The organism is Cellulomonas timonensis (genome assembly GCF_900046455.1).
GTDB lineage: Bacteria > Actinomycetota > Actinomycetes > Actinomycetales > Cellulomonadaceae > Cellulomonas_A > Cellulomonas_A timonensis.
In genome coordinates this window covers 115,344-229,775 of sequence record NZ_FCOT01000012.1, presented here as the reverse complement: position 1 = coordinate 229,775, position 114,432 = coordinate 115,344, and the positions used below count along the sequence as shown (strand labels likewise).

At 73.0% G+C, this 114,432-nt stretch carries 100 protein-coding genes, 1 tRNA gene and 1 pseudogene (2 of these 102 running past the window's edge); 63 read left to right on the top strand and 39 right to left on the bottom strand.

Annotation, left to right across the window (positions count from 1 at the left end; translation table 11 throughout):
• The 8 genes in view from BN3788_RS09475 to BN3788_RS09440 are tightly spaced (at most 50 nt apart) and all read left to right on the top strand, a layout consistent with a single transcriptional unit that may run on beyond the window.
• Positions 1-48 carry the 3' portion of a Gfo/Idh/MocA family protein gene (locus BN3788_RS09475; protein WP_066584992.1) on the top strand. The gene continues 1,032 nt to the left of window position 1, outside the view, so only the last 48 of its 1,080 coding nucleotides appear in the window; the start codon falls outside the window, past its left edge; it ends in the stop codon at positions 46-48.
• Positions 45-1,043 carry an NAD-dependent epimerase/dehydratase family protein gene (locus tag BN3788_RS09470; RefSeq protein WP_066584988.1) on the top strand — a complete coding sequence of 333 codons (999 nt, stop codon included), beginning with the start codon at positions 45-47 and terminating at the stop codon, positions 1,041-1,043. Before BN3788_RS09475 ends, BN3788_RS09470 begins: the two co-directional genes overlap by 4 nt.
• A gap of 50 nt (positions 1,044-1,093) precedes the next feature.
• A complete protein-coding gene (locus BN3788_RS09465; RefSeq protein ID WP_082812893.1) occupies positions 1,094-2,311 on the top strand; it encodes a DegT/DnrJ/EryC1/StrS family aminotransferase in 1,218 nt (405 codons plus the stop codon).
• Positions 2,295-3,338 (top strand): NeuD/PglB/VioB family sugar acetyltransferase, encoded by a 1,044-nt coding sequence (locus BN3788_RS20080; protein WP_187138374.1) that lies wholly within the window; start codon positions 2,295-2,297, stop codon positions 3,336-3,338. Before BN3788_RS09465 ends, BN3788_RS20080 begins: the two co-directional genes overlap by 17 nt.
• Complete coding sequence (locus BN3788_RS09455; RefSeq protein WP_159066880.1) at positions 3,335-4,360, top strand: glycosyltransferase family 2 protein; 1,026 nt, start codon at positions 3,335-3,337, stop codon at positions 4,358-4,360. Before BN3788_RS20080 ends, BN3788_RS09455 begins: the two co-directional genes overlap by 4 nt.
• Positions 4,357-5,931, top strand: coding sequence for an oligosaccharide flippase family protein (locus BN3788_RS09450; RefSeq protein WP_066584982.1), 1,575 nt, complete (start codon positions 4,357-4,359; stop codon positions 5,929-5,931). The genes BN3788_RS09455 and BN3788_RS09450 overlap by 4 nt, the downstream gene beginning before the upstream one ends.
• A complete protein-coding gene (locus tag BN3788_RS09445) occupies positions 5,928-7,037 on the top strand; it encodes a DegT/DnrJ/EryC1/StrS family aminotransferase (protein WP_066584979.1) in 1,110 nt (369 codons plus the stop codon). Before BN3788_RS09450 ends, BN3788_RS09445 begins: the two co-directional genes overlap by 4 nt.
• 43 nt (positions 7,038-7,080) lie before the next feature.
• On the top strand, positions 7,081-8,445 hold the full coding sequence (locus BN3788_RS09440; RefSeq protein WP_066584976.1) for a rhamnosyltransferase WsaF family glycosyltransferase: 1,365 nt from the start codon (positions 7,081-7,083) through the stop codon (positions 8,443-8,445).
• On the opposite strand, the gene BN3788_RS09435 is transcribed toward BN3788_RS09440, so the two are convergent.
• Together BN3788_RS09435 and BN3788_RS09430 are read right to left on the bottom strand one after the other, a co-directional pair.
• On the bottom strand, positions 8,387-9,301 hold the full coding sequence (locus BN3788_RS09435; RefSeq protein WP_066584973.1) for a glycosyltransferase: 915 nt from the start codon (positions 9,299-9,301) through the stop codon (positions 8,387-8,389). The two genes, BN3788_RS09440 and BN3788_RS09435, sit on opposite strands and share 59 nt — an antisense overlap.
• Positions 9,298-10,560, bottom strand: coding sequence for a glycosyltransferase family 4 protein (locus tag BN3788_RS09430; RefSeq protein ID WP_082812763.1), 1,263 nt, complete (start codon positions 10,558-10,560; stop codon positions 9,298-9,300). The genes BN3788_RS09435 and BN3788_RS09430 overlap by 4 nt, the downstream gene beginning before the upstream one ends.
• A gap of 70 nt (positions 10,561-10,630) precedes the next feature.
• Between BN3788_RS09430 and BN3788_RS09425 the strand changes: the two genes are divergently transcribed.
• A complete protein-coding gene (locus BN3788_RS09425) occupies positions 10,631-11,536 on the top strand; it encodes a glycosyltransferase (RefSeq protein WP_159066879.1) in 906 nt (301 codons plus the stop codon).
• 6 nt (positions 11,537-11,542) lie between these two features.
• Here BN3788_RS09425 and BN3788_RS09420 read toward each other — a convergent pair whose 3' ends face one another.
• From BN3788_RS09420 to BN3788_RS09410, 3 genes are all read right to left on the bottom strand, one after another.
• A complete protein-coding gene (locus tag BN3788_RS09420) occupies positions 11,543-12,829 on the bottom strand; it encodes a right-handed parallel beta-helix repeat-containing protein (protein WP_066584969.1) in 1,287 nt (428 codons plus the stop codon).
• Positions 12,830-12,905: 76 nt separating this feature from the next.
• On the bottom strand, positions 12,906-14,252 hold the full coding sequence (locus BN3788_RS09415) for an O-antigen ligase family protein (protein ID WP_066584967.1): 1,347 nt from the start codon (positions 14,250-14,252) through the stop codon (positions 12,906-12,908).
• Positions 14,253-14,351: 99 nt separating this feature from the next.
• Positions 14,352-15,170, bottom strand: coding sequence for a hypothetical protein (locus BN3788_RS09410; RefSeq protein WP_066584965.1), 819 nt, complete (start codon positions 15,168-15,170; stop codon positions 14,352-14,354).
• Between the two features lie 173 nt (positions 15,171-15,343).
• On the opposite strand from BN3788_RS09410, the gene BN3788_RS09405 reads away from it, so the two are divergent.
• Together BN3788_RS09405 and wecB are read left to right on the top strand one after the other, a co-directional pair.
• Complete coding sequence (locus BN3788_RS09405) at positions 15,344-16,003, top strand: hypothetical protein (protein WP_066584963.1); 660 nt, start codon at positions 15,344-15,346, stop codon at positions 16,001-16,003.
• Positions 16,003-17,175, top strand: a complete 1,173-nt coding sequence (gene wecB / locus BN3788_RS09400) for a non-hydrolyzing UDP-N-acetylglucosamine 2-epimerase (RefSeq protein ID WP_066584955.1) — start codon at positions 16,003-16,005, stop codon at positions 17,173-17,175. Before BN3788_RS09405 ends, wecB begins: the two co-directional genes overlap by 1 nt.
• 44 nt (positions 17,176-17,219) lie before the next feature.
• On the opposite strand, the gene wecC is transcribed toward wecB, so the two are convergent.
• From wecC to BN3788_RS09375, 5 genes are read right to left on the bottom strand one after another with little or no spacing between them, the layout of a single operon-like run.
• Complete coding sequence (gene wecC, locus BN3788_RS09395; RefSeq protein WP_066584953.1) at positions 17,220-18,482, bottom strand: UDP-N-acetyl-D-mannosamine dehydrogenase; 1,263 nt, start codon at positions 18,480-18,482, stop codon at positions 17,220-17,222.
• Positions 18,469-19,347: a WecB/TagA/CpsF family glycosyltransferase gene (locus tag BN3788_RS09390; RefSeq protein ID WP_082812761.1), complete on the bottom strand. Its 879-nt coding sequence runs from the start codon at positions 19,345-19,347 to the stop codon at positions 18,469-18,471. The genes wecC and BN3788_RS09390 overlap by 14 nt, the downstream gene beginning before the upstream one ends.
• A complete protein-coding gene (locus BN3788_RS09385; RefSeq protein WP_199824761.1) occupies positions 19,344-20,651 on the bottom strand; it encodes a hypothetical protein in 1,308 nt (435 codons plus the stop codon). The genes BN3788_RS09390 and BN3788_RS09385 overlap by 4 nt, the downstream gene beginning before the upstream one ends.
• Positions 20,652-20,701: 50 nt before the next feature.
• A complete protein-coding gene (locus tag BN3788_RS09380) occupies positions 20,702-21,727 on the bottom strand; it encodes a TolB-like translocation protein (protein ID WP_066586954.1) in 1,026 nt (341 codons plus the stop codon).
• Positions 21,724-23,031 carry an MFS transporter gene (locus BN3788_RS09375; protein ID WP_234346582.1) on the bottom strand — a complete coding sequence of 436 codons (1,308 nt, stop codon included), beginning with the start codon at positions 23,029-23,031 and terminating at the stop codon, positions 21,724-21,726. Before BN3788_RS09375 ends, BN3788_RS09380 begins: the two co-directional genes overlap by 4 nt.
• Positions 23,032-23,512: 481 nt before the next feature.
• On the opposite strand from BN3788_RS09375, the gene mfd reads away from it, so the two are divergent.
• The 13 genes from mfd to BN3788_RS09310 all read left to right on the top strand — a co-directional run bounded on the left by mfd (position 23,513) and on the right by BN3788_RS09310 (position 38,964).
• Entirely contained in the window at positions 23,513-27,160 is a 3,648-nt protein-coding gene (gene mfd, locus BN3788_RS09370; protein WP_066584952.1) for a transcription-repair coupling factor, read from the top strand.
• 73 nt (positions 27,161-27,233) lie between these two features.
• On the top strand, positions 27,234-27,788 hold the full coding sequence (locus BN3788_RS19495) for a hypothetical protein (protein ID WP_066584951.1): 555 nt from the start codon (positions 27,234-27,236) through the stop codon (positions 27,786-27,788).
• Positions 27,785-28,489, top strand: coding sequence for a MazG family protein (locus BN3788_RS19490; protein WP_066584950.1), 705 nt, complete (start codon positions 27,785-27,787; stop codon positions 28,487-28,489). Before BN3788_RS19495 ends, BN3788_RS19490 begins: the two co-directional genes overlap by 4 nt.
• A 132-nt stretch (positions 28,490-28,621) precedes the next feature.
• Positions 28,622-30,172, top strand: coding sequence for a Re/Si-specific NAD(P)(+) transhydrogenase subunit alpha (locus BN3788_RS09355; protein ID WP_066586948.1), 1,551 nt, complete (start codon positions 28,622-28,624; stop codon positions 30,170-30,172).
• Positions 30,172-31,554, top strand: coding sequence for a Re/Si-specific NAD(P)(+) transhydrogenase subunit beta (pntB, locus tag BN3788_RS09350; RefSeq protein WP_066584947.1), 1,383 nt, complete (start codon positions 30,172-30,174; stop codon positions 31,552-31,554). Before BN3788_RS09355 ends, pntB begins: the two co-directional genes overlap by 1 nt.
• 164 nt (positions 31,555-31,718) lie before the next feature.
• Complete coding sequence (eno, locus tag BN3788_RS09345) at positions 31,719-33,002, top strand: phosphopyruvate hydratase (protein ID WP_066584945.1); 1,284 nt, start codon at positions 31,719-31,721, stop codon at positions 33,000-33,002.
• Positions 33,003-33,290: 288 nt separating this feature from the next.
• Positions 33,291-33,887, top strand: a complete 597-nt coding sequence (locus BN3788_RS09340) for an FtsB family cell division protein (protein ID WP_234346581.1) — start codon at positions 33,291-33,293, stop codon at positions 33,885-33,887.
• Between the two features lie 102 nt (positions 33,888-33,989).
• Positions 33,990-34,508, top strand: coding sequence for a DUF501 domain-containing protein (locus tag BN3788_RS09335; RefSeq protein ID WP_234346580.1), 519 nt, complete (start codon positions 33,990-33,992; stop codon positions 34,506-34,508).
• A gap of 43 nt (positions 34,509-34,551) precedes the next feature.
• On the top strand, positions 34,552-35,499 hold the full coding sequence (locus BN3788_RS09330) for a Ppx/GppA phosphatase family protein (protein ID WP_066584942.1): 948 nt from the start codon (positions 34,552-34,554) through the stop codon (positions 35,497-35,499).
• Between the two features lie 150 nt (positions 35,500-35,649).
• Positions 35,650-35,979 (top strand): PadR family transcriptional regulator, encoded by a 330-nt coding sequence (locus tag BN3788_RS09325; protein WP_066584940.1) that lies wholly within the window; start codon positions 35,650-35,652, stop codon positions 35,977-35,979.
• A complete protein-coding gene (locus BN3788_RS09320) occupies positions 35,976-37,196 on the top strand; it encodes an HAAS signaling domain-containing protein (protein WP_066584938.1) in 1,221 nt (406 codons plus the stop codon). The genes BN3788_RS09325 and BN3788_RS09320 overlap by 4 nt, the downstream gene beginning before the upstream one ends.
• 200 nt (positions 37,197-37,396) lie before the next feature.
• On the top strand, positions 37,397-38,827 hold the full coding sequence (locus tag BN3788_RS09315) for an NAD(P)/FAD-dependent oxidoreductase (protein WP_066584935.1): 1,431 nt from the start codon (positions 37,397-37,399) through the stop codon (positions 38,825-38,827).
• 63 nt (positions 38,828-38,890) lie between these two features.
• A tRNA-Leu gene (locus tag BN3788_RS09310) sits at positions 38,891-38,964 on the top strand.
• 13 nt (positions 38,965-38,977) lie between these two features.
• Here the strand turns inward: BN3788_RS09310 and BN3788_RS09305 are convergent.
• From BN3788_RS09305 to BN3788_RS09280, 6 genes are all read right to left on the bottom strand, one after another.
• Complete coding sequence (locus tag BN3788_RS09305) at positions 38,978-39,385, bottom strand: PLD nuclease N-terminal domain-containing protein (RefSeq protein WP_066584933.1); 408 nt, start codon at positions 39,383-39,385, stop codon at positions 38,978-38,980.
• Between the two features lie 124 nt (positions 39,386-39,509).
• A complete protein-coding gene (locus BN3788_RS09300) occupies positions 39,510-40,376 on the bottom strand; it encodes a siderophore-interacting protein (RefSeq protein WP_066584931.1) in 867 nt (288 codons plus the stop codon).
• Positions 40,377-40,504: 128 nt separating this feature from the next.
• Positions 40,505-41,140 (bottom strand): response regulator, encoded by a 636-nt coding sequence (locus BN3788_RS09295; protein ID WP_082812890.1) that lies wholly within the window; start codon positions 41,138-41,140, stop codon positions 40,505-40,507.
• A gap of 53 nt (positions 41,141-41,193) precedes the next feature.
• Positions 41,194-42,414 (bottom strand): sensor histidine kinase, encoded by a 1,221-nt coding sequence (locus BN3788_RS09290; RefSeq protein ID WP_066584925.1) that lies wholly within the window; start codon positions 42,412-42,414, stop codon positions 41,194-41,196.
• A gap of 74 nt (positions 42,415-42,488) precedes the next feature.
• On the bottom strand, positions 42,489-43,352 hold the full coding sequence (locus BN3788_RS09285) for an ABC transporter permease (RefSeq protein ID WP_066584922.1): 864 nt from the start codon (positions 43,350-43,352) through the stop codon (positions 42,489-42,491).
• Positions 43,352-44,311 carry an ATP-binding cassette domain-containing protein gene (locus tag BN3788_RS09280; protein WP_066584919.1) on the bottom strand — a complete coding sequence of 320 codons (960 nt, stop codon included), beginning with the start codon at positions 44,309-44,311 and terminating at the stop codon, positions 43,352-43,354. The genes BN3788_RS09285 and BN3788_RS09280 overlap by 1 nt, the downstream gene beginning before the upstream one ends.
• A 295-nt stretch (positions 44,312-44,606) precedes the next feature.
• On the opposite strand from BN3788_RS09280, the gene BN3788_RS09275 reads away from it, so the two are divergent.
• The 3 genes from BN3788_RS09275 to BN3788_RS09265 all read left to right on the top strand — a co-directional run bounded on the left by BN3788_RS09275 (position 44,607) and on the right by BN3788_RS09265 (position 48,171).
• Positions 44,607-45,452, top strand: coding sequence for a Bax inhibitor-1/YccA family protein (locus BN3788_RS09275; RefSeq protein ID WP_066584916.1), 846 nt, complete (start codon positions 44,607-44,609; stop codon positions 45,450-45,452).
• Between the two features lie 207 nt (positions 45,453-45,659).
• On the top strand, positions 45,660-47,066 hold the full coding sequence (locus tag BN3788_RS09270) for a cystathionine beta-synthase (protein WP_066584915.1): 1,407 nt from the start codon (positions 45,660-45,662) through the stop codon (positions 47,064-47,066).
• A gap of 67 nt (positions 47,067-47,133) precedes the next feature.
• Positions 47,134-48,171 carry an acetylxylan esterase gene (locus BN3788_RS09265; protein WP_066584914.1) on the top strand — a complete coding sequence of 346 codons (1,038 nt, stop codon included), beginning with the start codon at positions 47,134-47,136 and terminating at the stop codon, positions 48,169-48,171.
• Here BN3788_RS09265 and BN3788_RS09260 read toward each other — a convergent pair.
• Positions 48,152-48,760: a TetR/AcrR family transcriptional regulator gene (locus tag BN3788_RS09260; protein WP_066584910.1), complete on the bottom strand. Its 609-nt coding sequence runs from the start codon at positions 48,758-48,760 to the stop codon at positions 48,152-48,154. The genes BN3788_RS09265 and BN3788_RS09260 overlap by 20 nt on opposite strands.
• Positions 48,753-49,601 (bottom strand): alpha/beta fold hydrolase, encoded by an 849-nt coding sequence (locus BN3788_RS09255; RefSeq protein ID WP_066584908.1) that lies wholly within the window; start codon positions 49,599-49,601, stop codon positions 48,753-48,755. The genes BN3788_RS09260 and BN3788_RS09255 overlap by 8 nt, the downstream gene beginning before the upstream one ends.
• Before the next feature lie 169 nt (positions 49,602-49,770).
• Between BN3788_RS09255 and BN3788_RS09250 the strand changes: the two genes are divergently transcribed.
• A complete protein-coding gene (locus tag BN3788_RS09250; protein WP_066584906.1) occupies positions 49,771-50,175 on the top strand; it encodes an FKBP-type peptidyl-prolyl cis-trans isomerase in 405 nt (134 codons plus the stop codon).
• A 55-nt stretch (positions 50,176-50,230) separates the two neighbouring features.
• Here BN3788_RS09250 and BN3788_RS09245 read toward each other — a convergent pair whose 3' ends face one another.
• Both BN3788_RS09245 and msrA read right to left on the bottom strand, forming a co-directional pair.
• A complete protein-coding gene (locus BN3788_RS09245; RefSeq protein ID WP_082812760.1) occupies positions 50,231-50,950 on the bottom strand; it encodes a hypothetical protein in 720 nt (239 codons plus the stop codon).
• A 134-nt stretch (positions 50,951-51,084) separates the two neighbouring features.
• Positions 51,085-51,747, bottom strand: coding sequence for a peptide-methionine (S)-S-oxide reductase MsrA (gene msrA / locus BN3788_RS09240; protein ID WP_066584904.1), 663 nt, complete (start codon positions 51,745-51,747; stop codon positions 51,085-51,087).
• A gap of 95 nt (positions 51,748-51,842) precedes the next feature.
• Here msrA and BN3788_RS09235 point away from each other — a divergent pair, with 95 nt between their 5' ends.
• From BN3788_RS09235 to ilvA, 3 genes are read left to right on the top strand one after another with little or no spacing between them, the layout of a single operon-like run.
• Positions 51,843-53,072, top strand: coding sequence for a cystathionine gamma-synthase (locus BN3788_RS09235; RefSeq protein ID WP_066584903.1), 1,230 nt, complete (start codon positions 51,843-51,845; stop codon positions 53,070-53,072).
• Positions 53,069-54,304, top strand: coding sequence for an AI-2E family transporter (locus BN3788_RS09230; protein WP_082812759.1), 1,236 nt, complete (start codon positions 53,069-53,071; stop codon positions 54,302-54,304). The genes BN3788_RS09235 and BN3788_RS09230 overlap by 4 nt, the downstream gene beginning before the upstream one ends.
• Positions 54,301-55,506, top strand: coding sequence for a threonine ammonia-lyase (gene ilvA, locus BN3788_RS09225; RefSeq protein WP_066584895.1), 1,206 nt, complete (start codon positions 54,301-54,303; stop codon positions 55,504-55,506). The genes BN3788_RS09230 and ilvA overlap by 4 nt, the downstream gene beginning before the upstream one ends.
• A 127-nt stretch (positions 55,507-55,633) precedes the next feature.
• On the opposite strand, the gene greA is transcribed toward ilvA, so the two are convergent.
• Both greA and BN3788_RS09215 read right to left on the bottom strand, forming a co-directional pair.
• Positions 55,634-56,119, bottom strand: coding sequence for a transcription elongation factor GreA (gene greA, locus BN3788_RS09220; protein ID WP_066584892.1), 486 nt, complete (start codon positions 56,117-56,119; stop codon positions 55,634-55,636).
• A 244-nt stretch (positions 56,120-56,363) separates the two neighbouring features.
• Entirely contained in the window at positions 56,364-56,786 is a 423-nt protein-coding gene (locus tag BN3788_RS09215) for a DUF4307 domain-containing protein (protein WP_066584889.1), read from the bottom strand.
• Between the two features lie 132 nt (positions 56,787-56,918).
• On the opposite strand from BN3788_RS09215, the gene mca reads away from it, so the two are divergent.
• From mca to BN3788_RS09200, 3 genes are read left to right on the top strand one after another with little or no spacing between them, the layout of a single operon-like run.
• Positions 56,919-57,776, top strand: a complete 858-nt coding sequence (gene mca, locus BN3788_RS09210) for a mycothiol conjugate amidase Mca (protein WP_082812757.1) — start codon at positions 56,919-56,921, stop codon at positions 57,774-57,776.
• On the top strand, positions 57,773-58,153 hold the full coding sequence (locus BN3788_RS09205) for a hypothetical protein (protein WP_066584884.1): 381 nt from the start codon (positions 57,773-57,775) through the stop codon (positions 58,151-58,153). The genes mca and BN3788_RS09205 overlap by 4 nt, the downstream gene beginning before the upstream one ends.
• A 37-nt stretch (positions 58,154-58,190) precedes the next feature.
• Positions 58,191-59,018 carry a nitrilase-related carbon-nitrogen hydrolase gene (locus tag BN3788_RS09200; RefSeq protein ID WP_066586936.1) on the top strand — a complete coding sequence of 276 codons (828 nt, stop codon included), beginning with the start codon at positions 58,191-58,193 and terminating at the stop codon, positions 59,016-59,018.
• Positions 59,019-59,057: 39 nt separating this feature from the next.
• Here the strand turns inward: BN3788_RS09200 and trhA are convergent, their stop codons facing one another.
• On the bottom strand, positions 59,058-59,732 hold the full coding sequence (gene trhA / locus BN3788_RS09195; RefSeq protein WP_066584882.1) for a PAQR family membrane homeostasis protein TrhA: 675 nt from the start codon (positions 59,730-59,732) through the stop codon (positions 59,058-59,060).
• Positions 59,733-59,914: 182 nt separating this feature from the next.
• On the opposite strand from trhA, the gene BN3788_RS09190 reads away from it, so the two are divergent.
• Together BN3788_RS09190 and BN3788_RS09185 are read left to right on the top strand one after the other, a co-directional pair.
• A complete protein-coding gene (locus BN3788_RS09190) occupies positions 59,915-60,676 on the top strand; it encodes an isoprenyl transferase (protein ID WP_066584881.1) in 762 nt (253 codons plus the stop codon).
• A gap of 315 nt (positions 60,677-60,991) precedes the next feature.
• A complete protein-coding gene (locus BN3788_RS09185) occupies positions 60,992-62,359 on the top strand; it encodes a PhoH family protein (RefSeq protein WP_066586934.1) in 1,368 nt (455 codons plus the stop codon).
• A gap of 30 nt (positions 62,360-62,389) precedes the next feature.
• On the opposite strand, the gene BN3788_RS09180 is transcribed toward BN3788_RS09185, so the two are convergent.
• The 6 genes from BN3788_RS09180 to BN3788_RS09160 form a co-directional block, all read right to left on the bottom strand.
• Positions 62,390-63,058 carry an ABC transporter ATP-binding protein gene (locus BN3788_RS09180; RefSeq protein WP_082812889.1) on the bottom strand — a complete coding sequence of 223 codons (669 nt, stop codon included), beginning with the start codon at positions 63,056-63,058 and terminating at the stop codon, positions 62,390-62,392.
• A 44-nt stretch (positions 63,059-63,102) separates the two neighbouring features.
• Positions 63,103-64,098 (bottom strand): ABC transporter ATP-binding protein, encoded by a 996-nt coding sequence (locus tag BN3788_RS09175; protein WP_066584878.1) that lies wholly within the window; start codon positions 64,096-64,098, stop codon positions 63,103-63,105.
• 68 nt (positions 64,099-64,166) lie between these two features.
• Positions 64,167-64,718, bottom strand: coding sequence for an FtsX-like permease family protein (locus BN3788_RS20075; RefSeq protein ID WP_315969765.1), 552 nt, complete (start codon positions 64,716-64,718; stop codon positions 64,167-64,169).
• 964 nt (positions 64,719-65,682) lie between these two features.
• On the bottom strand, positions 65,683-70,368 hold the full coding sequence (locus BN3788_RS09170; protein WP_147525096.1) for an FtsX-like permease family protein: 4,686 nt from the start codon (positions 70,366-70,368) through the stop codon (positions 65,683-65,685).
• Between the two features lie 199 nt (positions 70,369-70,567).
• Positions 70,568-72,007 (bottom strand): class II fumarate hydratase, encoded by a 1,440-nt coding sequence (locus tag BN3788_RS09165; protein WP_234346579.1) that lies wholly within the window; start codon positions 72,005-72,007, stop codon positions 70,568-70,570.
• 12 nt (positions 72,008-72,019) lie between these two features.
• Complete coding sequence (locus BN3788_RS09160) at positions 72,020-72,676, bottom strand: carbonic anhydrase (RefSeq protein WP_066584865.1); 657 nt, start codon at positions 72,674-72,676, stop codon at positions 72,020-72,022.
• 141 nt (positions 72,677-72,817) lie between these two features.
• Here BN3788_RS09160 and BN3788_RS09155 point away from each other — a divergent pair, with 141 nt between their 5' ends.
• The 5 genes from BN3788_RS09155 to BN3788_RS09135 all read left to right on the top strand — a co-directional run bounded on the left by BN3788_RS09155 (position 72,818) and on the right by BN3788_RS09135 (position 78,762).
• Positions 72,818-74,110 carry a sugar ABC transporter substrate-binding protein gene (locus tag BN3788_RS09155; protein ID WP_066584863.1) on the top strand — a complete coding sequence of 431 codons (1,293 nt, stop codon included), beginning with the start codon at positions 72,818-72,820 and terminating at the stop codon, positions 74,108-74,110.
• Positions 74,107-75,084 (top strand): carbohydrate ABC transporter permease, encoded by a 978-nt coding sequence (locus BN3788_RS09150; RefSeq protein WP_066584861.1) that lies wholly within the window; start codon positions 74,107-74,109, stop codon positions 75,082-75,084. Before BN3788_RS09155 ends, BN3788_RS09150 begins: the two co-directional genes overlap by 4 nt.
• A gap of 2 nt (positions 75,085-75,086) precedes the next feature.
• Positions 75,087-75,932 (top strand): carbohydrate ABC transporter permease, encoded by an 846-nt coding sequence (locus BN3788_RS09145; protein ID WP_066584859.1) that lies wholly within the window; start codon positions 75,087-75,089, stop codon positions 75,930-75,932.
• A 30-nt stretch (positions 75,933-75,962) separates the two neighbouring features.
• Positions 75,963-77,231, top strand: coding sequence for an ABC transporter ATP-binding protein (locus tag BN3788_RS09140; protein WP_066584857.1), 1,269 nt, complete (start codon positions 75,963-75,965; stop codon positions 77,229-77,231).
• Positions 77,232-77,328: 97 nt separating this feature from the next.
• A complete protein-coding gene (locus tag BN3788_RS09135; protein ID WP_147525095.1) occupies positions 77,329-78,762 on the top strand; it encodes a glycoside hydrolase family 15 protein in 1,434 nt (477 codons plus the stop codon).
• A gap of 94 nt (positions 78,763-78,856) precedes the next feature.
• On the opposite strand, the gene BN3788_RS09130 is transcribed toward BN3788_RS09135, so the two are convergent.
• The 4 genes from BN3788_RS09130 to xseA are packed head-to-tail and all read right to left on the bottom strand — an operon-like array spanning position 78,857 to position 81,743.
• The gene (locus BN3788_RS09130; protein ID WP_066584852.1) at positions 78,857-79,204 is read right to left on the bottom strand and encodes an iron chaperone; all 348 of its coding nucleotides are present in this window, start codon (positions 79,202-79,204) and stop codon (positions 78,857-78,859) included.
• 48 nt (positions 79,205-79,252) lie between these two features.
• A complete protein-coding gene (locus BN3788_RS09125; RefSeq protein WP_066584850.1) occupies positions 79,253-80,188 on the bottom strand; it encodes a carbohydrate kinase family protein in 936 nt (311 codons plus the stop codon).
• Entirely contained in the window at positions 80,185-80,451 is a 267-nt protein-coding gene (locus BN3788_RS09120; RefSeq protein WP_066584843.1) for an exodeoxyribonuclease VII small subunit, read from the bottom strand. The genes BN3788_RS09125 and BN3788_RS09120 overlap by 4 nt, the downstream gene beginning before the upstream one ends.
• 8 nt (positions 80,452-80,459) lie before the next feature.
• Positions 80,460-81,743, bottom strand: a complete 1,284-nt coding sequence (gene xseA / locus BN3788_RS09115) for an exodeoxyribonuclease VII large subunit (protein WP_066586932.1) — start codon at positions 81,741-81,743, stop codon at positions 80,460-80,462.
• A gap of 291 nt (positions 81,744-82,034) precedes the next feature.
• Here xseA and BN3788_RS09110 point away from each other — a divergent pair, with 291 nt between their 5' ends.
• Positions 82,035-83,054: a 4-hydroxy-3-methylbut-2-enyl diphosphate reductase gene (locus BN3788_RS09110; RefSeq protein ID WP_066584842.1), complete on the top strand. Its 1,020-nt coding sequence runs from the start codon at positions 82,035-82,037 to the stop codon at positions 83,052-83,054.
• A 72-nt stretch (positions 83,055-83,126) separates the two neighbouring features.
• On the opposite strand, the gene BN3788_RS09105 is transcribed toward BN3788_RS09110, so the two are convergent.
• A complete protein-coding gene (locus tag BN3788_RS09105; RefSeq protein ID WP_066584839.1) occupies positions 83,127-84,440 on the bottom strand; it encodes a DNA recombination protein RmuC in 1,314 nt (437 codons plus the stop codon).
• 142 nt (positions 84,441-84,582) lie between these two features.
• On the opposite strand from BN3788_RS09105, the gene BN3788_RS09100 reads away from it, so the two are divergent.
• From BN3788_RS09100 to ychF, 3 genes are all read left to right on the top strand, one after another.
• Positions 84,583-85,389 (top strand): ABC transporter ATP-binding protein, encoded by an 807-nt coding sequence (locus BN3788_RS09100; protein WP_066586930.1) that lies wholly within the window; start codon positions 84,583-84,585, stop codon positions 85,387-85,389.
• The gene (locus BN3788_RS09095; RefSeq protein ID WP_066584836.1) at positions 85,365-86,930 is read left to right on the top strand and encodes a hypothetical protein; all 1,566 of its coding nucleotides are present in this window, start codon (positions 85,365-85,367) and stop codon (positions 86,928-86,930) included. The genes BN3788_RS09100 and BN3788_RS09095 overlap by 25 nt, the downstream gene beginning before the upstream one ends.
• 67 nt (positions 86,931-86,997) lie before the next feature.
• A complete protein-coding gene (ychF, locus tag BN3788_RS09090) occupies positions 86,998-88,083 on the top strand; it encodes a redox-regulated ATPase YchF (protein ID WP_066584833.1) in 1,086 nt (361 codons plus the stop codon).
• Between the two features lie 97 nt (positions 88,084-88,180).
• On the opposite strand, the pseudogene BN3788_RS09085 reads toward ychF, so the two are convergent.
• A pseudogene (locus BN3788_RS09085) lies at positions 88,181-88,618 on the bottom strand (DapH/DapD/GlmU-related protein); the annotation flags it as partial.
• Positions 88,619-89,046: 428 nt separating this feature from the next.
• Between BN3788_RS09085 and BN3788_RS09080 the strand changes: the two are divergent.
• The 3 genes from BN3788_RS09080 to BN3788_RS09070 all read left to right on the top strand — a co-directional run bounded on the left by BN3788_RS09080 (position 89,047) and on the right by BN3788_RS09070 (position 93,772).
• Complete coding sequence (locus BN3788_RS09080; RefSeq protein ID WP_082812751.1) at positions 89,047-90,897, top strand: ABC transporter family substrate-binding protein; 1,851 nt, start codon at positions 89,047-89,049, stop codon at positions 90,895-90,897.
• A gap of 332 nt (positions 90,898-91,229) precedes the next feature.
• Positions 91,230-92,690, top strand: a complete 1,461-nt coding sequence (locus tag BN3788_RS09075; protein ID WP_315969751.1) for an ABC transporter permease — start codon at positions 91,230-91,232, stop codon at positions 92,688-92,690.
• Positions 92,687-93,772: an ABC transporter permease gene (locus BN3788_RS09070; protein ID WP_066584824.1), complete on the top strand. Its 1,086-nt coding sequence runs from the start codon at positions 92,687-92,689 to the stop codon at positions 93,770-93,772. The genes BN3788_RS09075 and BN3788_RS09070 overlap by 4 nt, the downstream gene beginning before the upstream one ends.
• A 35-nt stretch (positions 93,773-93,807) precedes the next feature.
• Here the strand turns inward: BN3788_RS09070 and BN3788_RS09065 are convergent, their stop codons facing one another.
• Complete coding sequence (locus BN3788_RS09065; RefSeq protein ID WP_082812750.1) at positions 93,808-94,383, bottom strand: PH domain-containing protein; 576 nt, start codon at positions 94,381-94,383, stop codon at positions 93,808-93,810.
• 82 nt (positions 94,384-94,465) lie between these two features.
• Here BN3788_RS09065 and BN3788_RS09060 point away from each other — a divergent pair, with 82 nt between their 5' ends.
• The 11 genes from BN3788_RS09060 to BN3788_RS09010 all read left to right on the top strand — a co-directional run bounded on the left by BN3788_RS09060 (position 94,466) and on the right by BN3788_RS09010 (position 109,005).
• The gene (locus BN3788_RS09060; protein WP_066584818.1) at positions 94,466-96,286 is read left to right on the top strand and encodes an ABC transporter ATP-binding protein; all 1,821 of its coding nucleotides are present in this window, start codon (positions 94,466-94,468) and stop codon (positions 96,284-96,286) included.
• Between the two features lie 428 nt (positions 96,287-96,714).
• On the top strand, positions 96,715-98,331 hold the full coding sequence (locus BN3788_RS09055; RefSeq protein ID WP_066584815.1) for a peptide ABC transporter substrate-binding protein: 1,617 nt from the start codon (positions 96,715-96,717) through the stop codon (positions 98,329-98,331).
• A 136-nt stretch (positions 98,332-98,467) separates the two neighbouring features.
• A complete protein-coding gene (locus BN3788_RS09050; protein WP_066584813.1) occupies positions 98,468-99,394 on the top strand; it encodes an ABC transporter permease in 927 nt (308 codons plus the stop codon).
• The gene (locus BN3788_RS09045) at positions 99,387-100,337 is read left to right on the top strand and encodes an ABC transporter permease (protein WP_066584810.1); all 951 of its coding nucleotides are present in this window, start codon (positions 99,387-99,389) and stop codon (positions 100,335-100,337) included. The genes BN3788_RS09050 and BN3788_RS09045 overlap by 8 nt, the downstream gene beginning before the upstream one ends.
• Positions 100,334-102,076, top strand: coding sequence for an ABC transporter ATP-binding protein (locus tag BN3788_RS09040; protein WP_066584806.1), 1,743 nt, complete (start codon positions 100,334-100,336; stop codon positions 102,074-102,076). The genes BN3788_RS09045 and BN3788_RS09040 overlap by 4 nt, the downstream gene beginning before the upstream one ends.
• Positions 102,077-102,183: 107 nt before the next feature.
• Positions 102,184-104,097, top strand: a complete 1,914-nt coding sequence (gene typA, locus BN3788_RS09035; RefSeq protein ID WP_066584805.1) for a translational GTPase TypA — start codon at positions 102,184-102,186, stop codon at positions 104,095-104,097.
• A 7-nt stretch (positions 104,098-104,104) separates the two neighbouring features.
• Complete coding sequence (gene mshB, locus BN3788_RS09030; RefSeq protein ID WP_066584803.1) at positions 104,105-105,088, top strand: N-acetyl-1-D-myo-inositol-2-amino-2-deoxy-alpha-D-glucopyranoside deacetylase; 984 nt, start codon at positions 104,105-104,107, stop codon at positions 105,086-105,088.
• Positions 105,089-105,128: 40 nt separating this feature from the next.
• Positions 105,129-105,506 (top strand): hypothetical protein, encoded by a 378-nt coding sequence (locus BN3788_RS09025; protein ID WP_066584802.1) that lies wholly within the window; start codon positions 105,129-105,131, stop codon positions 105,504-105,506.
• Entirely contained in the window at positions 105,503-106,012 is a 510-nt protein-coding gene (locus tag BN3788_RS09020; RefSeq protein ID WP_066584801.1) for a flavin reductase family protein, read from the top strand. The genes BN3788_RS09025 and BN3788_RS09020 overlap by 4 nt, the downstream gene beginning before the upstream one ends.
• A 129-nt stretch (positions 106,013-106,141) precedes the next feature.
• Positions 106,142-107,128: a hypothetical protein gene (locus tag BN3788_RS09015; RefSeq protein WP_066584791.1), complete on the top strand. Its 987-nt coding sequence runs from the start codon at positions 106,142-106,144 to the stop codon at positions 107,126-107,128.
• Positions 107,129-107,202: 74 nt separating this feature from the next.
• Entirely contained in the window at positions 107,203-109,005 is a 1,803-nt protein-coding gene (locus tag BN3788_RS09010) for a VanW family protein (protein ID WP_147525094.1), read from the top strand.
• 46 nt (positions 109,006-109,051) lie between these two features.
• Here BN3788_RS09010 and BN3788_RS09005 read toward each other — a convergent pair whose 3' ends face one another.
• On the bottom strand, positions 109,052-109,303 hold the full coding sequence (locus tag BN3788_RS09005) for a putative acetyltransferase (RefSeq protein ID WP_066584787.1): 252 nt from the start codon (positions 109,301-109,303) through the stop codon (positions 109,052-109,054).
• 135 nt (positions 109,304-109,438) lie between these two features.
• Between BN3788_RS09005 and fdxA the strand changes: the two genes are divergently transcribed.
• The 3 genes from fdxA (at position 109,439) to BN3788_RS08990 (ending at position 112,444) form a co-directional block, all read left to right on the top strand.
• Positions 109,439-109,765 (top strand): ferredoxin, encoded by a 327-nt coding sequence (fdxA, locus tag BN3788_RS09000; protein ID WP_066584786.1) that lies wholly within the window; start codon positions 109,439-109,441, stop codon positions 109,763-109,765.
• 4 nt (positions 109,766-109,769) lie between these two features.
• A complete protein-coding gene (gene dapC, locus BN3788_RS08995; RefSeq protein WP_066584784.1) occupies positions 109,770-110,930 on the top strand; it encodes a succinyldiaminopimelate transaminase in 1,161 nt (386 codons plus the stop codon).
• A 215-nt stretch (positions 110,931-111,145) separates the two neighbouring features.
• Positions 111,146-112,444, top strand: a complete 1,299-nt coding sequence (locus BN3788_RS08990; RefSeq protein ID WP_066584782.1) for a citrate synthase — start codon at positions 111,146-111,148, stop codon at positions 112,442-112,444.
• Positions 112,445-112,446: 2 nt separating this feature from the next.
• Here the strand turns inward: BN3788_RS08990 and BN3788_RS19280 are convergent, their stop codons facing one another.
• Together BN3788_RS19280 and dapD are read right to left on the bottom strand one after the other, a co-directional pair.
• Positions 112,447-113,361, bottom strand: coding sequence for a hypothetical protein (locus BN3788_RS19280; protein ID WP_066584781.1), 915 nt, complete (start codon positions 113,359-113,361; stop codon positions 112,447-112,449).
• A gap of 3 nt (positions 113,362-113,364) precedes the next feature.
• On the bottom strand, positions 113,365-114,312 hold the full coding sequence (gene dapD, locus BN3788_RS08980; RefSeq protein WP_066584779.1) for a 2,3,4,5-tetrahydropyridine-2,6-dicarboxylate N-succinyltransferase: 948 nt from the start codon (positions 114,310-114,312) through the stop codon (positions 113,365-113,367).
• 110 nt (positions 114,313-114,422) lie between these two features.
• Here dapD and dapE point away from each other — a divergent pair, with 110 nt between their 5' ends.
• Positions 114,423-114,432, top strand: partial view of a succinyl-diaminopimelate desuccinylase gene (gene dapE / locus BN3788_RS08975; protein ID WP_066586928.1) — the 5' portion only. It continues 1,073 nt past the right edge of the window; 10 of the gene's 1,083 nt are visible here — the first part of the coding sequence; the start codon lies at positions 114,423-114,425; the stop codon falls past the right edge of the window.

The following is a 114,432-nucleotide window of genomic DNA, read 5'->3' as shown; positions in this document are numbered from 1 at the left end:
TCGGCTGCCGCATCCGCCACCACACCCACGCTGGAGACCGTCGCATGAGCACGCTGCAAGGAGCCCGCATCCTGGTGACCGGAGGGGCCGGCACCATCGGCTCCACGCTGGTGGACCAGCTTCTCGACGTCGGGGCCTCGCACGTCGTCGTCCTGGACAACCTGGTGCGCGGCCGCCGCGAGAACCTCGCCGACGCGCTCGCCTCTGGCCGCGTGGACCTCGTCGAGGGGGACCTGCGGGACCGGGACCTGGTGCACGACGTCACGCGCGGCCAGGACCTCGTCTTCCACCAGGCGGCCATCCGCATCACGCAGTGCGCGGAGGAGCCCCGGCTGGCCCTCGAAGTGCTCGTCGACGGGACATTCACCGTCCTGGAGGCCGCGGTGGAGCACCGGGTGCAGAAGGTCGTCGCCGCGTCCAGCGCGTCGGTGTACGGGCTGGCGGAGCAATTCCCGACGGGGGAGCGGCACCACCACCACAACAACGACACGTTCTACGGCGCCGCGAAGTCCTTCAACGAGGGCATGGCCCGCAGCTTCCGCGCGATGCACGGCCTCGACTACGTGCTGCTGCGGTACTTCAACGTCTACGGGCCGCGCATGGACGTGCACGGCCTCTACACCGAGGTGCTGGTGCGCTGGATGGAGCGGATCGCGGATGGGCTGCCGCCGCTGATCTTCGGCGACGGGCTCCAGACGATGGACTTCGCGTTCACCCGGGACATCGCCCGCTCGAACGTGCTCGCGGCATCGAGCGATGTGGTCGAGGGCGTCTACAACATCGCGTCGGGGACCGAGACGTCGCTGCTGGGCCTCGCGCAGGCGCTGTTGCGGGCGATGGACTCCGACCTGTCCGTGGAGCACGGCCCCGAGCGCGCGGTCAACGGCGTCGCCCGCCGGCTCGCCGACACCACGGCGGCACGCGTCGACCTGGGGTTCGAGGCGCAGGTGGGGCTCGAGGACGGGCTGCGCGAGCTCGTCGACTGGTGGCGCCCGCAACGCGACGAGATCGCGGCCGGGCGCGGGCTGGTGGCGGCGTCGTGACCGGGGACGGCGGAGCCGCGGAGCCGCGATCGCTGAGCCGCATCGACGTCATGCGCCCGTGGCTGGGCGCCGCCGAGGTCGAGGCGCTCACCGAGGTGATCAGCTCCGGCTGGATCGCGCAGGGTCCCCGGGTGGCGCAGTTCGAGGAGGAGTTCGCCGAGGCGCAACGGGCCGGCTTCGCCGTCGCGACCTCCTCCTGCACCACGGCGCTGCACCTCGCGCTGATCGTGGCCGGAGTCGAGCCCGGCGACGACGTCGTGGTGCCGTCCTTCTCCTTCGTCGCGACGGCCAACGCCGTGGTGCACGCCGGCGCGCGGCCCGTGTTCGCCGATGTCGACGCCGTGACCGGGAACGTCACCGGCGCCACGGTCGCCGCGGCGCTGACCCCGCGCACCAGGGCCGTGATCGTCGTCGACCAGGGCGGCCAGCCCGTCGACCTCGAGCAGGTCCGGGCCGAGTGCGACCCGCGCGGGATCGTGGTCGTGGAGGACGCGGCATGCGCCGCCGGGACCACCTACCTCGGACGCCCGGCCGGCGCCGGCGCCGAGATCGCGGCGTGGTCCTTCCACCCCCGCAAGCTCCTCACCACCGGAGAGGGCGGCATGATCACCACGGCGCGCCCCGACTGGGCCGAGCGCGCCCGACGCCTGCGCGAGCACGCCATGAGCGTCTCCGCCGCCGAGCGGCACGCCAGCGTCCTCGCGCCCGCCGAGCAGTACCTCGAAGTCGGCTTCAACTACCGGATGACCGACCTGCAGGCCGCCGTCGGCATCGTGCAGCTCGGGCGCTTGCGGGACATCGTGGCGCGGCGTCGCTCGCTGGCCGCCGAGTACGCCGCGCACATCGCCCAGATCCCGGGGCTGCGCGCCGTGGCCGATCCGGCCTGGGGCGCCAGCAACTTCCAGTCCTACTGGGTGGAGGTCGGCCCGGGGTTCCCGCTCGACCGCGACGGGCTGCTGGCGCACCTCGCCACCGCCGGCATCTCCGCACGGCGCGGGATCATGGCCATCCACCGGCAGCCCGCCTACGCGGACGGCGACCATGGCGGCCAGCCGCTGCCGGTCACCGAGCACCTCACCGACACCACGCTCATCCTGCCGCTCCACCACGAGCTCACCGGCGCCGACCAGGCGCGGGTCGTCAACGCGCTCCGCTCGGCCGCGGGGCTGGCGGGCGCGGCGTCGCCCGGCGAGCAGGAGCTAGGCCACGGCGAGCCGGTCGGCGCCGGTCGGCACGAGGCGGGTGGGGCGTATGGCGCGCAGCACTGACGGCACGGCGCGAACGCCCCGCAGGGATGCGCCGAAGCCCAGCCAGGCTCCCCGCGAGTCGGCTCCCCGCCAGGGGCCTTCGACGGCAGGCGAGGGCCCGGACGCGTCGCCAATCGTCCTCGTCGCGGCCGGCGGACTGGGCCGCGAGGTCCTCGCGCTGCTGCGCGCGGCCGGTGAGGACGTCGCGGGCTTCCTCGACGACTCGCCTGCGCTGCGCGGCGGCTCGGTGGACGGGGCGCCCGTCCTCGGCGGCATCGAGCACATCGCGACGCTGCCCCACGCGCGCGTCCTCGTCTGCGCGGGGCAGGGCTCCGCGCGTGCGGCACTCGTGGCGCGGCTCGCCGAGCACGGCGTCGGGGAGGAGCGCTGGGCTAGGGCGATCCATCCCGGCGTCGAGGCGCCGGAGGGCTGCGTGGTCGGACCGGGCGGCATCCTGCTCGCGGGTGTCGTGCTGACCGCCTCGGTCACCGTGGGCGCGCACGTCGTGGTCATGCCGCAGGCCACCCTCACCCACGACGTGGTCGTCGAGGACTTCGCGACGCTGTGCGCGGGCGTCAGCCTGGGCGGCGGGGTCGTCGTGGGGCGCGCCGCCTATGTGGGGATGAACGCGTCGGTGCGGCAAGGGGTGCGCGTGGGCGCGGGCGCCACCCTCGGGATGGGCGCGGCGCTGCTCAGCGACCTGCCGGACGGCCAGACCTGGGTGGGTGTCCCGGCGCGCGCACGGGGCGAGGGCCCGGCGGCGGGGCGGCATCGGGCCGACACCACTCTCGCCCCGGCTCCGCAGGCCGACGACGTCGCGCTCGCGCAGGCGGCCCTGGCCGTGGACCTCGCCGCGCCGACGAACTTCGCCCTGCCCGACGCGCCCGCCCTGCCCGACGAGCCCGTGAGGGCGCGAGAGGAGGCAGACCGTCGGGGGTGGGGGCGGACGGGGGGGCGCCGAGCGGGGGCCGGGCGGGGCGGGCGGAGGGGGGAGAGAGGCGCCCACCGGCCCAGCCAGCCGACACGGGGAAGGCCCGACCCGCCATGATGGGCCCCTGCTACAACTACGGCCGCTACCTGCCCCAGGTCGTGGCGAGCGTGCTGACCCAGGAGAGGGTGCGCGCGGACGTGGTGATCGTCGACGACGCGTCCACCGATGACTCGCTGGAGGTCGCGCGCGCCCTCGCGGACGCCGACGCGCGCGTCACCGTCCTGGCCCACGAGGTCAACCGTGGGCACATCGCCACGTACAACGACGGGTTCGCGCTGGTGCGGGGGACGTACGTGGTGCTGCTCTCCGCGGACGACCTGCTGGCGCCCGGCGCGCTCGCCCGGGCCACGGACCTGATGGAGGCGCGGCCGTCCGTCGGCCTGGTCTACGGCCTGCCGGAGTCGTTCTCGACCCCGGCCCCGCCCCGTCCGGGCTGGCGTCCGGTCTCGTGGACGCTCTGGGGCGGCGCCGAGTGGATCGGGTGGGCGAGCCGCCGCGGCCGCTGCTTCATCCTCTCGCCCGAGGTGGTGATGCGGACGGCGGCGCTGCGCGAGGTCGGCGACTACAACCCCGCGCTGCCGCACTCGGCGGACCTCGAGTACTGGCTGCGCACCGCGGCCCGGTGGGACGTCGGGCGGGTCAACGGGCCCGTCCACGCCCACTACCGGGTGCACGAGGCCAACATGCACCTCACGGCCTTCGCCACCATGCTCGTGGACCTGCGCCACCGGCTCGCCGCGTTCGCCGTCCTCGACCAGCCCCAGACCCGCGCCCTGCTGCCGGGCGCCCCGGCGCGGTGGCAGCGGGCCCGGCGCGCCCTCGCCCGCGAGGCCCTGGTGCTCGCCGCCCGCGACCTGGACGCCGGAGCCGACCCCGCCACCGCGGCGCAACTCGCGGACTTCGCGGAGGAGGCCTGGCCGGCCAGCGCCGCGTGGCCGCGCGCCCGCGCCGTGCGCCGCACGCTCGTCCACGCGACGTCGGGCCGCAGGCCCACCCAGGCCCAGGGAGTCATGCGGGCCGCCCGCGACCTCGCCGACCGGGTCCGCTGGAAGGTCTGGCGGATCGTGGGGATCTCGTGACGGAGCCCGCGGCTAGCGGACTCCCGGCGGCCGACGCCGGGCTCGCCCCGCGCGTGCGCAGCGGCGCACTGTGGGGCGCTGCCAACGTGGCGGCGTCGCGGGTGCTGACCTTCGTCTCGACGATCATCGTCGCCCGGCTCGTCGCCCCCGAGCACTTCGGGGTGCTGGCCATCGCGATCGTCGTGCAGACCATCGCGCTGAACGCCGCCGAGCTGGGCGTCACCGCCTCGCTGGCGCGCGGCGACCGGGACCCCGCCGAGCTCGCGCCCACGGTCTGGACGATCTCCCTGGCGAACAGCGCAGGGCTCACCGCCGCGATGGTGCTGGGCGCGCCGTGGTTGGCCGGGGTGCTGGGCGACCCGGCCGCCGCGCCCGTGATCCAGGTGCTCGCGCTCACCGTGCTGCTCACCGGCGTCTCGTCGGTGCCGACGGCGCTGATCTGGCGGGACTTCCACCAGCGCCGGCGCATCCTCGTGGACCTCGCGAACATCATCGTGAGCCTGGCGCTGGTGATCCCGATGGCCCAGGCCGGCTGGGGCGCCTACGCGCTCGCCTGGTCGCGCGTCGGCGGGCAGCTCGTGGCGACGGCCGGGTACCTGATCGTCAGCCCGACGCGCCACCGGCCGGGCTTCGACCGCCGGGTGGCGCGGGACGTGCTGCGGATGGGGCTGCCGCTGGCCGCCGCGAACCTCATCGTCTTCGCGACGCTGAACATCGACTACGTCGTCATCGGCCGCACGCTCGGCACCGTCGAGCTGGGGCTGTACCTGTTGGCGTTCAACCTGGCGAGCCTGCCCAGCAGCGTGTTCACCGCGATCATCCGCACCGTGGCCGTGCCGACGTTCGGGCGGCTGTTCACGGCGGGCCGCCTGGCGCCGGCGATCCCGCTCGTGGTCGAGGGGATCGCGCTCGTGTCGTTCCCGGTGTGCGCGCTGTTGGCCGCCCTGGCGCAGCCGCTGGTCACTGGCGTGTACGGCGGTCCGTGGTCGGGCGCCGCAGCGGCGATGCTCGGGCTGGCGGTGTTCGCCGCGGCGCGCGTGCTGGCCGAGGTGTTCGCGGATCTGAGCGTGGGCGCGGGCCGGACGGTCGGGCTGTTCTGGGTGCAGGTCGCCTGGTGCGCGGCCCTGGCGCCCGCGATGGCGCTCGCGGTGGCGCGGTGGGGCCTGGCGGGCGCGGGGGTCGCGCACGCCGTGGTCGCGGTGGCTGTCGTCGTGCCGCTGTACGTGCTGGTGCTGCGCCGTGCGGTGGCCACGCCGGTGTCCCCACTCGTCCGGGCCGTGGCGCCCGCGCTCGCGGGCAGCGTCGCCTGCGGGCTCGCCGCGGCCTGGGCGGCCGGCCTGGTCGACTCGCCGCTGCTCGCCGCTGTGCTCGGCGGCCTGGTCGGTCTGGCCGTCCACGCGGGCCTCACGGCGCCGTGCTGGTCGACACTGCCGCGCCGCGCGCGGGCTGCGGGACAGGTCGACGTGCCGCAGCCCATCAGCTCTGAGCCTGCCCGGCGGGACTCGCCGGCGCGCACCACCCGGGGGCCGGACGCGTCCCCGGGAAGCAACGTCGAGGAGGTCGTGGCATGAGCATCCCCCTGGTGGACCTTGGGGCCCAGCAACGCGAGATCGACGCGGAGGTGGGCCCCGCGCTGCGGGCGGTCTTCGAGTCCACAGCGTTCGTGGGCGGACCCCAGGTGGCCGCCTTCGAGGCCGAGTACGCCCGCTACCTCGGGGTGTCGAGCTGCGTGGGCGTCGCGAACGGCACCGACGCGCTGGAGCTCGCGCTGCGCGCGGTCGGCGTCGGGCCCGGGGACGAGGTGGTGCTGCCCGCCAACACCTTCATCGCCACCGCGGAGGCGGTGCTGCGTGCCGGCGCGACACCGGTGCTGGTCGACGTGGACCCCGCGCACCTGCTGCTCGACCCGGCACTGGCGCCCGCCGCGGTGACCGATCGCACGGCCGCCATCGTGCCCGTGCACCTGTTCGGCCAGCCAGCCCCCGTCGAGTTGCTCGCCCCGCTGGCCGCCGCCGTCGGCGCCGTCATCGTCGAGGACGCGGCCCAGGCACAGGGGGCCCGGCGCCACGGGACGGCTGCCGGGGCGCTCGGCGCTGTGGCCGCCACCAGCTTCTACCCGGGGAAGAACCTGGGCGCCGCGGGGGACGCGGGGGCGGTCACCACGAACGACCCCGACATCGCGCAACGAGTCCGGCTGCTCGGGGCGCACGGCAGCGCCGTGAAGTACCGGCATGACGCCGTCGGCTTCAACTCGCGCCTCGACACGATCCAGGCGGTGGTGCTCTCCGCGAAACTGCGGCGCCTGGAGCGGTGGAACGAGCAGCGCCGGGCGGCCGCGCAGCGGTACGGCGAGCTGCTCGCGGGCGTCGACCACGTGGCCGCCCCCACCACGGCCCCGGGGAACCTCGACGTGTGGCACCTGTACGTGGTGCGCGTGCCGGAGCGCGACCGCGTGCTCGCGGCGCTGCACGCGGCGGGCATCGGCGCGGGGGTGCACTACCCGGTGCCCCTGCACCTCACCGGCGCCCTGGCGTCGCTGGGCCACGGCCCCGGGGACTTCCCCGTGGCCGAGGCGGCAGCGGGCGAGATCCTCTCGCTGCCATTGCACCCGCACGTGGAGCCGGCTCAACAGGACCGCGTCGTCGAGGTGCTCGACAAGGCGCTGCGCGACCTGTGAGCGCCGCGACGGCGTGCCCATCGCACGCAGGCAGGAGGACGAGATGACCATCTCGGCACGACATGTGGCACGGTTCGCCCGGCGGCACGGGGTCCGCGAGCTGATCCGGCGCGGGATCCGGCGGCTCGCGGCACGCTTGGACGCGCAGGCGCCCGACCTGCCGCTGCTGGCCGGCGACGTCGCGGACTCCACCCGGGTGCGGTTGGCCTCGCCGCCGGTGCGCCCCCGCCGCGCGCGCCCGCTGCATATCGGGTGGCTGTGCACGCCGCCGTCGCTGGGCTCGGGCGGCCACACCACGATGTTCCGGATGATCGAGGCGCTGGAGGCCGCCGGGCACACCTGCACGGTGTTCCTGTACGACCGGCATGGCGGCGATGTGCGCGAGCAGGCGGCTGTCGTGCGCGCGGGCTGGCCGGGAGTGCAGGCGCGCATCCTCAGCGCGGACGGCGGCATCGTCGGCGTCGACGCGTGCGTGGCCACGTCCTGGCCCACGGCGCATGTGCTGGCGTCGCGGGGCACGATGCCGATGCGGCGGCTGTACTTCGTGCAGGACTTCGAGCCGTACTTCTTCCCGCGCGGGTCGCGGTACGCGCTCGCCGAGGACAGCTACCGGCTCGGCCTGCGGATGATCGCACTGGGGGAGATGGTCGCCGGCACGCTCGCCCGCGAGGTGGGGGTGGACGTGGACGTGGTCCCGTTCGGCTGCGACACCGACACGTACGCGCTGGATCCCGCGTCACCGGCCGCCGCCGCAGCGGCAGACGGCGCCCGAACCGGCGTCGTGCTCTACGCCAAGCCGGGCGTCGGCCGCCGCGGCTACCTGCTCGCACGGCTGGCCCTCGAGCAGTTCCACGCCCGCCACCCCGAGCAGGAGATCCACGCCTACGGCGAGCGGTTCACCGATGTCACCTTCCCCGTGACGTGGCACGGGCGGCTCACCCCGGTCGAGCTCGCCGCGCTGTACCGGCGCTGCTCGGCGGGCTTCGCGCTGTCCTTCACCAACATCTCCCTTGTCGCGGAGGAGATGCTGGCCGCCGGGCTGGTCCCCGTGGTCAACGACCACCCGGACGCGCGCGCCGACCTGGTGAGCCCGCATGTGGTGTGGGCGCCGCCGACCCCGGGCGGCCTCGCAGCCGGCCTGGAGCGTGCCCTCGCCTGCCCGGAGCCGCGCTCGGTGCTGGCCGCCAGCGCGCGGCAGGGCTGGGGGCCAGCGCAGCGGGGCGTGGTGCGGATCATCGAGGAGGCGGTCTACGGGGCCGCCGACGTGAGGCCGTCCCGCCCTGGGCACGACGCGCCGGCAGTTCGCGCGACCCCCCACCCGGGAGCAGCGGCCAGTCAGGAGGCAGCCGTCAGCCAGGAGGCAGTGGGGCCGGGGCCCGCGAGCTCTCGTCCCGCAGCCACGTCCTGAAGTCGCCGCGGCGCACCGCGCGCCGCGCCCGAGCCCGGGCGACGAGCGCCACCGCCAGGAAGACTCCGGCCTTCGGCGCGGACGACGGCCGCTCACGGACGAGGCGGGCCAGCATGCCCGGGGAGGTCGTGGCCGCCGCGCCGCGCAGCCCGGCGCCGTCCGCCTGCGCGTTGCCCGTCGCCACCCGCACCCGTCGCCGCACCAGGTCGCGCAGCGTCCGCGGCGGCCGCACCACGACGACGGCCCCGGGCACGATGACGCGCTCGGCTGGGGTGAACGCCTCGGACATCACCAGGTCGTCGGACAGCATGGACGGCAGCCCGCGCAGCCGCGCATGGCCCTTGGCGGACAGGGCCACGACCCCGCGTCCGAACAGCCCGTCGCGGACCTGCGGCAGTCGTTCCCAGACGTCGTAGTACCACCGCACGGGCCAGTCCACGCCGTCGCGCGGCACCTGGCGCTCCGGCCCTGCCGCCAGCGGGCCGCCGTCGAGCCCGCCGTCGAGTGCTGCGGCGAGCGCGGCGATCGACGCGGCGGTGATCTCGACGTCCGCGTCGACGTACACGCGCGGGAAGGTGGCGGTGGCCTCATCGCCCCGGCGCAGGGCGCCTGGCTTGCCCGCGGCGGCGAGCTCGACCACCGTGACCGTCGACAGCCCGCCGGGCGCCAGGGCCACGCGCCGCGCGACGTCGGCTGTGCGGTCGGCGCAGCCGTTGCACACCACGACCACCTCGAGCGCGATGTCCGGGTCGCTGGTCAGCGCGCTGAGCAGCCGCGCGATCGTGCGCTCCTCGTCGTGGGCCGGGACCACCACGCCGGCCACCGGGCCAGGCCTGTCCGCGGAACGCGTCGTCATGAGCCCGCCCGTTGTCGGACGGCGGCACGCCGATCGTCGCCAGCGCCTCCGCCCACCGCCGCGGCGAGCATGACCCGCGCGTACAGCGCTTCCGCCTCGTCGATCTTGGCCTCCCACAGCCCGACCCGCTCCATCCGCAGGCGGGCAGCCCTGCCCATCGCCGCGCGCAGCCCCAGGTCGGCGGCGAGACGCTCGATCGCGGCGGCGAGGTCGACGGCGAGCGCGTCGGGCGTCGTGACGGGCAGCCGGATCGCGCATGCGTCGTCGACGGCGCTCGCGGGCCCTCCCCGGTCGGCCACGATCACCGGGAGCCCGTGGCCCATCGCCTCGAGGACCACGTTGCCGCCGGGCTCGCGGTAACTGGGGAAGACGAAGACGTCGGCCGCCCGGTAGTGGGCCTCGACGGTGGCGCGGTCCTGGCGGCCGTGGAACGTCACGTGCTGGGCGACCCCGAGGTCGCGGGCCAGCGCCTCGCAGGCCTCACGGTCCGGCCCGTCGCCCACCACGTCGAGCCGCGCGCGTCCGTGGGGGAGCAGGCTGAGCGCCCGCACCACGTCACGGGCGCCCTTGGTGCGCACCAGGCGGCCGACATGCAGCAGCCGCAGCGGGCCGTCATGCGGGAGGCGCGGCTCGAGGTCCGGGAGCTCGGGCAGCGCCGTCTCGCTGAGCGTGACGAGCTCGCGCACGGGCACGTCGGCGAGGTGCTCGGCGACGTACGGGGCGATGCCGAGCACGATCGAGGCGTCGCGGTAACTCCGGCGCAGCAGCGGGTCGTGTGCGAGCCGCCAGCGGTCCAGCGTCCGCAGGCCCACGTACCAGGGGGCGGTGTCGTCGGTGGGGAAGCCGGGCGGGTCGGTGAGGCCGCCGCCCACGGGCCCCAGCAGCCACGGGATGCCGAGGCCGGCGAGTGGCGACGGGTAGCGCGTGGCCACGGGGGCGGGCTGGTGGGCCACGTCGAAGCGCTCCCCGCGGGCGAGCGCGGCGCGCGCCCAGCGGCGGGCGCGCACGTGGAACGCCGCGTAGCCGGGCTTCAGCAGGCTGTTGAGCCGTTCGGCGCGCCCGAGCCCGGGCGGATCGGGCCATTCGATGACGCGGACGCCGGGGAGCTGGGGCGTCGCCGGGGGCCGGTCACGCTTATGGGACGTGAGCAGCGTGACGTCATGGCGTCGTCCCAGCCGTGAGGCCCACTGGTGGGCGACCCACGCCTCGCCCACGTCGGTGCCGTCGCACGTCGGCGCCACGAGGAGGATGCGGGTCACGCGTCGACGATAGCGTCGGATGTCGGGTTTGAGACGAAAAAGACCGATCTTCACCCCTAGGATGGCGCGCGTGATCAGCACCCCCGAGGTCGTCGTGGTCGTCGTGACGCACAACAGCGCGCTCGACCTCGACCCGCTGCTGGACAGCCTGCCCGCCGCGCTCGGCTCCCTCGCGGCCGAGGTCGTCGTCGTGGACAACGGCTCCACCGACGGCACCGCCGATCTCGCCCGGGCCCGGGCCGACTGCCTCGTTCTGGCGCAGGCGAACCGGGGCTACGCGGCGGGCATCAACGCCGGCGCCGACGCCATGCCAGGCGCGGGGCTGGTCCTGGTGCTCAACCCCGACGCGCGACTGGCGCCCCATGCAGTGGAGCTGATGGTCGAGGCCCTGAAGCGCACCGGCGCCGGGATCGTCGCCCCGCGCGTCGTGGACGACCAGGGGCGGCTGACCTGGTCGCTGCGCCGGGCCCCGACGCTCGGCCGCGCCACGGGGCTGGGCTTCACCGGGTGGCCGGCCGTCAGCGAGCACGTCACCGACCCGGGGGCCTACACGGCCGAGCATTTGGTGGACTGGGCGCTCGGCGCGGTCCTGCTCGTTGATCGCGCCTGCCACGACGCGCTGGGCGGCTGGGACGAGTCGTTCTTCCTCTACTCCGAGGAGACGGACCTGTGCCTGCGGGCCGCCGACGCGGGCTGGCGCACCGTCTACACGCCGCATGCCGAGGTGAGGCACTCCGGGGGCGGGTCGGGGCGCACGCCGCGCACGCACGCCATGCAGATCGTCAACCGGGTGCGCCTGTACGCGCGCCGCCACCGCCCGCCCGCCAGCGCCCTCTACTACGCCCTTGTCGTGGCCAGCGAGCTGAGCTGGCTCGCCCGCGGGCATCAGGAATCGCGCGCGTCCCTGGCCGCGCTGCTGCGCCCCGGCCGCAGGCCCGCCGAGCTCGGCTGCCCCCCGGCCCTCGTCCCGCGCTGAGGCCCCTCAGCCCTGCGGCGTCGGGATCGTGGACCCGTCGTCGTCCCACACGTTCCCGCTCCACGTGTTGCCGCCACCCGAGGTGTACGCGGTGACGGGGCCGTAGGAGCCGCCCCGCGCGTAGTACGAGCGCGCGAAGCGGTTGCCGATCACACTGATGTTCGTGGCCGTCGACGCCTTCCCGTTGTTGGCGCCCGCGTACAGCGTGTACCCGCCGCCGGCCAGCAGGTTGCCCTCGATGAGCCTGTTCGCCTGCGGGCCGAAGTCCTGGAACAGGCTCACCGCGTCCGTCTGCGAGTGCGGGTTGAGGATCGTGTTGCCGCGGATGGTGAGCTGCGTGGCGCCACCGCCGCTGGTGGTGCCGTTGAGGTGGTCGCCCTCGGCCAGCCCTAGGTCGTGGATGTAGTTGCCCTCGATCAGCCCGCTGTCGATCTGCACCCCGGTGGACGTGTGCCAGATGTCGTTGCGCCGGATCACGGAGCCCGTCGAGTCGCCGTAGACGTCCTTGACGCCCACCAGCAGGCGTTGCGGGCCGCTGCCCGTCGGCCCCGAGATCTCGCAGTCCTCGATCGTGACGTCCTGCGCATGGCGCAGCGAGACCCCGTTCCCCTCGCCCGAGACCACGATCTGCGAGGCGCGCACCACGGCGCCGCGCCCGGAGACCTCCACCGTGGCGGTGGTGGTGATCCCCTCCAGCACCGCGCCATCGCCGTCGACGGTGATCCAGCCGCGCTCGTCGTAGTGCCAGCCCGGCCCGGAGGTGAGCTCCTGGGGCACCGCGCGCAGCACGGTCCCGGCGGGGACGCCGGTGGTGCTGGCGTCGGGGAACCCGCAGCTGCTCGGCTTCGCGGCGCAGCCGTTGGCCGGCCGTGTGCCTCTGCCGCCAGGGGGGGCCGCGGCCTCCGGCGTCGAGCCCTTGGGCGCCGCAGCCGTGGCTCCGGGGGCGGCGTCGGGCGCGGCGGTGCTGGCGGGATCGGCGCTCAGGACTCCGTCCGGCGCGGTGCTGGCGCCCGGCGTGCCCGGCGCGGGGGTGGGGACGTGCCGCTGCCATGGCCGGCGGGCGGCCTCGGACTCGGCGTGATCGTCGTCGGACGCGGCGGTGGCGGCGGCCGAGGCGCGCGGCCCGTGCCACCCGGGGTGAGCGCTCGCGGCGGGCTCGGCGCCCATCACCGTGACGAGCAGCGCGAGGGCCAGGGCGGCGCCGTGGGCTGCCTGCCGGGTGCGGAAGCGGGAGGTGTGTCGCGGCCCGCGATGGGCGCCGCGAGGGCTCCGGGGTGCGGAGGTCGGCGTCATGGGTGAGGGCTCCCCGATCATCGGTCGGGTGGTCTTCCGGCGCACCGGACATACCCGGCGCCTGACCGCTGGGACGCTAGCACCGGGCCTGCCTGCTGGCGACCCCCTCATCCCAGGCGATGCGCCCCACGGCGCCCGCGATGCCCACCGCGAGGAACAGCAGGCCGGCCACCATCGGGAACGAGAACGCGTCGAACAGGGCCAGGCTCACGGCTCCCGCGGCGACGGACGCGGCCACGGACTGGGCCAGGTGGCGGTCGGCCTCGACAGTGGCCGCGCGCCGGGCCCGACGTGCCGCCGTCCAGGCCGCCACCACCATCGCGAGCATCGCGATCAGGCCCACCACCCCGATCTCGATCAACAGCAGCAGGTACTGGTTGTCGAGGATCCGATACGAGGGGAGGAACGTGGAGAAGCCGCGGCCGACGACGGGGTCGCGCGCCACGAACTCGAGCGCCACGGAGTAGCCGTCGGTGCGGGAGCGGGCGCTGCTATCGGCGCCGATGCCGGTGAACATGCCGGTCAGCGTGCCGAGCATGCCGGGGATGCCGACGAAGACCAGCGCGCTGATCGCGGCGACGAACAGCAGGGCGAGGCGCCGCCGCACGGGCGGCCACGCCGGGATCATCACCGCGAGGACCGTGACCGCGCCGATCAGCGCGGACCGGGAGATCGACAGCGGGATGGCCAGCGCGAGCGCGAGCAGCGGCCACCAGCGCCGCAGGGCGCCGAGGTGGGTCGCGTGGAACGCGCGGTGCAGCGCGAACGGCAGCAGCATCGTCACGGCCACGCCGAACTCGATGGGATGGATGGCGGTGCCAGCCGGGCGCGCGAAGCCGTCCCTGTCGTAGACGTTCGCGAGGGTGGCGTTGGCCGTCAGGCCGGGGATGTCGATCCGGTCCACCCACGACTCCTTGGTCGCGAACTGCACGATCCCGACCAGGGCCAGTGCTCCGCCGGCCACGGCGAGCCGGGAGAGCAGCGTCGTGAGCCGTTCACGGTCCGCGATGCCGTCGTGCGCGAGGAGCGCGACGCCCGTCCAGCCGAGCAGCGCCACGAGCCCCAGGTCGGCGGTGCCGACCTCCTCGGAGACGATCGGGCGGGCCATCGCGTTGACGTAGCTGGCCAGCACCGCGGCGCCAAGCAACAGCACCGTCCGGCGCACCGGCGCGGGCGGGGCCGGCTCGGGCTCGCTGCGGTGCAGCCGGTGCCACACCCACCACAGCGCGCATCCGCAGCCGAGCAGCAGGGAGGGGGTCCCGGCGCCGCCGAGCGGGGCGAGCACCAGCCGGGACGGGATCGCGATGAGGAGCAGCACGTAGGCGCTGAGCAGGCCGACCCCGTCGCCGAACGTCGACGGCGCGACGTCGGCGCGCGGCAGCGCCAGCCGGCGGGCCGGGGAGGCGCGTGGCGGGCTGGTCACCGCCGTGCGGGCGGCGAGGGTGGCGCGCCGAGCAGGTGGCGCAGGTCGGCGATCGAGCGCGGGACGGCATCGCGATCAGGCCCACCACCCCGATCTCGATCAACAGCAGCAGGTACTGGTTGTCGAGGATCCGATACGAGGGGAGGAACGTGGAGAAGCCGCGGCCCCGATCACACCAGTACAGCGTCCAGCTATACCTCCCGGCGTAAGATCGTCGGCAGCGTCAGATGGGTAAAAGAGCCAGGCCTCAGGCTGGACCTCCGCTGTTGTCCGCGCGCCCGCCCTTGCCCGGGCGCCCGCGCGTGGCCGGCCCGCACGCCGTGCTCGGGCCAGGAGCGACGCGTCGAGCAGGCCGATGGCGAGCGCCGCGCCCACGAGCCCCACGGCGCCCGCGGCTGTGACAGCGCGCATCCGCGCCGTGGTCACGGCCTCGGGCTCGAGGTCCTGGGTGAGCACCATCGAGTCGATCTGGGCGTCGGCGGGGACGTGGAGCGTGTCCTGCAAGGCGAGCAGCGTTGCGGGCAGCCGGTCGAGGACGGCGTCCCGCACGGCCTCGGCCTCGACGGGCGTGCTCGCGCGGCCCGTGATCACCAGGATCGGGCCGCTGGTGGTCCAGTCGGGGATCACCTCGAACTCGGCGCCCGGCACCTCGTCCTCCACGTCGGCCACTGTCTCGCCCGACATCAGCGAGCGGGTGAGGATGTCCACCGCCTGGTCGAGGTCCCCGAGGAAGAGGTAGGGGTTGCCTCCCTCGCCCACGGTGGTCTGCGGCGGCAGGAGCACGACGTCGCCACCGGACTCGAACGTCGGGGGCACCAGCACGTAGGCCAGCACGCACAGGGCCACCGCCAGAAGGGCCCCGGCGAGGGTGAGGTACCAGCGTCGCGCGAGCGCGCCGCCGAGCTCCTTGAGGTTCATCGTCTCCCTGTTCGTGAGGGGCCGTCGCCCAGCGCGGTCCTCGCAGCATAGATCGGGCAAAAGCCGCATACGGGCCGTGAGCGCCGCACTCACACTCTTCACCCACAAATGTGACCCTTACGGCCCAGTATGTCCCCATATGCCTGGCAGGATGACGTGCCAGAGGGGGTGACATGACCGTCATGGGGGTGCTGCTGGCCGCGCGCCGGCGCTGGTGGGCAGTCGTCATCGGCCTGCTGCTCACCGCTCTGGCCTGCGTGACGGTGGGCCGGGCGCCGGGGTCGTACTGGACCCAGGTCGACGTCGTGTTCCTCGCGCCCGCGAGCGTCCGCTACCCGAACACCCTCGAGGTCACCTCGCAGAGCATCATCGCCACGGCGGGGATCGTCTCGCACCGGGTCGACGACGGCGCCGCCGTCACCCAGCTCGCGTCGTCCGGCACCAGTCTGGTGGGCCTGGGCGTCCGCGAGGGGCAGGCCGTGCGGCTGCCGAACTCCGGCGGCCAGTGGGCCGAGAACTTCGAGCGCCCAGTCCTCGACGTGCAGGTCGTCGGGCCCACCGCCGCGGAGGTCCAGCAGCGGGCCGCCGTGCTGCTGGAGCGGATCGAGCAGGCGTTGGCCGATCTCCAGGAGGAGGCGGGCGTCGAGGCCGCCAGCCGGATCGTCATCGACCAGGCGCCGCGCGTCCCGGTGGTCCAGCACATCGGCGCCCGGTCCACGCGGGCGACAGCGGTCTCGCTCGGCCTGGGCCTCCTGCTCACCCTCGCCGCCGTCCTCACCGCCGACAAGCGCCTCGGCGCCCGGCCCCGCGCCGATCTCACGGAGGCTTCCTGATGCGCACCGTCCTCGTCGTCTATGGCACACGCCCCGAGGCCATCAAGCTGGCGCCCGTCGTCGCGGGCCTGGCGGCCTCCGGGTCGCTGCGACCCGTGGTGGTCGTCACCGGGCAGCACCGGGCGATGCTCGACCAGGTCAACAGCCTGTTCGGCATCGTGCCGGCCCATGACCTGGACATCCTGCGCGAGCGCCAGGACCTCACCGGGGTCACCACCCGGTCCCTGCAGGGCCTCGTCCGGGTGCTGGCCGCCGAGCAGCCTGACCTCGTGGTGGTGCAGGGCGACACCACCACGAGCTTCGCGGCCGCCCTCGCCGCCTCCTACGCGCAGGCGCCCGTCGCGCACGTCGAGGCGGGGCTACGCACCGGCGCGCGCTACGACCCGTTCCCCGAGGAGCTCAACCGGCGCCTGACGTCCGCGTTGACCACGCTGCACCTGGCGCCGACGCCCACCTCGCGGGAGAACCTGCTCGCGGAGGGCATTGACCCAGCCGAGGTGGTCGTCACCGGGAACACCGTGATCGACGCGCTGCTGGACGTGGTCTCCCGGGACCTCCCGTTGCAGGACCCGGCGCGGCGCCGCGTCGGGGGCGCCGAGCGCGTCGTGCTCGCCCCCAGCCCCGGGCGGGAGGCGTGGGGCGAGCCGATGGCGCGCCCCGGCCGGGCGCTCGCCCGCCTCGCCCGGGCATTCCCCGACGTGCTGTACGTGCTCCCCGCGCACCTCAACCCCGCCGTCCGGGAGGTGCTGCTGCCGCCGGTGCGGGGCCTGGCGAACGTGCTCGTCACCGAGCCCTTGGGCTACTCGGACATGGCCCGGCTGATGGCGGCGTCGACGTTGGTCGTCACCGACTCGGGCGGTGTGCAAGAGGAGGCGCCCAGCCTCGGCAAGCCGGTGCTGGTGCTGCGCGAGACCACCGAGCGGCCCGAGGCGGTGCTCGCCGGGACCGTCCGGCTGGTCGGCACCGACGAGGACGTCGTGGTCGAGGAGGTCACTCGGCTGCTGGTCGACGCCGACGCGCACGCCCAGATGGCGCATGCCGTGAACCCCTACGGCGACGGCCAGGCCGCGCGCCGGGTGGTCGGCGCCATTGAGCACCTGTTCGGGCTCGGGCCACGTCCCACGGACTTCATGCCGGCTCCGGCGCGCGACCTGGCGGCCGAGCTCGCCTGAGCAGGTGGGCGAGCGGGCGGGCGGCCGGTGGGCCGCCCGCCCGCTCAGCGCCAGACGCCCCGCGTGTCGTAGACGACCTTGCCCTCGAGCCGGGACCGGCTCATCGAGCGGAACTGGTCGTGGTCCACGAGCAGCACCACGATGTCGGCGTCGTCGATCGCCTCACTGGCGGCTTGCAGGCGCACCCGGGGGCGGTCGGCCAGCTCACGCGGCAGCGTCTCGGTGTACGGCTCGACGACCCGCAGGTCCAGGTCGGGGAGGGCGTCCGCGATGGCCGCGACGACGTCCACCGCCGGGCTCTCGCGCAGGTCGTCGACGTTGGCCTTGAAGGCCAGGCCCAGGCACACCACCGTGGGGTCGCGGAACCGGGCGGTCTTCGCGACCACCTGGGCGGCGACGTGCAGCGGCTTGCCGTCGTTGACCTCGCGCGCGGCGCGGATCAGCGGGGTGAGGTGCGGGGCGGCGCCCACGATGAACCAGGGGTCCACAGCGATGCAGTGCCCGCCCACGCCGGGCCCGGGGGACAGGATGTTCACCCGCGGGTGGTGGTTGGCCAGCCGGATGACCTCCCACACGTCCAGGCGCAGGTGCTCGCTCACCAGGGACAGCTCGTTCGCGAAGGCGATATTGACGTCGCGGTAGGCGTTCTCGACGAGTTTGGCCATCTCGGCGCTCGCCGCGTCCGTCTGCAGGATCGCGCCCTGCGCGAAGACCCGGTAGAGCGCCTCGGCGCGCGCGGCGCAGCGGGGCGTGATACCGCCGACCACCCGGTCGTTGGTGATCATCTCGATCATGATCCGGCCGGGCAGCACCCGCTCCGGGCAGTGCGCGACATGCACATCGGGCACGCCCTCGCCCTCATGGGGCAGCCGCAAGTCGGGCCGCAACTCGGCGAGCCACCGGCTGACCAGCTCGGTGGAGCCGGGCGGGGACGTGGACTCCAGCACCACGAGCTCCCCGCCGCGCAGCCGCGGGGCGATCTGCCCGACGGCGGCCCGCACATACGACAGGTCGGCCGTGCGGTCCGGGAGGAAAGGCGTCGGCACCGCGATGATGAACGCGTCCGCCTCGGGGGTCTCGGTCGTGGCCGTCAGCCGCCCGATGCTCACGGCGCCGCTCACCGCGACCGCGAGGTCGGGCTCCACGAAGGGGACCTGGCCGTGTGCGACGGCCTTGACCGTGTCCTCGTTGACGTCCACGCCCACCACGTCGATCCCGCGCGTCGCGAGCGCGACGGCCGTGGGCAGGCCGATGTAGCCGAGCCCGATCACGGCCACCCGGCCGCTGAACTGCTCATCCGTGGACATCGTTCCCCCTGCGCGTGAGTGCGGGAGCCGTGCGGCGCAGCGGCGCCACCGGCCGGACGAGCTCGCGCGCGACGAGCGCCACGAACCTCGTGTTGGTGACCAAGTACCTCTTCCACAGCCGGCCCGGCTCCTGGGCCAGGCGGTACGCCCACTCCAGGCCGAGTCGCTGCCACGAGCGCGGGGCCCGACGGGTGCGCCCGGCGAGGATGTCGAACGAGCCGCCCACGCCATGCAGCATCGGGACGCCGAGGCGCGGGCCGTGCGTGGCCAGGAAGACCTCCTTCTTGGGCGAGGTCATCCCCAGGAAGAGCATGTCGGCGCCGCTCGCCGAGATCTCGGCGGCGACGGCCTCGGACTCGGCGTCGGTGAAGTAGCCGTCCCGGCTGCCCACCACCCGCAGCCCGGGGAAGCGCGCCTCGACGCGGGCCACGAGCTCGCGCAGCACCTCGGGCCGGGCGCCGAGCAGGTACACCGACCGGCCCTCCCGGCCGCCCAGCGCGAGCAGCTCCTCGAACAGGTCGATCCCCGCCACACGCTCGGGGAGCCTGCGGCGCAGCAGCCGGCTCGCCCAGACCACCGACTGGCCGTCCGCGAGCAGCACATCGGCCTCGAGGAGCGACTCGCGCAGCAACGGGTCGCGTCGCAGGTTGACGACCTTCGCGGCGTTGACGACCCCGACCAGGAGCCGCTCACGCTCCCGCATGGCGTCGTCGCAGCGCTGCACCGCCTCGGCGAGGGTGAGCCCGTCGAGCTGCAGCCCGAACATCAGGCGGCGGGCCGCAGCCGGCCGGTCGACCGGGGCGCCCTCGAACGTCGGGTTGTCACGGTCGGCGGTGCTGCGGAGGGAGGTCTCCGGGGTGGTCATCTCGGCTCCGGTCTCGGGGTTGCGGGTTCTGAAGTGCGTGCGTCTGGGGAGCGCCGGTCGGTGGAGCGCCAGGCGTAGACGAGCCAGCCCAGCTCATAGGGGCGGCACTCGTGGTCCACGACCGACGGCGGCATCAGCCGTGCGAGGCCGGGGAGGCGCAGTCGAGGCGCCACCGCCGTGGTGGCGGCGGCGATCTTGCGCATGGCCTTCGCCAGCTCGCGGCGGCCGACCTTGCGCCACACCAGCGCATGGCGCTCGGAGACGAGGTCCTCGAGCACCTCGGGGTGCGCGTCCAGCCAGTCGAGCCCCCGCTCCACCGAGGCGAGGTGGTCGTCGCCGCCCGCCTCGCGCAGGTCGAGCAGGGCCATCGGGCCCATGGCGTGCTGGTGGACGCTGTACACGGGGTAGCCCTCGACGACGTCCCCGGTGCGCGCGTCGTAATGCCACCACCACTGCCCGGCGACGCCTTGCAGCGCGCAGATCCGCGCGGCGCAGCGGTTCGCGGCGGCCAACGCCTCCTCGTCCGGCATCGCGGCCGCGAGCCGGGCTAGGGCCTGGATCGGGTAGACCTGGTCCGCGAAGCATCCGACATGCGCGCGGAGCCGGCCCTGGGACGCGGCGGGGAGCGCATGCGGGAAGATCCCCTGTGGTCCCTGCGCGGCGAGCAGGCGCTCGCGGGCGGCGGCTCGCACGGCTGCGGCGACCGGGTCGGGCCCGTGCCGCTCGATGGCGAGCGCGGCGGTGAGCATCCATGCGGTGTCCACCGTGGGCAGTGGGCCTCCCGCGTCGAGCAGGCGGTGCAGGCGTTCGAGCAGGCGGCCGAGCCCGTCCGTCGGCCAGGCGCCGCCTGCCTCGGCGCCCGCCCAGGCCGCCAGCGCGACGGCCCCGGGGTCGCGGTGTGCTGCGGCGCGCTCGACGACCTGGCCCGCGAGCTCGGCGGCGGTGAGGCTGCCATGCGCGGCCCGCTGCTCCGCCGGCGGCAGCCCGGCGAGGCCGAGCGCGACGATCGCCGCGTACCGCAAGTTCGACCCCTCGGCCCGCAGCGTGACGCCCGCGTCGCCGCGCACCGCCCGCACCGTCTGGGCGAAGAGGCCGGGCGCGGGCACGACCGCTGCCGGCAGGCCGCGCACGGCGAGCGCGACCAGCGCGTCGACCCGGGCCCGCCGCGCGGCAGCCAGCACGGAGGCGCGGTCCGGGGGCGCCGCCCCCTGCGCGGCGCCCCCGGGCGGCAGCCCCCGGTCTGTGGTGGTGGGTGACTGCGGGGCGCTGGTCTGCGGGGTCGTGCTGATCGGTGGCTGCGGCATGCTGGTCCTCTCGTCCGGCCGACAGTGGTGGGGTGGGCGCCGGGCCGATGTCAGCCGTCTCGCACGACGGCGGGGGACCAGGCCTGCGGGATCAGCACGCGCGCCGCCGCGTCGGGCCGCGCGGGGATCGCCCACACGTCCGTGACGCCGATGTCGTCCTCACGCGGCATGCCGTAGAGCAAGGTGTCGTCGTCGAGCCAGGCGACCTGGTCGTCGACGTCGCGCTCCTCGGCCAGCACCGTCTCGGCGCCCGTCGCCAGGTCGAGCACCGCGATCGCCCAGTAGGGCGTGGCCCCGTCGCCGACGTCCCGCTTGAACGCGACCCGCGTCCCGTCGGGGGACAGCGAGGGGCACTCGACGTTCTCGCGGAGCGCGTCGAGCGTGCGCGCGGACAAGCTGCCCCGCACCAGCCAGGTGGCGCTCGCCGACTGGGACGCGGCCGTCGCGTAGAAGACGTCGTCGTCGACGAAGGTGACGCCCCAGATGTTGCGGTCGAGCGCGGTGAACGGCTCGCCGCCCACCGTCAGGGCGAACTCCTCGAGGTTGCCGAACGTCGAGCCGTCGGCCTTGTGCACGACGGTCTCGGTGGAGAAGCCGACGCTGGCGTAGGAGTGCCCGGTGACGAAGGAGGTGGTGGCCAGCAGCGTCCCGTCGTCGGACAGGCGGGTGCGGCTGGGCAGCCCGGGCAGCGGCCAGGTCTGCACCGTCTGCCAGTCCGCGTCGAGCAGGCGCGCCTCGTATCGCGTGACGACGCCGCGCAGGGTGCGCAGGCATGAGGCGGCGTCGGGCGTCGCGTCGACCCGATCACATGCGACGTCCGTGAACGCGCGTGGCCCGTCCGGCGCGTCGATCGGCACGGCGGCCACCAGCCCATACTCGGCGCCGGGCGCGGTGCTGCGGAACACCAGGTGCGGGCCCTGCCGCACCTCGTCCAGCCCGACCTGTGCGACGGGTGGCGCGGCCGCTGTGCGGGCCTGCACGGCGCGGCGCTGCATCGCGGCGTACGCCACGATCCCCCCGACCACGATGGCGCAGAGCACGGCCACGGCGAGGATCCGGGCGCCCGGGCGCCTCATGAGCGCCCGCCGGGCGATGCCGCGCCCACAGGGCTCGGCGCGGGTGTGCGGTCGACCGGGCGCAGTGCCCACCAGCACGCCGGCAGGGCCACGGCGAGGAGCCCGGCGATGGTGAGCATCGCGGGACCCCGGCCCACCGTGTGCCAGAGCAGCCCGAAGCCGATCGAGGCGACCATCCGGGCGACAGCCACCACCGTCTGCGCCGAGGCGATGGCGGTGGCGCGCGCGTCCGGGTCGACGAGCCGCCCGGCGATGGCCGCGAGCACCCCGTCCGTCGCCGCGTAGAAGACGCCGATCAGCACCAGGGCGACGATGGTGGCTCCGGCCCATCCGGTCTGCAGCCCGGCGCAGAGGTACGCGCCGACGAGTGCCACATGCCCCGCCACGAGGACCCGCCCCCGGCCCACGCGGTCTGCCAGCCGGCCGACGGGGATCGCGAGCAGCAGGGAGGCGAGGTTCGAGCCGACGTACAGCAGCGGGAACCACGTCGTGGCGAAGCCGTCCCGGGCTTGCAGCGCGAGGTAGACGAAGCCGTCGCCGACGGTCAGCAGGCCGAGCGCGCCGGCCACCAGCAGCAGGCGGCGCAGCCGGGGGTCGGCGAGGTGGCGCAGCACCCCCGGCGCCGTCACGGGGCGCGGCGTCGTGCGCGGCTCCGAGTCGAGGGACTCCGAGGCGACGGGCCCGCCAGGGCCGGCGGGATCGGTGGGTCCGGTGGGATCGGCTCCGCGCTCGCGGTCCCGGCGCGGGCGCGCATCCGGCACGAGCAGCCCCAGCACTGCCACGCCCAGCACCGCGCAGCCGAAGGAGAGCACGAAGACCGAGCGGTACCCGTCGGGCACGGCCCACAGGATGAGGAAGGCCAGCAGTGGTCCCAGTGCCGCGCCGACGGTGTCGAGCATGCGGTGCACGCCGAACGCCCGCGCCACGTGGTCGGGGTCGGCGGCCGCCGAGATCATCGCGTCGCGGGGGGCGGTGCGGATGCCCTTGCCGACGCGGTCGACCGCGACGAGCGCGGTCACGGCGCCGAACCCGGTGGCGAGGAGCAGGCCGCCGCGGGTGAGGGCGGAGAGCCCATAGCCGGCGAACGCGACCCATTTGGGCCGGTCGCCGCGATCGGCGGCCCATCCGCCGCCGACCCGGACGAGCGCGCTCATGCCTTGCAGCAGGCCGTCGACGATCCCGTAGGCGATGGTCGACAGGCCCAGGGCGGCGGTGAGGTACACCGGCAGCACCGCGGCCACGGCCTCGGAGGAGATGTCGGTGAGCAGGCTGACCACGCCGAGCGTCACGACGACGGAGGGCACCCGCCCGCGGCTGGCCGAGGTGGGCGATCGATCGACGGCGGGTCGGTCCCGGAGTGTCACGTACACGTCAGGCCCTCACCTGGGCGCGTCCTCGGCGTGCGCCGTCCGCGCGGTGGGGCACGCGGAGACGAGTGGGCAGGTCCATCGGGCACCTTGCTGGTCGAGCTCCGCGCACAGGCATGGCCAAAGCGGGGCGAAAGGGATGAAAGCGGGCGAAGGATACGGTAGCCGCCGCGAGCGTCCCCGTGTCCGATCTATCCGAATCATGAGGGTTTTTCACCCAGCTGCCCGGCCGCTGCCCGCCCGCCTGGCGCGGGCGCCCCCGTCCGTCGCCGGACACCGCCCGGGTGTCAGACGCCGCACGTAAGATGGCGCACGCACCCCGGATCCCCTCGGATTCGGGGCTCTCGTGCTGCCGTGCCCCTCGCCCGGCCGTCCTCCGCCACCGCGGACAGGTCCCGGGCAAGGCCCGAAGGGAACCATGGACCTCACCGGAATCCTGCCCGCCGTCCTCGCCGACCCCGCAGCCGCCCGAGCACTCGAGCTGGCGTCCGCGCGTGGCCAGGTCGACATCGTCGGCCCCGCCGGCATCCGCCCGCCGTTGCTCGCCGCGCTCGCGGGCGCGCACCAGCCGGGCGACGCCCCGCAGGCCGCACGGCCCCGTCCGCTCGTCGTGGTCACCGCCACCGGGCGGGAGGCCGACGAGCTTGCCGCCGCCCTGCGCTGCTATCTGCCCGACGACGACGTCGCGGTGCTGCCCGCGTGGGAGACGCTGCCCCATGAGCGGCTCTCCCCGCGCAGCGACACCGTCGCCCGTCGGCTCGCGGTGTTCCGCCGCCTCGCCCACCCGAGCGTCGAGCTGGGCCTCGCCGGGCCCATCCGCGTGCTGGTCATGCCGGTCCGCGCGATGCTGCAGCCGGTGGTCGCGGGCCTCGGCGAGCTCGAGCCCGTGTCGCTGGCGGTGGGCGCCCGCGTCGACCTGGCCGATGTCGCCGACCGGCTCGTCGCCGCGGCCTACCAGCGCGTGGACATGGTGGAGAAGCGCGGGGAGTTCGCCGTGCGCGGCGGCATCCTCGACGTGTTCCCGCCCACCGAGGACCACCCGCTGCGCATCGAGTTCTGGGGCGAGGACGTCGAGGAGATCCGCTGGTTCTCCGTCGCCGACCAGCGCAGCCTCGAGGTCGCCTCGCACGGCGTGTGGGCGCCGCCGTGCCGGGAGATCCTGCTGACGGACGAGGTGCGCGAGCGCGCGGCGTCGCTGGTGGGCGAGCTGCCCGCCGCCGCGGAGATGCTCGACAAGCTCGCGTCCGGCATCGCCGTCGAGGGCATGGAGTCCCTCGCGCCGGTGCTCGTCGACGAGATGGTCCCCGTGCTCGACCTCGTGCCGGATGACTCCCTGCTCGTGCTCGCCGACCCCGAGCGGGTGCGCCGCCGGGCCCACGACCTGGCGGCCACCACCGACGAGTTCCTCGCCGCCGCGTGGACGTCGGCCGCGGCGGGCGCGCAGACCCCGCTCGACCTGTCGGCCGCGTCGTTCGCCACCTTCGCCGAGGTGCGGGCGCTCGCGGAGGTGCGCGGCCTCGGCTGGTGGACGCTCAGCCCGTTCACGCTCGACGTCGACGCCACGGGCGGCGCCGAGCCCGGCAGCACGCCGTTCGTGGACCCCGACGCGGGGGAGACGCTCGTCGTCGCCGCCCGCGAGGTGGAGCGGTACCGGGGCGACGTGGCCCGCGCCGTGGCGCATCTGCGCGAGCACCAGCAGGCGGGCTGGCGCGTCGTGCTCGCCACCGAGGGGCACGGCCCGGCCCAGCGCATGACCGAGCAGCTGCGCGCCGCGGACGTGCCCGCGCGCCTGGTGCCGCAGATCACCGAGGCGGCCGAGCCCGGCGTCGTGCTCGTGGTGCCGGCGCCTGTGGGCCCCGGGTTCGTCTTCGAGGAGCTGGGCCTGGCCGTCCTCTCCGAGTCCGACCTCACCGGTCGCGCCGGATCCTCCACGCGCGACATGCGCCGGATGCCGAGCCGCCGGCGCAACACCGTGGACCCGCTGCAGCTCCGCCCGGGCGACTACGTGGTGCATGAGCAGCACGGGGTCGGGCGCTTCGTGGAGCTCGTGCAGCGCACCATCGGCTCCGGCGCCAGCGCGGCGACCCGCGAGTACATGGTGGTGGAGTACGCCGCGAGCAAGCGGGGCCAGCCGGGCGACCGGCTGTTCGTGCCCACCGACCAGCTCGACCAGGTCACCAAGTACGTGGGCGGCGAGTCGCCGGGCCTGAGCAAGATGGGCGGCGGCGACTGGGCCAAGACCAAGAGCCGCGCGCGCAAGGCCGTCAAGGAGATCGCCGCAGAGCTGATCCGCCTCTACGCGGCGCGGATGGCGACGTCAGGGCACCAGTTCAGCCCCGACACCCCCTGGCAGCGTGAGCTGGAGGACGCGTTCGCCTACGTCGAGACCCCCGACCAGCTCGTCACGATCGACGAGGTCAAGGCCGACATGGAGAAGCCGATCCCGATGGACCGGCTGGTGTGCGGCGACGTCGGCTACGGCAAGACGGAGATCGCGGTGCGCGCGGCGTTCAAGGCCGTGCAGGACGGCAAGCAGGTCGCCGTGCTGGTGCCGACGACCCTGCTGGTGCAGCAGCACCTCGACACGTTCCTGGAGCGGTACGCGCCGTTCCCCGTGACAGTCAAGGCCCTGTCCCGGTTCCAGTCGGCCGCCGAGAGCAAGGCGGTTGTCGAGGGGCTCAAGGACGGCTCCGTGGACGTGGTCATCGGCACGCACCGGCTGATCACCGGCGAGGTGCGGTTCAAGGACCTCGGGCTGGTGATCGTCGACGAGGAGCAGCGCTTCGGCGTCGAGCACAAGGAGACGCTCAAGGCGCTGCGCACCAACGTGGACGTGCTCGCGATGAGCGCGACCCCCATCCCGCGCACGCTCGAGATGGCTGTCACGGGCATCCGCGAGATGTCCACGCTGGCGACCCCGCCGGAGGAGCGCCACCCGGTGCTGACCTTCGTCGGGCCGTATGAGGAGAAGCAGATCTCCGCGGCGATCCGGCGCGAGCTGCTCCGCGAGGGGCAGGTCTTCTACGTGCACAACAAGGTCGACTCGATCGAGCGCACGGCCGCGCGGCTCGCCGAGCTCGTGCCCGAGGCCCGCATCGCCGTGGCCCACGGCAAGATGCAGGAGAACCAGCTCGAGCAGGTCATCGTGGACTTCTGGGAGAAGAAGTTCGACGTCCTGGTCTGCACCACGATCGTCGAGACGGGCCTCGACATCTCGAACGCGAACACGCTCATCTTGGAGCGCGCGGACCTGCTGGGCCTGTCCCAGCTCCACCAGCTCCGCGGGCGCGTGGGCCGTGGCCGCGAGCGGGCCTACGCCTACTTCCTCTACCCGCCCGAGCGCCCGCTCACCGAGACGGCCCACGACCGGCTCCAGACCATCGCGGCCAACACAGACCTGGGCGCCGGCATGGCCGTGGCGATGAAGGACCTGGAGATCCGCGGCGCGGGCAACCTGCTGGGCGGCGAGCAGTCCGGGCACATCGAGGGCGTCGGCTTCGACCTGTACATCCGCATGGTCGGCGAGGCCGTCGCGTCCTACCGGGGCGAGGCCGAGGAGGAGGCGCCGGACGTCACCATCGAGCTGCCCGTCGACGCGCACATCCCGCACGACTACATCGCGCATGAGCGGCTGCGGCTCGAGGCGTACCGCAAGATCGCGTCGGCGACCGACTCGGCGCAGCTCGGCGAGGTCCGCGCCGAGCTCGTCGACAGGTACGGGCCGGTGCCCGACGCCGTGGCGAACCTCTTCGAGGTGGCCGACTTCCGCACCCACGCGCGCGCCGCGGGGATCGCGGACGTCACCGCCCAGGGCAAGTTCGTGCGGTTCGCGCCCGTGGACCTGCCCGAGTCGGCGCAGCTGCGGCTCAAGCGGCTCTACCCGGGCACTGTGCTCAAGCCCGCGGTGCGCACCATCCTGGTGCCGTTCCCGACGACGGCGCGGATCGGCGGCCGCCCGCTGCACGGCGGCGAGGTGCTCGCCTGGGCACGGCAGCTCATCGACGCCGTGATCAGCGGCGACGTGTCGGCGGCCGCGCAGGTCGGCACCGGGTCGGCTGGACGATGAGCTGGACGGCCACGGCGCCCGCAGCGCCTACGATGGGCCGGTCCGCAGTGCGACGACGCAGGAGGTCCCCACAGTGACGGCGAAGAATTCCCGGGCGGTCAGGCCGCGTCGAGCAGCTGCGGCAGCCGCAGGGCTCGCCGTCGCGGGCCTGCTCGCCGGTTGCAGCGGCCAGCCCGGCGCCGCCGCCGTCGTGGACGGCGAGGAGATCAGCGCGTCCGAGCTCCAGGACACGGTCGCCGAGATCGGGCCGTTCCTCCAGGGCTCCTCGCCGCTCAGCGTGCTCACCGTGCTCGTGCAGACCCCCGCGGTGGACCGGGTCGCGGCCGAGTACGGCGTGGCGGCGTCCAACGAGGACGCCGACGCGCTGCTCGACCAGCTCGCCGCCCAGTCCGGCATGGCCGACGCGTCGTTCGGCAAGGGCGCCCGGGCCGTGGCGCGCTTCTCGCTCGAGATCACCGCGCTCCAGGCGCTGCCGAACGCGTCGGAGGCCCTCGTGCAGCTCACCGAGGAGGTCGCCGACGCGGACCTCGAGATCAGCCCTCGCTACGCCGAGGTGGTGGGCGAGAACGAGATCGTCGCCCCCGTCCGCGACTGGCTCGTGGCGCCCGGGGACTCGTCCGGCGGATGAGCCCGACCCCGGCTGGTCGTGACGTGGGGGAGCCCGGCGCGGGCCTGCGCGAGCTGGTCGAGGTCATGGACCGGCTGCGCTCGCCGGGCGGATGCCCGTGGGACGCCGAGCAGACCCATCTCTCGCTTGTGCCGTATGCGCTCGAGGAGGCCCACGAGGTCGCCGAAGCCATCGAGCAGGGCGACCGCGCGGGGATGCGCGAGGAGCTGGGGGACCTGCTGTTGCAGGTCGTCTTCCACGCGCGGATCGCGCAGGAGGACCCGGACGACCCGTTCGACGTCGACGACGTCGCCCGGGGCATCACCGCGAAACTGGTCCGGCGCCACCCGCACGTCTTCGCCGACGCCTCCGAGGTCGGCAGCCTCGAGGACCTGCACGTCCAGTGGGACCGGATCAAGGCCGAGGAGAAGCGGCGCGGCTCGGTGCTGGACGGCATCCCCGCGACGCTGGGGGCGGTGGCCCGCGCGCAGAAGGTCGTGTCCCGCGCGCGGCGGTCCGGCCATGGCGAGCTGGCCCCCGACCTCGCGGCGGACACGGCGCCTGATCCCGCGACGCTGGGCGAGCGCTTGCTGGCGCTGATCGCCGAGGCGCAGTCCGCGGGGGTGGACGCTGAGCAGGAGCTTCGTGCGGCAACCCGGGGACTGGAGTCCCAGGTCCGCGCGGCAGAGGGCTCGGCAGAGGCTGAGACGCCTCCTTCCTGAGCCGGATCGTCTCAATATATGGACAATGCCTGCCGGATCAGGTCGAAGGTCCGGGGTTGAGGGAGGTCACCCTCACAACAATGAGTGGCGGTTGCCTGACGGCACGCTGTGGATCAGAGGAAGGGCCAGATGATGAGGATCGGCGTCCCGCGCGAGCAACGCCCGGGTGAGCGGCTAGTAGCCGCGACGCCCAAGACTGTCGCGCAGCTCGTCAAGCTCGGCTACGAGGTCGTCGTCGAGCAGGGAGCGGGCGCCGCGGCGAACTTCCCCGACGTGGCGTACTCCGATGCCGGGGCGAGCCTGGGCAGCGCCGCGGAGGTGTGGGCCAGCGACGTCATCACCTCGGTGGAGGCGCCCGGCGACGCGCAGATCGAGGCGTTGCAGCCCGGCGCCACCGTCGTGTCGATGATGTCCCCCGCCACACACCCCGAGCTGCTGAAGGCGCTGGCCGCGCGCGGCGTGAACGCGCTGGCGCTCGACGCCGTGCCGCGTATCTCGCGCGCGCAGGCCCTCGACGTGCTCTCGACGCTGTCGAACGTGGCCGGCTACCGCGCCGTCATCGAGGCCGCCGAGGAGTACGGCGGCATGTTCAGCGGCCAGGTCACCGCCGCGGGCAAGACGCCGCCGGCGCACGTCTTCGTGATCGGCGCCGGGGTCGCGGGCCTCGCCGCGATCGGCGCGGCGGGCAGCCTCGGCGCCCAGGTGCGGGCGTTCGACGTCCGCCCCGAGGTCGGCGAGCAGATCGAGTCGATGGGCGCGCAGTTCGTCCAGGCGCAGACCGCCCAGCAGGAGGTCAGCTCCGACGGCTACGCGAGCGCCCTGACTGCCGAGCAGGAGGAGCTCACGGCGCGCATGTACGCCGAGGAGACCCGCCAGGCGGACATCGTCATCACCACCGCGCTGGTGCGCGGCCAAGCCCCCACCACGATCACCGCCGAGATGGTCGCCGCGATGCGGCCCGGCTCGGTCATCGTGGACCTCGCGGCCTCCGGCGGCGGCAACTGCGAGCTCACCGTCCCCGGCGAGCGCGTGGTCACCGAGAACGGCGTGGTGATCCTCGGCTACACCGACCTCACCAGCCGCATGCCGCAGCACACCTCGCAGCTCTACGGCACGAACATCGTGCACCTCATGGCGCTGCTCACCCCCGAGAAGGACGGCCAGCTCGTCCTGGACCTCGAGGACGTGGTCCAGCGCGGCATGACGGTGGTCGGCGCGGGGGAGGTGCTCTGGCCGCCGCCGCCCGTGCAGGTCTCGGCGGCGCCCGCAGCGCAGCCCGAGGCGGCGCCCGTCGCCCCTGTCGACCCGGCTGAGGCCGCTCGCGCCGCGCAGGTGCGCGGCCAGCGGCGGATGGCGATGGCCGGCCTCGGCGCCGTGCTGCTCGCCCTCGCGCTGATGTTCGTCCCCGCGGCGTTCCTCGGGCACTTCACGGTGTTCGTCCTCGCGGTGGTCATCGGCTACTACGTCATCTCGAACGTGAGCCACTCGCTGCACACGCCGCTGATGGCACAGACCAATGCGATCTCAGGGATCATCCTCGTCGGCGCGCTGCTGCAGATCGGCTCGGAGAGCTGGATCGTCTCGACGCTGGCGTTCATCGCCGCGGCCGTGGCCAGCATCAACATCTTCGGTGGGTTCCTGGTCGCGTACCGCATGATCGGCATGTTCAGGAAGGACGCCTGATGTTGACGTCGCTCGCCCAGGCCGTGTACCTCATCGCGGCCGTCCTGTTCGTGCTGTCCCTCGCGGGACTCTCCAAGCCTGAGTCCGCCCGGCGCGGCAACGTGCTCGGCATGGTCGGCATGGGCCTGGCCCTGTTCGCCACAGTCCTGCTCGCCGCGCAGAACTCCGAGCGGCCCGTCTACGTGACGCTGATGCTCATCGCCCTCGTGTTCCTCATCGGCGCCACGATCGGCACCTGGCAGGCCCGCAAGGTCGAGATGACGCAGATGCCCGAGATGATCGCGATGCTGCACAGCTTCGTGGGCCTCGCGGCGGTGCTCGTCGGCTTCAACTCCTACCTGACAGAGGCACCCGACACGGTGCACCTCGTCGAGGTGTTCCTCGGGGTGTTCATCGGCGCGGTGACGTTCACCGGCTCGATCGTGGCGTACCTCAAGCTCGCCGCGAAGATCTCCTCGGCGCCGCTGATGATCCCCGGCCGCAACTGGCTGAACCTGGGCGCCGTGGTCGCCGCGCTCGGCCTGATGGGCTGGTTCATCGCGGACGCCGCCCTCGCGCCGCTGATCGCCATGACGGTGATCGCGCTGCTCGTCGGGTGGCACCTGGTGGCGTCCATCGGCGGCGGCGACATGCCGGTGGTCGTCTCGATGCTCAACTCGTACTCCGGGTGGGCTGCCGCCGCTGCCGGCTTCATGCTGAGCAACGACCTGCTGATCGTGGTGGGCGCCCTCGTCGGCTCCTCCGGCGCGATCCTCAGCTGGATCATGTGCAAGGCGATGAACCGCTCGTTCATCTCGGTGATCCTTGGCGGGTTCGGGGCCGAGGGCGGCACGGTCGTGGCCTCGGACACGGACTACGGCGAGCACCGCGAGGTCAGCGCCGCCGATGTCGCGGACATGCTCAAGAACGCCCGCTCGGTGATCGTGACCCCCGGCTACGGCATGGCCGTGGCGAAGGCGCAGTACCCCGTGGCGGACCTGGTCCAGCGGCTGCGCGCCCAGGGCGGGACCGTGCGGTTCGGCGTGCACCCCGTCGCGGGGCGCCTGCCCGGCCACATGAACGTGCTGCTCGCCGAGGCCAAGGTGCCGTACGACATCGTGCTCGAGATGGACGAGATCAACGACGACTTCGCGGACACCGACGTCGTGCTCGTGATCGGCGCCAATGACACCGTGAACCCCGCCGCGCTGGAGGACCCGGGCTCGCCCATCGCGGGCATGCCGGTGCTCGAGGTGTGGGGCTCGCGGCAGGTGATCGTGTTCAAGCGGTCGATGGCCACCGGCTACGCGGGCGTGCAGAACCCGCTGTTCTTCCGGGAGAACACCGCGATGCTCTTCGGGGACGCCAAGTCCCAGGTGGAGAACATCATCCAGGCGTTCTGAGCCGTTCGGCAGGCGCCCGCACCGCTCCGGGGGAGACCTCGGAGGGTGCGGGCGTGTGTCGTTTCCGCGTCCAGGGCTGTCCAGCGGCCGAAGGTCCCGCCGCGCCGCGTGGCGCACGCCACTAGGCTGAGGTCGCAACCCCACCTTTCGTCGAAGGAGCCACCATGGCCAGCATTGAGGCCGTCGGAGCCCGGGAGATCCTGGACTCGCGCGGAAACCCCACCGTGGAGGTCGAGGTCGCTCTCGACGACGGCACCATCGCCCGCGCCGGAGTGCCCTCGGGCGCGTCCACCGGTGCGTTCGAGGCCGTCGAGCGTCGTGACGGCGACAAGGGCCGTTACCTGGGCAAGGGCGTCGAAGACGCCGTCAACGCGGTGATCGACGAGATCGCCCCTGAGATCATCGGCTTCGAGGCCTCCGAGCAGCGCCTGGTGGACCAGGCCCTGATCGACCTCGATGGCACGCCCAACAAGGGCAAGCTCGGCGCGAACGCCATCCTCGGCGTCTCGCTCGCCGTCGCGAAGGCCGCGGCCGACTCGGCCGACCTTCCGCTGTTCCGCTACGTCGGCGGCCCGAACGCGCACATCCTGCCCGTTCCGATGATGAACATCCTCAACGGTGGGTCGCACGCCGATTCCAACGTCGACATCCAGGAGTTCATGGTCGCCCCCATCGGCGCCACCACGTTCCGTGAGGCGCTGCGCACCGGCGCCGAGGTCTACCACTCGCTGAAGTCCGTGCTGAAGAGCAAGGGCCTGAGCACGGGCCTGGGCGACGAGGGCGGCTTCGCCCCCAACCTGGGCAGCAACCGCGAGGCGCTCGACCTGATCCTCGTCGCGATCGAGAAGGCCGGCTTCGTGCCCGGCAAGGACCTCGGTCTGGCGCTCGACGTGGCCGCGACCGAGTTCTTCAAGGACGGCGCGTACCAGTTCGAGGGTCGCGCGTTCACGCCGGCCGAGATGATCGAGTACTACGAGGGCCTGGTCCGCGACTACCCGCTGGTCTCCATCGAGGACCCGCTGTCCGAGGACGAGTGGGACTCCTGGGCCGCGCTCATGGGCGCCGTGGGCGACCGCGTGCAGATCGTCGGCGACGACCTGTTCGTCACGAACCCGGTCCGCCTGGCCAAGGGCATCGAGCTCAAGGCCGCGAACTCGCTGCTGGTCAAGCTCAACCAGATCGGCACGCTCACCGAGACGCTGGACGCTGTCGAGATGGCGCAGCGCAACGGCTTCACCACGATGACCTCGCACCGCTCCGGCGAGACCGAGGACACCACGATCGCCGACCTGTCCGTCGCCACCAACGCCGGCCAGATCAAGACGGGCGCCCCCGCCCGTGGCGAGCGCATCAACAAGTACAACCAGCTGCTCCGCATCGAGGAGGAGCTGGACGACGCCGGCCGCTACGCCGGCGCCAGCGCCTTCCCGCGCTGGAAGCAGGCCTGATCAGGGCGTAGTCCCTGGAGTGGCCGGAGGCCGGTGACCCGCGAGGGTCGCCGGCCTTCGGCGCGTCCCGGCCGCGTCCCGGCACTGGGCGCTGAGGTCGCGGTGAGAGTGGGGAGCAGTGGTGAAGGTCCCGGTCGCAGGGCGACGCGGCCCACCGTCCTGCGTGCCTATCCGCCATGCGAGGGGCACAATCAACGCGTGCCCTCCGCCCGTCGCCCCGCCTCCCCGCGCCAGGGGGCTGCTGGGCCGCGTCAGGGTGCCGGGCCCCGCACCGGGAGCACCCCGCGGGTGAGCGGGGGCCGGAGCGGCGCCGCGCGAGCCGGGGCGGCGCCTCGCACCTCGGCCACGCGGCCGGCGTCGGTGCGACCGGCCACCCGGGCCTCCGGAGCCACCCCCGCGCGCGGAGTGCCCCGCGCCGAGCAGGTGCAGACGCGCGTCCCGCGGCTGTTCACGGTGCGCGTCATGGTGCTGGGCGTGGTGACGATGATCGCGTTCGTGCTCGTCTTCCCCACGTTGCGCAGCTACCTCGCGCAGCGCGTGGAGCTGGAGCAGCTCACGGCGCAGGTGGAGGCGGCCCGGGGGCGCAATGACGACCTGAACGCCGCCGTCGACAGGTGGTCGGACGACGCGTACGTGGTGGCGCAGGCCCGGGCCCGACTCGGCTATGTGGTGCCCGGGGAGACGGCCTACCGCGTCGCCGATCCGGAGAACGCCCCGGCGGCCACCGACGCGCCGGCGGTCGGACCCGTGGCGGGCGCCGAGCAGCAGGACGCGCAGCTGCCCTGGTACGCGACGGTGTGGGAGTCAGTGCGCCTGGCCGGCGAGGCGGAGCTCGCCCCGTCCGACGACGCGGTCGATCCTCCCGTCGGCGACTCCGCGCCCTGACGCCCATCCGGCTGAGCGAGAATGTGTGCCGGTCCGGTCATGCGCCGGACGACGACCACAGCCCCGCGGCCCTGCCGCGAGTCGACCTGGAACGGACGTGCAGTGAGCGAGATCCCCCTGGCGAGGACCGATGACGCGGTCGTGACAGACGGCGACCTGGAGGTGCTCGCCGAGCAGCTCGGCCGCCCCCCGCGCGGTGTGGTGGCCGTGGCCGCCCGGTGCGTGTGCGGTCGGCCGCTGGTGGTGCGCACGGCGCCGCGCCTCGACGACGGCACGCCGTTCCCGACCACGTTCTACCTGACGTGCCCGCCTGCCGTGGCGGCGGTCAGCACGCTGGAGGCCAGTGGGCTGATGAAGGAGCTCACCGCCCGCCTGCAGGAGGACGAGGAGCTCGCGGCCGCCTACCAGCGCGCGCATGTGGCGTATCTCGCACAGCGCGAGGAGCTGGGGCATGTGGAGGAGATCGCAGGGATCTCCGCGGGCGGGATGCCGACCCGGGTGAAGTGCCTGCATGTGCTGGTGGGGCATGCCCTGGCCTCGGGTCCCGGGGTCAACCCGGTGGGCGACGAGACGCTCGCGCTGCTTCGGGATGTGTGGCGCCCCGACCGCTGCAGCTGCTGACCGGAGGCCGATCCGCGCACGCGGGAATGGGAGGATGTCCGCCATGACGCGTGTGGCTGCCATTGACTGCGGGACGAACTCGATCCGACTCCTCGTGGCGGACGTCGACCCCGTCGCCGGGACGCTGGTCGACCTCGACCGCCGCATGGAGGTGGTCCGCCTGGGGCAGGGCGTGGACCGCACCGGCCGCATCGCGCCGGAGGCCCTCGAGCGCACGCTGGACGCCGCGGCCCGCTACTCGAAGGTCTGCGGCGACCTGGGCGTCGAGCGCATCCGCTTCGTGGCCACCAGCGCGTCGCGGGACGCCGAGAACCGCGCCGACTTCGTGGACGGCGTGCGCGCCGCCCTGGGCGTCGAGCCCGAGGTCATCGGCGGGCAGGAGGAGGCGACGCTGTCCTTCCGCGGCGCCACCGGGGTGCTGGCCGCGCGCCGGCCCGGGCCGTTCCTGGTGGTCGACCTCGGTGGCGGGTCCACGGAGGTGGTCATCGGCACGACAGCCCCGGACGCCGCGTTCTCGATGGACGTGGGCTGCGTGCGCCTCACCGAGCGGCATCTGCTGACCGACCCGCCGACCGCCGAGCAGAGGGCGGCCGCGCACGCCGACGTCGCGGCGGCCCTGGACGAGGCGGCGCTGACGGTGCCGTTCGGCGACACCGTGACGCTGGTGGGGCTCGCGGGCTCGGTGACCACTGTCACGGCGCATGCGCTGGGCCTGACGGCGTATGACCCGCACCGCATCGACGGCGCCACGCTGCCCGTCGACACGGTGCTCGCGGCCTGCGACGACCTGCTCGCGCGGGGTCGCGAGTCGCGCGCCGCGCTGGGCTTCATGCACCCGGGGCGCGTCGACGTGATCGCCGCCGGGGCGCTGGTGTGGCACGACGTCGTGGCGCGCGTCCGGGACGCGGTGCGGGCCCAGGGCCGTGACCTCACCGAGGTCGTCACCTCCGAGCACGACATCCTCGACGGGATCGCCTGGAGCATCGCCTGACGCGACGGGCGGTCGCGTTGCGCCCGAATGGGTGAAACACGTCGCGGGGTATCCCACTGTGCCCGGTACTGCGCGAACCGTAGTACCGTGCGTATCGCGGGAGCCCGCGGAGGGGCGGGCTTCCGCGACACCAATCGCCAGGAGGCACTGATGGACACCACCCAGCTGCTGAAGGGGGTCCTCGACGTCGCGGTCCTCGCGGTGGTCGCAGAGGAGGACGGCTACGGCTACGACGTGCTGCGGCGACTGCGGGCCGGGGGGCTCGAGCAGGTCGGCGACGCGTCGGTGTACGGCACGCTGCGCCGGCTCTACTCATCCGGGGCGCTCACGTCCTACGTCGTACCCAGCGACGAGGGTCCGCACCGCAAGTACTACGGCATCAACGCGCAGGGCCGGGCCATGCTCGCCGCGCAGCGCAAGGACTGGTTCGAGTTCGCAGGCACCATGTCGCGCCTGCTGGAGACGGAGACTGCCCGATGAGCAGCACGCACGCAGGCCACGGCGTCATCAGCGACGCCCACACCTACGCCGCCGAGGTGCGCCGCCACCTCCTCGGGCTCACACCCGAGCAGGTCGACGACCTCACCGACGGGCTCGAGGCCGACCTGGGCGAGGCGCTCGCCGACACGCCTGGCACGGACGACCTGGTCAGCAGGTTCGGTGAGCCACGCGCGTACGCCGCCGAGTTGCGCGCCGCTGCGGGGTTGCCCGACGGCGGCGTCGCGCCGGCACGCCGCAAGTCGTTCTGGCGGTGGCTCACGCTCCCGATCCGCTCGGCCTACGAGGCGTCCGCGGAGGGCATCGACGTGCTCCGATCGCAGACCTGGTGGCCGCCGGTGGGCGAGCTGCTCACGTCGCTGCAGCCCGTCGCGTGGGTGCTGCGCGGGTGGGTCGCCTACCAGCTCGTGTTCGCGGTAGTGGTCGGAGCGATGTTCGGCCTGCGCATGAGCTGGGCGCCGTTCGGCAACCCGCTGCTCTTCCTGTTCATGCTGGCCGTGATCCTGCTGAGCGTGCAGTGGGGACGCGGACTCTGGATCCCGACCGGCCGGCTGCGGCGGCTGCCGAGGATCATGACCGTGGCCACCCTGGTCGTCGCGCTGCCCATCGTGGCGAGCCTCTCGACGCGCGACGTCGAGTACCGCTACGAGACGGTCGTCGAGTACGCGGACGGCCCCGGCGTCGCGGACGGCGTCGTGGTGGGCGGCATGGCGGTGAGCAACCTCTACGTGTACGACGCGGAGGGCAACCCGCTCGACGACGTGCAGATCTACGACGACCGCGGCCGGCCCGTGCAGACGATGGTCGACAACGGCTTCGGCGTCTGGGACCTCTACGGGGTCGACGAGCCGTGGCGGTTCGCCTCGGTCGAGGACGAGGACGGGCGCACCCGCTGGAACGTCTACCCGCAGCGCGGCGCGCCCGTGAACGACTTCGGTGACGAGACCGATGCCGAGGGGCATCCCACGCTCGTGCCCGGGGCCATGCTGCGCATCCCGCCCCGCCCGTTCGCCAAGGCCCCGGCCCTCGCCTCGGCGGTGAGCGGCGAGGCCTCGACGCCCGGCGCTGATCCCACGGCCGGCGAGACGCCCGATCCCGCGACCAGCCCGTCGGGCCAGGCGACCACGCCCAGCCCCGACCCCGACACGAGCCCGGCGGTCGACGGCGCGCCCGCCGGGCAGGAGCCCGTCGCCCCCTGACCCGCCTCGGGCACCGGATGTGACGCACGCCCCGGCGGCGCGCCTGGAGGGAGCGCGTCGTTGACGGCGCCGCGGCGGCCACTGCGGACCTGCGGGTTCGCGCCGGTGGCCGCCGCGGCCTGGGAGCGCGACCGCCACGTGTGCGCGGGATCACGCCCGATCCGTTTTTTCCCTGTCCGACCGGGGTTTAACCTCGATCTATGTCACAGGTTGCCGTCCCCGTTGATGCTGCCCGCGCACAGGCCCCAGCGCCCCGTCCGCGCAAGGTCCCGCGCATTGTGATCCTGGGTGGCGGCACCGTCGGCCTCTACTCGGCCCGGCGGTTGCGCAAGCGCCTGGGCCGGCGCGAGGCGGCCATCGTGGTCGTCGACCCGCGCCCGTACATGACGTACCAGCCGTTCCTGCCCGAGGCCGCCGCAGGGTCCATCGACCCGCGCCACATCGTCGCCCCGCACCGTCGCGCACTCAAGGGCGTGGACGTGCTGCAGGGCAAGGTCGGCGAGATCAAGCACCGCGACCGCACCGTGCAGATCCTCCCCGAGGAGGGCGAGCCGTACTGGATCACCTACGACCACCTGGTCGTGGGCCTCGGCTCCGTCGCCCGCACGCTGCCCATCCCCGGGCTGGCCGAGCAGGGCATCGGCTTCAAGAACGTCGAAGAGGCGATCGCGGTGCGCAACCACGTGCTGGACCGCATCGACGTCGCCGCCTCCACGTGGGACCCCGAGCTGCGCCGCCGCATGCTCACCTTCACGTTCGTGGGCGGCGGGTTCGCCGGTGTCGAGGCACTGGGCGAGGTCGAGGACATGGCCCGCGCCACGGTGCGCTATTACAAGCAGATCGAGCAGTCCGAGCTGCGCTTCGTGCTCGTGGAGGGCTCGCCGCGCATCCTGCCCGAGGTCAGCGACGAGCTGGGCGGGTACACCCTCGAGCAGCTGCGCAAGCGGGACATCGAGATCCACCTGTCGACGTTCCTCAACTCGTGCGTCGACGGCCACGTGGTGCTGTCCAACAAGGTCGAGTTCGACAGCGACACGATCGTGTGGACGGCCGGCGTCAAGGCCAACCCGGTGCTGCAGGACTCCGACCTGCCGCTCGACAAGCTCGGCCGGGTGACCTGCTCCGCGACGCTCCAGGTCGTCGACGCCGACGGTGTCGTGGTGCCCGACGCGTACTCCGCCGGCGACTGCGCGGCTGTGCCCGACCTGTACAACCCGGGCAAGTTCTGCCCGCCGAACGCCCAGCACGCCCTGCGCCAGGCCAAGCGTCTCGGCGACAACCTGGCGAACGTGCTCCGCAGCGCGGAGCCCACGCCCTACAAGCACAAGAACGTCGGCGCCGTCGCGTCGCTCGGCATGTACAAGGGCGTCGCGCAGATGTTCGGCCGCATCAAGGTCCGCGGCTTCCTCGCCTGGGTGCTGCACCGCACGTACCACGTGTTCGCGATGCCGACCTTCAACCGCAAGGTCCGCATCATGGCCGGCTGGACGGGCTCGCTGCTGCTCCGCCGCGAGGTCGTCTCGCTGGGCTCGCTGCACGATCCGCGCGCCGAGTTCCGCGCCGCGTCCGTGCCGCCGAAGCCCCGCCCTGCCGAGCCGGCAGCCGAGGCGACGACGAGCGCCAGCGTCTAGCGGCCCCGCCACTAGCCGGTAGGGCGACGGGCGCCACCCCACCTCCTGGCAGGATGTGGGCTGGCCCCCGTAGCCCAACCGGCAGAGGCAACCGGCTTAAACCCGGTCCAGTGCGGGTTCGAAACCCGCCGGGGGCACTGGCGGTGCGGCTCAGGCGCCCGGCCGGGGCGCGTCGTCGTCGGCCTCGGGCCGCTTGAGCCGCTCCTCGCGCTCACGCAGCCGCGCCTCCCAGTCGCCCAGCATCTTCTCGTGCTCGGTGTCCGAGCGGCGCAGGCCCGCGAGGAACTCGGGGTCGTCGTCGGGGGCGACGGCACGCGGCCGCTCGTACTCGGGGAACCCCGCCGTGGCGGTCGAGGGCCAGGGCGCGCGACTGTGGGACGCGCCCTGCGGCCGTCCGGCGACGAGCCAGGCCACGCCGCCGACGATCGGCAGGAACACGATCAGCATCACCCACACGACCTTGGGCAGGTTCCGGATGCGGTCCGTGTCGGCCTGGATGCAGTCGATCAGGCAGTAGACGAGGACGGCGACCTGGATCAGCACCGGCAGGTAGCGCATGACTCTCCTAGTGACGTGGGGCGGCGTGACGTGGGGCGGCCGCTGGCCGACATGGCTGCCGGAACCCTAGAGGAGTCGGACGACGGCCGTCCCGCGAATCGAAGCGGTTCCGCTCAGTCGAGCCTCAGTCGAGCCCTGCGGCCTGCTCGTCGGCCTCGATGGCGCCGGTCCACGCCTTCTTGGCGGCGCGCCACGCCTCGTCGTCCGCGCCCAGGCGCCAGTACCCGGAGATCGACAGGCGGTCCCGCGCGATCCCACGCTCGGCGCGCAGGTGGTGGCGCAGCTCCTTGATCGTGCCCGCCTCACCGTGCACGAACGCGTGTGCGACGCCGTCGGGCCAGGGGAGGTCCTGCACGGCCTCCACGAGCGCGAGGCCCACGACGCCGTGGCCGCGGTGCACCCAGTGCACCTGCACGCCCTCGGGCGCTGTGAGGGGGATCTCGTCCTCGGCGTGGTGCACCTCGACGAACGCGTGGCCCTGCGCGTCGGGGCCCATCCGCTCGAGCGCCACCGCGATGGCGGGCAGCGCGCTGGCGTCGCCGATCAGCAGATGCCAGTCGGCGTCCTCGGCGGGGGAGTAGGCGCCGCCGGGCCCGACCACGAGGATCTCGTCGCCCGGCTGGGCGCCGTCAGCCCAGGGGCCCGCGATGCCCTCCTCGCCGTGCACCACCACGTCGACAGTGAGCTCGAGCGCCTGTGGGTCGAACGCGCGCACGGTGTAGCTGCGCAGGCGGGGCTGCTGGTCGGCGGGCAGGCCCGCGCGCAGCGCGTCCAGGTCCACGCGGTCATCAGACGTCAGGGGCAGCTCCCCCGCAGCGGCCGGGGGCAGGAACACGAGCTTGACGTAGGAGTCGGCGTGCTCGGACGGGGTGAAGGGGGCCAGCCCGGGGCCGCCCAGCACGAGGCGGACCATCGTGGGGGTGAGTCGTTCGGTGCGCAGCACTGTGGCGCGCAGGGCGGTCGGTCGGGGGCGTGCGGCGGCGGCCGACATGTCTCACTCGTCTCAGCAGGGGCGGCTGGTGTGCCACTCGAGAGTAGGCGGACGAGCCCGCCACGCGCGCCGCGCGCCCAGCAGCGCGCCCGGCAGTGCGTCTGGCAGTGCGCCCGGCAGCGCGCCCGTCAGCGGCCGACGAGGCCCGTCTCGTACGCGAGCACGACCGCCTGCACCCGGTCCCGCACCTGGAGCTTCGACAGGATCCGCCCGACGTGCGTCTTCACCGTCGCCTCGGAGAGGAACAGCCGCTCGGCGATCTCCGCGTTCGACATCCCCTCGGCGACTGTGCGCAGCACCTCGGACTCGCGGGTGGTGAGCTGGGCCAGGCGCGGGTCGGCGTCCGCGGCGCCGCCATCCTTCGCGCGGCCGTCAGGCAGCCGGTCGGAGAACATCTCGAGCATGCGGCGGGTGACGCGCGGCGACACCACGGCGTCCCCGGTGGACACGGCGCGGATCGCGGCGACGAGCTCGGCGGGCCGGGCGTCCTTGAGCAGGAAGCCGCTGGCCCCGGCCCGCAGCGCGGCGAACGCGTACTCGTCGAGGTCGAAGGTCGTGAGGATCAGCACCCGCACGCCAGTGCCTGCCGCGACCACCTGCTCGGTGGCCTCGATGCCGTTCATGCCCGGCATCCGGACGTCCATCAGCACCACGTCAGGCTGCAGCACTGCCGCCTGCCGCACCGCGCTGGCTCCATCGCCCGCCTCGCCGACGATCTCGATGCCGTCCTCGGCCTCCAGCACGAGCCGGAATCCCATCCGCATGAGCGCCTGGTCGTCGACGAGCAGTACCCGCACCGGCGGCTGGGTCTCGTGTGTCACGTCGTCCCCTCATCCCTCGTCGTCTCCCATGGCAGCTCGGCCCGGACCCGCCAGCCTGCGCCGTGCGGCCCAGCCACGACTGTTCCGCCGTAGATCGTCGCGCGTTCCCGCATCCCGATGACGCCGCGTCCACCGCCAGGCTCCGTGCTGGGCGCGGGGCGGCCGCCGACGCCGCCGTCGTCGGTGACCTCGACCACGATCGCGAGGTCCGTGCGCGCGATCGCCACCATCACGTGGCTGGCGCGCGCATGGCGCAGCGCGTTCGTCAGGGACTCCTGGACGATGCGGTAGACCGCGAGCTGCAGCCCGGTGTCCGGCGGGAGGCCGGCGCCTGAGACCGAGAGCTGCACCGCCATGCCGGCCAGCCGGAACCGGCCGACCAGCTCGTCCAGGTCGGTCTCGCCGGGGGTCGGGCCGTACTGGGCGTCGGCGTCACGCAGCACGCCGAGCACCCGGCGCATGTCGGCCAACGCGGCGCGCCCCGTCTCGGAGAGCTGGTCGATGGCCGCCTGGGCGCTGGCCGGCGACCTGTCGATCGAGGCGCCGGCGCCGTCGGCCAGCGCCACCATCACCGACAGGCTGTGCGCGACGATGTCATGCATCTCGCGGGCGATCCGGGCGCGCTCGTCAGCGCTGGCGAGCTGGGCGCGCTGCTCAGTCTCCCGGGCGAGCGCGTTGGCCCGGTCCACCAGGTCCACGACATGCAGGCGGCGGTTGCGGGCCGAGGCGCCGATCGCGAGCGCCGCGAACCCGAGGACGAGGTAGACGCCCACCTCGCCCGAGAGCGTCGACGGGGCGAAGGCGAGCACCGCCAGGGTTGTCGCGCCGGCGGAGAGGCCGAACGCGGTCCAGGCGACGCGGGGTGTGCGCACGGCGGCGACGGCGTACAGGCCGAAGGCCGCGGCGAGGTCGAAGCTGGACAGGCTGGCCGTGAGGGCCAGGGCGATCGCGCCGAGCAGCGAGAGCACCGCGAGCATGGCCTCTGGGCGCTGGCGCCGGGCGAGCAGCGCGGCCGCGCCAGCCAGGACCACCGGCAGCATGGCGACCGACCGGGGGCCGTCGACCACCAGCGAGTTCAGCACGCCGGCGGCGGCGAAGCTCCCGGCGACGAGCCAGTCCATCGCCACCGGGTGGCGCCAGACCCAGCGCCGGACAGGGCCGCCGTGCCGGGCGTTCTGCTCGCTGAACACCGTGGGGGCGGGAGTGTGGACCGGCACGGCGGAGCGCGCCGGGACAGCCGAGAGCGCCGGGTCGGGCAGTGCCCGGCCCGGCGCCAGGGGCGCGACGTCGCTCAGGCGTCCCTCCGACGCATGAGCACCGCCGCGAGTGCGAGGAGCGCGACGACATAGGCGCCGAGCAGGCTGATCCCCATCCACGGCGACAGCGACACGTCCGAGACCATCCCGGAGCCCGCGAGGCCGCCGAAGGACATGATCTGCTCGCCGGCCGTCGTGGGCATGTAGGCGCCGACGCGCGGCGCCCAGGTGAAGAAGACCCCGAGGATGTTGAACACCATCGGCACCACGAGCATGACGCCGAGCGTGGTGGTGATGGCCCCGGCCGAGTGCCGCATGATCGCGCCGATGGTGAAGGCCAGCAGCGTGACGGCCGTGAGGTAGAGCGGCACTCCGGCGAGGGCGCGCACCGTCTCGCTATCGCCCAGGTCCAGGCTCACCCCGGTGCCCGAGAGCAGCGGCAGCGTGAGGAGGTAGGACAGCACGAGGCCGACGACGGAGACCACGACCGTCACGACGGTCAGCACCAGCAGCTTGGCCCACAGCGCGGGCAGCCGGCGCGGTGCGGCCGTGAAGGTCGAGCGGATCATCCCGGTGGAGTACTCGCCGGTGATCGTCAGGGCGCCGAGCACGGCGAGCGCGAGCTGGGCGGCGGAGTAGCCGAAGACGATCACGAGCACGCCCAGCATGCTGTTCTCCTCCTCAGCGGTGATCGCGCTGGCGCGGACGCCGATCGCGAAGATCAGGCTGATCCCGACCATCCCGACGACGGCCAGGGCGAGGGTCCACCAGGTCGAGCGCAAGGAGCGGAACTTGATCCACTCGGCGACGACGAGGCGGCCGAATGTCACGCCCGGGCGGGTCGCGTGCCCGACCGTGGCGGTGGCTGGCGCCCCGGCGGTCAGCGTCGTGGTGCTCATCAGTTCTCCTCAGGGGTCACGCCGGACGCTGCCAGGGCGGGGGTGGGCAGGCCCGTCGAGGTCGAGTGGTACTCGACGGAGTCGGCGGTCAGGGACATGTAGGCGTCCTCGAGGGACGCGGCGACGGGCGTGAGCTCATGCAGCACGAGCTGGGCGGCCGCGGCGGTCTCCCCGATGGTCACGGCAGTGGAGCCGGTGATCTCGAGCAGGCCGGGCTCCGAGGTGGAGATCGTCACATCGGCGGCGCGGAGCAGCTCCGCGAGCTGGGTGGCGTGCGGGGTGCGCACCCGGACGGTGGTGCCGGTGGCGCGGGCCACGATGTCCTGCACCGGGGCGTCCGCGATGATGCGCCCGCGCCCGATCACGATGATGTGGTCGGCGGTCAGCGCCATCTCGCTCATCAAGTGCGAGGACAGGAAGACGGTCCGCCCCTCGGAGGCGAGGAACCGCACGAGGTTGCGCACCCACAGCACGCCCTCGGGGTCGAGGCCGTTGACCGGCTCGTCGAGGATGAGCGTGCGGGGGTCGCCGAGCAGTGCCGAGGCGATGCCCAGCCGCTGGCCCATGCCGAGCGAGAACCCGCCGACCCGCTTGCCGGCGACGGTTCCCAGGCCGGTCATCTCGATGACCTCGCGCACGCGGGCCTTGCCGATGCCGTGCGTGGCCGCCATCGCCGCCAGGTGGTTCGCGGCGCTGCGACCTGTGTGGACGGCCTTCGCGTCGAGCAGCGCGCCGACCTCGTGCAGGGGCGCCTTGTGCTCGGCGAAGGGGCGGCCGTTGACCGTGACGTCGCCGGCGGTGGGGCGGTCGAGGCCGACGATCATGCGCATGGTGGTGGACTTGCCGGCGCCGTTCGGGCCGAGGAAGCCGGTGACCTTGCCGGGCTGGACGGTGAAGCTGATGCCGTCGACGGCAGTCTTGGACCCGTACCTCTTGGTCAGGCCGCGTGCCTCGATCATGTGACGTCCTCGGATGCAGGGGTGGGGAGCGAGCATCACGAACCTACGGCGGCCGGGACGGGGCGCGGAACCGTCGCGAGACGGAGATCGCCGGCCGGGGGAGTACGCCGCAAGGAGGACCACCCTGAGCCCCGCGTCCGGGTCGGATCAGGGGGCGGCGCCTCCGGGAACGAATCGGCCGGGTCGCGCGTTTGCGTACTGTAGTGACTGGCCAGCGGCTCCGTCCCCGCGGCGGACCGGCCGTCCACACGACCGCGCCGAGGTGTTCTCGGGGCGCCGCGACCAGGAGGAAGACATGAGCAATCCCGTCTTCGGCAACAGCGACATCTTCGGCGACCCCCGCGAGCGGGCTCGTGCCCGCAAGGGATCCGGGAGCACGTCCACGATGCCGGCGCCCTATGGGCAGCAGGCGCCGTACGGGGCCCCGGCCGATGCCGCGTCGCTGAACGAGCTGTACCAGGCTCCGTCCGCCACGACGGCGCAGACGGGCCGGATGACGTATGACGACGTCATCATGAAGACCGGCGGGCTGCTCGCGCTGCTCGTGGTCGTCGGCGCGGCGACCTGGATGATCGCGCCGGGCCTGTTCTTCATCGGCGCCATCGTCGGCCTCGGCCTCGGCCTGGTGAACGCGTTCAAGAAGACCCCGAGCCCCGCGCTGATCATCGCGTACACGGTGGCCCAAGGTGTGTTCCTCGGCGGCATCAGCGCGTTCTACGAGGCGCAGTACGACGGTGTCGTCGGGCAGGCGGTCCTCGCGACCCTCGCCGTCTTCGGCACGGCGCTGTTCCTGTTCCGCTCGGGCAAGGTGCGCGTCACCCCGAAGTTCACCAAGTTCCTCATGCTCTCGCTGGTCGGCTACCTCGCGTACTCGCTGATCAACGTCGTCCTCATGCTGGTCGGCGTGGGCGGCGGCCAGTACGGCCCGCTGCGCAGCGGGCTGCTCGGCATCGGCGTCGGCCTGTTCGCGGTGGGCCTGGCATCCATGTCGCTGATCATGGACTTCGACTCGATCAAGCGCGGCGTCGAGCAGGGCGCTCCCGCGAAGTTCGCGTGGTCGGCGGCGTTCGGGCTGATCGTCACGCTGGTGTGGCTGTACCTCGAGCTGCTCCGCCTGCTGTCGATCCTGCGCGGCGACTGACCGCAAGGACACGAACGACCGGACGCCCGGGTGCGAGTCGCACCCGGGCGTTCGTGCGTCCACAGGGGCCACGGTGGCCGTTCCGCCACACCCGTGCGCGGGAGGCTGTGCCAGCGACCCGGCTGGTGGGATGATCGCCGGGACGACGCGCGCCGATGAGGGCGCCGGCGCCCGCACCTGTCGCCCACCCCCCGGAGCACCGCCACCGTGAAGTACGCGAAGCACATCTCCGAGCTCGTCGGGAACACCCCCCTCGTCCAGCTCACCTCCGTGACCGAGGGGCTGTCCGCGACAGTCCTCGCCAAGATCGAGTACATGAACCCGGGCGGCTCCGCGAAGGACCGCATCGCGCTGAAGATGATCGAGGCGGCGGAGGCCAGCGGCGAGCTGCTGCCGGGCGGCACCATCGTCGAGCCGACCAGTGGGAACACCGGCGTGGGCCTGGCCCTGGTCGCCCAGCGCAAGGGCTACCGATGCGTCTTCGTGTGCCCGGACAAGGTCTCCCAGGACAAGCGTGACGTGCTGCGCGCGTACGGCGCCGAGGTGGTCGTGACGCCCACGGCGGTGGCCCCCGACCACCCCGACTCCTATTACTCGGTCTCCGACCGGCTGGTGAAGGAGATCGACGGCGCCTGGAAGCCGAACCAGTACGCCAACCTCAATGGCCCCGCGAGCCACTACGAGACCACCGGGCCCGAGGTCTGGAACGACACGGACGGCCGCGTGACGCACTTCGTCGCCGGGGTCGGCACCGGCGGCACCATCACCGGCACTGGCCGCTACCTCAAGGACGCGTCGGCCGGGCGGGCCGCGGCCGACGGCGGCCGGGTGCGCGTCGTGGGCGCTGACCCGCAAGGCTCCGTCTACTCCGGCGGCGACGGGCGTCCGTACTTGGTCGAGGGCGTGGGCGAGGACTTCTGGCCGACCGCCTACGACCCCGCGGTGCCCGACGAGATCATCGCTGTCTCCGACGCCGACTCATTCTCGATGACCCGGCGGCTCGCCCGCGAGGAGGGGCTGCTGGTCGGCGGCTCCTGTGGGATGGCGGTGGTCGCCGCGCTGCGCCTGGCCCAGCGCCTGCAGGACGAGGACCCGCAAGCGGCTGCCTCGGCGGTGATCGTGGTGCTGTTGCCCGACAGCGGCCGCGGGTACATGTCCAAGATCTTCAACGACTCCTGGATGCGCTCGTACGGGTTCCTGCCCGCCGAGGAGGGCGCCACCGTCGCCGACGTGCTCGGCGGCAAGAGCGGGCAGATCCCGGCGCTGGTGCACACCCACCCCAATGAGACGGTGCGTGACGCGATCGAGATCCTGCACGAGTACGGCGTCTCGCAGATGCCCGTCGTCGGCGCCGAGCCCCCGGTGATGATCGGCGAGGTCGCCGGGTCCGTGAGCGAGCGCGCGCTGCTCGACGCGGTGTTCTCCGGCGCGGCGGAGCTCTCCGACCGGGTCGACCGGCACATGTCCGACCGGCTGCCGCTGATCGGGGCGGGGGAGTCGGTGGAGGCCGCGCGCGCGGCGCTGCAGCAGGCCGACGCGCTCATGGTGGTCGACGACGGCAACCCCGTGGGCGTCCTGACCCGCCACGACCTGCTCGGCTTCCTCACGCATTGACGCATTGACGCACTGATGCGCCGGGCGCCCCGGATCCTGTTCGCCTCCTCCTAGAAAGCACGTGCTCATGGCCCTGTTCGACCTGCCCCTCGCTGAGCTTGAGACGTACCTGCCGGCCCTCGACGAGCCGGACGACTTCGACGAGTTCTGGCGTCGGACGCTCGCCGACGCGCGGTCCCATGACCTGGGGCTGCGGCTCGAGCGCGTCGAGACCGGGCTGACGCTGATCGAGGCGTACGACGTGACGTTCGCGGGGTTCGGCGGGCACCCGATCAAGGGCTGGCTGACCCGGCCGGCGGGCGTCGCCGGCCCGCTGCCGGCGGTCGTCGAGCTGATCGGGTACGGCGGCGGGCGCGGGCTGCCGCATGAGCATCTGGGGTGGGCGGCCGCGGGCTACGCGCACCTGTTGATGGACACCCGGGGCCAGGGCGGTCGCTGGGGCGCCGGTGGGGACACCCCCGACCCGGTGGGCTCAGGGCCGGCGACCCCGGGGTTCATGACCCGGGGCATCCTGGACCCGGAGGAGCACTACTACCGCCGCGTGATGACCGACGCGGTGCGCGCGATCGACGCGGTCCGCGCGGTGCCCGGTGTCGACGGCTCCCGCGTGACGGTGACCGGCGGCAGCCAGGGCGGCGGGCTCGCGCTGGCGGTCGCGGGGCTGGCCGACGGCCTGCTCGCGGTGATGCCCAATGTGCCGTTCCTGTGCCACTACCGCCGGGCTGTGGAGATCACGGACGCCGACCCGTACGGCGAGATCACCAACTACCTCGCGGTGCGCCGCGGCACGGACGAGCAGGTGTTCCGCACGCTCTCCTACCTCGACGGCGTGCACCTGGCCCGTCGGGCGTCGGCCCCGGCGCTGTTCTCCGTGGCGCTGATGGACCCGGTCTGCCCGCCGTCTACCGTCTACGCGGCGTTCAACCACTACGGGGCGCTGGCCGGCGGGGTCGAGGACAAGGAGATGGTCGTTTACCCGTTCAACCAACATGAGGGCGGGGAGGCCTACCAGTTCAGCCGTCAGCTCGAGTGGCTCGCCCCCAGAGTGGCGCGTGCCGCGGAGCCGGTGGCGCTGGAGCCGTCGGTCACTGGCTCGTTGTCGTAGCGGCGCCGGTCGTCGCCAGCGCGTCCACCAGCCCGTCGACGAGGTAGTCGAAGCTCACGTCCACGTCGTCCGGGAGGCCGAACCCGCCGTCGAGCTCGAGCGCGATGAAGCCGTGCACCGCCGCGCGGAACGCGCGGACCGCGTCGATCCGGCGGGACTCGGGGACGCCCAGCCGCGTGAGCTGCTCGGCGATCACGGCGACCGTCTCGCCGGCGGCGGCGCGCACGGCTGTGGCCTCTGGGTCGAGCACCCAGCTCGCCCCCTGGAGGGCGCTGTACCGGCCGGGCAGGGCGCGGGCCTGTTCGCGCAGAGCGTGGGCCATGGCCCGCAGCGCGTCCGCGGGGTCCCGCGTGCTGGCGGCGGCGGCGGCGGACAGCGTGGCGGTGAGGTGCTCGACGGCGATCCTGGCCACCTCGCGGCGCAGCGCGGGCAGCCCGCCCACGTGCTTGTAGAGGCTGGGGGTGGCGACCCCGGCCCGCTCGGCCACCGCGGCGAGTGTGAGCTGGGCGAATCCGCGCGGGCCGCCCTCGTCGACCACCTCGAGGGCGAGGGCGACGACGGCGTCGTGGGACAGCCCGGCCCTAGGCACGGGCGCCCAACACCCAGGCGCTGTCGGTGCGGGGCAGCGTGGCGATGTGGCCCAGGACCGCGGGGACCACGACGTCGGGCCGTTGGCCCTGCGGGTAGTGGCCGCTGTCGGGGATGAGCATGCCCGTCGCCTGCGGCAGCCGCCCCACGAGCCAGTCGAGCTCGGCGGCGGGGTCGGGGAACTCCTTGTCGCCCTCGCCGTAGAGCACGAGCGCGGGGGCCTGGATGTCCGGCACGGGGATGTCGACAGTCTCGGTGACGAGGCTCCGGGCGAGGGCGCCGAACGCCTCCATGCGCCCTGGGCGGCGCAGCGAGGCCCGCAGCGCGTCGATGTGCTCGCCGAGCCAGGGGGCCTGGTGGCCGTTGTTGAGCGAGCGGTAGAACCATGCCCAGGCGGCCGGGCCCCACGGGCGGCGCAGCAGCAGTGAGACCTGCAGTCGGGCGGTCGCGCTGACCGGGCCGTGGTCCTGCAGGTGGGCGGCGATGAGGACGAGGCCGGCGACCAGGTCAGGTCGGGCGTTCGCGACCCATGCGGCGGCGCCGGCGCCCACTGAGTTGCCGATGATCACGGCGGGCTCGTCGAGGTGCTCGAGGAGGGCGAGCACGTCCTGGGCGATGGGCACCAGGCCGTGCTCGGCGAAGGTGGCGTCGGAGTCGCCGTGGCCGCGCAGGTCGAGGGCGATGACGCGGTGGCCGGCGGCGGCGAGCGGGCCCGCGAGGTCGCGCCAAGTGGAGCGCAGGTCGCCCATCCCGGGCACGAGGACGACGACCGGCCCGGCGCCCTGCGAGGTGTAGGCGAGCCGTCCGTCGCCTCGGTCGAGGTGGTGCAGCGTGGTGTCCATGACTTGTAGGCTAATGCCATTAGCCAATGCCGTCTAGTGCCCACGGCGCCCGCGCTCATCGGATCCAGCCGGCGGCGGATTCCGCGCCACCCGGGGCCCGTGCGCGCATCGACGGCCATGACAGGGGAGGATGGACGCCACCTGACGTCCATCCGAGGAGACCACCCCCATGACCGCACAGCTTCCCGAGGCGACCGGATCGTTCGGTGAGAAGCCGACGCTGACCTTCCCCGACGCGGCGCCGCCGGCCGAGCTCGAGGTTGCGGTGCTCAGCCGCGGCGACGGCGCGCTCGTCGAGGCGGGCGACGACCTCGTCGTCAACTACCTGGGCCAGCTCTGGAACGGCCCGATCTTCGACAACTCCTACGACCGGGGCTCGTCGATCAACTTCCCGATCGGGGTCGGCGCCGTCATCGGCGGCTGGGACCAGGCGCTCGTCGGGCAGCAGATCGGCTCCCGCGTGCTGATCTCCATCCCGCCGCACCTGGGCTACGGCGACCGTGGCGTGCCGCAGGCCGGCATCAAGGGCGACAGCACCCTGGTCTTCGTCGTCGACATCGTCGGGGTCAACTGATCCGACCGCCCGTCACGCGCCCGGACCCCTGGCCAGGGGTCCGGGCGCGTCGTCGTCAGGAGGCGGGGCTCACGAGCCGCTGGAGGCGGGCCTTGCGCCGGTTCTCGCGGTCCACCCAGCGCACATCCGGGTCAGACGATCCGGCGAGCCGGGCGAACAGGGGCAGGCCGCGCTCCGGATCGGCAGCCCCCGCCACCGACCAGCAGTAGCCGAGGGCCTGCCGCATGACCCGCACCTGCGGGTTGCGCCGGACAGCCGGTGAGAGGCGGCCGAGCCGCGCCGTCGCCCGGTCGCACGCCTCGAGCGCGAGCGCCGCCGTCTCCGGGTCGCGCAGCAGCCGCGGCTCGCAGACGCCCGCCAGCGCGGCGCGCATCACCAAGAGGTCGTCCTGGGCGATCCAGTCGCGCACCACGTCGCGCAGCAGCCCGGGGTCGGCGTCGCCGATCCGCTGCAGCGCGAGCGCCACCGCCTCGCGGACCCGCCACCGGTCGTCGCTGGCCTCGGCGCGGAGCCGCTCCAGGGCCTGTGCGCGCGCGGCGTCGTCCGAGCGGGCCGCCACGGCCCCCAGCGCGACCACGCCGCACAGCCGTGTGTACTCCCGGTCCGAGCCCGCCAACCGCCAGGCCTCGCCGACGTCGGCCACGTCGGCCACGGCGCCCGCGAGCTCCAAGTTCGCGCGCGGGCCGGGAAGCCCCGAGCGGGTGTCGAGGTACTCGTCCAGGGTGTCCCCCGACAGGCCGGAGACCGCCTCCCGATACTCCTCACGACGTCCCACGGTCCGAGATTAACCCCGGTCGCTGGGGTCGCCCGCTCGGGCGTGCTCAGGGCCCCCGCCCACGGCGACCAGCCAGGCGGCCGATCGACGTGGGCGCCACCGATCACGGCGGGCAGGCTCGGCACAGGGCAGGATCACGGCACGGGGCAGGCGACCCCCGTCGAGTGGACCGGGCAGTACCCGTTCGGCACCTTGTGCAGGTACTGCTGGTGGTACTCCTCCGCGTAGTAGAACGGGCCCGCGTCGGCCGCGTCGCGGATCTCGGTGGTGATCTCCCCGTAGCCGTTGCGCGCCAGCTCGGGCGCGTACAGGTCGCGGGTCGTCCGGGCCGCCTCGGCCTGCTCGGGCGTGGTGGTGAAGATCGCCGAGCGGTACTGGGTGCCCACGTCGTTGCCCTGGCGGAAGCCCTGCGTCGGGTCGTGCAGGGTCCAGAACGTGCGCAGCAGCTCGGTGGTGGGCAGCACCGCCGGGTTGTACGCGACCATCACCGTCTCGGTGTGGCCGGTCAGGGCGGTGCACGTCTCGTCATACGTCGGGTAGGGCGTGAACCCGCCCTGGTACCCGGCCGCCGTCGTCACCACCCCGGGCAGCTGCCACATCTCCTTCTCGGCGCCCCAGAAGCACCCCAGCGCCAGGTAGATGACCTGGGTGCCCTCCGGCCATGGGCCCCGCAGCGGGGTGCCCAGCACGGCGTGCCGCTCGGGCACCGGGTAGGCGTAGTCGTCGCGTCCAGCCAGGGCCCGGTCGGGCGTGACCATCGTCGACTTCATCGCGGAACCGAACAGCCATCCGGCCATCTCGTCACTCTCCTCAGGGTCACCCCGTGCAACAGCACGGGGGATGTGCCGTGTTCCCGCGCCTGCCTAACAGGCGCACGGCCTAGCCTGTCTCCGTGACGACCGACCCCCACGCCCTTGACCAGCACTCCGGCCACGACTGGGACGCCGCCGGGTTCTCGACCCGCGCGATCCACGCCGGTCAGGACCCGGACGCCGCCACCGGCGCGGTGGTGCCCCCCATCTACCAGGTCTCCACGTACAAGCAGGACGGCGTGGGCGGGCTGCGCGGGGGATACGAGTACTCCCGGTCCGCCAACCCCACCCGCGCCGCGCTCGAGGAGGCCCTGCGCGCGGCCGAGGGCGGTGGCGCCGGCTTCGCGTTCGCCTCGGGGCTCGCCGCGGAGGACACGCTGCTGCGCGCGGTGCTGCGCCCCGGCGACCACGTCGTGGTGCCCGACGACGCCTACGGCGGCACCTACCGGCTGATCGCCCGCGTGTTCGGCCCGTGGGGCATCGACCACACGCCCGTCGACCTGGCCGACCCGCGCGCGGTGGTCGAGGCCATCCAGCCGGGCCGCACCAAGCTCATCTGGGTGGAGACGCCCACCAACCCGCTGCTCGGCATCGCGGACATCGCCGCCCTCGCGGCGCACGCCCGCTCGGCCGGCGCGCTGCTCGTGGTCGACAACACCTTCGCCACCCCGTACCTGCAGCAGCCCCTCGCCCTCGGCGCGGATGTCGTGGTGCACTCCACCACCAAGTACATCGGCGGGCACAGCGATGTCGTCGGCGGCGCGCTCGTGACCGCTGACGGCGCGCAGCTCCCCGTGGGCCTCGTCGGGCCGACGGGCACGACAGCGCTCGCGGACGCGGTCGGCTTCCACCAGAACTCGTCGGGCGCCGTCGCCGGGCCGTTCGACTCCTGGCTCACACTGCGCGGGCTGAAGACCCTGGCCGTGCGGATGGACCGGCACATCGCCAACGCCACGGCCGTGGCCGACTACCTCGAGGCCCACCCGAAGGTCACCGAGGTCATCTACCCCGGCCTCGCGTCCCACCCGGGGCACGAGGTCGCCGCCCGCCAGATGAGCGGCTTCGGCGGGATGGTCTCGTTCCGCACCGGAGGCCTCGAGTCGGCGCTCGCGGTCTGCGCGAAGACGCGCGTGTTCACGCTCGCCGAGTCGCTGGGCGGCGTCGAGTCGCTCATCGAGCACCCGGGCAAGATGACGCACGGCTCTGTGGCCGGCACGGCCCTCGAAGTGCCGGATGACCTGGTCCGCCTCTCGGTGGGCATCGAGGACCTGGCCGACTTGCTGGCGGACCTGGAGCAGGGCCTCGCATGAGTGGGTCTCCCGACGTGCCCGGCACGGGCGACACCCCGGTGGGCGACCGCCGCCCCTCCGATAATCTCACCGAGATCACGCCCGTCGTGGCGTCGATCCCGCGCTCGGTGCAGCTCTCCGCCGCCTGGGCGTGGCGGGTGCTGCTGATCATCGCCGCCACCGCCGTGGGGGTCTGGGCGATCAGCGTGTTGAAGACCATCGTGGTCCCGATCGCCATCGCCATCCTGCTCGCGGTGCTGCTGGCCCCGGTGGCGCGGTTCCTGCGCGAGCGGGCGCGGTTCCCCCGCGGCCTCGCGGCCGGCGGAGCGCTGATCGGGCTGCTGGGCCTGGTCGGCGGGCTGCTCACCGTCGCGGGCAACTCCGTGGTCAAGGGCTTCGGCGAGCTCGGCGACCAGGCGGCGCAGGGCATCGACGAGATCACCCAGTGGCTGGCCGAGGGCCCGCTGCACATCTCCGCCGACCAGCTCGACAGCTACCTCAACCAGCTCGGCACGTCGATCAGCCAGAACAGCGACGGCGTCGTCTCCGGCGCGCTGTCGGTGACGACCACGTTGGGGCATGTCGCCGCCGGCGCGCTCATCGCGTTGTTCTGCACCTTCTTCTTCCTGCTCGACGGCACCTCGATCTGGCGCTGGTGCCTGGGCCTGCTGCCCGTGCGCGCGCGGGCCCGCACCCACCAGGCGGCCCGCCGCGGCCTGGTCACACTCGGCGCCTACACCCGCACGCAGATCTTCGTCGCGTTCGTGGACGCGGTGGGCATCGGCGCCGGGGCCGCGATCCTGGGGGTGCCGCTCGCGCTGCCCCTGGGCATCCTCGTGTTCATCGGCTCGTTCGTGCCGATCGTCGGCGCGGTGCTCACGGGCTCGATCGCCGTGCTCGTCGCCCTCGTCGCCCAGGGGCCGGGCGCCGCGGTGATCATGCTCGTCATCGTGCTGGCCGTGCAGCAGATCGAGGGGCACGTGCTGCAGCCGCTCATCATGGGGCACGCGGTGTCGCTGCACCCCGTGGCGGTGCTGCTCGCCGTCGCGACGGGCTCCTTCCTCGCGGGCATCGTCGGGGCGCTGCTCGCGGTGCCCGTCGTCGCCGTCATCAACACGGTGGTCCTCTACCTGCACGGTCATGACAAGTTCCCCGACCTGGGCGACGACGACGCCTTCCACGGCAGGCCACCTCATGCGCCGCCGCCGGTGACGGCAGCCGCCGCCCCCGCCGCTGAGGGGGAGCGCTCATGAGCTGGGTGGACGAGGTGCGCGCAGCCGCCGCCCTGCTGGACGGGATCGCAACCCGCACCCCCGTCGACGCCAGCCGCGCGCTGTCCCAGGCCGCTGGGGCCGACGTGTGGCTCAAGTGCGAGAACCTGCAACGCGCGGGCTCCTTCAAGATCCGTGGCGCGTACGTGCGGATGGCCCGGCTGGACGCCCAGGAGCGGGCGCGCGGGGTGATCGCCGCCAGCGCCGGGAACCACGCGCAGGGCGTGGCGCTCGCTGCCCGGCTGCTCGGGATCGACGCCGTCGTGTACATGCCCGTGGACGCCGCGCTGCCGAAGGTCGCCGCGACCCGGGAGTACGGCGCCGAGGTGCGGCTCGTGGGCTCCAGCGTCGACGAGGCGCTGGTCGCGGCCCTCGCGGAGTCCGAGCGGACGGGGGCGGTGCTGATCCACCCGTTCGACCACCGGGACGTCGTCGCCGGCCAGGGCACCATCGCGCTCGAGATCCTCGAGCAGGTGCCGGACGTCGCCACGATCCTGGTGCCCGTCGGCGGGGGAGGCCTCGCTGCCGGCATCGCCGCCACCGTCGCCGAGCTGCGGCCCGACGTGCGCGTGGTGGGCGTCCAGGCGGCCCGCGCCGCCGCCTACCCGGCCTCGATGGCCGCCGGGCGCCCGGTGCCCGCCGCGAGCGTGCGCACCATGGCGGACGGCATCGCCGTGGGGACCCCCGGCATCGTGCCGTTCGAGATGCTGCACGCGCTGGGCTGCGAGATCCGCACCGTCACCGAGGAAGACCTCTCACGCGCGCTGCTGCTGGTGGCGGAGCGCGCGAAGCTGCTCGTGGAGCCCTCGGGGGCCGCCGCCGTCGCGGCCTTGATGGCCGCCCCCGCCGGGACGTTCCAGGGCCCTGCGGTCGCGGTGCTCTCCGGCGGGAACATCGACCCGCTGGTGCTGCTGCGCGTGGTGCGCCATGGCCTCGCCTCGGCAGGCCGGTACCTGCAGCTCCGCGTCAAGGTCGACGACTCGCCCGGCGCCCTGGCCGGCCTGCTCGGCGAGCTCGCCGCCACCGGCGGCAACGTCATGCACGTCTCACACGTGCGCACCGGCACCGGGCTCGCGATCGACGAGGTCGAGATCGAGGTGCAGGTCGAGACGAAGGGCCCCGAGCACTGCGTCCAGGTGCGCGAGCACGTGCTCAGCGCGGGGTTCCGGCTCGTCGAGGGCTGAACCGCCCTCTCGGTCGTCGCCCGGCCCGAATCGCCGCAGGCAAAGGGCGAGGGCCCCGCACCGTGAAGGTGCAGGGCCCTCGCCACTGCGATCGGCTTGCGCCGCGCACGCATGCGCTCCCGATGGGTCAGCCCTGGAAGGGCTTCGCCGCCTTGATCTCAACGGGGATCTGGGAGCCGTTCGGCGCCTCGTAGCTCACCGTGTCGCCCACCGAGCGGCCGCTGATCGCGGCGCCCAGCGGAGACGTGGGCGAGAAGACGTCGATCTCCGCGGTGCCCGCGATCTCGCGCGAGCCCAGCAGGAAGATCATCTCGTCGCCGGCGACCACAGCCGTGACGACCATGCCGGGCTCGATGACGCCGTCGTCGGGCGGCGTGCCGATCTGCACGTTCCGCAGCTTCTCCTTGAGCTCGCGGATGCGCGCCTCCTGCTTGGCTTGCTCCTCGCGAGCGGCGTGGTAGCCGCCGTTCTCCTTGAGGTCGCCCTCGTCGCGCGCGGCGGCGATGCGCTCGGCGATCTCGGTGCGGCCCTCATCTTCGAGGCGTGCGAGCTCAGTCTTGAGCCGGTCGTAGGCCTCCTGCGTCAACCAGGTGGCCTGAGTCGTCTCGGTCACGATCGCTCCTTCCTTGCAACATCGGGGGTGCACGCGTCCGGGCACGGAACCTGTGATCGAGTGAGGTCGTGCCTTCTCGCTCGGTCGCGTCGACCAGTGGTCACGCCTGACCGTCGTGGCGCGTGAATCGTCCAGGATAGCAAGGCCACGGTCCATTCAGAGCGCTGGCGTGCCCGCTTCTTCGCCGCTCCGCGCGGCACGAACCTGCGAAGCGGGGCTGTGGACCGGGCCTGTGGCGCGGACCTCAGGGCGCGGCGTCGGGATCCACGACCCAGCATGAGGTGACCTCGGCGGCGGTGGCGAGCTCGGCGGTGGGTATCGGCTCGCGCACCCGCACCGTGCGGTCCGCGGAAGGCTCCACCACGATGTCGCGGACTCCGACCTCGGCATAGGCGACATTCAGCGCGTGCACGGCGCAGGCGACCGTCACACCCGCCCCGCGGGTCACGTCGAGCGTGATGTCGGTGTTGTCGTCACCGGTCACGGAGAACCCGACGGTGGACCACTGGACGGGGTCGCGCAGCACGCCGATGCCGGTCCACACCCCGACGGGCACGGCGACGACGGCGATCACCGCGGCGGGGATCGCCCAGGCGGGCCAGCGACGCTCGCGGGGCTCGCGCCCATAGCGGCCGACGGGCGGCCGGGTCGGGATCGACTCGCTCACAGCAGGGCTCCTCGTGGGGGCTCGGGGCGCCGGACGGCGCCGGCGTGCGCGATCATTGTCTCTCGCCCGCCGCGCGCCGAGCGCCGGGTCGTCCCACAGGAGGTTGCGGTGACCGCAGAACGGCTGCGCCTGATGGCGGTGCACGCCCATCCCGACGACGAGTCGAGCAAGGGCGCGGCGTCGATGGCCCGGTACGCGGCAGAGGGCGTCGACGTGCTCGTGGTGACGTGCACCGGCGGCGAGCGGGGCGACGTGCTCAACCCGCACTACCCGCCCGTCACCGGCGGCCCCGCGGAGATGAACGCGATCCGCCGCGCCGAGATGGCCGCGGCCGCGCAGGCGCTCGGCGTCCGCCAGGAGTGGCTCGGCTTCGTGGACTCGGGCCTGCCCGAGGGCGACCCGCTGCCGCCGCTGCCCGAGGGCTGCTTCGCGCTGGTCCCGCTGGAGGAGGCCGCCGAGCCCCTCGTGCGGAAGGTGCGCGAGTTCCGGCCGCACGTCATCACGACGTACGACCCCACGGGCGGCTACCCGCACCCCGACCACATCATGACCCACCGCGTCTCCGCGGAGGCGTTCGCCGCTGCGGGCGACCCGGAGCGCTACCCCGACTCCGGCGAGCCGTGGACCCCGCTGAAGCTCTACTACAACCACGGGTTCTCGATGGCGCGGATACGAGCCGCGCATGAGGCCCTGCTCGCCCAGGGCCAGGAGTCCCCCTTCGGCGAGTGGGTGGAGTCGCGGGCCGCCCGGGAGATCCCGGAGCGCGAGGTCACCACCCGGATCCAGTGCGCCGACTGGTTCGACGCGCGTGACGAGGCGTTGCGCGCGCACGCCACGCAGATCGACCCCACCGGCTTCTTCTTCGCGTTCCCGCGCGACGTCGAGCGCGAGGTGTGGCCGTTCGAGGAGTACGAGCTCGCGGAGTCCCGCGTGCCGACGACGTTGCCGGAGGACGACCTGTTCGCCGGGGTGCGAGAGGTGGACGAGTGAAGGTCCCTGCCATGCTGCTGCTGGCCGTCAGCCCGTCCCCGTCGCCGACATCGGGGGCCACTGGCTCGCAGGCCGGCTCGCCCGGGATCCTCGGGTTCATCGTGACGTTCGCCGTCGCGCTGGCGGCGATCGGGCTGTTCTTCGGGCTGACGCGCCAGCTGCGCCGGATGGAGCACCGAGCGGAGCAGATGGGCCTCGAGGGCCGCCGCAAGGTGGACGGCCCCTGGCCGGGAGCGCCGGAGGTCGCGCGCGAGGGCGGCGTCGCGGCGGGCCAGGCGGGCACGCGGCTGGATGAGCCGGGCGCTCAGGGGTCGGGCGCTCAGGGGGCCAGCGCTCAGGAGTCGGGAGCCGAGGGGCCGGGGGCCGACCGGCCATGAGGCCGGGCCAGGCGGGGCAGCCGCCGCGGTGGCGGCCATGAGCGGCGTCGCCCCGCCGGCGCGGCCTGCTGTCCGCGTCACCCTCGGCCAGCTCGCGGTGAGCGAGGACCATGCCGCGAACCGGCTCGCCGTGGTGGACGCGCTGCGCACTGCCGCCCGCGCTCACGCGGACCTGTTGGTGCTCCCCGAGTACGCGTCGGGCTTCGACCCGCGAGGCGTCGGCCCGGAGCACGCCGAAGGGCTGGACGGGCCGTTCGTCCGCACATTGCGCGAGCACGCCGCGAAGACGGGCGTCGCGGTCGTGGCGGGGACGATGCTGCCGGGCGCCACGCCGGCCCGCGGGGTCAACGCGGTGGTGGCGGTGGACGGCGCCGGGGAAGTGGCGGGCGTCTACCGCAAGGTGCACCTCTACGACGCGTTCGGCCATCGCGAGTCGGATCGGCTGGAGGCGGGCTCGCCGGACGCGGCGCCCCTGCTGCTCGATCTCGGTGGGCTGCGCTTCGGCATCCTGACCTGCTACGACCTGCGGGTCCCGGAGTCCGCCCGGCGGCTGGTGGACGCCGGCGCCCGGGTTTTGGTGGTGCCCGCGGCGTGGGCGGCGGGGGAGCTCAAGGCGATGCACTGGCGCACGCTCGCCGTCGCGCGCGCGATCGAGAACACGGCGGCGGTGGTCGCGGTGGGGCAGGCGGGCCGCGGCGGGGGGGGGCGCTCGCTGCTGGGGGCGCCCGGCGGCGTGGTGGGCCTGGAGCGCGACGACAAGCCGGGCATCCGCACGGCTGACATCGGCGGGGCCGCGCTGGCGGCGGTGCGCGAGCGCACCCCGTCGTTGCGGCACCGCCGGTACGGGGTGGTCCCGCTTCCCTGAGTCACCCTGAGCCGCGCTGAGCGGCGGGGGCCGCCGCCGTCAGGCGCTGGCGTGCGAGGCGATCGCCACGGCGACGTACGTGCAGGTGAACCCGATGATGGTCAGCGCGTGGAAGACCTCGTGGAAGCCGAACCAGCGCGGGCTCGGGTTGGGCCGCTTGAGGGCGTAGACGACGGCTCCCGCGATGTACGCGACACCGCACGCGATGATCAGCCAGACGGCGGGGACGCCGCCGGGGGCCTCCCAGAACTGGGGCAGGAACCCGAGCGCGACACAGCCCAGCGCCACGTAGATCGGGGTGTAGACCCATCGCGGGGCGCCGAGCCACAGCACTCGCGCCAGCAGTCCGAGCACGGCGCCCGACCACACGACGATCAGCAGGATGTCGCGGGTGCGCGGCGGCAGCAGGAGCGCCGCTAGCGGGGTGTAGGTGCCCGCGATGATGAGGAAGATGTTGGAGTGGTCGAGGCGGCGCAGCACCCCGGTGACGCGCGGCGACCACGTGCCCCGGTGGTACACCCCGCTGGTGCCGAACAGCAGCATCGACGTGATCCCGAACACCGTGCACGACCAGCGTGCGGTGAAGGTGGGGGCCGTGGCGACGAGGACGATCGAGGCCACGACGACCAGCGGGAACATCCCGGCATGGAGCCAACCGCGCAGGCGTGGCTTGATCGCGCTGACAACGTCCTCGACTGCTGGGGGGGTGTCCACGTGCGTCCGTCCTGTGCGTGCCGCGTGTGTGAGGCCTGGCGTGCTGGAGCATAACTTACGAGACCGTAGGTTACGTGTGCGTAGGTAGTGGTTGATGTCGGGCGGATCGGTCATCGACCCGTCGCGGGGCGAGTACCGTGTGTGCCCGGAAGAGCCTGCACCCTCGAAGGAGCGTCCTGCGCGTGCGCCTGCCCCATCCGCTCTACGGCCTCTACGAGCGACGCATCGCCGCCTCGCTCTCGCCGGAGCAGGTGCCGCGTCATGTCGGCGTCATCCTCGACGGTAACCGGCGCTGGGCCCGCAACGTGGGAGCCTCCGCCGCGACGGGCCACCAGCGCGGCGCGGACAAGATCTCCGACCTGCTCACCTGGAGCGAGGAGATCGGCGTCGAGGTCGTCACGCTGTGGATGCTCTCCACCGATAACCTCTCCCGTTCCGCCGAGGAGCTCACGGCGCTGCTCGCGATCATCGAGGACGCGGTGCGCGACCTCGCCAGCACCGGGCGCTGGCGCGTGCAGGCCGTCGGCTCGCTCGACCTGCTGCCCGAGGCCACCGTGCAGGCCCTCAAGGACGCCGAGGCGAGCACGCGCGACATCGCCGGGCTGCACGTCAACGTCGCCGTCGGCTACGGCGGCCGCCGTGAGATCGCCGACGCGGTCCGCTCCATCCTGCGCCAGCACGCCCAGGCCGGCACCAGCCTCGACGAGCTGGCCGAGTCCTTCAGCGTCGAGCACATCGCCGAGCACCTCTACACCAAGGGCCAGCCCGACCCCGATCTTGTCATCCGCACCTCCGGGGAGCAGCGACTGGGCGGCTTCCTGCTGTGGCAGAGCGCGCACTCCGAGTACTACTTCTGCGAGGCGTACTGGCCCGACTTCCGCCGGGTCGACTTCCTGCGCGCGGTGCGCGCGTACGCCGCCCGGGAGCGCCGGCTCGGCCGCTGAGCCGGGCCATCGGATGGCCGGCGGGGGACCGTGGCCACGATCCGGTGAACATCAGGTGACAGGCGCGCGTGTCGGGGGCGAACCCTCTCAGACCGGGCGTAGCGTTCGGCGCGACGGACGGCATCCGCCGTCCCCGGGAGGCCAGCCCATGGAGCAGAAGCTCCAGGAGGAGGGCCGGATCCGGCCCCCTCGGCCGGCCGACCTCGTCCCGTCACCTCGCGCCGCCCGCCGCCCGCGCCCAGGGCTGGACGGCATGAGGGGCCCGATGCGGCGTCGCTGAGGCGCCGGAGGGAGCCTGCCGTGGTCAAGCAAGAGCTGCGAGTCCCCGCACCGACGAGCCCGGGGGACAGCCCGGCCGGCGACCATCGGCGCACGCACGTGCTGGACACCTCCGTCCTGTTGGCCGACCCCCAGGCCATCCAGCGGTTCGCCGAGCACGACGTGGTCCTGCCCGTGGTGGTCGTCACCGAGCTCGAGGGCAAGCGGCACCACGCCGAGCTCGGCTACTTCGCCCGAACGGCCCTGCGGATGCTCGACGACCTGCGCGTGGCCCATGGGCGGCTGGACGTGCCGATCCCGCTGGGGCGACTGGGCGGCACGCTGCGCGTCGAGCTCAACCACACCGACCCGTCCGCGCTGCCCGCGGGGTTCCGGCTGGGCGACAACGACTCGCGGATCCTCGCCGTCGCCGCGAACCTCGCCGCCGAGGGCCGCGACGTCACCGTCGTGTCGAAGGACCTGCCGATGCGGGTCAAGGCGTCAGCCCTGGGGCTGCGCGCCGAGGAGTACCGCGCCGAGCTGGCCGTCGACTCCGGCTGGACCGGCATGGACGCGCTCGACGTGTCGGAGCAGGACATGGCCCGCCTGTGGGACGAGGAGGGCCTCGGGCTCGCCGAGCTGGCCGCCACGGGCGGGACCGCGCTGGTCCCGCCGGAGCTGCCCTGCCACACGGGCCTGGTGCTGCACTCGCCCCGGGGGTCGGCGCTCGGCCGGATCACGGCGGACAAGCGGGTGCAGCTCGTGCGCGGCGACCGGGAGGCGTTCGGTCTGCGCGGTCGCAGCGCCGAGCAGCGCATCGCGATCGACCTGCTGCTCGACGAGGCCATCGGCATCGTCTCCCTCGGCGGCCGCGCCGGGACGGGCAAGTCGGCGTTGGCCCTGTGCGCCGGGCTCGAGGCTGTCCTCGAACGCCGCCAGCACCGCAAGGTGATGGTGTTCCGGCCGCTGTACGCCGTGGGCGGCCAGGACCTCGGCTACCTGCCCGGCACCGAGGCCGAGAAGATGGGCCCGTGGGCGCAGGCCGTCTTCGACACCCTCGGCGCGCTGGTCAGCCCCGACGTCGTGGCCGAGGTGATGGCCCGCGACCTGCTCGAGGTGCTGCCCCTGACGCACATCCGCGGGCGGTCGCTGCACGACGCCTACGTGATCGTCGACGAGGCGCAGTCCCTCGAGCGCAACGTGCTGCTCACCGTGCTGTCCCGCATCGGGCAGGGCTCCCGCGTGGTGCTCACCCACGACGTGGCGCAGCGGGACAACCTGCGCGTGGGGCGCCACGACGGGGTCGCCGCCGTGATCGAGGCGCTCAAGGGACACCCGCTGTTCGCGCACATCACCCTGACGCGGTCCGAGCGCTCGCCGGTGGCCGCGCTCGTCACCGAGATGCTGGAGGGCATCGAGGGCTGAGCCCTCGTAGGCGATCGGGCTGGCGGGCGGTCACTCCTCGACGAGGCGGCCGTCCGCCAGCCGGATCACGCGGTCGGCGAGGTCGATCATCAGCGGGTCGTGCGTCGAGACGATGGCGGTCATGCCCTCGGCCTGCACCACCGCGCGCAGCAGGGCCATCACGGCCAGCCCGGTCTCGGTGTCGAGCTGGCCCGTCGGCTCGTCGGCGATGAGCAGGCGCGGGGAATTGGCCAGCGCGCGGGCGATCGCGACGCGCTGCTGCTGGCCGCCGGACAGCTCCCCGGGGCGTTGCAGCGTGTGCGCGCCCAAGCCCACCAGGTCGAGCAGCAGGGCCACCCGCGCCTCGCGCACCGCGGCGGGCAGCTTGCGCAGGCGCAGGGGGACGCCCACGTTCTCGGCGGCGGAGAGCACGGGCACCAGCCCGAATGTCTGGAACACGAAGGACACGACGTCGCGGCGCAGCTCGACCAGGCCGTGCTCGCCGAGCGACGTGACCTCCCGTCCGTCGATCACCACGCGACCGGCGTCCGGCCTGTCCAGGCCCCCGATGATGTTCAGCAGCGTCGTCTTGCCCGACCCGGACTTGCCGACCAGGGCCACGAGCTCGCCGGGCCGCACCGTGAACCCCACGTCCTGCACCGCGTGCACCGCGGCGGCGCCGGAGCCGAACGTGCGGCTCACGCCGTCCACGGCGACCATCGGCTCACCCGTGGCGGATCGCGACGGGGTGGTGGCGGTGCTGGTCACGGCTGCTCCTCGGGCACGGGGACGGCTGGTGGGGGTTGCGGGCTGCGCGGCCGGTCCGGCCACACGGCGACGTGGCTCGACTCGAGTGCGAGCCGCACCCGGTCGCTGAGCTCGAGCACCTCGCGGTACTCGCGGGGGAGCTGCACCCGGCCGGCCCGGTCGAGCACCGCGTACTCCTCCGCGACCACGGACTCGGAGCCGTGCTCGTCGGTGTGCGTGCGGCGCAGCACCTCGGAGCTGGTGCGGCCGTCGCGGATCGACACCGTGCGCTGCACATGCTCGCTCACCGACGCGTCATGGGTGACGACCACCACGGTGACGCCGAGCTCGCGGTTGACGGTGCGCAGCGACTGGAGCACCTCCACCGACGTCGCGGTGTCGAGCTGGCCGGTGGGCTCGTCGGCGAACAGCACCTGCGGGGACGCGGCGAGGGCCACGCCGATCGCCACGCGCTGCTGCTCGCCGCCGGACATCTGCGACGGGCGCCGGGCCGCGCAGTACCCCACGCCGAGCATGTCGAGCAGCTCGCCCGCCCGGGTGGCCCGCTGGCGGCGGCCCACGCCCGAGAGCGCGAGCGGCAGCTCGACGTTCTGCGCTGCGTCGAGGTACGGCACCAGGTTGCGCGCGGTCTGCTGCCACACGAAGCCGACCATGCTGCGCCGGTAGGCGACCCGCTGGCGCGCGCTCATCGCCATCAGGTCCCACGGCCCCACCCGCACGCGGCCGGCAGTGGGGACGTCGAGCCCCGAGAGCACCGACAGCAGCGTCGACTTGCCCGATCCGGAGGCGCCGATGATCGCGACCTCCTCACCCGCCTCGATGAGGAGGTCCAGGCCCTGCAAGGCCTGCACCTCGATGCCCTCCGACTGGTAGATGCGCACCAGGTTGTCGCAGGCGATCAGGGCGTTGTGCCCGAACTCGTCGGGGCGGCGGCGCGCGCGGTCCTCGAGGGCCTCGAGCGTCTCGAGGTCGTCGGTCTGGGTGGTGCTCACCTGTCGTCTCCCGTCGTTCGCCCTGCTGTGGTGGTCCTGCGTCCTCGTGTGCCCCTCATCGGCGCCCGTCACCGCTCCCCGACGCGCAGCACGTCGCCGAGCCGCTCGCGGCGCCGCACGGCCGCCTCGACGACCACGCTCACGGCCAGGGCGAGCACCGTGGCCCCTACGGCGATGACGACCGACCTCGCGTCGAGGGTGACCGGTCCCGGCCGCAGCTCGCCGGTCAGCTCGCTCAGGCCGAGGGCGCTGTGCAGCGCCACGGGCACGGCCAGGCCCACCCCGACGCCGATCAGCAGCGCGGCCGCCGTGAGCGGCGCGAGCTCGCCCAGGGTGATCCGGCGAGCGAGGCGCGCATCCAGGCCGAGGGTGCGCAGCGCCGACACAGTGCGGCCCCGCTCGGGCGCGCTGGCCACGACGGTCAGCGCCAGCGTGACCGACGCGAAGGCGGCCAGGATCGCCGCGGAGGCCACGAGGAGGGCGAGCAGCCGCGACTCCAGGGGACCGCTGCGGGCGTCGGCCAGCCACTGCTCGCGGGTGGTGACCGTCAGTTGTGGCTCCTTGTCGAAGCCCGCGGTGGCGATGGCCGCGGCCGCCCCGGGCCCGTCCACCCAGAGCATGTCGGTGGCGACTGCCTCGCCGGACGCCGCGCCCAGCTGGGCGCGATCGACGATCACGAGCAGCTCGCCGGGCGCTCCCAGGCCGGTGACGCCCACCACGTCGAGCGTGATGAAGTCCTCGCCATGGAAGATCGAGGCGCCCGCCTGGGCCGCCATATCCGCCAGGGCGGGGGAGACCACCGCCTGCGGCGCACCCGAGCCACTGGCGCCGTCGAGCAGCCGCAGCTCGCCGGCGTACCGCTCGTCATGCGCGGCCAGGAGGAGGTCGAGGTTCGCGGCGTCAGCGGCCAGCACCGTCACCTTGACGTCCGAGCCGCGGTTGAAGGTGCGGTCGGTGCTGCGCTGGGCGGCCGCGGCGGCGCTCACCCCCGGGAGCTCGAGCAGTGTCGCGGCCGCGTCATCCGGCAGGGGGCCGTCGATCCGGGCCTCGGCGCCGACGCGTTGCGCGGCAGCGCGGACCTGGCCGTCGCCGACGGTTGCGGCGATGCTGCCGGAGAACACGACGAGAGCCGTGCAGACGGCCAGGGCCAGCAGCGGCAAGGCGCCGCCTGTCGCTCGGGCGGCGCGCGCCGTGGCGACGACGGCGACGAGCCCACGGCCGCGCGCAGCCGCCCGGGCGGCCGCGCGGAGCACCAGGGGCAGCACCCGCAGGGCGACGACGGTGGCCGCCCCCGCCATCAACGCCGGTGTGGCGCTGAGCAGCAGATCGGCGCCGCTCGTCTGCGACTGGAGCAGGCCGCGCGCCCGGATGGCTCCCACAGCGCCGACGGCCAGCACCACCACGGCGGCCTCGGCCACCACGCGGCGGGTGCGGCGCCTCGTGGCGAGGCGCTCTCGGTCACTGCGGTTCGCCGGCGCCTGGCGCCCGCCCCAGGCGCGGGCCACGAGGAAGGCGCCGCCGACGGGGACCGCCCCCGCCGCCACCCCGGCGACGAGCAGCGCCGGCCACCACGTCCATGCGGCGTCACGCGACACGGGGATCGCTGCCAGGAGGCCCAGTGAGAAGCCCGCGGCGGCGAGCGGCACGGACTCGAGGCCGAGCCGCAGCATGACGGAGGCCACCGACGCCCCCCGCGCCCGCTCGGCGACCAGCACCGGCCTGCGGCGATCCAACACGAGCCTCGCGGCGAGCAGCAGGGCGAGCGCCCCCACCAGCACCAGGCCCGAGAGCACCACGTACGCCTGCGCCTGCGCGCCGCGCAGCTGGACCTGGAACTCGGGCAGCACGGCAGTGAGGGCGGTGCTCACCGCGGGCGACCCGTAGCGGGTCTTCAGGGGTGTCGTGTCCAGGATGGTCCTGGCCAGCGACCTCTCGAGCACGGCGGCCTCCTCGCTGCGCAGCGTGTCGCTGAGCAGCGGGAACCGCACCTCGACGGTCTGGGCGGGGCCCAGCACGGCCTGTGCGGCGTCGGGCAGCGAGTGGTCGCCGACCATGAAGCCGACCACCGTCTGGGCGTCCGCGCCACGGGCGGTCCGATGCTCCAGGAGCGCGTCTGCCGCGGCCCACCCCGGGTCGGGCACCCCGGTGGCGTCGAAGACCCCCGACACGACCAGCACCGTCGCCCCCTGGGTGCCGCGCACCACCGGCACCTCCTGCCCGACCTGGAGGCCGAGGGACTGCGCGTTGTGCTGCGAGACCGCCACCTCGACGCGGCGCGGGCCCACAGCTTGGACCTCGTCGCCGCCCTCGTCCGCTTCGGGCTCCGGCGGGGCGGCGGGCGCGCCGCCGTCCACCCAGCGCACGTCGGCGGTGTCCTGGCTCGACCACCAGGAGTACTGGGCGATGGCCTGCGTCCCGTCCAGCGCCACAGTCGTGTGCGCCGAGAACGTCGCCCGCGGCTGCCCGGTCACCGCGCTGAGCTCGGGGGCGAGCGCCTCGTCCATGCGGTCCACGGCGGTGCGGAGCCGGCTCGCGGCGTCGCTGGGCCGCTTGACGGGGAAGGCGTCCTTGATGGAGACGGGCAGCCGGGCGATCACGTCGGCGGACGTCCCGGCGCGTGCCGCGGCGCCCTGCAGCCCGGCGTCCGCGCCGCTGGCGAGCAGGCGAGGGCCGCTCAGCGTCAGGAAGCACAGCACGGTGACGAGCAGCAGCTGCCCGGCGAGCAGGCCGCGGTCGGACTGGGCCCGGCGGCGGGCCACCAGTGCCGCGCCGCCGATGGGGGAGCGGCCGGCACGCGCCAGCGCGGACCGCCCGCCCCGCGCTGCCGCCGCCCGCGCGGGTGGCCCCGCCCCCCCCCCCCCCCCCCCCCCCCCACCCCCCCCCCGCCCCCCCCCTCCCCCCCCCCCCCGCGCCGGGGGGGCCCCCCACCCCCCCCCCGCCCCCCCCCACCCCGCCGACGCCAACGCCCCCGACCCCGGCGGCCCCCAGTCGCAGGAGCTCGGCAGAGGCGCGACGCATCAGCGCGGAGGCGGTGAGCGTGATGGCGGCGCCCGTCAGGACCACGACGCCCAGCAGCAGGACGCCCTGGCTCGGCCAGTCCCAGACCAGCTGCGCCGCCGGTCGCGGCGGCCTGCCGTCGGCGCCGAGCGTGAGCAGCGGCGCCCCGAGCCGGGCGAGGAACCCGCCGAGCGCGCCGCCGGCGACGACGCCCAACGCGACCAGCAGGGCGTGCTCGACCACCACCGACCGGACGAGCGTCGCGCGCGCCGCGCCCAGCGCCTGCAACCGGGCCAGCTCCAAGCGGCGTTGGCGCACGGAGACGGTGGCGCTCATGGTCAGGCCCACGACGGCGAGCGCGACGGCTGCCAGGCTGATGAGCCGCAGCGCCGCGGTCACCGCCACCCGCAGAGGCCCGTGGGCGAGGTCCTCCTCGACATGGACCCGGCTGACGGCGGATCCGCCGTGGCCCTCGCGGACCTCGGCGAGCACCGCGCCGGCGTCCGGGTCTGCGACCTCGAGCCACCACTCGTCCACGAGGTCCTCGTCGAACCCTGCCCTGGCGAGCGCGTGGGTGAGGGTCGTCCGGTCCATCAGCACGGCGTCCCGCCCGGGCACGGAGGGAAGGTCGGGCACGGCGCGCACGATCACCGCGCGCACCAGCATCCCGCCCACCATGAGCGCGGCGGAGTCCCCGACCTCCAGGCCCACCTCGTCGAGGAGCTGGGCCGAGGCGATGGCGGGCGCCTCGCCGGCGTCGGCGAGGACTGTGGCGACGAACCCCGCGTCGCCGAATCCGCTGGGCAGGTCGTCGCCCTCCTCGCGCACGATGAGCGGCTGGCCGCCCTGGCCGCCGGAGACGGCGATCCCCACGGTCGACCCGAAGGGGTCGGGGCGGGTGCGGGCGGACCACTCGCCGCCGTCGAACGTGGCCGGCGTCTCGGCGCCCTCGGGTCCGGTCCCGCGAGGCGCGGACAGCTCGATCTCGAAGGCCGCGCCTTGCGGGATGGACACGGCGAAGTTGTAGTCCAGATCGGACCGCGCGAAGAGCTGCCCGCTGGCCCCGATCACCGCGAGCGGCTCCGCGAGCCGCGCGCCGTCGTCGGCGAAATTGATGGTGACGTCCTGGGGCGTGCCGTCGAGGGGCACCAGGTTGTCGGGGCCTCGCGTCGCGATGACGCCGTGCGCGTCCTGGACGAGGACGCGCAGGCGCAGCCCCACCGGGCCCACCTCGGGGTCGGCGGCGCCGGTCACTGTCACCGCGAAGCCCGTGGTCCCGGGCGGCAGGGGGGCTCCGACGGCCGACTCCACGTTGTCAGGGCGGAGGAGGTCCTCCCACTGCGACGGGTCCTCGCGCCCACGGACCATCGCGGGAGCCTGTGCGGCGTCGATGGCCAGCAGGTGGACGGTGCTCGCCTTGCCGTCCAAGGCGCCCATGTCCACGCGGCTGCCCAGCGACACGGACCGGGAGGCCACGGGCGAGGCAGCGGAGACACCGCTCAGCCCGGCGATCACGCTGGACTGCTCGAAGGGGCCCAAGGGCAGCCGGTCGACGCGCACGTCCGTTCCGACCTGTGCCGCGGCCTGGTCCGTCTGCGAGAGCGACCAGGTGGCATGGAACGACTGGGCGAAGGCGCCGATGGCGATGGCCAACGTCAGGACGAGCACGGCGCCGGTGGCCCTCCGGGGACGTCGGCCGACCTCCCAGGCCGCGAGCGGAGCCGCCAGCGAGCGGCTGCGGCCGGCGCGCCGCTCGGCGACGGCGGCGACCAGGGGAAGCAGCCGGAGCGCGATGGCCGCGCCCGCCAGCAGGAACAGCGCGGGGCCCACCACCAGCACCGGGTCCACGCCTCCTGAGCGGAGCACGGGGGAGCGGTACTGGCGCAGTTGCAGGTAGGCGACGACGGCGAGCGCGACGAGCGCCACATCGATCCCCGAGCGCGTCATCATCGTCCGCCGGTCCTGGCGCACCTCGCCCTGCTCCGCGTCGACCACGCTGGTGGTGCGGCGCAGCAGGGGCGCCACGAGCACCGCGGCGAACAGGAGCGCGGCTCCGCCGCAGGCGAGCCACAGCAGGGCGGGAGTGCCCTGGTCCGCGGGCAGGCCCGCCGCCGCGAACGCGGACTCCTCCGCGAGGAGCCGGTACACGCCGCGGGCGAGCCACGGCGCCGTCGCCGCCGTCACCGCCGCCACCCCCGCGGCCTCCAGCACGCCCAGCCCCACGAGTTGGGCCCGCGACGCGCCTCGTGACGTGAGCAGCGCCTCCTCGCCGGTGCGCCGCTCGGTGAGGAGGCGGGCGCTGAGCTGCAGCACGCTCGCGGTCAGTGCCAGGAGCATCAAGCTCAGCACGATCAGGGCCACGCGGGTCACGGCGAGCCCGGCGCGGGCGCTGTCGAGGCTCGTGGCCAGCCGGCTCGCGAAGGTGGCGCTCTGCGCCGAGGTCGTCATCGCCTTGGCCAGCTCCACCCGCGCGCCGTCGAGGCGGGCGCGCAGACCGTCGAGCGCGGAGCGGTCCGCGCCCACGACATCGGGGCGCAGGACGATGTGCGCGGTGTCCAAGGCGAGCTGGGGCGCGCGCATGGCCGTCGGGGTGGCGAGCAGCGGGCCGTAGGCGACCGTCACGGCGTATCCCCACGAGCCGGGCACGGGGTACGCCCGGTTGACGGACGTGCCCGCGAACGGGTCCCTAGACCAGAACTGGGCCGCTGGCAGGGGCCCGTACCCGCCGACGACCACCACGTCCACGGCGGAGCTCGAGGTGAACGCGCGCAGCGGCACCACGTCGCCCGGCGACCAGCCCAGCTCGTCGGCGGCGACCTGCGGGACGGCGACCTCGATGCGGTCCGCGGCGCCGTCCTGCGGCCATGCCCCCTGGACGAGCCGGGTGCCCTCGGCGGCGGAGTCGAGGAATCCGAGCAGCACGGCGACGTCGAGCGCCCCGGGTGTGGGCGACGGATGCCGGTAGGCCGTCGAGGTCAGCCACTCGTGCTGGGTGGCGGCCACGTCCCCGACGGTGGACCTGAGCGCGGCGGGGGCGGCGTCGGGCGCCTCCTCGCCGTCGTGCGCGCCCCCCGAGAGGCCGGCGTCGAGCTCGAGCTCGGACAACGGGCGCCGTGCGAGGTCGGCGGCGACCGCACGCCCGTCGCTCGCTGTGAACAGCAGGGTGAAGGCCCCGATCAGGCCCGCTCCCGCGATGGCGACCGCCAGCACCGCCGCGAGCACGGTGCGTTGTGTCGCTGCTCGTCGCAGCACGATCCCGGTCGCCCACCGCACGCTGTGATCCCCCTGCCGCCGCCCTTGGCCCCAGGTGATGCCAGGGCGCCCGCCAACCGGTGACGGGCGCCCGAATCTAGCCGCCGTGATGTGGGGTGTGGGAGCGTTTCCGCACGGCCCGCCGAAGCACCCGAAGATCGTTACGCCGCCGTGATCGAGGCGACGAACGACACTCGTCGAACGTTGTGCGGCAGGTGGGCTAGATGTGCGGCGGACGGGTCATCGCGAGCACGTCGAGCGCCGCGTCGAGCTGTTCCTCGGTGACCTCGCCCCGCTCCACGTAGCCCAGGTCCACCACGGCCTCACGCACGGTCATGCCGTGCTTGACCGAGTGCTTGGCGATCTTCGCGGCGGCCTCGTAGCCGATCACCCGGTTCAGCGGCGTGACGATCGACGGGGAGGACTCCGCGAGCGCCCGGGCCCGCTCCACGTTCGCCTCGATGCCGGACACCGTCTTGTCGGCGAGGAGCGTCGAGGCGTTCGCGAGCAGCCGGATCGACTCCAGCACGCCCAGCGCGATCACGGGGATTTGGACGTTGAGCTCGAACGACCCGCTGGCGCCAGCCCAGGCGACTGTCGCGTCGTTGCCGATGACGCGCGCGGCCACCATGAGCACCGCCTCGGGGATCACCGGGTTGACCTTGCCGGGCATGATCGACGAGCCGGGCTGCAGGTCGGGGATGAAGATCTCCCCGAGGCCCGTGTTGGGGCCTGAGCCCATCCAGCGCAGGTCGTTGCAGATCTTCGTCAGGCTCACCGCGAGGGTGCGCAGCGCCCCGGACAGCTCGACCAGCCCGTCGCGGGCGCTCTGCGCCTCGAAGTGGTCGCGCGCCTCGGTCAGCGGCAGCCCGGTGTCCTCGCGCAGCAGCGCGATCACCCGCTGCGGGAACCCCGCCGAGGTGTTGATGCCGGTGCCGACGGCCGTCCCGCCGAGCGGCACCTCCGCGACGCGGGGCAGGGTCGCCTGGAGGCGCTCCACGCCGTAGCGGATCGCCGCGGCGTAGCCGCCGAACTCCTGCCCGAGGGTCACCGGCGTCGCGTCCATCAGGTGCGTGCGACCCGACTTCACGACGGTGGCGAACTGCTCGGCCTTCGCCTCGAGCGCCCCGGCCAGGTGCTCCAGGGCGGGGACCAGGTCGCGGACGACGCCGGCGGTGGCGGCCACGTGCACGGAGGTGGGGAAGACGTCGTTCGAGGACTGCGAGGCGTTGACGTGGTCGTTCGGGTGCACTGGCCGGCCGAGGCGGGCCGAGGCCAGCGTGGCCAGCACCTCGTTGGTGTTCATGTTGGAGGACGTGCCCGAGCCCGTTTGGAACACGTCGATGGGGAAGTGCGCGTCATGGGCGCCCGAGGCGACCTCGTCGGCGGCTGCGGCGACGGCTGCGGCGATGTCGGCGTCCAGCACCCCCAGCTCGGCGTTCGCGAGGGCGGCGGCCTTCTTGATCCTGGCCAGGGCCTCGATGTGGCTGCGCTCGAGGCGCGTTCCCGAGATCGGGAAGTTCTCGACAGCCCGTTGGGTCTGGGCGCGGTACAGCGCGTCGGCGGGGACGAGGACCTCGCCCATCGTGTCGTGCTCGATGCGGAATCCTCCGTGAGAGGCGGTCATGGGGGCGGCGGCGTCATTGGCGTGCTCACTCATGGGCGCATCTTCTCACTGGCCTGGCGCGACGTCCCCCGCCAGGTCGCCGATCTTCTCCGACAGGTGCACGCGGCCGTCCGCGAGGGTGTACTCGACGCCCACGATCGCGCACCGGCCCTCGGCCACAGCGTCCGCGAGCGAGCGCGAGTAGCTCTCCAGCATCTGCACCGTGTGGCGCACGTGCTCATGCCCCAGTTGCTCGGCGGAGACGGTGGCCAGCCCGGGGCCGTCCGCCGCGCCCGTCAGCGACACGATGGAGGGGATGACGCGGTCGACGATGGCGCGCACGAAGCCGTTCGGCACGACACCGGTGGTCAGCGCCGCGGTGGCGGCGGCCACTGCGCCGCAGCTGTCGTGCCCGAGGACCACCACGAGCGAGGCGCCCAGGATGTCGACGCCGTACTCGATGGACCCGATCACCGTGGTGTCGAGCACGTGGCCGGCGGTGCGCACCACGAACACGTCGCCGAGCCCCTGGTCGAAGATGATCTCGGCGGCGACACGGCTGTCAGAGCAGCCGAAGATCACGGCGAAGGGCGCCTGTGCGGAGCTCAGCTCCGCGCGTCTGTCGATGCCCTGGGACGGGTGGGCCATCTCGTCGCGCACGAACCGCTCGTTGCCGGTGAGCAGCGCGGACCATGCCTGGGCTGGGGTGGCGGGTCGAGACATGGGGTCATCGTGACAGGACGGGCCCAAGGTCCCGGATCGCGACCGCAATGTGGTCGATGACGGTCCACTCGCCCGAGTGGCAAAGGGACAAACCGGGGTGTAGTCCTTGAGGTCAGTACCGCGCAGCAGCTGGGGGGCAGCGTGCGACGACGAACGAGGCTGGTCAGCACGGCGGTCGCGATCGCGGTCGTCGGAGGGCTTGCGGCATGCGGGGACTCCGGGTCCAGCGCGCCGACGCTCACGTGGTACATCAACCCGGACGACGGCGGGCAGGCGCAGATCGCCCAGGAGTGCACCGAGGCAGCAGGCGGGGCGTACTCGATCGAGACGTCGGTGCTTCCCCGTGACGCCAGCTCGCAGCGCGAGCAGCTCGCGCGGCGCCTCGCGGCGAAGGACTCCTCAATCGACCTGATGAGCCTGGACCCGCCGTTCATCCCCGAGCTGGCCGAGCCGGGCTTCCTGGCGCCCGTGCCCGACGACGTCAAGGAGCGGGTGACCCAGGACGTCGTGGCCGGCGCCCTGGCCGGGGCGACCTGGAAGGACGAGCTCGTCACCGTGCCGTTCTGGGCGAACACCCAGCTGCTCTGGTATCGGAAGTCGGTGGCCGCGGCGGCTGGGCTCGACATGACCCAGCCGGTGACCTGGGACCAGATCATCGACGCGGTGCGCACGCAGGACGTGTACCTGGCCGTGCAGGGCGCCAAGGCGGAGTCGTTGACGGTGTGGATCAACGCGCTCGTCGCCTCCGCGGGCGGCGAGATCGTGGTGAACCCCACCGCCGACGCCGAGCACATCGAGCTCGGCCTGGAGAGCGACGCCGGCCGGGAGGCCGCGCGCATCATCGGCACCATCGGCAAGGAGGGCCTCGGCGGCCCGGGCCTGCCCACCGAGGACGAGAACGCTGGGCTGTCGGTGTTCCAGGGGGACAAAGGCTCGTTCATGGTGAACTGGCCGTTCGTCTGGTCGGCCACGAAGGCGGGCGTCGAGGACGGCACGCTCACCCAGGCCCTGCTCGACGACATCGGCTGGGCCCTGTACCCGCGCGTCGATGCCGGCGCCCCGCCGGGCACGCCCTACGGCGGCATCAACCTCGGGGTCGGGGCGTTCAGCAAGCACACCGACCTGGCGTACGAGGCCGCCGAGTGCATCGTGACGCCTGAGCACCAGGCGTACTACTTCTCCACCAACGGCAACCCGGCGTCGAACACCGCCGCCTACAGCGACGCCGCGGTGCTCGAGGCCTACCCGATGGCGCCCGTCATTCGCGACTCGCTCGAGCTGGCCGTCCCACGGCCCCAGACGCCGTACTACAACGACGTCTCCATCGGCCTGCAGGAGACCTGGCACCCGCCGTCGTCAGTCGACCCCGACTCGACGCCGCAGCGGTCGACAGACTTCATCACGGCCGTGCTGCGAGGGGAGCGACTCCTGTGAGCACCGATGCGACACGTGAGCGCGGCAGGCACCGGGACCCCGGCGCCACCGACGCGGAGCGACAGGCCAAGGCCGCCCACAGCGACCGCACCCGGGCGGAGGCACGGCTCGGGTGGTACCTGGCCGGGCCGGCGTTCGTCATCATGCTGGCCGTCACCCTCTACCCGATCCTGCAGGCCTTCTACGACTCGCTGTTCCGGTACCGGCTGACGACGCCCGACGACAAGGCGTTCATCTGGTTCGAGAACTACTGGGTCATCCTGCGGGACGGGCTGTTCTGGCAGTCAGTGGGTGTGACGCTGTTCATCACCGTGGTCACGGTGATCGTGGAGCTCATCCTCGGATTTGCGCTGGCGCTCGTGATGCACCGCGCGATCCGCCGCCTGCGCGGGCTGCTGCGCACCGCGATCCTCGTGCCGTACGGGATCATCACCGTCGTCTCGGCCTTCGCGTGGTTCTACGCGTTCGACATCAACTCCGGGTACGTGAACCACTGGTTCGACTGGGTGCCGGGGATCTCGCCCGACCTCAACTGGTTCGCGCAGACCGGCACCAGCCTGTTCGTGATCATCGCCTCCGAGATCTGGAAGACGACGCCGTTCATCTCGCTGCTGCTGCTCTCGGGGTTGGCGCAGGTGCCCACCGACCTGGAGGAGGCGGCCGAGGTCGACGGCGCCACGGCCTGGCAGCGGTTCCAGCGCGTGATCATCCCCAACATGAAGGCCGCGATCATGGTGGCCGTCCTGTTCCGGGCCCTGGACGCGTTCCGCATCTTCGACAACGTGTTCATCATGACCAACGGCGCCAACGGCACCACCGTGCTGTCCCTGCTGGCCTACAAGACGTCGATCGGCCGCCTGGAGATCGGGCTCGGCTCCGCGATCTCGGTGCTGCTGTTCCTGTGCGTGATCCTCATCTGCTGGATCGCGATCAAGCTCTTCAAGGTCGACCTCGCCAGCGCGAGAGGGGAGTAGCGATGACCGGGACGCTGACGGGCCGGCAACGCTTCTGGTGGGCCGTGATCACGGTGCTGGTGCTGCTGTGGGCGCTGTTCCCGGTGGTGTCGATCTTCGCGACGTCGTTCAAGCTGCCCAGCCAGCTCAACCTCGGGCTGTTCTGGCCCAAGACCTGGACCACCAGCAACTACGAGCAGATCCTCGTGGGCGACGCGAAGACGCTGTTCCTGTCGGCGCTGCGCAACTCCATCGGCATCTCGCTGATCGCCACGGCCATCGCCGTGGTGCTGGCCACGCTCGCCGCGTACGCCATCGGCCGCCTCGACTTCCCCGGCAAGCGGCTCATCCTCACCGCCGCGCTCGGGGTGTCGATCTTCCCGGCCATCTCGATCGTCACGCCGCTGTTCAACCTGTGGCGCAACATCGGCCTCTACGACACGTGGCTCGGCCTGATCATCCCGTACCTGTCGCTGACACTGCCGATCTCCATCTGGACGCTCGCGGCGTTCTTCCGGCAGATCCCCTGGGAGCTGGAGCAGGCGGCGCAGGTGGACGGCGCCACGAGCTGGCAGGCGTTCCGCAAGGCGATCGTCCCGCTGGCCGCGCCGGGCGTCTTCACCACGGCGCTGATCGCGTTCTTCATCGCGTGGAACGACTTCGTCTACGGCATCTCCCTGACGTCCACCGACCGGGCCCGGCCCGTGCCGGCGGCGCTCGCGTTCTTCACCGGCGCCTCGCAGTTCGAGGAGCCGACCGGCGCGATCTCCGCCGCGGCGGTGGTCGTCACCATCCCCGTCGTCATCCTCGTCCTGCTGTTCCAGCGGCAGATCGTCGCCGGCCTCACCCAGGGCGCCGTCAAGGGCTGACGCCGCCCCACCCCTCTCGAGGAGAAGCACATGGCCTCCATCACCCTCAAGGACATCGTCAAGGTGTACGGCGACGGCTACCTCGCCGTGAAGGGCGTGAGCCTGGACATCGCCGAGGGCGAGTTCGTCATCCTCGTCGGGCCGTCCGGCTGCGGGAAGTCGACGCTGTTGCGGATGATCGTGGGCCTCGAGGACATCACCTCGGGGGACCTGCTCATCGACGGCGAGCGCGTCAACGAGGAGGCGCCGCGCAAGCGCCGCCTGGCGATGGTCTTCCAGAACTACGCGCTCTACCCGCACCTGACGGTCTTCGAGAACATCGCGTTCCCGCTGCGGCTCGAGCGCGGTCAGTTCACCGAGGAGCAGATCCGGGAGAAGGTGCGGTTCGCCGCCGAGACCCTCGAGCTGCAGGACCACCTGGACCGCAAGCCGGCGAACCTGTCCGGCGGGCAGCGGCAGCGCGTGGCGATGGGCCGCGCGATCGTGCGCGACGCCCGCGCGTTCCTGTTCGACGAGCCGCTGTCGAACCTCGACGCGAAGCTGCGCGGGCAGATGCGCACCGAGATCTCCCGGCTGCAACGCTCACTCGGCATCACCACGGTCTACGTCACCCACGACCAGACGGAGGCCATGACCCTGGGCGACCGGGTGGCGGTGCTCCGCAAGGGCGAGCTGCAGCAGATCGCCAGCCCGCGCGGCCTGTACGAGCAGCCCGTCAACCTGTTCGTCGCCGGCTTCATCGGGTCTCCGCCGATGAACTTCCTGCCCGGCGAGGTGGAGGGCGACGTGCTGCGGCTGCCCATCGCGGACGTGCCCCTGACCCCCGAGCTGCGCGAGCGGCTCGCTGACCGGCGCCTCGTGATCGTCGGCATCCGCCCCGACCACTTCGTCGACGCCGCGCTGCTCGAGGAGCACAAGCGCGACGCGGGGGTGACCTTCGACGCGGTCGTGGACGTCATCGAATGGCTGGGCTCCGAGCTGTACGCCTACATCCCGTTCGAGACCCATCCCGACGTCGCCGCCAAGCTCGACGAGCTCGACCGCGACCTCGACGGGGAGAGCATGCGCACCCAGCTCGTCGCGGCGCTCAGCTCGGAGTCGCGGGTCCGTGACGGCGAGTCGCACCCGTTGTGGTTCGACCCGGCCCGGATGCTCGTCTTCGACCCCGAGACGTGGGAGAACCTCACGTACAACGAGGCCGCGGTGCAGGCCCTGGACGAGCAGAACGAGCAGGACCGCAAGGCGGCGCTGGAGCGTGCGGCGGCCCGGCTCTCCGCCGCGGGCACCACCCCCGGCTGACGGGCGTGGGACTCGCGTTCGAGGGAGGCCCCTGATGCCTCACCGGGAGGACCTCCGGCCCGCGGGAGGCCGACGTCCGCGCAGGTAGAGTGCGCGCATGGTCGGGCGATGGGGCGCGTCGACATCACCGGTGGAACCGGGTGGTGACACGCATCGCCGTGCGTCCGCGCGCCGGACCACACGGCACCTGCTGGCCGCCAGCGGGCTGGCGCTGATCCTCGTGGTCGCGGGCTCTCCAACCCCCAACGAGCGCACGCGCTTCGCCGAGCGCTCCCTGACGTCCCAGACGGCGGTGCTCACCCCCGCCGGCGTGGTCACCGTGCGGGCGGACGACGTGCTCGAGCGCTTCGAGGGCACCAACGTCCAGCTCACCCAGGAGGGCGACGCCGAGCACGAGGCGTCGGTGGCGCTCGCGGACGACCAGCGCCGATGGCTCGCGGCGGGCGTGGTGCCCGGGCCCGAGGCGTACGAGGACATGGCCCGGCAGGCGCTGCTGGACCTCGACACCCTGCTGCTCGAGGACGGCGCGCTGCTCGCCGCCCCGAACGGCGCCTGGCGGTACACCTGGCCCCGCGACGCGAGCTTCGCCGCCGTGGCGCTCAGCCGCACCGGCCACGCGGACGACGCCGCCCGCATCCTGCTGCGCCTCGCCGCCCTGCAGTCCGAGGACGGCACATTCCAGGCCCGCTACCTGCCCGGGGACAGCGGGCTGCCGCCGGACGATCGCGGCATCCAGCTCGACTGCGACGGCTGGTTCCTCTGGGCCGCCGCCGAGTGGCTGCGGCACGCCGACACCGATGTCACCGCGGACACGGACTCCGCCGCGGTGCTCGCCGAGTTGCGACCCGCCCTCACCCGCGCGGTCGACGCGATCGCCGCAGTCACCGACCCCGTGACCGGGTCGCCCGCGGTGAGCCCCGACTACTGGGAGGTCAAGGAGACCCGGGTCACGCTCGGGTCGATCAGCGCGCTGCTGCTGGGGGTGCGCTCCGTGCAGGAGCTCGCCGGGGACCTGCCCCAGGGCGCCGACCGGCTGTGGGCCGCCGACCTGGCCCGCCGCGGCGCGCTGCTCGAAGTGCTGCTGGACGGCGCCGTCCAACGGGACTTCGCGGCGCACGGGTACCCGCGGCACGCAGGCGGCGTGCTGCTCGACGCGGCCGTCGCGTTCCTCATGCCGCCGTTCGCCCCCGCCGACGACGCGGTGGTCGACGCCTGGGAGCGGGCGTCGGTGGGCATGCTCCGGCCTGCCGGCGGGTTGGCGCCGGGGGAGGGGTGGCGCTCCGACGGCATCTCGTGGACGCCGCAGACGGCGCTGTTCGCGCTCGCCGCCGCCGGGTCAGGTGACGACGAGCGGGCGGCTGTGTGGCTGACCTGGCTGGACGAGCACCGCACCGAGGCGGGGTCGCTCCCGGAGAAGGTGCTGTGGGACGGCCGCCCGGCCGCGGTGGCGCCGTTGTCTTGGACCTCGGCGCTCGTCCTGCTGGCCCTCGTCGAGCTTGACGAGCGCCAGGTCGAGGTCGCCACGCGCTGAGTGGCGCCGAGCGCGGCACACTGCGCGCGGGGACCGGATCGGCGCCGCGGGGCGACCGCTGCCGCCCGTGGTGACGCGGGCTCGGTGAGGCGCGCTACGCCGCGATCTCCGCGAGCCGGGCCTCGACGAGCGCGGCGAGGATCTCGCGCGGGAGCGGCGCGTCCGGCGGCACCCGCACGGCGCCCTTCGACGTGGCGTACCCGGTCAACTGGTCCGCCAGCGTGGTGGTCACGTCGCCGCTCATCGGCAAGTACTGGCAGTGCCCCGCGGTGAAGCCGATCCCCGCCACGCCCTTGCCCCCGACTTTGAACGTCGGCACGCCGTACGCGATCGTCTCGACAGCGTCGGGAAGCAGCTCGCGCAGGGTGGCGCGCATGGCCAGCAGCGTGGTCCGGTGGGGATCGGGGGCGGAGGCGAAGTACGCCTCGACGTCATCGGTCATCGCAGTGCACCGTCCCTTTCGTCGAGCGAACTCAGCCTCGGTCGGAACTCAGCCCTCGTCGAGCTCGGCGGACGTCGGCGGGTTGGCGCCGGGCCGTGAGACGGTGATCGCCGCGATCCTCGCGCACCGCTCCAGGATGGCCCCGACCGTCTCCGGGGTCACGTCGTGCAGCGCGTCTCGGCGCTCGGCGCCCAGCAGCCCTGCGCTCCACAGCCCGTCGATGAGGCCGGACATGAACGAGTCCCCGGCGCCCACCGTGTCCGCGACCTTGACCGTCGGGGCGGCCACCATCAGCCGGGCCCCCGAGTTGGTCGACGCGAACGCGCCCTTGCCGCCATGGGTGACCACCACGAGCGACGGGCCGCGGCGCGTCCACTCCTCGGCGATCTCCGCCGGTGCGATGCCGGGCAGCAGCCACGCGAGGTCCTCGTCGCTGACCTTCACCACGTCGGACTGCAGCACTAGCGCCTCGACCACCGGCAGCGCCTGCTCGGGGGAGCCCATCAGGGCGGGGCGCAGGTTCGGGTCGTAGGTGATGGTCGACGTCGCCCGGCGGTCTGCGACGAGCCGCGCGACCTTCTGCGCCCCAGGCTCCAGCACCGCCGCGATCGAGCCGGTGTGCAGCACCAGTGGCGGCTCCGCCGACTCCTCCCACGTGCTGGGGAGGTTCCACTCGAGGTCGAAGTCGTAGGTCGCGACGCCCTCCTCGTCGAGGAGCGCCGTCGCGATCGAGGTAGAGATCGCCGACTCGGCGCCCCGCAGCACCCGGACGCCCGAGGCGTCGAGGTGGCGGTTGACCAGGGCCCCATACGCGTCGGGGCCGGTCCAGGTGAGCAGCTCCGCATGCCGACCGAGCCGGGCCAGCCCGAGCGCCACGTTGGCGGGGCTGCCGCCGACGTGCTCGCTCACCGAGCCGTCAGGCCGGCGCACCACGTCGACCAGGGCCTCGCCGACCACCAGGGCGCGACCGGGGACCGGGCTCATCGCGCGTCCTCCTCGTCGGCGTCGGCAGGGCGGTCCAGGCCCTGCGCGGCCGAGAGCCGCTCACGGGCGCCGTCCAGCCACTGCTGGCAGCGGTTCGCCAGCGCCTCGCCGCGCTCCCACAGCACGAGCGACTCCTCGAGGCTGGCGCCGCCGGCCTCGAGCCGGGCGACGACCGCGATCAGCTCGTCGCGCGCCTCCTCGTAGCTGAGCGCGGCGAGGGCGTCGTCGGGGACAGGGGACTCGGAGGCAGTGGTCTTCGGCACGGGACCAGTCAACCAGCCGCCGCCGACGTCCCGCGAGCCTCTGTCGACGTCACTGCCGCGCGCAACTCGCCGAGGGCCACCCGCACGCGCAGCGCGTCCCCTTCTGCGACCTCCGCGGGGTCGCGGACCACTGCGCCATCACCGCGCTGCACCACCGCGTACCCGCGCTCGAGGGTCGCCGCGGGAGACAGTGCCCGCACCTGCGCGGCGAGCCGCTCGGTCTGCCCCGCCGCGCGGCTCAGCAGCAGGTCCAGCGAACGCCGGGCGGTGTCCCGCGCGCGGTGCACCTCGTGCTCGCGCATGTCGACGAGCGTCCCGGGCTGCGCGAGCACCGGGCGTGAGCGCAACGACTCCAGCCCGGCGCGCTCCCGCACCACCCGGTGCGTCAGGGCCGCGCGCATCCGGCCCCGGGCCTGCGTCAGCCGGGCCCGCTCCTCGCCCACATCGGGCACGATGCGCTTGGCGGCGTCGGTGGGCGTGGACGCGCGGTAGTCGGCCACCAGGTCGAGCAGTGGCGTGTCGGTCTCATGGCCGATGGCGCTGACCAGCGGGGTGCGGCAGGCCGCCGCGGCGCGGACCAGCGTCTCGTTGCTGAACGGCAGCAGGTCCTCCACGGCGCCACCGCCACGGGCCACCACGATCACCTCGACGTCGGGGCGCGCGTCGAGCTCGGCGATGGCGGCGCTGACCTGCGCGACGGCGCCCACGCCCTGCACCGCGACCTCGCGGATGACGAACTCGACCTGCGGCCACCGGGCACGGGCGTTGACCACCACGTCATGCTCGGCCTTCGACTCGCGCCCGCACACCAGGCCGACCACACGCGGCAAGAACGGCAGCGCGACCTTGCGGTCCGCGTCGAACAGCCCCTCCGCGGCGAGCACGCGCTTGAGGTGCTCGATCCGGGCCAGCAGTTCCCCCACGCCGATCGCCCGCACCGCGTCCGCGTTGAGCTGGAGCGTGCCGCGCTTCGTCCAGAACACCGGCTTGGCATGCACCACCACATGCGCGCCCTCCTGCACCGACGTCGTCGCGGCGGCCAGCACCCCCGCCGGCATCGACACCGGCAGGGACATGTCCGCGTCCGTGTCACGCAGCGTGAGGAACGCGATGCCCGAGCCGGGGCGCCGGTTGAGCTGCACCACCTGGCCCTCGACCCACACCGGGGCCATCCGCGCCACGTAGTCGGCGATCTTCGACGACAGCAGCCGCACCGGCCACGGGTTCTCCGCCGTGGTGTCCAATGCCCGCGCGGGCAGCCCGCCGCCGGCCTGGCCCTCGCCCGCGCTCACGCGCCACACCCCTGTCCCGTGTTCATGATCTGCACCCGACCAGCCTGTCATGCGCCGGAGACATGCCCGGGAGCCGGTGGCCATGCGCTGGACAGGTGGCAGGTCTGTGGCGGGGTGGCGCCGGGCGGGGCGGGGGGGGGGGGGGGCCGCCCCGCCGGGGGGGGGGGGGCCCCCCCGCGCCCCCCCCCCCCCGTCTCTTTTACACATCCCCGTCTCTTTTACCCGTCTCTTTTTATACATGCGGGCGGGTGCTCGCGGGGCCTGCCTAGACTGGCGGGCGTGACCACCTCGATGCCCTCGCCCCTCCGCAAGCGCGTGCTGCTGGCGGCGCCGCGCGGCTACTGCGCCGGAGTCGACCGTGCGGTGATCGCCGTTGAGAAGGCCCTCGACCACTACGGCGCCCCGATCTATGTGCGCAAGGAGATCGTGCACAACAAGTACGTCGTGGAGACCCTCGCGTCCCGCGGCGCGATCTTCGTGGACGAGACGGACGAGGTGCCCGAGGGCGCCCGCGTCGTGTTCTCCGCGCATGGCGTCTCCCCGGCGGTGCACGCGGCGGCGGAGGCCCGCTCGCTGCAGACCATCGACGCGACCTGCCCGCTCGTGACGAAGGTGCACAAGGAGGCCGTGCGCTTCGCCTCCGACGACTACGACATCCTGCTGATCGGGCACACCGGCCACGAGGAGGTCGAGGGCACGCAGGGAGAGGCCCCCGAGCACATCCAGGTGGTCAACTCCCCGGCCGACGTCGACGACGTGGTGGTGCGCGACCCCGACAAGGTGGTGTGGATCTCGCAGACCACGCTGTCCGTGGACGAGACCATGGAGACGGTGCGGCGGCTGCGTGAGCGCTTCCCGACGCTGCAGGACCCGCCGTCGGACGACATCTGCTACGCCACGCAGAACCGTCAGGTTGCGGTGAAGAAGCTGGCGCCGGACTGCGACGTGGTCATCACCGTCGGCTCGGCGAACTCGTCGAACTCGGTGCGCCTGGTCGAGGTCGCCCTGGACGCCGGGGCCCGCTCGTCCTACCGGGTGGACCGCGCGTCGGAGATCGACCCCGCCTGGCTCGAGGGCGCCACGACCGTCGGCGTCACCTCCGGCGCGTCGGTGCCGGAGATCCTGGTCCGCGACGTGCTGGACCTGCTGGCCGAGCACGGCTTCGGCGAGGTCGAGGAGGTCCGCACGGCCACCGAGGACCTGATGTTCTCGCTGCCGCGCGAGCTGGCCTCGGACCTCAAGCGGATGGGCGTCAATGTCAGCACCCCGCGCCGGGGACCGCGTCGCGACCTGAGCATCCAGCCGCTCTGAGCAGTCAGCCGCTGACCTGGCCGCTGCTCTAGCCCGCCAGCCACGCTGAGCGGGCTCGGGCGGCGGCTGCGGTCAGCGCCCGGCGGCGCTGTCGAGGTCGTCGAACGCGACGAAGCGCTCGCTCGCCGAGGCCAGCAGCTCGGGGGCGCTGACCACGCTGAGCTGGGGGTTCGCCGTGGGGGGCGTCGCCAGGTCGCCGTCGACGACCTGCAGGTCGGCGAACCTGCGGGCGCTCACCAGCACCCGGGTCTCGAGTGAGGACACGGTCTGGTTGTACGCGCCGGCCGCGGCGTCGATGGCCCGGCCGAGCTTCGCCAGGTGGGAGCCCATCGTCGCGAGCCTGCCGTGCAGCTCCTTGCCGAGCGTGAGCACCTGCTGCGCGTTGGACGCGAGGGCGTCCTGCCGCCAGGCGTAGGCGATGGTGCGGAGCATCGCGAGCAGCGTCATGGGCGTCGCGATGACGACGTTGCGCTCGAAGGCGTGCTCGATGATCGTCGGGTCCTCCTCGACGGCCGCGTGCAGGAACGCCTCGGCCGGGACGAACATCACCACGAACTCCGGCGCGGGGGCGAACTGGTCCCAGTACCGCTTGCCGGCGAGGTCGTCGACATGCGCCCGCACATGCCGGGCATGGGCCTTGAGGCGCGCGGCCCGCACCGACTCGTCGGCGGCCTGGCTCGCCTCGAGGAAGCCGAGGAAGGCGACCTTCGCGTCGACCACCACGTTCTTCCCACCGGCGAGCTTGACCACCATGTCGGGGCGCAGCAGGCCGTCGTCGGTGCGCACCTGGTCCTGCTCGACGAAGTCGACGTTCGCGAGCATCCCCGCGGACTCCACCACCCGCCGGAGCTGCTGCTCGCCCCACCGGCCGCGCACCTGCGACGAGCGCAGCGCCGTGACGAGCTGGGACGTCTCGGCCCGGAGCTGCTCGGAGGACGCGCGCATGCCCCGCACCTGCTCGCCCAGCGCGGCCTGCCCCTCGAGCCGGGCCTTCTCCGCGGTGGTGAGCTCGTGGCGCACCGCCTCGAGGGTGCGGCTCAGCGGCTCCACGAGCGCGCGCACCGCCTGTTCGCGCTGCGCGAGCTCGCCGACCTGCGACTGCTGGCTCGCGGAGAGCCGCTGGTGCGCGAGGGCCAGGAACTGCTCGTTGTTGCTGGACAGGGCGTCGGCCGCGAGGGCGCGGAACTGCTCCGCGAGCCGCTGCTGGTCCTCGCGGACCCCCGCGAGCCGTTCGGCGTGCGCGGCCCGCTCGGCTGCGAGCTGCGCCTGCGCGCGGGCCGTCTCGACCTGCGCGGCCTGCACCTGCGCGGACGACCGTCGGCTCGCGACGAGCACGCCCCCGAGCACACCGACGACGAGCGCGACCACCACAGCCAGGATGTCCATGGCGTCACCGTGTCACGGACCGCCCACACGCCGGAAACGGCCGACGGGTCGTCGGAGGCCCCACTAGCCTGACCGCGTGACCGAGAGCAGCGCCGCCCACGAGCCCGCCCCACCGCAGCCGCCCGCACCCGTCTCCGCGCCCGTGCCCGACGCTGCGGCTCCGACGGGTCTCGCGGCCCAGCCCGCCGTGCCCGCCGCGCTGGAGTTGCGCGGCCTGTGGAAGAAGTTCGGCTCGAAGATCGCCGTCGCCGGCATCGACCTCACGGTCCCGGCCGGCTCGTTCTACGGGCTCGTCGGCCCGAACGGGGCGGGGAAGACGACGTCGCTGTCGATGGCGACGGGCCTGCTGCGCCCCGACTTCGGCCAGGTGATGGTGCTCGGCCAGGACCTGTGGGCGGACCCGGTGAAGGGCAAGTCGCTGCTCGGCGTCCTGCCGGATGGCGTGCGCTTGTTCGACCGGCTCACCGGCGAGCAGCTCGTGACGTACGCGGGCCTGCTGCACGGGCTGGACCGGGAGACGGTGGCGGCGCGCACCGCCGACCTGCTGGCCGCCCTGGACCTGACCGCTGACGCCCGCACGCTGGTGGTCGAGTACTCCGCGGGCATGACCAAGAAGATCGCGCTGGCCTGCGCCATCGTGCACGCCCCCCGCGTGCTCGTGCTCGACGAGCCGTTCGAGGCGGTGGACCCGGTCTCGGCGGCGAACATCCGCGAGATCCTCACGTCGTACGTCGCCTCCGGCGGCACGGTGATCGTGTCCTCGCATGTGATGGACCTGGTGCAGCGCATGTGCGACCACGTCGCGGTGATCGCGAACGGCCACGTGCTGGCGGCGGGCACTGTCGACGACGTCCGCGCGGGCGCGAGCCTTGAGGACCGGTTCGTGCAGCTCGTCGGGGGCCGGAGCACGGGGGAGGGCCTCGCGTGGTTGCGCACCTCGTCCGTCTGAAGCTCGCGCTGCTGCGCAACGGGCTGCGCCGCTCGGTGTGGCAGGTCATCGGCCTGGTCGTCGGCCTGCTGTACGGCCTGGGCTTAGCGGTGTTGCTGCTGGTGGGCCTGGTGGCGCTCGCCGTGCAGGACGACCAGGAGCTCGCCGCGACAGTGCTGCTGCTGGGCGGCAGCCTCCTGGTGCTCGGCTGGTGGATCGTCCCGCTGGTCGCCTTCGGGGTGGACGCGACGCTCGACCCGCAACGGTTCACCACGTTCTCCATCCCGCGCCGCTCGCTGCTGGCGGGGCTCGCGATCGCCGGCCTGGTGGGCATTCCGGGCCTCGTGACGGTGCTGGTGGCGCTGACCTCGGTGACGGTGTGGTGGCGGACGCCCGCAGCCGTCGTGGCGGGGCTCGTCGGCGCGGTGCTCGCGGTGGCGCTGTGCGTGGTCGGCTCGCGCGCCACGACGACGGCGCTGGCCCCGTTGGTGATGCGCCGCAAGGTGCGCGAGGTCGCCACGATCGCGGTGCTGATCCCGATGTTCCTGCTGGGGCCGATCATGGGCGCGGTGGGCAGCGGGCTGGAGAGCATCTCCGACACGTTCCCGGAGGTCGCGCGGACGCTTGGCTGGACGCCTTTCGGGGCGCCGTGGGCGCTGGCCGTCGACGTCGCCGCCGGGCAGTGGGCGCCGGCCGCCGCGAAGCTCGCCATCGGACTGGTGACGCTCGCCGCTCTGCTGTGGGTGTGGGACCGGGCGCTGACCCGTGCGCTCACCGGGGGAGAGCAGCGCGAGGGCCCGCGGGCGAAGGCGCGCGGGCTCGGCTGGTTCGACCGCTTCCCCGCGACGCCGGTGGGTGCCGTGGCCGCGCGGAGCCTGACCTACTGGCTGCGCGACCCCCGGTACGCCGGCGCGGTGATCCTGGTGCCGTTGGTGCCGGTGCTGTTCCTCTTCCTGGGCGGGCGCCAACTGTCGCTCCTGCTCTCCGCGCCGATCGGGGCGCTGCTCTTCGGCTGGGGCATCGCCGCGGACATCGCCTACGACAGCACCGCGTTCTGGACGCACGTCGCCGCGCCGATCCGCGGCACGGTGGACCGCTGGGGGCGGGCCTGCGCGGCACTGGCGCTCGGGGCGCCCGCCACGCTGCTCATGTCCGTGGTGGTGGTCGCGTTGACCGGGCGCTGGGACCTGATCGTCCCCGTGGTGGGATACAGCCTCGGCGTGCTGGCCACCGCGACGGGCGCGTCGAGCTTCATCTCCGCCCGGGTCGTCTACCCGGTGCCGAAGCCGGGCGAGAACCCGTTCTCCACCCCGCAGGGCAGCCAGACCGCGGCGATGGTGTCGCAGATGGCGGGCATGGCCGGCATCCTGCTCCTGGCGCTGCCCAGCACGGCGCTCGCGGTGGCGGCGGTGCTCACCGGCTCGATGTGGCTGGGCCTGCTCACGGCCGTGGCGTCGATCGCGCTCGGCGGCCTGTTCCTGGTGCTGGGCGTGCGGATGGGCGGCGTCCAGTACGACACCCGGGCGCCCGATCTGCTCACCACGATGCGCGGATTCGCCTGACCCGCGCGGCACCACCTTCGCGGCGGCTCGGCCCGGCATTCGGCTCGGCCACGTAGCATTGCCCGACGTGGCACTCACCATCGGCATCGTCGGCCTGCCCAACGTCGGCAAGTCCACCCTTTTCAACGCACTGACCCGCGCGCAGGTGCTCGCGGCGAACTACCCGTTCGCCACGATCGAGCCCAACGTCGGCGTGGTCCCGCTGCCCGACCCTCGGCTGGAGAAGCTCGCCGAGATCTTCGGCAGCGAGCGCATCCTGCCCGCGACGGTGTCGTTCGTCGACATCGCGGGCATCGTCAAGGGCGCCAGCGAGGGGGAGGGGCTCGGCAACAAGTTCCTCGCGAACATTCGCGAGGCCGAGGCGATCTGCCAGGTCACCCGCGCCTTCGCCGACCCGGACGTGGTGCACGTCGACGGCCGCGTCTCTCCCAAGGACGACATCGAGACGATCAACACCGAGCTGATCCTCGCGGACCTGCAGACCCTGGAGAAGGCGGTGCCCCGCCTTGAGAAGGAGGTGCGGGGCAAGAAGGCCGACCAGGCGCTGCTCACCGCCGCCCAGCAGGCCCAGGCCGTGCTGGAGAAGGGCGAGACCCTCTTCCAGGGCGCGAAGGCCGCCGGCATCGACCCCGAGCAGCTCGCGCAGCTCCAGCTCATGACGGCCAAGCCGTTCATCTACGTCTTCAACACCGACGACGCGGGCCTCGCGGACACCGCCATGCAGGACGACCTGCGCGCGTTCGTCGCCCCCGCCGACGCGATCTTCCTCGACGCGAAGTTCGAGTCCGAGCTCGTCGAGCTCGAGCCCGACGAGGCCAAGGAGATGCTCGCCGAGAACGGCCAGGAGGTGCCCGGCCTGGAGCAGCTCGCCAAGGTCGGCTTCCACACCCTCGGCCTGCAGACGTACCTCACCGCCGGCCCCAAGGAGTCGCGCGCCTGGACGATCCACCAGGGCTGGACGGCGCCGCAGGCCGCGGGCGTCATCCACACGGACTTCCAGAAGGGCTTCATCAAGGCCGAGGTCATCGGCTTCGAGGACCTGGTGGCCGCCGGATCTGTCGCTGCCGCCCGCGCCGCCGGCAAGGCGCGCATCGAGGGCAAGGACTACGTCATGCACGACGGCGACGTGGTGGAGTTCCGCTTCAACGTGTGAGCTCGCGCCTCATCAGGCAGACGTCAACGCGGCTCGGTCGGTGGGATTCGACTGAGCCGCGTTGTCCTCTGCCTCGCACCACGACGTGTGTGGGCGACTACCCCTGCGGCACCGTGCCCACCTGCTTGGCTGGCACGCCAACGACCACGGCCCATGCGTGCACGTCCTTGGTGACGACAGCTCCTGCGCCGCCGACAGCCCCATCGCCGATCGTCACGCCCGGCAGGACCGTCACGTTGGCGCCGAACCACACGCCTTGGCCGATCACCACGCGGGCCGGATGCATATCGGCCCGTCGGCTGGGCGTCATGTCGTGATTCAGCGTCGTGATGACGGCGTTGTGGCCGATGAGCGACCCATCGCCGATCTCGATGCCGCCCTGGTCCTGGAACCGGCAGCCGCTGTTGACGAACACGTTCTCGCCGAATCGGATGTTCTTGCCGAAGTCAGCGCTGAAGGGCGGGAAGAGGTTGAAGGACTCGGAGACCTCGTGCCCGGTGAGCTCGCTCATCAGGGCGCGCACCTCGTCGGGGGAGCAGTAGCGGCCGGAATATGGGCCATGTCCCCGACGATAGGTCGTCGTGTCCCGCGCCCTCTGGCGGTGTGGCGCCGTGGGCGTCCTGTGAGGGCGCGTGAGCCCTGGGGCGCGGCACATAGCACGCGCGTCCTGTTCGTGCAGCGCGGTTGGGCCGTTTTGCGCTCTTCGATCGACACCCGCTGTGTAACAGCGATGTTTCCGCAGGTGTCCATCTCATATCCTGGACACTACTGCCCAGTATCGATACGGTAACGATCCGCTCTCCGAAACGATCGCGTCCGATATGTCCTCCGCGGTGTGGCTAGCGTGACCACACATCCCTAGGCGTCCGCCTGTCTGAACCAGACGGGGGACGCCCGGTGTCCGAACCGCGTCGCAGTGCGCGGCGGGTTCGTCACACACTCCCAGGAGGAACATTGAAGACGATGCGAGCGGTTGCGGCCGTCTCCACGCTGGCGGCGGGTTCGCTCGTGCTGGCGGCATGCTCGGGCCCGGCGGAGAAGGACTCCGGCATCTCCGAGTCCAGCACCATCACCGTCGCGTGGGAGGCGCCGCTCAACGAGCTCAACACGAGCTCGAGCAACGGCAACGCCACGCAGAACGCGGTCATCACCTCCATGCTGAACGGCGCGTTCTGGTACTACAACGAGAGCCTGGAGCTCGTCCACGACGAGTCCTTCGGCACGTTCGAGAAGACCAGCGACGACCCGCTGACGGTGAAGTACACGTTCGCGGACGACGTCAAGTGGAGCGACGGCACGCCGACTGACGCCGCTGACCTGCTCCTCGAGTGGGCCGCCACGTCCAACGTCTTCAACAACGTCGAGGCCGAGGAAGACCCGGAGACGGGCGAGGTCCTCAACCAGGACGCGATCGACGCCGGCGTCTACTTCGACGGCAACGTCCCCGGGCGCGCGCTCATCACCGAGACCCCGGAGATCACCGACGACGGCAAGACGATCACCTTCGTCTACTCCAAGAAGTTCGCCGACTGGGAGTCCGACTTCCAGAAGTCGGACATCCCGGCGCACGTCGCGGGCCAGCTCGCCCTCGGCATCGAGGACGCCGACGAGGCCAAGGCCGCGGTCGTCACCGCGATCCAGGAGAACGACGTCGAGGCGCTGAGCAAGCTCTCGAAGGTCTGGAACTCCGGCTTCGAGTTCACGAGCCTGCCGGCTGACGAGAAGGTCTACGTCTCCAACGGCGCCTTCCTGATGACCGAGTACGTCGAGAACTCGCACATGACGCTCGAGGCGAACCCGGAGTACAAGGGCGACCTCAAGCCGAAGGTCGACAGCATCACCATCCGGTACATCGAGGACCCGATGGCCCAGGTGACCGCCCTGCAGAACGGTGAGGTCGACCTGATCGGCCCGCAGGCCACCGCTGACGTCCGCGCCGCGATCGAGGCCCTGGACGGCGTCGAGTCGCTCAACGGCGTCGAGGGCACGTACGAGCACGTCGACCTGGTCTTCGCCAACGGCGGCCCGTTCGACCCCGCGACCTACGGCGGCGACGCTGAGAAGGCGCGCAAGGTCCGCCAGGCGTTCCTCAAGGCGATCCCGCGTCAGCAGATCGTCGACAACCTCATCGTCCCGCTGAACCCGGACGCCGAGGTGCGCAACTCCTTCATCATCATCCCCGGCTCGTCTGACTACGACGACATGGTCAAGGGCAACGGCTCCGACGCCTACACCGCGGCTGAGGACATCGAGGGCGCCAAGGCGCTGCTCGCCGAGGCTGGCGTGACCACGCCGGTCAACGTCCGCTTCGCGTTCAACGGCGACAACACGCGCCGCCAGACGCAGTTCGCGCTCATCACGGAGACGGCGGCCGCCGCTGGCTTCACGCTCGTCGACGCGAGCAAGCCCGCCGCCGAGTGGGGCACGCTCCTGTCCACCGGCCAGGACCAGTACGACGCCTCGCTCTTCGGCTGGCAGTCCACCTCGACGGCCGTCACCGAGTCGGACGCCAACTACCGCACCGGTGGCGTGAACAACTACGGCAAGTACTCCAACGCCGAGGTTGACGCGCTGTTCGACGAGCTCCAGGTCGAGACGGACCCGGCCAAGCAGATCGAGATCCAGATCAAGGTCGAGAAGATCCTCTGGAACGACGCATTCGGCACCACCATCTTCCAGTTCCCGGCGATCCAGGCCTGGAAGAACATCACCGGTGTCACGCCGATCAGCATCTCGCCGACGATCTTCGCGGGTTACTGGAACTGGGAGACCACGGGCACGACGGCGGGCGACGAGCCCTCCGCCACCAGCTGACCATTCGGCTCGGCTACACGCCTGACCAGGCCTGACAGCGGTCTGGGCATCACGCGGAGCGCGCCGGAACCCTGAGTTCCGGCGCGCTTCGCGGTTCCGTGCCCCAAGGGTCGGCGTCGCGGTCGCGTCCCTTTCTTCCCCCGCCCCCGTTCTGACGGCCGGGGCGGGCCCTGGTGGAGGACTGCGCATTTCGAGTCGCAGCCCATGAGCGCGTACGCTGGCGCGGCCACGGGGGATTCCGCTGTCACTGCGAGGTATCGCTTTCGATGTTCACCTTCATATCGCGACGAATCCTGCAAGGGCTTGCCACCCTGCTGGCGTCGAGTTTCTTGATGTATCTGATGGTGTCGGTCTCCATCCGACCCCTCGACGACCTGCTCGAGAGCACGTCGCCCAATAAGGAGCAGCTCATCGCTGCCCGGCGGGTGCTCCTCGACCTGGACACGCCTGTCGTGATCCGGTACGTCAAATGGCTCGGGAACTTCCTCACCGGGGACCTGGGCACGGCCTGGGTATCCGGTCAGGCGGTCGGCGACAAGCTCGGCGGGGCTGTGGTCTCGACGCTCCAGCTCGTCAGCGCCGCGACGTTGCTCGCCATCCTGTTCGGGGTGGCCGTCGGCATCGTCAGCGCGCTGCGCCAGTACACGTCGTTCGACTACCTCATCACCTTCGTCTCGTTCGTCCTCTACTCGCTGCCCGCGTTCTGGGTCGCTGTGCTGCTCAAGCAGTGGGGCGCGATCGGGTTCAACGACTTCCTCGCTGACGCCTCGCAATCCTGGCCGGCGATGATCGGCGCAGGGCTGGTGTTCGGCGTCGTGGCCGCGCTGGCCGTCGGGGGCGATGCCCGCCGACGGGTCACCGGCTTCGCGATCGGCGCCGTGGCCACCTCAGCAGTGCTGGCATACCTGTCGCTCAGCGGTTGGTGGAGCACCCCGCACCTGGGCCCCGTGCTCATCGCCGTCGTCGGCACGGGCTTCGCGCTCGCCATCACCACGCTCTCCACCGGCCTGCGCAACCGCCGCTCGCTCGGCTCCGCGCTGTCCGTCGTGGTGCTCGGCATCGTGCTGTACACGCCGTTGCAGTACCTCTTCGCGTACGTGCCGATGAACTGGCCGTTCGCCCTCGCGCTGGGCGGCGTCGCCATCGGCTCCGGGTGGCTCGTCGGGCGGCTGTGGGGTGGCCCGGACCGGGGCCAGTCCTCGCGCACCGCGGCGCTGACGGCCCTCGCCGTGTCCGCCATGATCTTCATCGACCAGGTCATGCAGGTGTGGCCGAAGTACTTCAACGCGCCAGCGATCAAGGGCCGTCCCATCGCCACCGTCGGCGACCGGACCCCGAACCTGGGCGGCGACTTCTGGGTGCGGACGCTCGACACCTACACCCACCTGCTGCTGCCGACGCTCGCGCTGCTGCTGATCAGCTTCGCCGGGTACACGCGGTTCTCCCGCGCCAGCATGCTCGAGGTGATGGGCCAGGACTACATCCGCACGGCCCGCGCCAAGGGGCTCTCCGAGCGGACCGTGGTGATGCGCCACGGCTTCCGTAACTCGATGATCCCGCTGGCCACCATCGTCCCGCTGGACGTGGTCGCGCTGTTCGGCGGCGCGATCATCACCGAGCAGGTCTTCGGCCGGCCCGGCATGGGCCAGCTCTTCATCAAGTCGCTGCACAACGCGGAGATCGAGCCGATCATGGCCTACCTCGTGATCACGGCAGGGCTCGCGGTCCTCGCGAACATCCTCGCCGACCTCATCTACGCCGCACTCGACCCTCGAATCCGGGTGAACGCATGAGCACGCCAGAGACCCCCTCCCCGCACGGCGCCCTCGACGAGCTGCCCCCGGAGGAGGCCGTCGAGAACGCCATCGAGCTCAAGGAGGTCGAAGGCCTCTCGCAGAACCAGATCGTGCTGCGGAGGTTCTTCCGCCACCGCGCGGCAGTCGCCGCGATGGTCGTGCTCATCGGCATCGTGCTGCTGGCCTTCACCTCGATCGGCGTCGGCCCGATCCCGGGCTGGTGGAAGTTCTCGCCCAACCAGACGGGCGCGTTGGCCAACCCGAGCGGCTCGCCCACGATGAGCCTGCCCACGTGGCTGGGCGGCACCGGCCTGGCGATCGGGGAGCACCCGTTCGGACAGGACGAGGCTGGGCGTGACGTGTTCGCACGCGTCATGCGCGGCACGCAGACGTCGCTCACCGTGATGGGCATCGTGGGCCTGGTGGCCTCGATGGTCGGCATCCTCGTCGGCGCGCTGGCGGGCTACTACCGTGGCGCGCTGGACAGCTGGCTGATGCGGTTCACGGACCTGGTCATCACCATCCCCGTGCTCGTGCTCGGCGCGATCCTGGGCAGCCTCGCGGCGGGCGCCGGTGGCGCGTACCTGCTGGCGATCTTCCTCGGCCTGGCGTCGTGGACCACGCTGGCCCGGCTCGTGCGCGGTGAGTTCCTCTCGCTGCGCGAGCGGGAGTTCGTCGACGCGGCCCGCGTGGCCGGCGCCAGCGACCGGCGGATCATCTTCAAGCACATGCTGCCGAACTCGATCGGCGTGATCATCGTCAACCAGACGCTGCTGATGAGCTCGGCGATCCTGCTGGAGACGGCCCTCAGCTTCGTGGGGATGGGCATCCGCTACCCCAACGTGTCGCTGGGCCAGCTCATCAACCAGTACCAGGAGGCGTTCGCGACGCGACCGTGGCTGTTCTGGTGGCCGGGCATGCTGATCGTCACGATCGCGCTGACGGTGAACTTCATCGGCGATGGCATGCGGGACGCGTTCGACCCGCGGCAGAAGCGCATCCCGTCTCAGCGCAAGATGGACCGCGCCGCGGCCCGGACCGCGCGGTCGACCGCAGCCGCCGCGGAACCGGGACTCTGATGACGGGCCTGCACAGGCCCTCGCAGGCGGCCCGGTCAGCCTGCGGCGGCGCCGAGCGCCACCAGCACGGACAGCACCGCGCAGCCGGCCACCACATCCCAGTGCCAGCGGACAGTCGGGACGGGGGCTCCCTGCACGGGGACCCGGTCGAGGTGCCCGGCCTTGCGCAGCGCCTCATGGCGCGCGGCGATCTCCAGGGCGGCCACGTCGGCGCTGGCGCCGTTGGCCGTGCGTCGGGCGTCCACCGGCTTGGCCAGGTCGCGACGGGCGGGCGCCCCGCTGCGCGCGGGGGTCGCCCATGCGGTGTAGTCGCCGCCGGTGGTCTCGATCTTCAGGGCGAGGCGGGTGTCGGCACCCCGGTAGGCGGGCCACGGCACGTGCACGGTGCGCAGCACATTGCGCAGCTCGATGCCGCCGTCGGAGACCTCCACCCGTGGGCGCCAGAACATGGCCCACACGAGCAGCACCACGAGCAGCGGCACAGCCCCGTACCGCAGCAGCTCCCGGCCGCCGCCGGCGGCCATCGCCACCAGGCAGACCAGCCCGGCGAACGCGGTCGCGACCGTCAGCACACGACCCGGCATCGACCTGAACACCCGCGCAGCACCCATGCGCACATGCTCCCAGACACGATGAGCACGCCTGTCACGCCTGCGGGCGCGAGCAGGACCCCCCGGAAGGACCAGATCACCCGTGGCCACTGAAACCGCAGTCGAGGCGCCCGCGCGCGAGCGCGCCGAGCCGGTCCTCACCGTCCGCGACCTGAGCGTCAACTTCTACGTGGATGGCGAGTGGTTCCCCGCCGCCGTGGACGTCAGCTATGACGTGCGCCCGGGCGAGGTGCTCGCGATCGTCGGCGAGTCGGGCTCCGGCAAGACGCAGTCGTCGATGTCGCTGATCGGGCTGCTGCCCCCGAACGGGCGCGCATATGGCAGCGCCATGCTCGACGGCCGCGAACTGCTGGGCATGTCGCCCGGGCGGCTGCGCCATGTGCGGGGCAAGGAGGTCGCGGTCATCTTCCAGGAGCCGATGACGGCCCTGAACCCCGTCTACACCGTGGGCTTCCAGATCGTGGAGACGCTGCGCACGCACTTCCCGATGGGCCCCAAGGAGGCCAAGGCCCGCGCCATCGAGCTGCTGACCATGGTGGAGATCCCCGAGCCGGAGCGCCGGTTCGACTCCTACCCGCACCAGCTCTCGGGTGGGCAGCGGCAGCGCGCCATGATCGCCCAGGCGCTGGCCTGCGACCCCCGGCTGCTCATCGCCGACGAGCCGACCACGGCGCTGGACGTCACGGTGCAGGCGGAGATCCTGCAGCTCATGCGCGACCTGCGCACCCGCATCGACTCGGGGATCGTGCTCATCACCCATGACATGGGCGTGGTGGCGGACCTGGCCGACTCGATCCTGGTGATGAAGGACGGCCGCGTCGTCGAGCAGGGGACGGCGGAGCAGATCTTCTCCAACCCGCAGCACCCCTACACCCGCTCGCTGCTGGCCGCGGTGCCCCACCTGGGCGCGTCCCGCCCGGCGACGGCCGTCGTCACCGAGCCGGACCGCGAGCCCGCTCCGGCGCCTGCGGATGAGCGCCCCGTGGTGCTCGACGCGCAGGGCATGGTCATCGAGTACCCCGGGCGTGGGCGCACGCCCGGCTTCCGTGCGGTCGACGGCGTGGACCTGACCCTGCACCAGGGCGAGGTCGTGGGCCTGGTGGGGGAGTCCGGCTCGGGCAAGACCACCATCGGCCGCGCGGTCGTGGGCCTGCTGCCCGTCTCGGCGGGCACGCTGCGGGTGGCCGGGGTGGACATGGTCGGCGCGTCCCGCAAGACCCTGGCGCCGTTGCGCCGGCAGGTCGGGATCGTCTTCCAGGACCCGGGCTCCTCGCTGAACCCGCGCCTGCCGATCGGCGAGTCCATCGGCGAGCCGATGATGCTGCACACCGGCATCAAGGGCGCCGAGCTGAGCCGTCGGGTCGAGGAGCTGCTGGACCAGGTCCACCTGCCGCGTGCCATGCGCAACCGCTACCCGCATGAGCTCTCGGGCGGGCAGCGCCAGCGGGTCGGCATCGCCCGGGCGCTGTCGCTGGAGCCGAAGCTGCTGGTGGCGGATGAGCCGACGTCAGCGCTCGACGTGTCGGTGCAGGCGCGCGTGCTGGAGCTGTTCCAGGAGCTGCAGCGCGAGCACGGGTTCGCCTGCCTGTTCATCTCGCACGACCTGGCGGTGGTGGAGATCCTCTCCAGCCGGGTCGCGGTGATGCACCAGGGCAAGCTCGTGGAGCACGGGGCCACGGAGCAGGTGGTGCACGCGCCGCAGCACGCGTACACGCAGCGGCTGCTCGCGGCCGTGCCGGTGCCGGACCCGGTGGAGCAGCGCAGCCGGCGCGAGGCCCGCGCGGCGTTGCTGGCCGAGGCCGCACATGAGCAGGATGCGATCGAGCAGGCTGCGCTGGCGCGCGCGGCGGCCGCCCGGCTCGACGGGATCGGCGAGGACAGGGTGCCGCCGAACGCGCTCTGAGCGCGTCTCACCACACGGCACCACACGACAGGCAGGGCCGGCGCGGACTTCCGCGCCGGCCCTGCCTGTCGTGTGCCCGGGGTCCGCGGCGGGGTGGGTGACCGCACATTGGACGTGTGTCCATCGCTCCCTGATTCGGCGTATACCATGTGCGCGGCTGCAAGGTGATGGCTTTGGTCCAAATTAACCCTATGGGATGAATCGACCGTCCAGTCGGCGGATCGACTCGCCCGCCGCTCGGTGCTCGAGCGCAGGGGGTTGTTCGGCCTGTGCCACCCGTTCCAGCCACTCGGGATCGATCGCGCACGGTGACGGTCACGCCTGCCACCCGGCTGGCATGCCGCGCCCCCGTTGCTGCTCGACCGCGGCCTGTCGAGCCGACCGCGGTCACCGAATTCCGGGCCTGTCCGGATTCCACTGGAGGAACAATGAAGATCAGGCGTTTCGCCGGCTTCGCGGCCACCATCGCGGTGGGCGCGCTTGCCCTGACCTCGTGCGCCAGCGCGGGCACGGACGGCGGCGGGTCCACGGCTGACAGCTCGGGCGGCATCGTGACCGCCTGGGGCAGCGAGCCGCAGAACCCGCTCATCCCCACCAACACCAACGAGGTCGGCGGCGGGAAGATCATCGACCTCGTCTTCTCGGGCCTGGTCTACTACGACGCCGACGGCGCCGCGCACAACGAGGTCGCCAAGTCCATCGAGACCGAGGACGCGCAGACCTACACGATCACGCTCAACGAGGGCTGGACGTTCACCAACGGCGAGCCCGTCACGTCCGAGAGCTTCGTCGACGCCTGGAACTACGGCGCCCAGCTGAGCAACGCCCAGCTGTCGAGCTACTTCTTCGAGGGCATCGAGGGCTTCTCGTGGGACGAGGACTCCGAGCTCACCGGGCTCCAGATCGTCGATGACACGACCTTCACCGTGAAGCTCAAGCAGCCCGAGGCCGACTTCCCGCTGCGGCTCGGCTACTCCGCGTACTTCCCGCTGCCGCAGGTGGCGTTCGAGGACATGGACGCCTTCGGCGAGCACCCGATCGGCAACGGCCCGTACAAGGTCGCCTCCGAGGACGCCTGGCAGCACAACGTCGAGATCGCCCTGGCGCCGAACGAGGACTACTCCGGCGACCGCGAGGCGCAGAACGGCGGGGTGACCGTCAAGTTCTACGAGACCCTCGACGGCGCCTACAACGACCTGCTCGCCGGCCAGCTCGACGTGCTCGACCAGGTGCCGGACAGCGCGTTCAGCACCCTCGAGGACGAGCTGGGCGACCGTGCGGTCAACCAGCCCGCGGCGATGATCCAGACGCTCATCATCCCGATGGACCTCGAGCACTTCACCGGCGCCGAGGGCCAGCTCCGCCGCCAGGCGATCTCCATGGCGATCAACCGCGAGGAGATCACCGAGGCGATCTTCGAGGGCACGCGCACGCCGGCGGACGACTTCACGTCGCCCGTGATCGACGGCTGGTCCGACGACGTGACGGGCTCCGAGGTGCTCGACTACAACGCGGCCAAGGCCAAGGAGCTGTGGGCCCAGGCTGACGCGATCTCGCCGTACACCGGCACGTTCACGATTGGCTACAACAGCGACGGCGGCCACCAGGCCTGGGTCGACGCTGTGGCCAACAGCCTGCGCAACACCCTGGGCATCTCCGCCGAGGGCAACCCGTACCCCGCGTTCAAGGACCTCCGCGAGGACGTCACGAACGGCGCCATCTCCGGGGCGTTCCGCTCCGGCTGGCAGGCCGACTACCCGGGCCTCTACAACTTCCTCGGCCCGCTGTACGGCACCGGGGCGGGCTCGAACGACGCCGGCTACTCGAACGCCGAGTTCGACTCGCTGCTCGCGCAGGGCTCCGCGGCCACGTCCGTCGACGAGGCCAACGAGTACTTCACGCAGGCGCAGGAGGTCCTGTTCCAGGACCTCCCGGCGATCCCGCTCTGGTACCAGAACGTCACGGGCGGCTCCGCTGACACCGTCTCGAACGTCGAGTTCGGCTGGAACAGCGTCCCGCTGCTCTACGAGGTCACCAAGAACTGACCTCGCCTGACGCCCTGGGGGTGGAGCCACGCCGGCCCCACCCCCAGGGCTCGCCCGCCCGGGAGGTCCGGAGCGGGCTCCCACTGTCTGTCCGCGTGCCCGAGAGGCGCGCGGAACCACACGAGGAGGAGACCTGATGGCCTGGTATGTCGGGCGCAGGCTCTTGCAGATGATCCCGGTGTTCCTCGGGGCAACGCTGCTGATCTACGCGATGGTGTTCCTGCTCCCCGGGGACCCCGTCGCCGCCCTGGGTGGCGAGCGGGGGCTGAACCCCGCGGTGGCAGCGCAGATCCGCGCGGAGTACAACCTGGACAAGCCCTTCCTCGTCCAGTACCTGCTCTACCTGCAGGGCATCTTCACCTTCGACCTGGGCACGACGTTCTCGGGCCGGCCCGTCACGGACGTCATGGCCGACGCGTTCCCCGTCACGTTCCAGCTCGCGGTGATGGCGCTGGCCTTCGAGGCCGTCTTCGGCATCGCCGCCGGCGTGATCGCCGGTCTCCGCAAGGGCAAGGCCTTCGACGCCACCGTGCTCGTCCTCAGCCTGCTGGTCGTCGCGGTGCCGACGTTCGTCATCGGCTTCGTGATGCAGTTCGTCGTCGGGGTGAAGCTGCGCTGGCTGCCGACCGCCGTGGGCAGCGACGTGAGCTTCACGTCGCTGATCATGCCCGCGATCGTGCTCGGCGCGGTCTCCTTCGCCTATGTGCTCCGGCTGACCCGCAACTCCGTCGCCGAGAACCTCACGGCCGACCATGTCCGCACCGCCACGGCCAAGGGGCTGTCCCGGCCGCGCGTGGTCAGCGTGCACGTGCTGCGCAACTCCCTGATCCCCGTGGTGACGTTCCTCGGCGCCGACCTCGGCGCCCTGATGGGTGGCGCGATCATCACCGAGGGCATCTTCAACATCAACGGCGTCGGCGGGACGCTGTTCCGCGCGATCCAGCAGGGGCAGTCCACGACCGTCGTGTCAGTGACCACCGTGCTCGTCATCGTCTACATCGTCGCGAACCTGCTCGTCGACCTCCTCTACGCGGCACTCGACCCGAGGATCCGTTATGCCTGACGCCACCACCCGTCCGCACCAGGCGCACTTCTTCGCCAACCTGGACCAGGCCCCGCTGGAAGTCGTGGACTCGATCGACGAGGGCGCTGCCCCCGCGAGCCTGTGGGCCGACGCCTGGCACAGCCTGCGCCGCCGCCCGCTGTTCTGGATCTCCGCGGCGCTGATCCTGCTGGTCGTGGCCGTCGCTGCCTTCCCCGGCCTGTTCACGTCGACGGACCCCCGGTTCTGCGAGCTGAAGAACAGCCTGGACGGCCCCAGCGCCGGCCACCCGTTCGGCTTCGACCGGCAGGGGTGCGACATCTACGCGCGCACCATCTACGGCGCCCGGGCCTCGGTGCTCGTCGGCGTGCTCACCACCATCGTCGTGGTCCTCGTCGGCGGCCTGATCGGCGCTGTCGCGGGCTTCTTCGGCGGCTGGTTCGACGCCGTGCTGTCCCGCGTCACGGACATCTTCTTCGCGATCCCGCTGGTGCTCGCCGCGATCGTCGTCATGCAGATGTTCAAGGAGAGCCGCAACATCCTCACCGTGGTGGTGGTGCTCGGCATCTTCGGCTGGCCACAGCTCGCCCGCGTGATGCGCGGCGCGGTGATGAGCGTCAAGAACGCGGACTTCGTCACCGCCGCGAAGTCGCTCGGCGCCTCCCGCGTGAAGACACTGCTGCGCCACGTCATCCCGAACGCCGCGGCGCCGGTCATCGTCTACGCGACGGTCGCGCTGGGCACGTTCATCGTGGCCGAGGCGACGCTGTCCTTCCTGGGCATTGGGCTCCCGCCCGAGGTCACCTCGTGGGGCGCCGACATCTCGAAGGCCCAGACGTCGCTGCGCAGCCAGCCGTCGGTGCTCTTCTACCCGGCCGGGGCGCTCGCCCTGACCGTGCTCAGCTTCATCATGATGGGCGACGCCGTGCGCGACGCCCTCGACCCGAAGGCACGCAAGCGATGAGCCAGCCGACATCGACAGGCGCCGCCGCGCGCCCGAGCGACCAGCAGCCGCTGCTCGCGATCCGCGACCTCGAGGTCTCCTTCACCACCGCGGCGGGCGTCGTGCCCGCCGTGCGCGGCGTGGACCTCACGGTCTACCCCGGCCAGACGGTCGCCATCGTGGGCGAGTCGGGGTCCGGCAAGTCGACGACCGCGCACGCGATCATCGACCTGCTGCCGGGCACCGGGAAGGTCACGGGCGGCTCGATCATGTTCGAGGGCCGGGACCTGGCGGCGCTGAGCCGCCGCGAGATGGTCGCGGTGCGCGGCAAAGAGATCGGCCTGGTCCCGCAGGACCCGATGTCGAACCTCAACCCGGTGTGGTCCGTCGGGTTCCAGGTCAAGGAGGCCCTCAAGGCCAATGGCGTGGCACGCGGCGCGGCGGCGGACAAGCGCGTCGCGGAGCTGCTCACCGAGGCCGGCCTTCCGGACGCCGCGCGCCGGGCGAAGCAGTACCCGCACGAGTACTCGGGCGGTATGCGCCAGCGCGCGCTGATCGCCATCGGCCTCGCGGCTCGCCCCAAGCTGCTCATCGCCGACGAGCCGACGTCCGCCCTGGACGTCACGGTGCAGCGCACGATCCTGGACCACCTGCAGGGCCTCACCGAGGAGCTCGGCACCGCCGTGCTGTTCATCACGCACGACCTGGGCCTGGCCGCCGAGCGCGCCGAGCACCTCGTGGTGATGTACCGCGGCAAGGTCGTCGAGTCGGGCCCCGCGCGCGACATCCTCAGCGCGCCGAGGCATCCGTACACGCAGCGCCTCGTCGCGTCCGCGCCCTCGCTCGCGTCGCAGCGCATCCAGAGCGCCAAGGAGCGGGGCGTCACGACCACGGAGCTGCTCGCCCCCACGGGCGGCGACGGCGTGAACGCGACCCGCGACGACGTCGTGGCCGTGGAGAACCTGACGCGCACCTTCAAGCTGCGCGGCGGCCGGCCGGGCAAGCAGAAGGAGTTCACCGCCGTCGACGACGTGTCGTTCGCGATCAAGCGCGGCACCACGATGGCGCTGGTGGGGGAGTCGGGCTCGGGCAAGTCCACCGTGGCGAACATCGTGCTCAACCTGCTCGACCCCACCAGCGGCCGCATCCTGTTCGACGGAACGGACCTGAGCACGCTCAACCGCGCCCAGCTCTTCGACTTCCGCCGCCGCGTGCAGCCGATCTTCCAGAACCCGTACGGCTCGCTCGACCCGATGTACTCGATCTACCGCACGATCGAGGAGCCGCTGCGCACCCACAAGATCGGCGACCAGAAGTCGCGCGAGGCCAGGGTCCGCGAGTTGCTGGACCTCGTCGCGCTGCCGGCCTCCACCATGCGCCGGTACCCCAACGAGCTGTCCGGCGGGCAGCGCCAGCGCATCGCCATCGCGCGCGCCCTGGCGCTGGGCCCCGAGGTCATCGTGTGCGACGAGGCCGTCTCGGCCCTCGACGTGCTCGTGCAGGCGCAGATCCTCACGCTGCTCAACGACCTGCAGGCTGAACTCGGGCTCAGCTACCTGTTCATCACGCACGACCTGGCGGTGGTCCGCCAGATCGCCGACGAGGTGTGCGTCATGAAGAGCGGCAAGATCGTGGAGGCGGCGGTCACCGACGAGGTCTTCGACAACCCGCGGGAGCAGTACACCCGCGACCTGCTGGCCGCGATCCCGGGCGCCGCGCTGAATATCTTCGGTGGTTCTGACCAGGGAATCCGCGCCTGACGAAGGCCCCTTGACAGGCTCCCTGGAAAGCCCGACTAGTCAGGGCAGGTAGGATTCTCGGGCGCCCGCTGACGGGTGCGCTCCCCATCATGCGAAATGAGTTCCCCATGTCTGTGCGCTCCGACCTGCGCAACGTCGCGATCGTCGCCCACGTCGACCACGGCAAGACCACTCTCGTCGACGCCATGCTGTGGCAGGCGGGGTCCTTCGGTGACCACGCCCACGTCGACGAACGGGCGATGGACTCGGGTGACCTCGAACGCGAGAAGGGCATCACCATCCTCGCCAAGAACACGGCGATCCGTTACACGGGTCCCGCGGCGGCGGCGGCTGGTGAGCCGGACGGCATCACCATCAACGTGATCGACACCCCCGGCCACGCCGACTTCGGCGGCGAGGTCGAGCGCGGCCTGTCGATGGTCGACGGCGTGGTGCTGCTGGTCGACGCGTCCGAGGGCCCGCTGCCCCAGACGCGCTTCGTGCTGCGCAAGGCCCTCGAGGCCAAGCTGCCCGTCATCATCGTCGTCAACAAGGTCGACCGGCCCGACTCGCGCATCTCCGAGGTCGTCGTCGAGGCGACCGACCTGCTGCTCGGCCTCGCGAGCGACCTGCACGAGGACGTCCCGGACCTCGACCTGGACGCGATCCTCGACGTGCCGGTCGTGTACGCCGCCGCCAAGGCGGGCCGCGCCTCGACGATCCAGCCGCCCGACGGCACCCTCCCCGCCGACAGCGACTCCCTCGAGCCGCTGTTCGCCACCATCATCGAGAAGATCCCGGCCCCCACGTACGAGGAGGGCGCGCCGCTCCAGGCGCACGTCACCAACCTCGACGCGTCGCCGTTCCTGGGCCGCCTCGCGCTGCTGCGCATCTTCAACGGCACGCTCCGCAAGGGCCAGACGGTCGCGTGGGCCCGTGCCAACGGCACCCTGCAGAACGTGAAGATCACCGAGCTGCTCGAGACCAAGGCGCTGGACCGCGTGCCCACCGACTCGGCGGGCCCCGGTGACATCGTCGCCGTCGCCGGCATCGAGGACATCACCATCGGCGAGACGCTGACCGACCCCGACGACCCGCGTCCGCTGCCCCTCATCAAGGTCGACGACCCGGCGATCTCGATGACCATCGGCATCAACACGTCCCCGCTCGCGGGACGCGGCGGCAAGGGCCACAAGGTCACGGCCCGCCAGGTCAAGGACCGCCTGGACAAGGAGCTCATCGGCAACGTGTCGTTGCGCGTCCTGCCCACCGAGCGCCCCGACGCCTGGGAGGTCCAGGGCCGTGGCGAGCTCGCGCTGGCGATCCTCGTCGAGCAGATGCGCCGCGAGGGCTTCGAGCTCACCGTCGGCAAGCCGCAGGTCGTCACGCGCGTGATCGACGGCAAGCGCCACGAGCCGATGGAGCGCATGACCATCGACGTGCCCGAGGAGTACCTCGGCTCGGTGACCCAGCTCCTCGCGCAGCGCAAGGGCCGCATGGAGACCATGTCGAACCACGGCACCGGCTGGGTCCGCATGGAGTTCGTCGTCCCCGCCCGTGGCCTCATCGGCTTCCGCACCCGTTTCTTGACGGACACGCGCGGCACCGGCATCGCGTCCTCGATCGCCGAGGGCTACGAGCCGTGGGCCGGCCCGATCGAGACCCGTGTCAACGGCTCGCTCGTCGCCGACCGCGCAGGCGTGGTCACGCCGTTCGCGATGATCAACCTGCAGGAGCGCGGCTCGTTCTTCGTCGACCCCACGCAGGAGGTCTACGAGGGCATGATCGTCGGCGAGAACTCGCGCAACGAGGACATGGACGTCAACATCACCAAGGAGAAGAAGCTCACGAACATGCGCGCTGCCTCCAGCGACACGTTCGAGAACCTCACCCCTCCGCGTCACCTCACGCTCGAGGAGTCGCTCGAGTTCGCCCGCGAGGACGAGTGCGTCGAGGTGACCCCCGAGGTCGTGCGGATCCGCAAGGTGATCCTCGACCAGACCGAGCGCGCCCGCGCGTTCGCCCGCACCAAGCGCGCCTGAGACGCCCGTGACGACCCCGGTGGCCGTGGGCCCGCTCGTCGCGGTGCATGCGCACCCTGACGACGAGACCCTGGCCACCGGGGCGTTGCTGGCCACATGGGCGGCCTCCGGCGCGCCCGTCACCGTCGTCACGTGCACGCGCGGCGAGCGCGGCGAGGTCATCGGCTCCGCCCTCGCGCACCTCGAGGGCGACGGCCCGGCGCTCGCCGCGCACCGCACCGGCGAGCTCACGGCGGCCCTGGCCCGGCTCGGCGTGCGGGACCAGGTGTTCCTCGACGCCGTGCCCGGCCCCGGCGGCTCTGACGCCCGCTACGCGGACTCGGGGATGGCCTGGGCAGGCGTCGGCCGAGCTGGCCGCCTCGCGGACCTCACGCCGGACGCGTTCGTCGCGGCGCCGCTGGCCGAGCCCGCCGGACGGCTCGCCCGCCTGCTCCGCACCCGTCGTCCCGCCGTCGTGGCCACCTACGAGCCCGGCGGCGGCTACGGGCACCCCGACCATGTCCGCGCCCATGAGGTCGCCACGGAAGCCGTGCGGCTCGCGGCGGACCCCGCCTGGGAGCCCGAGGCCGGGGCGCCGCACACCACGCCCGTCGTGCTCTGGGCCGCGCAGGGCGAGTCCGCGCTGCGACAGGCCTACGCCGCACTGGCCGCCGAGCCCGCGGAGCCGGGCCAGCACAGCGCCCAGCCGGCGCTCGCCGTGCCCGACCCTGACGGCCCGCTGCCGTCTGTCGCCGTGCCCGACGAGGAGGTCGACCTGGTGGTCGACGTCGCGCCCGTCCTGCCCGCCGTCGTGGGAGCCCTGCGCGCCCACGCGACGCAGGTGCACGCCCTCGCGCGGGTGTCGCCCGGCGCCGACCCCGTGGTGTTGGGCCAGTACGCGCTGAGCAACGACGTCCTCGCCCCCCTGCTGTCCGCCGAGGGCTACCGCCTGGCGCCTGGATCCCGGCCTGATGCCGTGACCTGGCCCACCGGGGTCCGACGGGTAGCCTGAAGCCGTGCAACCACTGACCGGCGCCTCGATCCTCCGTGGCGTGGCAGCCCTCCTCCTCGGCGCCGTCGTGGGCGCCGCCGGCACGGTCATGCACCGTTCCGAGGCGCCCTGGGGCATGGTGCTCGCCCTCGCCCTCGTGCTGTCCACGGGTGTCGCGGTGCGCGCCTGGTCCGGCTGGATCACCTTCATCGGCTACGCCGGCGGCCTGTACTTCATCGTCCAGCTCTTCGCCCAGACCGGCCCCGGCGGCGACGTGCTCGTCCCGGCGGGGGACTCGCTGGGCTGGTGGTGGATCATCGGCTCCGGCTTGGCCCTCGCCGCCGCGGCCTTCGCCCCTCGCCGCCTGTTCAGCGACGAGCCCCGCGAGCGCCGCGTGCGCCATGGCCGACGCGGCGGGACGGGCCCGGACGCGCCATGAGCGGCGCCGCCGACCCCCAGCCCGTCGACCCCGTCGTCTACCGCGCCGCCATCGGCCGCCTGCCCTCCGGGGTTGGCGTCGTCTCCCTGCGCTGGCGCGGCACCGACCACGCCACGACTGTCAGCTCGTTGGCGTCCGTCTCCCTCGAGCCGGCGATGCTGCTGTTCTGCGTGCACCAGGACTCGCGGCTCCGCGACGCCCTCGACGACGTGGACCGGTGGGCCGTGAGCGTGCTCTCCGACGATTCCGGACCCGTCGCCGACTGGCTCGCGTCACCCGGCCGTCCCGCCGTCGGGCAGCTCGCCCGTGTCGCGCATCGCACCGCGCCACTGTCCGGCGCCGCATGGATTGACGGCGCCGCCGCCTGGTTCGACTGCCGCACCGCCGCCATCCACCCGGCGGGCGACCACGACATCATCGTGGGCGAGGTCCTCGGCGCGCAGCAGGGCGCCGCTGACGCCGGGGGACTGGTCCACCTGCGCGGACGTATGCACGGGATCCGCTGAGGGCTCGAGTCGTGCGCGCCGTGGGCGCCGACCGCGTGACTCGCCCCGAGTTGAGGGGTGTGGGCAGATGGCGCCCGTACAATCTGCGCCTGTATCACCCGCACCGCCATGTCGCAGGGGGAGTCAACGATGGGCACGAACGAACAGGTCGACGAACACACGCCGAACGGCGCCTCGGAGACTCCTGACACGACAGAGCGCGAGCTCGAAGAAGCCGACACCGCGGGCATAGCCGACGACCCCGCGATCGAAGACGTCGCTAGCGACGACGCCGCGGTCGACCACACCACCGATGACGTGAGCCCGGCGAGTGAGGACACGGCGGTGCTCGATGACGAGCCGGTGCCCGACGACGAGGCCCAGCCGGTCGAGGACGAGCCCACCGCACCCGACGCAGTGCTCGCTGCAGACACCGCGCCCGAAGCCGAGGCTGTCCCCGAGGCCGAGGTCGCCCCCGACGCTGGGGCCGCCCCCGCTACTCCCGACGAGGCCACTGCTCCCGCAGTCGACGCCGCGCAGGAGGCAGCGGCGCCGTCCGTCGACACGGCGCCCACTGACGGCGAGGTCGACCGCTTGGCGAATGCCGAGGTCGCCGTGGCTGATAAGCCCGCGCCGGCAGAGGACGCCGTTCCAGCGCCCGAGGGGGATGCGCCCGTCCAAGAGTCCGCATCCGCGCCCGCGCCCGCGTCGATGCCCGCACAGCAGCCCTCGGAGACCGCCGAAGTCCCTGAGGCCGTCGCACCCACGCAGGCCGCCGCAGACGCCCCGTCGGAGCCGGACGCGCCTGCCCCGGCTCCGACCACGCCGAGCGCGCCGAGCGCGCCGCCCGTCGCTGTGGCTGCGGCCGCCGTGACCCAGGTGCTGCCGGCGCCTGTGCCCCCGGCTGCTGTCGCCGACCTCCCGCAGCGGACCGCCGTCGTCCCGCCGCGCCCGACCCCCGCCGAGCCGGGGATCGCTGCAGCCGGCGGATGGCAGGGCTGGCCGTCGACTCCGGCGCACGAGCCCGAGGTCATGGCACCCCACGCGCCCGCTCCGACAGCCGCCGAGCCCGCCGCGCCTCCGGTGACCAGCCCGGTCGCGGGATCGCCTGCATCGGCCCCGGGTGGCGCCACTTAAGCAATACAACCAACCAAAAAGGAAAAATAATTATTTAGTAGAGAGAAAAAGCGCCAAAAGAAGGGCGACTGTGTTTGGGGGCAGAGGAGAGTAAAAGAAGACCCAGCCGCACCCCCCCCGCGCCCGCCACGAAGACCGCCGACGGCGGCCCGGGCAAGGGCTCGGGCTCGCCGCTGGACGGCTTCACGTCCGACGAGCGGCCTCGACGCTGGCCCAGGGTGCTGCTCGTGTCGGGCCTCGTCGCCGTGGTGCTCGGCGGCGCGTACGTGGGGTCCGCCTATGCGCTGGGCGGCCGGGTGCCTCGCGGCGCCACGGTCGCGGGCGTCGAGGTCGGCGGGCTGGACGCCAATGCCGCTGAGGCCGCGCTGACGGCGGGCCCGGCTGATCTGGCGACGTCGGCTCTCCCCGTGGCCGCCGGGGGGAAGAGCGCGACCCTCGACCCTGTGGAGGGCGGGCTGGGCTTCGACGTCGAGGCCACTGTCGACGCCCTGACCGGTGTGGACCTGTCGCCCGCGCGCATGTGGCAGCACATCGCGGGCGTGGGGGAGCAGCAGCCGGTCACGGCGGTCGACGAGGCGGCGTTCGACACGGCAGTCGAGGGCCTGGCGGACGCCGTGGCGCTCGACCCGGGGGGCGGCGCGGTCGTGTTCGTCGACGGGGACGCCCATGCCCCTGACGCGGGGGGCGGGCTCGCGCTGGACACTGAGGCCGCCGCGGAGATGCTGCGCGGTGAGTGGCTGACCGCGCCGCGCCCGCTGGTGCTGCCCACAACCGTCGTCGCGCCCGAGATCACGCAGGAGGAGACCGACGCCGCGTTGCAGACGATCGCGCGGCGCGTCGTGGCGGCGCCGGTGTCGCTGCAGGTTGAGGACCAGGTGGTGAACCTCGCGCCGGAGACCCTCGCGGCGGCGTCGACGATGGCGCCGAGCGGCTCGGGGCTGGTGCTGCAGATGGACGGCGCCGTCTTGGTCGAGGAGGTCCTCAAGCAGACGACGGACCTGCTCACCGAGTCGGCGGACGCCCACTTCGAGTTCGTGGACGGTGCGCCCACGGTGGTGCCGGGCGAGCCGGGGACCACGCTGGACCCGCAGGCTGTGGCGACAGCTGTCGCGGCGGCCGCGGTCGCCGATGTCCGCTCGGCCACCGTGGAACTCGTCACGTCCGACCCGGCGCAGTCCACCGCGAAGCTGGAGGCGCTGGGCGTCAAGGAGGTCATCGCGGAGTTCTGGACCCCGTTGAACTCGGAGCCGAAGCGCACCAAGAACATCACGCTGGGCGCGCAGCGGGTCAACGGGACGGTCGTGCTCCCGGGGGAGACGTTCAGCCTCGCGGAGACGGTCGGGCCGGTCACCGCCGCCAACGGGTACATCGCCGCGGGCGTGATCAAGAACGGCGAGCACGTGGACGGCATGGGCGGCGGCCTGTCGCAGCTCGCGACGACGACCTTCAACGTCGGCCACCTCGCCGGCTTCGTGGACGTGGAGCACCACCCGCACTCCGAGTGGATCTCGCGCTACCCGGAGGGCCGTGAGGCCACGCTCTTCACCCCGACCCTGGACATGAAGTGGCAGAACAACACGCCCTACGGCGTGGTGCTGCAGGCGTGGGTGGGCGACGGCCGCGTGCACGTCAAGGCGTGGAGCACGAAGTACTGGACCGTCGAGACGGTCACGGGCGGGCGCACCAACGTCAAGCCGGTGGGCACCAGCTACAGCACGTCGCCGACGTGTGAGCCGCAGTCGGCGGGCAACGCGGGCTTCACCGTGACGGTCACGCGCAAGCTCTACCTGGACGGGGTGCTCAAGGACACCGAGTCCGACACCACCAGCTACAAGGCCCAGAACAAGGTGATCTGCGGCGCCGCTCCGGTGGAGTGACGCCGTCCCGCCCGCCCACGCCAGTCAACGGCGTGGGCGGGCGTGGTCAGCGGGCGCGTGGGCGGCGTGGGGGCGCCGGGGGGACGATCTTGGTGAGCGCGATCTCGTCGGCGGGCACCCGCACCGTGCCGTGGCGGGGGGGAACGCTCACCCCCTCGTCGTCGACGGCCACCAGGGCGCCGAGCACGTCGGTCCAGCGCCGCGCGTCGCCTGCGGGCAGCGGTCGCCGCACCACGACGCGCACGCCGGGCGTCCACGCGCGCCACGCGGGCACGGGCGCCGGCTCGATGGGGCTCATGCCCGTGCCTCACACAGCGGACGGCGCTTCGTCTGGTTGCTCACCTGGGGGATACTAGGTCGGGCGGTGCGCAGGGCGCCGCCCGAGGCCTGACTGCCACACCCGTCGACCCTGCTCGGTCCGTGGAGGACAGCCGTGACGTATGTGATCGCCCAGCCTTGCGTTGACGTCAAGGACAAGGCGTGCATCGAGGAATGTCCCGTGGACTGCATCTACGAGGGCAAGCGGTCGCTGTACATCCACCCTGACGAGTGCGTCGACTGCGGCGCCTGCGAGCCGGTGTGCCCGGTGGAGGCCATCTACTACGAGGACGACGTCCCCGAGCAGTGGTCTGAGTACTACAAGGCCAACGTCGAGTTCTTCGACGACCTGGGCTCGCCTGGTGGCGCGGCGAAGATGGGCGAGATCGACAAGGACCACCCCATCATCGCGACGCTGCCGCTCCAGATCCACACGGACTGAAGCTGTGGGCCTGGTCATCGGCGCGTTGCCGGACTTTCCCTGGGACGCACTGGGGCCCTACGCCGAGTCGGCGCGCGCGCATCCGCGCGGGATCGTCGACCTCTCGGTGGGCACCCCCGTGGACCCGACCCCGAAGGTCGTGCGGGATGCCCTGGCAGCGGCCTCCGACTCCCCGGGATACCCGACCACGCACGGCACGGCAGACCTGCGGGCCGCCGTCGTCGAGTGGTTCGCGCGCCGTCGCGGGGTCGCCGGCCTGGACCCGGCAGCGGTGCTCCCGACGGTCGGCTCCAAGGAGCTCGTCGCGTGGCTGCCCTCCCAGCTCGGGCTGGGCGCCGGCGACGTGGTGCTGCACCCTGCCACCGCCTATCCGACCTATGACGTGGGCGCGCGCCTCGCCGGCGCTCGGCCCGTCGCGGTGGACGACGTTGTGGCACGGCTGGCGCCCGGCGCCCCGGGCGCGGACGACGTCCGGCTCGTGTGGCTCAACTCGCCCGGCAACCCGGACGGCTCGGTGCTCGGCGTCGAGGAGCTGGCCGCGGTGGTCGCCGCCGCCCGCGCCGCGCAGGCGCGGACGGGCAAGCCCGTGGTGGTCGCCTCGGATGAGTGCTACGCCGAGCTCGCCTGGGATGAGCCCTGGGCGTCTGAGGGCGTGCCGAGCATCCTGGACCCGCGTGTCACCGGAGGCGACCTGACCGGCCTGCTGGCGGTGTACTCGCTGTCCAAGCAGTCGAACCTGGCGGGGTACCGGGCGGCGTTCGTGGCGGGCGACCGCGCGCTCATCGCGCCGTTGCTGGAGCTGCGCAAGCACGCCGGGATGATCGTCCCCGGGCCGGTGCAGGCCGCGATAGCCGCGGCGTTGCGCGACGACGAGCACGTCGCGGAGCAGCGCGAGCGGTACTGGGCCCGGCGCACGGTGCTGCGCGGGGCGCTCGAGGCATCGGGCCATGTGGTGGACGGCTCCCAGGCGGGGCTCTACCTGTGGACCCGGCCGCAGGGCGGCCCGCAGGACTGCTGGACGACAGTCTCGGCATTCGCCGACCGGGGCATCCTGGTGGCGCCGGGCGCGTTCTACGGCCCGGCCGCGTCAGGGCACGTCCGCATCGCGCTCACCGCGTCGGACGAGCACGTCGCGGAGGCGGCTCGCCGCCTGGCGGAGGGGTGACAGGCCCGTCACCTGCGGTCTTTCCCAGTGTGACCCACGACTGTGATGGTGCTCACACCTGGGACCAAATGCCCGCCTAGATTGGTCAGCACGAGCACGGCGCAGGTACCGTCGTGGCTGGCCAATGACGGTCGAACAGCCGGCCCGAGCGGTCGCGATCAACGATGACTCGGTACGCCCGCCCGGCGTCACCTGTCGTCGCAGGAAGGAACCCCATGCCTGACGCCGGTGCATCGCCCGTCCACCTGACCGTGGCCGACACGAGCCACGAGCTTCCCGTGGTCCCTGCGAGCGAGGGCAACGACGGCATCGTGGTCTCGTCGCTGCTGCGCGACACCGGCCTGGTGACCGTCGACCCGGGCTTCATGAACACCGCCTCGTGCGAGTCCCAGATCACCTACATCGACGGCGACGCCGGGATCCTGAGGTATCGCGGCTACCCGATCGAGCAGCTCGCGGAGAAGTCCACGTTCCTCGAGGTGGCGTACCTGCTGGTGCACGGCGAGCTGCCGACGCCCACCGAGCTCGACGCGTTCGTCGAGCGGGTCAACCGCCACACCCTGGTGCATGAGGACTTCCGCACGTTCATGGGGACGTTCCCGCGCAACGCGCACCCGATGGCCGTGATGTCGTCGGCCATCAACGCGTTGGCGACCTTCTACCCGGAGAGCCTCGACCCGTTCGACCCCGACACGGTCGAGCTGGCCACGGTGCTCATCCTGGCCAAGACGCGCACGATCACGTCGTACCTGCACCGCACCTCGCACGGCGAGCCGCTGCTGTACCCGGACTACTCGCGCGGCTACGTCGAGGACTTCCTGCGCATGACGTTCGCGGTGCCTTACCAGCAGTACGAGGCGGACCCGGTCGTGGTCAACGCGCTCGACAAGCTGCTCATCCTGCACGCCGACCACGAGCAGAACTGCTCCACGTCGACGGTGCGGATCGTCGGGTCCAGCCACGCCAACCTGTACGCCTCCGTCGCGGCGGGCATCAACGCGCTCTCCGGCCCGCTGCACGGCGGCGCCAACGAGGCCGTGCTGAAGATGCTCGGCGAGATCCAGGCCAACGGCGGCGACGCCACCGACTTCATGACCCGGGTGAAGAACAAGGAGGACGGCGTCCGCCTCATGGGCTTCGGCCACCGGGTCTACAAGAACTACGACCCGCGCGCGGCCATCGTCAAGGAGAGCGCCGACGCGGTGCTCGCGGCGCTGGGCAAGAACGACGAGCTGCTGGACATCGCCCGCAGGCTTGAGGAGATCGCGCTGAGCGACGAGTACTTCATCTCGCGCAAGCTCTACCCGAATGTGGACTTCTACACGGGCCTGATCTACAAGGCGATGGGCTTCTCGGACTCGATGTTCACGCCGCTGTTCGCGCTGGGCCGGATGCCCGGCTGGATCGCGCAGTGGCGCGAGATGATGAACGACCCGCAGACCAAGATCGGCCGTCCGCGCCAGATCTACACCGGCGCCACCGTCCGCGACTACGTGGGGCCCGACGCCCGCTGAGGTCAGCCGTCACCGGCGAGGGTCACGCGGACCTCGCCGGTGGGCAGCGCCCGGCCCGACGGCGCCCAGGTCCCGCTGTCCCGCGACCAGGTCTCGGCATTCACGGACACGCGGGTGACCTGCTGCTCGGCGGCGACGGCCACGGACCATTGGGCGAAGGCCCACGCGAAACGCTCCTGCTCGGCCTCGGCGCCCTGGGCGAGCGGGGTCGTGTCGACGACCACTGTGGTGGACCCGTCGTCGCCCACTGACGATGACGCGGGCAGGGCGCCGTAGTCGCGCTCCACCCGTGCGGTGAAGGACTCCGCCGATCCCGGTCCGCTGGGCGCGCGCAGGGTGCAGGTCAGCGTGCCGGGGGAGAACCCGGTGAGCGCCGAGGCCCACGCCCGTGAGCGGCCCTCGTGCTGGGCGTACGCGTCGGGGAAGCCGGAGCGCTGTACCGCCTGGGCGGCCTCGGTGATGGGGAGCTGCTCGTACCCCTGCACCTTGACCAGGCCGTCGTAGAAGGCGTTCGTCGAGTACACCGGGTCCATGATCTGCTCGACGGTGCCCCAGCCCTGTGACGGGCGCTGCTGGAACAGGCCCACCGAGTCGCGGTCGCCGTAGTCGATGTTGATCAGGCGCGACTCCTGCAGGGCCGTGGCGATGGCGATCGTCACGGCGCGTGCGGGCAGCCCGCGGCGGATGGCTGTGGCGGAGAGCAGCGCCGCGTTGCCCGCCTGCTCGGGGCTGAGGACCCACGTCGCGCCGTCGATCTCGACAGCGCACCGCTCAGCGGTGACCTCGGGGGCCTCCGAGCGCACCAGCACCAGCACCACGACGACGATCCCGGCCGCGAGCACCGCGAGCAGGGCGAGCCCGGCGCCCACGCCTCGGGCGAGGCGTTGCCCCCAGCGGTGCCGGTGTCGCCTCGCCATCGGTCAGTTGGCGTGCAGCGCGGTGTTGAGCCGGACCCCGGCGCCTGTGCGCGCGACGGCCTCGACGGCGCCGGTGAGCGAGTTGCGCCGGAACAGGATGTTGTCGGCCCCGGCCAGCTCGCGGGCCTTGACCACCGGGGGCGCGCCCTCCTCGCCGCCCACCACCACGAGCTTGGTCCCGGCCGTCAGGTAGAGGCCCGCCTCGACCACGCAGTCGTCGCCCAACGGGATGCCGAGCCCGGCGTTGGCGCCCAGCAGTGTGCGGCGGCCGATCGAGACCGTCTCGCGGCCGCCGCCGGACAGCGTGCCCATGATCGACGCGCCGCCACCGATGTCGCTGCCGTCGCCGACGGTGACGCCGGCGGAGATCCGCCCCTCGACCATCGAGGTGCCGAGGGTGCCCGCGTTGAAGTTCACGAAGCCCTCGTGCATGACCGTCGTGCCGGGAGCCAGGTAGGCGCCGAGGCGCACCCGGTCGGCGTCGGCGATCCGCACGCCGGTCGGCAGGACGTAGTCGACCATGCGCGGGAACTTGTCCACGCCGTACACCGTGACGGGGACGCGGTGCGCCGCCCGCAGCCGCGCGCGAGTGGCCTCGAAGCCCTCGGGCGAGCACGGGCCGCGGTCCGTCCACACGACGTTCGGCAGGACGGCGAAGATGCCGTCGAGGTTCTGGCCGTGCGGCGGCACGAGCCGGTGGGAGAGCAGGTGCAGGCGCAGGTAGGCGTCAGCGGTGGTGGCGGGCGGGGCGTCGAGGTCGACGATCGTGCGCACCACCTGCGTGCTGACCTTGCGGGCGGGGTCGTCGCCCTCGGCGGCCACGAGCTCCTCGGGCGCCTCGGCCGCCTCATCCACCGGGCCGAGTTGCGGTGACGGGTACCAGACGTCCAAGGTCATGCCGTCATCGGTCACAGTGGACAGGCCGAACCCCCAGGCCGTGCGCGTGCTCATCACACCAGCGTAGACGGAGCCTCGCTAGGGTTCGTGCTGTGACCGAGCCAGCGCGTGACCTGACCCACCCGAGCCCCGACCAGCCCTCGACGGCCTCCGCGGCGGTGCCTGTGCCATCTC

Bases quoted from the DNA above. Each gene is read 5' to 3' on its own strand.
- BN3788_RS09180 (WP_082812889.1), bottom strand. From the start codon at position 63,058: ATGGTCGCCGTGGACGGCGTGAGCCGCACGTTCGGCTCCGGCGCCGCC.
- BN3788_RS09465 (WP_082812893.1), top strand. From the start codon at position 1,094: ATGCGCCCGTGGCTGGGCGCCGCCGAGGTCGAGGCGCTCACCGAGGTG.
- dapD (WP_066584779.1), bottom strand. From the start codon at position 114,312: ATGAGCACGCGCACGGCCTGGGGGTTCGGCCTGTCCACTGTGACCGAT.
- typA (WP_066584805.1), top strand. From the start codon at position 102,184: ATGTCTGTGCGCTCCGACCTGCGCAACGTCGCGATCGTCGCCCACGTC.
- BN3788_RS09295 (WP_082812890.1), bottom strand. From the start codon at position 41,140: ATGCGGATGGGATTCCGGCTCGTGCTGGAGGCCGAGGACGGCATCGAG.
- BN3788_RS09200 (WP_066586936.1), top strand. From the start codon at position 58,191: ATGAGCGGCGTCGCCCCGCCGGCGCGGCCTGCTGTCCGCGTCACCCTC.
- BN3788_RS09040 (WP_066584806.1), top strand. From the start codon at position 100,334: ATGAGCCAGCCGACATCGACAGGCGCCGCCGCGCGCCCGAGCGACCAG.
- BN3788_RS09265 (WP_066584914.1), top strand. From the start codon at position 47,134: ATGGCCCTGTTCGACCTGCCCCTCGCTGAGCTTGAGACGTACCTGCCG.
- BN3788_RS19280 (WP_066584781.1), bottom strand. From the start codon at position 113,361: ATGGCGAGGCGACACCGGCACCGCTGGGGGCAACGCCTCGCCCGAGGC.
- BN3788_RS09015 (WP_066584791.1), top strand. From the start codon at position 106,142: ATGGGCACGAACGAACAGGTCGACGAACACACGCCGAACGGCGCCTCG.
- BN3788_RS09130 (WP_066584852.1), bottom strand. From the start codon at position 79,204: ATGACCGATGACGTCGAGGCGTACTTCGCCTCCGCCCCCGATCCCCAC.
- BN3788_RS09065 (WP_082812750.1), bottom strand. From the start codon at position 94,383: ATGGGTGCTGCGCGGGTGTTCAGGTCGATGCCGGGTCGTGTGCTGACG.
- wecB (WP_066584955.1), top strand. From the start codon at position 16,003: ATGCGCACCGTCCTCGTCGTCTATGGCACACGCCCCGAGGCCATCAAG.
- BN3788_RS09445 (WP_066584979.1), top strand. From the start codon at position 5,928: ATGAGCATCCCCCTGGTGGACCTTGGGGCCCAGCAACGCGAGATCGAC.
- mfd (WP_066584952.1), top strand. From the start codon at position 23,513: ATGGACCTCACCGGAATCCTGCCCGCCGTCCTCGCCGACCCCGCAGCC.
- BN3788_RS09160 (WP_066584865.1), bottom strand. From the start codon at position 72,676: ATGTCTCGACCCGCCACCCCAGCCCAGGCATGGTCCGCGCTGCTCACC.
- BN3788_RS09405 (WP_066584963.1), top strand. From the start codon at position 15,344: ATGACCGTCATGGGGGTGCTGCTGGCCGCGCGCCGGCGCTGGTGGGCA.
- BN3788_RS09385 (WP_199824761.1), bottom strand. From the start codon at position 20,651: ATGCCGCAGCCACCGATCAGCACGACCCCGCAGACCAGCGCCCCGCAG.
- BN3788_RS09075 (WP_315969751.1), top strand. From the start codon at position 91,230: ATGTATCTGATGGTGTCGGTCTCCATCCGACCCCTCGACGACCTGCTC.
- BN3788_RS09410 (WP_066584965.1), bottom strand. From the start codon at position 15,170: ATGAACCTCAAGGAGCTCGGCGGCGCGCTCGCGCGACGCTGGTACCTC.
- BN3788_RS09320 (WP_066584938.1), top strand. From the start codon at position 35,976: ATGAGCAGCACGCACGCAGGCCACGGCGTCATCAGCGACGCCCACACC.
- BN3788_RS09140 (WP_066584857.1), top strand. From the start codon at position 75,963: ATGGCCTCCATCACCCTCAAGGACATCGTCAAGGTGTACGGCGACGGC.
- eno (WP_066584945.1), top strand. From the start codon at position 31,719: ATGGCCAGCATTGAGGCCGTCGGAGCCCGGGAGATCCTGGACTCGCGC.
- BN3788_RS09300 (WP_066584931.1), bottom strand. From the start codon at position 40,376: ATGTCGGCCGCCGCCGCACGCCCCCGACCGACCGCCCTGCGCGCCACA.
- BN3788_RS09330 (WP_066584942.1), top strand. From the start codon at position 34,552: ATGACGCGTGTGGCTGCCATTGACTGCGGGACGAACTCGATCCGACTC.
- BN3788_RS09325 (WP_066584940.1), top strand. From the start codon at position 35,650: ATGGACACCACCCAGCTGCTGAAGGGGGTCCTCGACGTCGCGGTCCTC.
- BN3788_RS09005 (WP_066584787.1), bottom strand. From the start codon at position 109,303: ATGAGCCCCATCGAGCCGGCGCCCGTGCCCGCGTGGCGCGCGTGGACG.
- BN3788_RS09380 (WP_066586954.1), bottom strand. From the start codon at position 21,727: ATGAGGCGCCCGGGCGCCCGGATCCTCGCCGTGGCCGTGCTCTGCGCC.
- BN3788_RS09250 (WP_066584906.1), top strand. From the start codon at position 49,771: ATGACCGCACAGCTTCCCGAGGCGACCGGATCGTTCGGTGAGAAGCCG.
- BN3788_RS09420 (WP_066584969.1), bottom strand. From the start codon at position 12,829: ATGACGCCGACCTCCGCACCCCGGAGCCCTCGCGGCGCCCATCGCGGG.
- BN3788_RS09105 (WP_066584839.1), bottom strand. From the start codon at position 84,440: ATGGACATCCTGGCTGTGGTGGTCGCGCTCGTCGTCGGTGTGCTCGGG.
- BN3788_RS20080 (WP_187138374.1), top strand. From the start codon at position 2,295: ATGGCGCGCAGCACTGACGGCACGGCGCGAACGCCCCGCAGGGATGCG.
- BN3788_RS09440 (WP_066584976.1), top strand. From the start codon at position 7,081: ATGACCATCTCGGCACGACATGTGGCACGGTTCGCCCGGCGGCACGGG.
- BN3788_RS09455 (WP_159066880.1), top strand. From the start codon at position 3,335: ATGATGGGCCCCTGCTACAACTACGGCCGCTACCTGCCCCAGGTCGTG.
- BN3788_RS09110 (WP_066584842.1), top strand. From the start codon at position 82,035: ATGCCCTCGCCCCTCCGCAAGCGCGTGCTGCTGGCGGCGCCGCGCGGC.
- BN3788_RS09355 (WP_066586948.1), top strand. From the start codon at position 28,622: ATGAGGATCGGCGTCCCGCGCGAGCAACGCCCGGGTGAGCGGCTAGTA.
- BN3788_RS09145 (WP_066584859.1), top strand. From the start codon at position 75,087: ATGACCGGGACGCTGACGGGCCGGCAACGCTTCTGGTGGGCCGTGATC.
- BN3788_RS09125 (WP_066584850.1), bottom strand. From the start codon at position 80,188: ATGAGCCCGGTCCCCGGTCGCGCCCTGGTGGTCGGCGAGGCCCTGGTC.
- BN3788_RS09070 (WP_066584824.1), top strand. From the start codon at position 92,687: ATGAGCACGCCAGAGACCCCCTCCCCGCACGGCGCCCTCGACGAGCTG.
- BN3788_RS09275 (WP_066584916.1), top strand. From the start codon at position 44,607: ATGAGCAATCCCGTCTTCGGCAACAGCGACATCTTCGGCGACCCCCGC.
- BN3788_RS09055 (WP_066584815.1), top strand. From the start codon at position 96,715: ATGAAGATCAGGCGTTTCGCCGGCTTCGCGGCCACCATCGCGGTGGGC.
- BN3788_RS09135 (WP_147525095.1), top strand. From the start codon at position 77,329: ATGGTCGGGCGATGGGGCGCGTCGACATCACCGGTGGAACCGGGTGGT.
- BN3788_RS09390 (WP_082812761.1), bottom strand. From the start codon at position 19,347: ATGACCACCCCGGAGACCTCCCTCCGCAGCACCGCCGACCGTGACAAC.
- BN3788_RS09435 (WP_066584973.1), bottom strand. From the start codon at position 9,301: ATGACGACGCGTTCCGCGGACAGGCCTGGCCCGGTGGCCGGCGTGGTG.
- BN3788_RS09230 (WP_082812759.1), top strand. From the start codon at position 53,069: ATGAGTGGGTCTCCCGACGTGCCCGGCACGGGCGACACCCCGGTGGGC.
- BN3788_RS09470 (WP_066584988.1), top strand. From the start codon at position 45: ATGAGCACGCTGCAAGGAGCCCGCATCCTGGTGACCGGAGGGGCCGGC.
- BN3788_RS09080 (WP_082812751.1), top strand. From the start codon at position 89,047: ATGCGAGCGGTTGCGGCCGTCTCCACGCTGGCGGCGGGTTCGCTCGTG.
- BN3788_RS09305 (WP_066584933.1), bottom strand. From the start codon at position 39,385: ATGCGCTACCTGCCGGTGCTGATCCAGGTCGCCGTCCTCGTCTACTGC.
- BN3788_RS09045 (WP_066584810.1), top strand. From the start codon at position 99,387: ATGCCTGACGCCACCACCCGTCCGCACCAGGCGCACTTCTTCGCCAAC.
- BN3788_RS09285 (WP_066584922.1), bottom strand. From the start codon at position 43,352: ATGAGCACCACGACGCTGACCGCCGGGGCGCCAGCCACCGCCACGGTC.
- BN3788_RS09255 (WP_066584908.1), bottom strand. From the start codon at position 49,601: ATGGACACCACGCTGCACCACCTCGACCGAGGCGACGGACGGCTCGCC.
- mca (WP_082812757.1), top strand. From the start codon at position 56,919: ATGGCGGTGCACGCCCATCCCGACGACGAGTCGAGCAAGGGCGCGGCG.
- pntB (WP_066584947.1), top strand. From the start codon at position 30,172: ATGTTGACGTCGCTCGCCCAGGCCGTGTACCTCATCGCGGCCGTCCTG.
- BN3788_RS19490 (WP_066584950.1), top strand. From the start codon at position 27,785: ATGAGCCCGACCCCGGCTGGTCGTGACGTGGGGGAGCCCGGCGCGGGC.
- BN3788_RS09165 (WP_234346579.1), bottom strand. From the start codon at position 72,007: ATGAGTGAGCACGCCAATGACGCCGCCGCCCCCATGACCGCCTCTCAC.
- BN3788_RS08990 (WP_066584782.1), top strand. From the start codon at position 111,146: ATGCCTGACGCCGGTGCATCGCCCGTCCACCTGACCGTGGCCGACACG.
- BN3788_RS09315 (WP_066584935.1), top strand. From the start codon at position 37,397: ATGTCACAGGTTGCCGTCCCCGTTGATGCTGCCCGCGCACAGGCCCCA.
- BN3788_RS20075 (WP_315969765.1), bottom strand. From the start codon at position 64,718: ATGCTCTGGGTGGACGGGCCCGGGGCGGCCGCGGCCATCGCCACCGCG.
- BN3788_RS09280 (WP_066584919.1), bottom strand. From the start codon at position 44,311: ATGATCGAGGCACGCGGCCTGACCAAGAGGTACGGGTCCAAGACTGCC.
- BN3788_RS09050 (WP_066584813.1), top strand. From the start codon at position 98,468: ATGGCCTGGTATGTCGGGCGCAGGCTCTTGCAGATGATCCCGGTGTTC.
- msrA (WP_066584904.1), bottom strand. From the start codon at position 51,747: ATGGCCGGATGGCTGTTCGGTTCCGCGATGAAGTCGACGATGGTCACG.
- BN3788_RS09020 (WP_066584801.1), top strand. From the start codon at position 105,503: ATGAGCGGCGCCGCCGACCCCCAGCCCGTCGACCCCGTCGTCTACCGC.
- wecC (WP_066584953.1), bottom strand. From the start codon at position 18,482: ATGTCCACGGATGAGCAGTTCAGCGGCCGGGTGGCCGTGATCGGGCTC.
- ilvA (WP_066584895.1), top strand. From the start codon at position 54,301: ATGAGCTGGGTGGACGAGGTGCGCGCAGCCGCCGCCCTGCTGGACGGG.